The organism is Streptomyces sp. NPDC004629 (assembly GCF_042873595.1).
Taxonomy (GTDB): domain Bacteria; phylum Actinomycetota; class Actinomycetes; order Streptomycetales; family Streptomycetaceae; genus Streptomyces.
Genome location: NZ_JBIALO010000018.1, coordinates 56,040 through 145,592, shown reverse-complemented (window position 1 = coordinate 145,592; position 89,553 = coordinate 56,040). Strand labels below are relative to the sequence as shown.

The 89,553-nt window shown below is 72.0% G+C and carries 69 protein-coding genes and 4 pseudogenes (1 of these 73 cut by a window edge); 49 read left to right on the top strand and 24 right to left on the bottom strand.

The features are described 5' to 3' along the window. The first annotated feature begins 514 nt into the window (after positions 1-514). Both ACFYTE_RS26510 and ACFYTE_RS26505 read left to right on the top strand, forming a co-directional pair. A complete protein-coding gene (locus ACFYTE_RS26510) occupies positions 515-2,311 on the top strand; it encodes a phosphatidylglycerol lysyltransferase domain-containing protein (protein WP_388715214.1) in 1,797 nt (598 codons plus the stop codon). Positions 2,312-2,321: 10 nt separating this feature from the next. Beyond that, a complete protein-coding gene (locus ACFYTE_RS26505) occupies positions 2,322-2,996 on the top strand; it encodes a hypothetical protein (RefSeq protein WP_388715211.1) in 675 nt (224 codons plus the stop codon). A gap of 113 nt (positions 2,997-3,109) precedes the next feature. Here the strand turns inward: ACFYTE_RS26505 and ACFYTE_RS26500 are convergent, their stop codons facing one another. Next, complete coding sequence (locus tag ACFYTE_RS26500) at positions 3,110-3,862, bottom strand: hypothetical protein (protein ID WP_388715208.1); 753 nt, start codon at positions 3,860-3,862, stop codon at positions 3,110-3,112. Between the two features lie 80 nt (positions 3,863-3,942). Here ACFYTE_RS26500 and ACFYTE_RS26495 point away from each other — a divergent pair, with 80 nt between their 5' ends. The 8 genes from ACFYTE_RS26495 (at position 3,943) to ACFYTE_RS26460 (ending at position 17,228) form a co-directional block, all read left to right on the top strand. After that, positions 3,943-4,791, top strand: coding sequence for an adenosylcobinamide-GDP ribazoletransferase (locus ACFYTE_RS26495; protein ID WP_388715205.1), 849 nt, complete (start codon positions 3,943-3,945; stop codon positions 4,789-4,791). Between the two features lie 901 nt (positions 4,792-5,692). Then, entirely contained in the window at positions 5,693-7,219 is a 1,527-nt protein-coding gene (locus ACFYTE_RS26490; protein ID WP_388715202.1) for a leucyl aminopeptidase, read from the top strand. A 709-nt stretch (positions 7,220-7,928) separates the two neighbouring features. After that, on the top strand, positions 7,929-9,317 hold the full coding sequence (gene lpdA, locus ACFYTE_RS26485) for a dihydrolipoyl dehydrogenase (protein WP_388715199.1): 1,389 nt from the start codon (positions 7,929-7,931) through the stop codon (positions 9,315-9,317). Positions 9,318-9,378: 61 nt separating this feature from the next. Beyond that, the gene (gene sucB / locus ACFYTE_RS26480) at positions 9,379-11,187 is read left to right on the top strand and encodes a 2-oxoglutarate dehydrogenase, E2 component, dihydrolipoamide succinyltransferase (protein WP_388715196.1); all 1,809 of its coding nucleotides are present in this window, start codon (positions 9,379-9,381) and stop codon (positions 11,185-11,187) included. Between the two features lie 504 nt (positions 11,188-11,691). Continuing rightward, positions 11,692-12,315, top strand: a complete 624-nt coding sequence (locus ACFYTE_RS26475) for a GntR family transcriptional regulator (RefSeq protein ID WP_388715193.1) — start codon at positions 11,692-11,694, stop codon at positions 12,313-12,315. A 538-nt stretch (positions 12,316-12,853) separates the two neighbouring features. Continuing rightward, the gene (aceE, locus tag ACFYTE_RS26470; protein WP_388715190.1) at positions 12,854-15,556 is read left to right on the top strand and encodes a pyruvate dehydrogenase (acetyl-transferring), homodimeric type; all 2,703 of its coding nucleotides are present in this window, start codon (positions 12,854-12,856) and stop codon (positions 15,554-15,556) included. A gap of 120 nt (positions 15,557-15,676) precedes the next feature. Continuing rightward, positions 15,677-16,651: a helix-turn-helix transcriptional regulator gene (locus ACFYTE_RS26465; RefSeq protein WP_388715187.1), complete on the top strand. Its 975-nt coding sequence runs from the start codon at positions 15,677-15,679 to the stop codon at positions 16,649-16,651. Between the two features lie 58 nt (positions 16,652-16,709). Next, complete coding sequence (locus ACFYTE_RS26460; protein ID WP_388715184.1) at positions 16,710-17,228, top strand: DUF4240 domain-containing protein; 519 nt, start codon at positions 16,710-16,712, stop codon at positions 17,226-17,228. A 327-nt stretch (positions 17,229-17,555) separates the two neighbouring features. On the opposite strand, the gene ACFYTE_RS26455 is transcribed toward ACFYTE_RS26460, so the two are convergent. Next, positions 17,556-18,317, bottom strand: coding sequence for a peptidoglycan recognition protein (locus ACFYTE_RS26455; RefSeq protein ID WP_388715181.1), 762 nt, complete (start codon positions 18,315-18,317; stop codon positions 17,556-17,558). 233 nt (positions 18,318-18,550) lie between these two features. Between ACFYTE_RS26455 and ACFYTE_RS26450 the strand changes: the two genes are divergently transcribed. Next, entirely contained in the window at positions 18,551-19,735 is a 1,185-nt protein-coding gene (locus tag ACFYTE_RS26450) for a MarP family serine protease (protein ID WP_388715178.1), read from the top strand. 3 nt (positions 19,736-19,738) lie between these two features. On the opposite strand, the gene ACFYTE_RS26445 is transcribed toward ACFYTE_RS26450, so the two are convergent. Beyond that, positions 19,739-20,227, bottom strand: a complete 489-nt coding sequence (locus ACFYTE_RS26445; protein ID WP_388715175.1) for a GNAT family N-acetyltransferase — start codon at positions 20,225-20,227, stop codon at positions 19,739-19,741. Positions 20,228-20,298: 71 nt separating this feature from the next. Here ACFYTE_RS26445 and ACFYTE_RS26440 point away from each other — a divergent pair, with 71 nt between their 5' ends. Both ACFYTE_RS26440 and ACFYTE_RS26435 read left to right on the top strand, forming a co-directional pair. Next, entirely contained in the window at positions 20,299-21,192 is an 894-nt protein-coding gene (locus ACFYTE_RS26440; protein WP_388715173.1) for a TIGR01777 family oxidoreductase, read from the top strand. A gap of 163 nt (positions 21,193-21,355) precedes the next feature. Then, positions 21,356-22,711 (top strand): NAD(P)/FAD-dependent oxidoreductase, encoded by a 1,356-nt coding sequence (locus tag ACFYTE_RS26435; RefSeq protein WP_388715170.1) that lies wholly within the window; start codon positions 21,356-21,358, stop codon positions 22,709-22,711. A gap of 120 nt (positions 22,712-22,831) precedes the next feature. Here ACFYTE_RS26435 and ACFYTE_RS26430 read toward each other — a convergent pair whose 3' ends face one another. Beyond that, positions 22,832-24,313, bottom strand: a complete 1,482-nt coding sequence (locus ACFYTE_RS26430) for a regulator (RefSeq protein WP_388715167.1) — start codon at positions 24,311-24,313, stop codon at positions 22,832-22,834. Positions 24,314-24,550: 237 nt separating this feature from the next. Between ACFYTE_RS26430 and lipB the strand changes: the two genes are divergently transcribed. The 4 genes from lipB (at position 24,551) to ACFYTE_RS26410 (ending at position 27,942) form a co-directional block, all read left to right on the top strand. Next, positions 24,551-25,351, top strand: coding sequence for a lipoyl(octanoyl) transferase LipB (gene lipB / locus ACFYTE_RS26425; protein ID WP_388715164.1), 801 nt, complete (start codon positions 24,551-24,553; stop codon positions 25,349-25,351). Positions 25,352-25,728: 377 nt separating this feature from the next. Further along, positions 25,729-26,694, top strand: coding sequence for a lipoyl synthase (lipA, locus tag ACFYTE_RS26420; protein ID WP_388715161.1), 966 nt, complete (start codon positions 25,729-25,731; stop codon positions 26,692-26,694). A gap of 272 nt (positions 26,695-26,966) precedes the next feature. Beyond that, entirely contained in the window at positions 26,967-27,164 is a 198-nt protein-coding gene (locus ACFYTE_RS26415; RefSeq protein ID WP_388715158.1) for a hypothetical protein, read from the top strand. Between the two features lie 76 nt (positions 27,165-27,240). Beyond that, positions 27,241-27,942, top strand: coding sequence for a DUF4191 domain-containing protein (locus tag ACFYTE_RS26410; protein ID WP_388715156.1), 702 nt, complete (start codon positions 27,241-27,243; stop codon positions 27,940-27,942). 125 nt (positions 27,943-28,067) lie between these two features. On the opposite strand, the gene ACFYTE_RS26405 is transcribed toward ACFYTE_RS26410, so the two are convergent. Then, positions 28,068-28,535 carry an RDD family protein gene (locus ACFYTE_RS26405; protein WP_388715153.1) on the bottom strand — a complete coding sequence of 156 codons (468 nt, stop codon included), beginning with the start codon at positions 28,533-28,535 and terminating at the stop codon, positions 28,068-28,070. Positions 28,536-28,746: 211 nt separating this feature from the next. Between ACFYTE_RS26405 and glnA (ACFYTE_RS26400) the strand changes: the two genes are divergently transcribed. From glnA (ACFYTE_RS26400) to ACFYTE_RS26380, 5 genes are all read left to right on the top strand, one after another. Beyond that, positions 28,747-30,156: a type I glutamate--ammonia ligase gene (gene glnA, locus ACFYTE_RS26400; RefSeq protein WP_388715150.1), complete on the top strand. Its 1,410-nt coding sequence runs from the start codon at positions 28,747-28,749 to the stop codon at positions 30,154-30,156. A gap of 374 nt (positions 30,157-30,530) precedes the next feature. Further along, positions 30,531-30,788 carry a hypothetical protein gene (locus ACFYTE_RS26395; RefSeq protein ID WP_388715147.1) on the top strand — a complete coding sequence of 86 codons (258 nt, stop codon included), beginning with the start codon at positions 30,531-30,533 and terminating at the stop codon, positions 30,786-30,788. Positions 30,789-30,955: 167 nt separating this feature from the next. Further along, positions 30,956-31,873 carry a zinc metalloprotease HtpX gene (gene htpX / locus ACFYTE_RS26390; RefSeq protein WP_388715144.1) on the top strand — a complete coding sequence of 306 codons (918 nt, stop codon included), beginning with the start codon at positions 30,956-30,958 and terminating at the stop codon, positions 31,871-31,873. A gap of 2 nt (positions 31,874-31,875) precedes the next feature. Next, the gene (locus ACFYTE_RS26385; RefSeq protein ID WP_388715141.1) at positions 31,876-32,556 is read left to right on the top strand and encodes a hypothetical protein; all 681 of its coding nucleotides are present in this window, start codon (positions 31,876-31,878) and stop codon (positions 32,554-32,556) included. Positions 32,557-32,702: 146 nt separating this feature from the next. After that, positions 32,703-33,902, top strand: coding sequence for a winged helix DNA-binding domain-containing protein (locus ACFYTE_RS26380; RefSeq protein ID WP_388715137.1), 1,200 nt, complete (start codon positions 32,703-32,705; stop codon positions 33,900-33,902). 71 nt (positions 33,903-33,973) lie between these two features. On the opposite strand, the gene ACFYTE_RS26375 is transcribed toward ACFYTE_RS26380, so the two are convergent. Further along, positions 33,974-34,288 (bottom strand): hypothetical protein, encoded by a 315-nt coding sequence (locus ACFYTE_RS26375; protein WP_388715134.1) that lies wholly within the window; start codon positions 34,286-34,288, stop codon positions 33,974-33,976. Positions 34,289-34,590: 302 nt separating this feature from the next. Between ACFYTE_RS26375 and ACFYTE_RS26370 the strand changes: the two genes are divergently transcribed. From ACFYTE_RS26370 to ACFYTE_RS26335, 8 genes are all read left to right on the top strand, one after another. Then, positions 34,591-35,253 (top strand): hypothetical protein, encoded by a 663-nt coding sequence (locus ACFYTE_RS26370; protein WP_388715131.1) that lies wholly within the window; start codon positions 34,591-34,593, stop codon positions 35,251-35,253. A gap of 260 nt (positions 35,254-35,513) precedes the next feature. Further along, positions 35,514-36,551, top strand: coding sequence for a glutamine synthetase (gene glnII / locus ACFYTE_RS26365; protein WP_388715128.1), 1,038 nt, complete (start codon positions 35,514-35,516; stop codon positions 36,549-36,551). A gap of 255 nt (positions 36,552-36,806) precedes the next feature. Continuing rightward, positions 36,807-36,929 (top strand): hypothetical protein, encoded by a 123-nt coding sequence (locus ACFYTE_RS26360; RefSeq protein ID WP_351728490.1) that lies wholly within the window; start codon positions 36,807-36,809, stop codon positions 36,927-36,929. A gap of 118 nt (positions 36,930-37,047) precedes the next feature. Then, positions 37,048-37,671, top strand: coding sequence for a winged helix-turn-helix domain-containing protein (locus tag ACFYTE_RS26355; RefSeq protein WP_388715124.1), 624 nt, complete (start codon positions 37,048-37,050; stop codon positions 37,669-37,671). 82 nt (positions 37,672-37,753) lie between these two features. Continuing rightward, positions 37,754-38,806, top strand: a complete 1,053-nt coding sequence (locus tag ACFYTE_RS26350) for an SDR family oxidoreductase (protein WP_388715121.1) — start codon at positions 37,754-37,756, stop codon at positions 38,804-38,806. A gap of 37 nt (positions 38,807-38,843) precedes the next feature. Further along, a complete protein-coding gene (locus ACFYTE_RS26345; RefSeq protein WP_388715296.1) occupies positions 38,844-40,127 on the top strand; it encodes a sensor histidine kinase in 1,284 nt (427 codons plus the stop codon). Next, positions 40,112-40,765, top strand: coding sequence for a LuxR C-terminal-related transcriptional regulator (locus ACFYTE_RS26340; protein ID WP_388715118.1), 654 nt, complete (start codon positions 40,112-40,114; stop codon positions 40,763-40,765). The genes ACFYTE_RS26345 and ACFYTE_RS26340 overlap by 16 nt, the downstream gene beginning before the upstream one ends. A gap of 193 nt (positions 40,766-40,958) precedes the next feature. Continuing rightward, positions 40,959-42,548: a DUF1996 domain-containing protein gene (locus tag ACFYTE_RS26335; protein ID WP_388715115.1), complete on the top strand. Its 1,590-nt coding sequence runs from the start codon at positions 40,959-40,961 to the stop codon at positions 42,546-42,548. A gap of 79 nt (positions 42,549-42,627) precedes the next feature. On the opposite strand, the gene ACFYTE_RS26330 is transcribed toward ACFYTE_RS26335, so the two are convergent. Then, complete coding sequence (locus ACFYTE_RS26330) at positions 42,628-43,029, bottom strand: hypothetical protein (protein ID WP_388715112.1); 402 nt, start codon at positions 43,027-43,029, stop codon at positions 42,628-42,630. A 442-nt stretch (positions 43,030-43,471) separates the two neighbouring features. Here ACFYTE_RS26330 and ACFYTE_RS26325 point away from each other — a divergent pair, with 442 nt between their 5' ends. Then, positions 43,472-45,397 (top strand): hypothetical protein, encoded by a 1,926-nt coding sequence (locus ACFYTE_RS26325; protein WP_388715110.1) that lies wholly within the window; start codon positions 43,472-43,474, stop codon positions 45,395-45,397. A gap of 282 nt (positions 45,398-45,679) precedes the next feature. After that, positions 45,680-46,369, top strand: coding sequence for a TetR/AcrR family transcriptional regulator (locus ACFYTE_RS26320; RefSeq protein ID WP_388715108.1), 690 nt, complete (start codon positions 45,680-45,682; stop codon positions 46,367-46,369). Between the two features lie 24 nt (positions 46,370-46,393). Here ACFYTE_RS26320 and ACFYTE_RS26315 read toward each other — a convergent pair whose 3' ends face one another. Both ACFYTE_RS26315 and ACFYTE_RS26310 read right to left on the bottom strand, forming a co-directional pair. Further along, entirely contained in the window at positions 46,394-46,756 is a 363-nt protein-coding gene (locus ACFYTE_RS26315) for a 5-carboxymethyl-2-hydroxymuconate Delta-isomerase (protein WP_388715105.1), read from the bottom strand. A gap of 56 nt (positions 46,757-46,812) precedes the next feature. Beyond that, positions 46,813-47,607 (bottom strand): DUF2249 domain-containing protein, encoded by a 795-nt coding sequence (locus ACFYTE_RS26310; protein WP_388715102.1) that lies wholly within the window; start codon positions 47,605-47,607, stop codon positions 46,813-46,815. 75 nt (positions 47,608-47,682) lie between these two features. Between ACFYTE_RS26310 and ACFYTE_RS26305 the strand changes: the two genes are divergently transcribed. From ACFYTE_RS26305 to ACFYTE_RS26290, 4 genes are read left to right on the top strand one after another with little or no spacing between them, the layout of a single operon-like run. Continuing rightward, positions 47,683-48,423, top strand: a complete 741-nt coding sequence (locus ACFYTE_RS26305) for a helix-turn-helix transcriptional regulator (RefSeq protein WP_388715099.1) — start codon at positions 47,683-47,685, stop codon at positions 48,421-48,423. After that, positions 48,420-49,628, top strand: a complete 1,209-nt coding sequence (locus tag ACFYTE_RS26300) for a hypothetical protein (RefSeq protein WP_388715095.1) — start codon at positions 48,420-48,422, stop codon at positions 49,626-49,628. Before ACFYTE_RS26305 ends, ACFYTE_RS26300 begins: the two co-directional genes overlap by 4 nt. Continuing rightward, a complete protein-coding gene (locus ACFYTE_RS26295) occupies positions 49,625-52,342 on the top strand; it encodes a multicopper oxidase domain-containing protein (RefSeq protein ID WP_388715092.1) in 2,718 nt (905 codons plus the stop codon). The genes ACFYTE_RS26300 and ACFYTE_RS26295 overlap by 4 nt, the downstream gene beginning before the upstream one ends. A 12-nt stretch (positions 52,343-52,354) precedes the next feature. After that, entirely contained in the window at positions 52,355-52,867 is a 513-nt protein-coding gene (locus ACFYTE_RS26290; protein WP_388715089.1) for a putative zinc-binding protein, read from the top strand. A 118-nt stretch (positions 52,868-52,985) separates the two neighbouring features. Here ACFYTE_RS26290 and ACFYTE_RS26285 read toward each other — a convergent pair whose 3' ends face one another. Further along, entirely contained in the window at positions 52,986-54,359 is a 1,374-nt protein-coding gene (locus ACFYTE_RS26285; protein WP_388715086.1) for an alpha-amylase family protein, read from the bottom strand. A 159-nt stretch (positions 54,360-54,518) separates the two neighbouring features. On the opposite strand from ACFYTE_RS26285, the pseudogene ACFYTE_RS26280 reads away from it, so the two are divergent. Further along, positions 54,519-54,702: pseudogene (locus ACFYTE_RS26280) on the top strand (IS110 family transposase); the annotation flags it as partial. 25 nt (positions 54,703-54,727) lie between these two features. Here ACFYTE_RS26280 and ACFYTE_RS26275 read toward each other — a convergent pair. The 6 genes and pseudogenes from ACFYTE_RS26275 to ACFYTE_RS26250 all read right to left on the bottom strand — a co-directional run. Further along, positions 54,728-54,889: pseudogene (locus ACFYTE_RS26275) on the bottom strand (DUF262 domain-containing protein); the annotation flags it as partial. Positions 54,890-54,968: 79 nt separating this feature from the next. Continuing rightward, positions 54,969-55,130, bottom strand: a pseudogene (locus ACFYTE_RS26270) (hypothetical protein); the annotation flags it as partial. Between the two features lie 150 nt (positions 55,131-55,280). Next, on the bottom strand, positions 55,281-56,945 hold the full coding sequence (locus ACFYTE_RS26265) for an alpha-amylase family glycosyl hydrolase (RefSeq protein ID WP_388715083.1): 1,665 nt from the start codon (positions 56,943-56,945) through the stop codon (positions 55,281-55,283). A gap of 57 nt (positions 56,946-57,002) precedes the next feature. Next, complete coding sequence (locus ACFYTE_RS26260) at positions 57,003-57,911, bottom strand: sugar ABC transporter permease (RefSeq protein WP_388715081.1); 909 nt, start codon at positions 57,909-57,911, stop codon at positions 57,003-57,005. A 13-nt stretch (positions 57,912-57,924) separates the two neighbouring features. Further along, a complete protein-coding gene (locus ACFYTE_RS26255) occupies positions 57,925-58,929 on the bottom strand; it encodes a carbohydrate ABC transporter permease (protein ID WP_388715078.1) in 1,005 nt (334 codons plus the stop codon). Between the two features lie 144 nt (positions 58,930-59,073). Further along, entirely contained in the window at positions 59,074-60,366 is a 1,293-nt protein-coding gene (locus tag ACFYTE_RS26250) for an extracellular solute-binding protein (RefSeq protein WP_388715075.1), read from the bottom strand. Between the two features lie 392 nt (positions 60,367-60,758). On the opposite strand from ACFYTE_RS26250, the gene ACFYTE_RS26245 reads away from it, so the two are divergent. Together ACFYTE_RS26245 and ACFYTE_RS26240 are read left to right on the top strand one after the other, a co-directional pair. Next, a complete protein-coding gene (locus ACFYTE_RS26245; RefSeq protein WP_388715072.1) occupies positions 60,759-61,793 on the top strand; it encodes a LacI family DNA-binding transcriptional regulator in 1,035 nt (344 codons plus the stop codon). A gap of 193 nt (positions 61,794-61,986) precedes the next feature. Further along, positions 61,987-62,856, top strand: coding sequence for a phosphatase PAP2 family protein (locus ACFYTE_RS26240; RefSeq protein ID WP_388715069.1), 870 nt, complete (start codon positions 61,987-61,989; stop codon positions 62,854-62,856). On the opposite strand, the gene ACFYTE_RS26235 is transcribed toward ACFYTE_RS26240, so the two are convergent. Together ACFYTE_RS26235 and ACFYTE_RS26230 are read right to left on the bottom strand one after the other, a co-directional pair. Next, positions 62,844-65,837, bottom strand: a complete 2,994-nt coding sequence (locus ACFYTE_RS26235) for a bifunctional [glutamine synthetase] adenylyltransferase/[glutamine synthetase]-adenylyl-L-tyrosine phosphorylase (RefSeq protein ID WP_388715066.1) — start codon at positions 65,835-65,837, stop codon at positions 62,844-62,846. The genes ACFYTE_RS26240 and ACFYTE_RS26235 overlap by 13 nt on opposite strands. 469 nt (positions 65,838-66,306) lie before the next feature. Next, positions 66,307-66,537 carry a hypothetical protein gene (locus tag ACFYTE_RS26230; RefSeq protein ID WP_388715063.1) on the bottom strand — a complete coding sequence of 77 codons (231 nt, stop codon included), beginning with the start codon at positions 66,535-66,537 and terminating at the stop codon, positions 66,307-66,309. 482 nt (positions 66,538-67,019) lie between these two features. Here ACFYTE_RS26230 and ACFYTE_RS26225 point away from each other — a divergent pair, with 482 nt between their 5' ends. The 3 genes and pseudogenes from ACFYTE_RS26225 to ACFYTE_RS26215 all read left to right on the top strand — a co-directional run bounded on the left by ACFYTE_RS26225 (position 67,020) and on the right by ACFYTE_RS26215 (position 70,061). Continuing rightward, positions 67,020-69,392 (top strand): FG-GAP-like repeat-containing protein, encoded by a 2,373-nt coding sequence (locus ACFYTE_RS26225; RefSeq protein ID WP_388715060.1) that lies wholly within the window; start codon positions 67,020-67,022, stop codon positions 69,390-69,392. 72 nt (positions 69,393-69,464) lie between these two features. Continuing rightward, positions 69,465-69,638: pseudogene (locus ACFYTE_RS26220) on the top strand (transposase); the annotation flags it as partial. A gap of 93 nt (positions 69,639-69,731) precedes the next feature. Continuing rightward, the gene (locus ACFYTE_RS26215) at positions 69,732-70,061 is read left to right on the top strand and encodes a DHHA1 domain-containing protein (RefSeq protein WP_388715057.1); all 330 of its coding nucleotides are present in this window, start codon (positions 69,732-69,734) and stop codon (positions 70,059-70,061) included. Positions 70,062-70,722: 661 nt separating this feature from the next. Here ACFYTE_RS26215 and glnA (ACFYTE_RS26210) read toward each other — a convergent pair. Then, complete coding sequence (gene glnA / locus ACFYTE_RS26210) at positions 70,723-72,084, bottom strand: type I glutamate--ammonia ligase (protein WP_388715054.1); 1,362 nt, start codon at positions 72,082-72,084, stop codon at positions 70,723-70,725. A gap of 475 nt (positions 72,085-72,559) precedes the next feature. Between glnA (ACFYTE_RS26210) and ACFYTE_RS26205 the strand changes: the two genes are divergently transcribed. The 4 genes from ACFYTE_RS26205 to ACFYTE_RS26190 all read left to right on the top strand — a co-directional run bounded on the left by ACFYTE_RS26205 (position 72,560) and on the right by ACFYTE_RS26190 (position 77,858). Then, positions 72,560-73,234, top strand: a complete 675-nt coding sequence (locus tag ACFYTE_RS26205; RefSeq protein ID WP_388715051.1) for a DUF3105 domain-containing protein — start codon at positions 72,560-72,562, stop codon at positions 73,232-73,234. A gap of 10 nt (positions 73,235-73,244) precedes the next feature. Then, positions 73,245-73,871, top strand: coding sequence for a DUF305 domain-containing protein (locus tag ACFYTE_RS26200; protein WP_388715047.1), 627 nt, complete (start codon positions 73,245-73,247; stop codon positions 73,869-73,871). Between the two features lie 211 nt (positions 73,872-74,082). Next, positions 74,083-76,023, top strand: a complete 1,941-nt coding sequence (locus ACFYTE_RS26195; RefSeq protein ID WP_388715044.1) for a protease pro-enzyme activation domain-containing protein — start codon at positions 74,083-74,085, stop codon at positions 76,021-76,023. An 86-nt stretch (positions 76,024-76,109) separates the two neighbouring features. Then, entirely contained in the window at positions 76,110-77,858 is a 1,749-nt protein-coding gene (locus ACFYTE_RS26190; RefSeq protein WP_388715042.1) for an NAD+ synthase, read from the top strand. A 393-nt stretch (positions 77,859-78,251) separates the two neighbouring features. On the opposite strand, the gene ACFYTE_RS26185 is transcribed toward ACFYTE_RS26190, so the two are convergent. The 4 genes from ACFYTE_RS26185 to ACFYTE_RS26170 form a co-directional block, all read right to left on the bottom strand. Continuing rightward, a complete protein-coding gene (locus ACFYTE_RS26185) occupies positions 78,252-79,469 on the bottom strand; it encodes an MFS transporter (RefSeq protein WP_388715039.1) in 1,218 nt (405 codons plus the stop codon). A gap of 87 nt (positions 79,470-79,556) precedes the next feature. After that, positions 79,557-80,603: an endonuclease/exonuclease/phosphatase family protein gene (locus ACFYTE_RS26180; RefSeq protein WP_388715036.1), complete on the bottom strand. Its 1,047-nt coding sequence runs from the start codon at positions 80,601-80,603 to the stop codon at positions 79,557-79,559. A gap of 177 nt (positions 80,604-80,780) precedes the next feature. Next, on the bottom strand, positions 80,781-81,416 hold the full coding sequence (locus tag ACFYTE_RS26175) for a TetR/AcrR family transcriptional regulator (protein WP_388715034.1): 636 nt from the start codon (positions 81,414-81,416) through the stop codon (positions 80,781-80,783). Between the two features lie 89 nt (positions 81,417-81,505). After that, positions 81,506-83,095 carry an MFS transporter gene (locus tag ACFYTE_RS26170; RefSeq protein ID WP_388715031.1) on the bottom strand — a complete coding sequence of 530 codons (1,590 nt, stop codon included), beginning with the start codon at positions 83,093-83,095 and terminating at the stop codon, positions 81,506-81,508. 213 nt (positions 83,096-83,308) lie between these two features. Between ACFYTE_RS26170 and panB the strand changes: the two genes are divergently transcribed. The 3 genes from panB to ACFYTE_RS26155 all read left to right on the top strand — a co-directional run bounded on the left by panB (position 83,309) and on the right by ACFYTE_RS26155 (position 86,255). Beyond that, positions 83,309-84,175 carry a 3-methyl-2-oxobutanoate hydroxymethyltransferase gene (panB, locus tag ACFYTE_RS26165; protein WP_388715028.1) on the top strand — a complete coding sequence of 289 codons (867 nt, stop codon included), beginning with the start codon at positions 83,309-83,311 and terminating at the stop codon, positions 84,173-84,175. 242 nt (positions 84,176-84,417) lie between these two features. Next, complete coding sequence (locus tag ACFYTE_RS26160) at positions 84,418-85,443, top strand: ATP-binding cassette domain-containing protein (RefSeq protein ID WP_388715026.1); 1,026 nt, start codon at positions 84,418-84,420, stop codon at positions 85,441-85,443. Further along, complete coding sequence (locus ACFYTE_RS26155; protein ID WP_388715024.1) at positions 85,440-86,255, top strand: ABC transporter permease; 816 nt, start codon at positions 85,440-85,442, stop codon at positions 86,253-86,255. Before ACFYTE_RS26160 ends, ACFYTE_RS26155 begins: the two co-directional genes overlap by 4 nt. Positions 86,256-86,282: 27 nt before the next feature. Here ACFYTE_RS26155 and ACFYTE_RS26150 read toward each other — a convergent pair whose 3' ends face one another. Next, positions 86,283-89,553, bottom strand: partial view of a BTAD domain-containing putative transcriptional regulator gene (locus ACFYTE_RS26150; protein WP_388715021.1) — the 3' portion only. It continues 98 nt past the right edge of the window; only the last 3,271 of its 3,369 coding nucleotides appear in the window; its start codon lies off the right edge, out of view — the gene reads right to left on this strand; its stop codon occupies positions 86,283-86,285.

The window sequence follows — 89,553 nt, the reverse complement described above, 5'->3', positions numbered from 1 at the left end:
CCGGCCCGCCCCCACCGCGCCTGGAAGCCGAGCGTCAGCGGGAACGGGCGGCTCACACCACCGGCCGCGCCCAAGCGCGCTACCGCCCCGGGCGGGGCTACCAGCCCGCCTGTCGGCCACCGGCCCGTTGGCACGGTGCACGGGGCTGTCCGGGTCCGTCGACCGCGACGCGGCTGCCCGGCAACCGGCCCGCCCCCACCGCGCCTGGAAGCCGAGCGTCAGCGGGAACGGGCGGCTCACACCACCGGCCGCGCCCAAGCGCGCTACCGCCCCGGGCGGTGCTACCGGCCCGGCTGTCGGCCACCGGCCCGTTGGCGCGGTGCGCGGTGCGCGGGGCTGCCGGCCCGGCTGTCGGTCGTCGGCTCGTTGGCGCGGTGCGCGGTGCGCGGGGCTGCCGGCCCGGCTGTCGGTCGTCGGCTCGTTGGCGCGGGGCGCGGGGCGTCGACCGTGGTGGGGCGCGGGTGTGGGCGGGTGTGAGGGGTTCGTCGGGGTCTCGGACATATGATCCTTCCTCATGGGAGATGCCCGAATTGCCGTGGAGCAGGACGCCGGCCCGGGGCGGTCGGGTGACCGGGAGCGGCCCGGCGGCACGGCCTCGGCGCGGGCCGCCGCGTTCGCCGTCTGGTACCTGCGGGCCGTCGCCTTCGTCAACTTCCTCAGCGCGGTGTGGGTCTCCCTCGGGCAGGACGTGCGCCGCCACAACCAGGAGAACTACTTCACGCCGTACCTGCTGACGGCGGGCTTCGCCTCGGGCCTGTTCACCGCCTTCCTGGCGATCACCATGCGGCGCCGCAAACGCGCCGCGTGGATCCTCAACCTGGCGCTCAGCGGAGCGTTCCTCGCCCTGTTCGCGTTCGCCATGACCTTCCCGGAGATCCGGCAGTACGCGCAGAACTGGATCTCCCTCGCGCTGACCGCCGGGTTCGTCGCCGCGCTGCTCGTCGGACGCCGCGAGTTCTACGCCAAGGGCGACCGGTCCAACCCCCGGCTCGCCGCCGGCGTCGCGGTCGGCGGCGGGCTAGCCGCCTCGCTGCTGGCGGCGCTGTTCGTGACGGTCACCAACCGGGCGCCGGACGCCGGGCGTTCGACGTTCCCGGAGCGCTGGCACTACGGCACGCTGCGGCTGGTCTCGGTCGCCGCCGACGAGTCGTACTTCCCCGGGATCTCGACCCCCAACTGGGTCAACGTCGTCATCAACGTGCTGAGCACCGCCCTCGTCCTGGCCGTGTTCTACGCCGCCTTCCGCTCCCGGCGCGCCGTCGACCCGCTCACCGGGGACGACGAGAAGCGGCTGCGGGTGCTGCTCGACGGGTACGGCGAACGGGACTCGCTCGGCTACTTCGCGCTGCGCCGGGAGAAGAGCGTGGTGTGGTCGCCGACCGGGAAGGCGGCGGTGGCGTACCGGGTCGTGGGCGGGGTGTCGCTGGCCTCCGGGGATCCGCTCGGCGATCCGGAGGCGTGGCCCGGGGCGATCGTGCCGTGGCTGGCCCAGGCCCGCGCGCACGGCTGGATCCCGGCCGTGATGGGCGCCGGTGAGGAGGCGGGGACCGTGTACGCCCGGCACGGCCTCGACGCCCTGGAACTCGGCGACGAGGCGATCGTGGAGGTGGCCGACTTCACTCTGGACGGCCGGGCGATGCGCACCGTACGGCAGGCTCACAACCGGGTCGGGCGGGCCGGGTACGCGGTGCGCGTGCGGCGGCACGAGGAGATCCCGGCCGACGAGATGACGTATCTGGTGCAGCGCGCGGACGACTGGCGGGACGGTCCCACCGAACGGGGGTTCAGCATGGCGCTCGGACGGCTCGGGGACCCGGCGGACGGGCGCTGTGTGATGCTCGAATGCACCGATGCCGACGGCGAGTTGAAGGCGCTGCTGTCGTTCGTGCCCTGGGGGCCGCACGGGCTGTCGCTGGACCTCATGCGGCGGGACCGGGACGCCGACAACGGGCTGGTGGAGTTCATGGTCATCGAACTGCTGCGCCGGGCCGGGGAGGTCGGGATCACCCAGGTGTCCCTCAACTTCGCGATGTTCCGGTCCGTCTTCGAACGCGGCGCGCGGCTCGGCGCGGGTCCGGTGCTGCGGCTGTGGCGCTCCCTGCTCAGCTTCTTCTCGCGCTGGTGGCAGATCGAGTCCCTGTACCGTGCCAACGCCAAGTACCGGCCCATCTGGGAGCCCCGGTTCCTGCTCTTCGAGAAGAGCGCGGACCTTCCGCGCATCGGCCTGGCGTCGGCGCACGCGGAGGGTTTCCTGGAGGCGCCCGGACGGCCCGGGTGGCTGCACCGCAGACACCTGGACACGCACCGATGAGGTCCGCCGGATGAGCGGGGTCGCCCGCTGGGCCCGTGCCGAGTGGGGACTGCTGTACGTCACGGTGCGCGAGCCGCTGCTGAAGCGCGGCCTGCGGGCGATTCCGATGACGCTCACCGCGGTGTGCCTCACCGCGGTGCTTCAGGTGGTGCAGAACCAGTCGTGGGGCTTCCAGTTCGTACAGAACGTGGGCGCCGTGCGGGCCCGGGACCCGTTGTGGCTCGCTCTGCTGCGCACCCCGCTGTCGCTGTTCGTCCCGGCGCTGGACCTGCCGGTGTGGGGTGCGCTGGCGCAGATCCTGTTCGTGTTCGGCATCGCGGAGATCTGCCTCGGCTGGTGGCGCACGCTGACCGTCGCGTACGTCGCCACGCTCGCCGGGACCTTGTACGCGCGCGTGGGCATCGCGCTCGGACCGCACACGCCGCTCGGCCTGCCGGCCTCGGACGCGCAGGTCGTGGACACCGGCCCGTCGGCGGCCGTGGTGGGCCTCGCCGTGTATCTGAGCCGGCGGTACGGCGCCTGTGCGACGGGCGGCGCGGTGGTGCTCGCGATGGTGATCGAGGTACTGGTCAAGGACAACCTCGCGGGCAAGGAACACATCGCGGCCCTGGCCGGCGTCACCGCCCTGTGCACCCTGCTGACCGTCCTCCACCACAACAACCGCCACCGAACAGAGAACGGCTAGCGGCGCGCCCCGCAGGGGCGCGGGGCTGCATCGATATGCGGCTCCGCCGCGCGGGCGCGAGCAACCACAACCAAGCCGCAGACGAACGACGGCCCATCCCCCGGCGGGGCCCGTCACCGGCCCCCCGCAGAGCGGTCGGGCGCGCCGGCGATCCAGTCCTGGACGGCCCGGCCGGGACCGGACCAGCGGCGGTCGTGACGGTACGCGCGCACCAGCGACCGGGCACGGGCCCGTGGCCGGCGCCGGTAGAAGCGCCTGGCCCACGGCGAGCCCGGCCGGGCCAGGCGAACCGCGCCGACGAGGGCGATCAACGGGACGACGACGCCGTACAGGGCGGTGCGGGTCTTGCCCTTGCTGAGGGAGACCAGGGAGAACAGGAAGTTCACGGCGACGCTCGTGATGGCCGCGCCGCGGCCCTGGAGTTCCTCCGTGGACAGGTCGTTGACGCCGAACGGCGCGAAGCCCGCGAGGAGCAGGCCGACGAGCGCGGCGGTCAGGACGACCGCCTCTACGCTCTTGCGGCCCTCCTCGGTCCAGTAGACGTCGTTGAGGTGCAGGATCAGCGCGAACTCGTCGAGGACGAGGCCCGCGCCGATACCGAAGACCACGGCGGAGAGGAACGCGCCGAGCCCGTGCCGGCCGCTGGCCACCGCGCCGAAGCCGCCGATCACGGTGAGCACGACACCGGGGACGGCATGGTGGATGTGCAGCCCGCCCGCGCTGACGTTGCGGAAGGGGCCCTTGCCCGCCCGGATCAGCCGGGTGATGGACCGGGTAACCAGGAAGGTCACGACGAACGCGGCGAGGGCCAGAAGCAGCGGGAGCTTGCCGGGCTCGATGATGTTCCGGTCCAGCCAATGTCCCATGTGCGCACTTTATCCCTGGCGGCCGATCGGGAATCCCGGCGCCCGGCGGTGTCCACGCGACCGCCGGGTACCCTGCGCCGGTGTCCACGACCTCGCCCGCCTCGTCCGCCTCGCTCTCGGATGGGCTTCGCTTCGCCTTCGGCACCCTCACCGTGCTGCCCGTCGCCGTGCGCCGCTGGGACCGGGAGGCGGCCCGGCTCGGCATGCTGAGCGCCCCGCTGGTCGGGCTGGTCGTGGGCGGCTGCGCGGCCGGGGCCGGGCTGCTGCTGCTCCTGCTGGGCGCGGGCCCGCCGCTCGCCGCCGTCGCCTCGGTCGCCGTACCCGCCGTACTCACCCGCGGTCTGCATCTGGACGGCCTCGCCGACACCGCGGACGGGCTGGGCAGCGGCAAGCCCGCCGAGGACGCGCTGCGGATCATGAAGCAGTCGGACATCGGCCCGTTCGGTGTGGTCACCCTGCTGCTCGTGGTGCCGGCCCAACTGGCCGCCCTGGCGCAGGCGTACGGCGACTCATGGGCCCGGGGCGCGCTCGCCGCCGTGGTCTCGGCGACCGCCGCCCGGCTGGCGCTCACCGCCGCCGCCCGCGCGGGGGTGCCGGCCGCCCGGCCGGAGGGGCTGGGCGCGGCGGTCGCGGGAGTGGTACCGGCGGGCGGCGCCGTCGCGGCCGGGGTCGCGGTGGTGGCGGCGGTGGGGGCCGGGGGTGCGGTGGTGGCGGCGGCCGGGGCCGGGGGTGCGGTCTTCGGGGCGTACGACGGCGTCCGTGCCGCCCTCGGGGTGGTCGTCGCTGTGGGCGTCGCCGAAGTCCTGCTGCGCCACTGCGTGCGCCGCTTCGGCGGGGTCACCGGAGACGTGTTCGGCGCGGTCGCGGAGACGGCGGCGACGACGGCGCTCGTACTGCTGACGCTAGGCGCTCCGCTGGGGGGGCCGTGACATCGCGGTTCGGCTGCGGCGCCGTACTCAGCCGCGGCGCCGAACTCCGCCGCGGCGCCGTCGTGGCCGGGCGCGCCGTTCCCCGCGCCCCCTCCGGGGCAATGGCTGAACCCGGCGGACAGACGTGATCGGCGCGCTCGCCACTCCGCCGCAGCGCCGAACTCCGCCGCGGCGCCGTCGTGGCTGGGTGCGCCGTTCCCCGCGCCCCTTCCGGGGCGGTGGCTGAACCCGGCGGATAGACCTGTTCGGCGTGCTCGTCATTCGGCTGCGGCGCCGTAGTCCGCCGCGGCGCCGTCGTGGCTGGGCGCGCCGTTCCCCGCGCCCCTTCCGGGGCGGTCGCTGAACCCGGCCGATAGACGTGCTCGGCGTGCTCGCCGTTCGGCCGCGGCGACATCGTGGCTGGGCGCGCCGTTCCCCGCGCCCCTTCCGGGGCGGTGACTGAACCCCGCGGATAGATGTGATCGGCGTGCTCGTCACTCGGCCGCGGCACCGTACTCGGCTGCGGCGGTGTCGTAGCCGGGTGCGTCGTTTCCCGCGGCCCCTGGGGGGGCGGCTGGGCGTGGCATATACAGGAGGGTGACCGGTCCCTTGTGGAGTTCGCGGGGGTGATCGGTGAGAATTCGGCGAACGGGCAGTGGGGGTGCCCGTCGGGGACCGGCGCATGTGGCTCAGGTCACCGAAGCGCAGGGGCGGCACATGGCCACGACGTCACCCACGGGTGAACGACCAGGGGAATGAGCAGGCGCACACACACGCGTAGGCTCGTCCCGGGTGCTCGCCGGCAGGGCGAAGGCCCCGGTCGCGACGCGCCCTCAGGCCAGTTCTAGGGTCGGTCCCCGGGCCCGGTCCACCCACCCATTCGGCCACAGCAACTTCACATCGGAAGCGAGATTTCACCACAGTGACTGCTCTGACTCTCAGCACCGCCGCGGCGCCCGGCCTGCGGGCCGACGCGATCGTCGTCGGTGTCGCAAAGGGCGCCAAGGGCCCCGTCGTCGCACCGGGCGCCGAAGCCGTGGACAAGGCGTACGACGACAAGCTCGCCGGCGTCCTGGAGACCCTCGGTGCCACCGGCGCCGAGGGCGAGCTGACGAAGCTGCCCGCGCCAGCCGGCTTCAAGGCGCCGCTCGTGGTGGCGGTGGGCCTCGGCGACGAGCCCGCGAAGGGCGCCACCCACGGCACCGAGGCGCTGCGCAAGGCCGCCGGTGTCGCCGCCCGCGGGCTGAACGGCGCCAAGAAGGCCGCCTTCGCGCTGCCCGTCGCCGACGCCGCCGCCGTCTCCGCGATCGCCGAGGGCGTACTCCTGGGCGCCTACTCCTTCGACACCTACAAGGACAACGCCGGCAACGGCAAGGCACGCAACGGCAAGACGCCGCTCGCCGAGGCCGCGCTGCTCGGCGGCAAGCCCCGCGACAAGGAATACAAGGCGGCCCTGGCGCGCGCCACCGCCGTCTCCGAGGAGCTGAACCGCGCCCGGGACCTGATCAACACCCCGCCGAACGACCTCACCCCGGAGGCGTTCGCGGCCATCGCCCAGGCCGCGGCCAAGGAGCACGGCATCAAGGCGCAGGTGCTCGACGAGAAGGCGCTGACCAAGGGCGGCTACGGCGGCATCCTCGGCGTCGGCGGCGGCTCGGCCGCGGCACCGCGCCTGGTGAAGCTGTCGTACACCAACCCCGCGGCGAAGAAGCACCTCGCCCTCGTCGGCAAGGGCATCACCTACGACTCGGGCGGCATCTCCCTCAAGCCGGCCGGTCACAACGAGACGATGAAGTGCGACATGAGCGGCGCCGCCGCGGTGTTCGCCGCGGTCGTGGCCGCCGCGCGGCTCGGCCTTGAGGTCAACGTCACCGGCTGGCTGGCGCTCGCCGAGAACATGCCGTCGGGCAGTGCCACCCGTCCGGGTGATGTGCTGCGCATGTACAGCGGCAAGACCGTCGAGGTGCTCAACACGGACGCGGAGGGCCGGCTGGTGCTGGCGGACGCGCTGTGGGCCGCCTCGCAGGAGAAGCCGGACGCGATCGTGGACGTGGCGACCCTGACCGGCGCCATGGTCCTGGCGCTGGGCAGCCGCACCTTCGGGATCATGGCGAACGACGACGCGTTCCGCTCCGCGGTGCACGAGGCGGCCGAGCAGGTCGGCGAGCCGGCGTGGCCGATGCCGCTGCCGGACCACCTGCGCAAGGGCATGGACTCGCCGACCGCCGACATCGCGAACATGGGTGAGCGGATGGGTGGCGGGCTGGTCGCCGGCCTGTTCCTGAAGGAGTTCATCGGCGACGGCATCACCTGGGCGCACCTCGACATCGCCGGCCCGGCGTTCAACGAGGGCGGACCGTTCGGGTACACGCCGAAGGGCGGTACGGGTTCGGCGGTGCGCACGCTGGTGCGGCTTGCGGAGCTTGCGGCGGGGGGTGGCCTGGGCTGAGTTCGCCCGCGGGCGGCTGCGCCGTGCTTTGGCCGGTTGCGCAGTTCCCCGCGCCCCTTCGATGCGGGTGCGGCGCCGTCGTGGCCGGTTGCGCCGTTCCCCGCGCCCCCACGGTGCGGTGCCGGTCGTCGGTCGGGTGCGGCGCCGTCGTGGACTGTCGCGGCGTTCCCCGCGCCCCCCGCGGTGCGGTGCCCGTCGTCGGTCGGGTGCGGCGCCGTCGTGGCCGGTTGCGCCGTTCCCCGCGCCCCCACGGTGCGGTGCCGGTCGTCGGTCGGGTGCGGCGCCGTCGTGGCTCGTCGCGCCGTTCCCCGCGCCCCTACGGTGCGGTGCGGGTCGTCGGTCGGGTGCGGCGCCGTCGTGGCCTGTCGCGCCGTTCCCCGCGCCCCTTGAGGGGCGCGGGGGTGATCGGTCGGGTGCGGGGGCGTCGTGGCCTGTCGCGCCGTTTTCCGTGGGCCTTCGGTGGGGGCGCGGGGTTGCGCAGGAGCGGGTCTTTGAGGGTGGGGTCCTTGGGTTCGGGGGGACGTGGGGTGTCTCACACCCCGGCCCCGCGTCCCGTCCACCCCCGGCAGGTGCGAAGATGGAGCCCGGCAGGACAGGGCCCCACCACAGGGCCGAAGAAAGAGCGGCCGGACACCAGCCGACCGACCGGTCAACCCCGGGATGGGACCAAGGGGCCCGGCGTACGGCGCACATGCATGGAGGACGTGACGTGGCGAACGACGCCAGCACCGTTTTCGACCTAGTGATCCTCGGCGGTGGCAGCGGTGGTTACGCCGCGGCGCTGCGCGGGGCTCAGCTGGGCCTGGACGTCGCCCTGATCGAGAAGGACAAGGTCGGCGGCACCTGCCTGCACCGGGGTTGCATCCCCACCAAGGCCCTGCTGCACGCGGGCGAGATCGCCGACCAGGCCCGCGAGAGCGAGCAGTTCGGTGTCAAGACCACCTTCGAGGGCATCGACGTACCGGCCGTCCACAAGTACAAGGACGGCGTGGTCGCCGGCCTGTACAAGGGTCTGCAGGGCCTGATCGCCTCCCGCAAGGTTACCTACATCGAGGGTGAGGGCCGACTGTCCTCCCCGACCTCCGTCGACGTGAACGGCCGACGCGTCCAGGGCCGGCACGTCCTGCTCGCGACCGGTTCCGTGCCGAAGTCCCTGCCGGGCCTGGTGATCGACGGCAACCGCATCATCTCCTCCGACCACGCCCTCGTCCTGGACCGCGTGCCGCAGTCCGCGATCATCCTGGGCGGCGGGGTCATCGGCGTCGAGTTCGCCTCGGCGTGGAAGTCGTTCGGTTCGGACGTCACGGTCATCGAGGGCCTCAAGCACCTCGTCCCGGTCGAGGACGAGAACTCCTCCAAGCTCCTTGAGCGCGCCTTCCGCAAGCGCGGCATCAAGTTCAACCTCGGCACCTTCTTCGAGAAGGCCGAGTACACCCAGAACGGGGTCAAGGTCACCCTCGCCGACGGCAAGGAGTTCGAGGCCGAGGTCCTGCTCGTCGCCGTCGGCCGCGGCCCGGTCTCCCAGGGCCTCGGCTACGAGGAGCAGGGTGTCGCCACGGACCGCGGTTACGTCCTGGTAGACGAGTACATGCGTACCAACGTCCCCTCCATCTCCGCCGTCGGTGACCTCGTCCCGACCCTCCAGCTCGCGCACGTCGGTTTCGCCGAGGGCATCCTGGTGGCGGAGCGGCTGGCCGGTCTGAAGGTCGTTCCGATCGACTACGACGGTGTGCCGCGGGTGACGTACTGCCACCCGGAGGTCGCCTCCGTCGGCATCACCGAGGCCAAGGCCAAGGAGATCTACGGCGCGGACAAGGTCGTCGCTCTGAAGTACAACCTGGCGGGCAACGGCAAGAGCAAGATCCTGAACACCGCGGGCGAGATCAAGCTCGTCCAGGTCAAGGACGGTGCCGTGGTCGGCGTCCACATGGTCGGCGACCGCATGGGCGAGCAGGTCGGCGAGGCCCAGCTGATCTACAACTGGGAGGCGCTGCCCGCCGAGGTGGCCCAGCTCATCCACGCCCACCCGACGCAGAACGAGGCGCTCGGCGAGGCCCACCTGGCCCTGGCCGGCAAGCCCCTCCACTCCCACGACTGAGCCTTCGGTCTACGGGCGCGACGACACAGACTTCCGCAATTCGTTAGGAGCAACCGAAACCATGGCGGTTTCCGTAACCCTTCCGGCGCTCGGCGAGAGCGTCACCGAGGGCACTGTCACCCGCTGGCTGAAGGCCGAGGGCGAACGCGTCGAGGCCGACGAGCCACTGCTTGAGGTCTCGACCGACAAGGTGGACACCGAGATTCCCTCGCCCGCCGCGGGCGTCCTCGCCTCCATCAAGGTCGCCGAGGACGAGACCGTCGAGGTCGGCGCCGAACTGGCCGTGATCGACGACGGCACCGGTGCGACCGCCGCCGCACCGGCACCCGCTGCCGCCGCGGCCCCCGCCCCGGCCGCCGCACCGGCTCCGGTCGCCGAGGCCCCGGCCGCACCGGCTCCGGCTCCGGTCGCCGAAGCCCCGGCCGCACCGGCTCCGGCCGCGGCCCCCGCTGCCCCCGCTCCGGCCGGTGGCGCCGAGGGCACGGACGTGGTCCTGCCCGCGCTCGGTGAGTCCGTCACCGAGGGCACCGTCACCCGCTGGCTGAAGTCGGTCGGCGACAGCGTCGAGGCCGACGAGCCGCTGCTTGAGGTCTCGACCGACAAGGTGGACACCGAGATCCCGGCGCCCGCCGCGGGCGTGCTGCTGGAGATCGTGGTGGGCGAGGACGAGACCGCCGAGGTCGGCGCCAAGCTCGCCGTCATCGGCGCCGCCGGCGCCGCCCCCGCCCCGGCCGCTCCTGCCCCGGCCGCCGCTCCGGCGCCCGCGCAGGCCGCCCCCCCGGCCCCGGCCCCCGCCGCACCGCCGGCTCCGGCTCCGGCTCCGGTCCAGCCCGCTGCCCCGGCCCCGGCTGCGGTTCAGCCCGCTGCCCCGGCCCCCGCTCCGGCCGCCCCGGCTCCGGTCACCCCGGCCGCTCCCGCTCCCGCCGCGATCGCCGGTGACGAGGGCGCCTACGTGACCCCGCTGGTGCGCAAGCTCGCCGCCGAGAACGGCGTCGATCTGGCCACCGTCAAGGGCACCGGCGTCGGCGGCCGTATCCGCAAGCAGGACGTCATCGCCGCCGCCGAGGCCGCGAAGGCCGCCGCCGCTGTCCCGGCCCAGGCCGTTGCCCCGGCCGCCCAGAAGGCCGCGCCGAAGCTGGAGGTCTCCCCCCTCCGCGGCCAGACCGTCAAGATGCCCCGCATCCGCAAGGTCATCGGCGACAACATGGTCAAGGCGCTGCACGAGCAGGCCCAGCTGTCGTCGGTCGTCGAGGTCGACGTCACCCGCCTGATGCGGCTGCGTGCCCAGGCGAAGGACTCCTTCGCGGCGCGCGAGGGCGTCAAGCTCTCCCCGATGCCGTTCTTCGTCAAGGCCGCCGCGCAGGCGCTGAAGGCCCACCCGGTCATCAACGCCAAGATCAACGAGGCCGAGGGGACCATCACCTACTTCGACGCCGAGAACATCGGTATCGCGGTGGACTCCGAGAAGGGCCTGATGACCCCGGTCATCAAGAACGCCGGCGACCTCAACATCGCGGGCATCGCCAAGGCCACGGCCGACCTGGCCGGCAAGGTCCGCGGCAACAAGATCACGCCGGACGAGCTGGCCGGTGCGACCTTCACCATCAGCAACACCGGTTCCCGCGGGGCGCTGTTCGACACGATCATCGTGCCGCCGGGCCAGGTCGCGATCCTCGGTATCGGCGCCACGGTCAAGCGTCCGGCCGTCATCGAGACGGAGGAGGGCACGGTCATCGGCGTCCGCGACATGACGTACCTGACCCTCTCCTACGACCACCGCCTGGTGGACGGCGCCGACGCGGCCCGCTACCTCACCGCGGTCAAGGCCATCCTGGAGGCAGGCGAGTTCGAGGTAGAACTGGGCCTGTAACTCCCCCACCCCCGCCCCCGCCCGACCCCCGGGCGGGGGCCCCGTCATATCCCCCCACCTCACCCCCTCCGAGGGGCACGCTTTGACGAGCACGAGGAGCTACTCAACCCGCACCAAACAACCGACGCTCAACCCACCCCCCTAGGGGCGCGAGGAACTGCGCGACAAGCCACAACCAACCCGCACCAAACAACGAACGCTCAACCACCCCCTAGGGGCGCGGGGAACTGCGCAACCAGCCACAACCCACCCGCACCAAACAACGCACCCCCACCACCCCCTCAGGGGCGCGAGGAACTGCGCAACCAGCCAAACGCACCCCGCACGTGCCCCGAAAACAGCACCCCCCACCCCCCAGGCGCCCCGGCCAAAACCAAACTGTAAGCCTCGTCTCACCTGCACGAAAGCGCCCCCACACGCCCTACCCGCGGAGCGAACCGGCCGTATTGTCTAAACGTCAATGCCCCCGGGGGCCGATGCGCGGCCCCTCCCTAAGGAGCCGTCATGACCGCGCCCGTCGTCCACTCGCTGCGCGAACAGATCCGCGAGCACATCGTGGAGGGAATCGTCAGCGGGCGCTGGAAGCCGGGCGAGCGGATCGTGGAGCGGCGGATCGCGACCGAGCTGGAGGTCAGCCAGACCCCCGTACGGGAGGCCCTGCGGGAGCTGGAGTCGCTGCGGCTGATCGAGTCGGCGCCGAACAAGGGCGTACGCGTGCGCAATCTGACGGCCGCCGACCTGGAGGAGAGCTACCCGGTGCGGGCCGGTCTTGAGGCCATCGCGGCGGAGCTGGCGGCCGAGCGGCTGGCCCGGGACTGCTCGGCGCTGGAGCCGCACGTCGCCGCCCTGTACGAGGCCGACCGCAGGTCCGACGGCACGGCCCAGGTGCGGCACACCGTGGCCTTCCACCGCGAGCTGGTCCGCGCGGCGGGCAATTCGGTGCTGCTGCACACGTGGGAGGGCCTGGGCATCGAGGTGTTCACGGCGCTGTCGATCCGCTGGCTGGGCACCGTGCAGCAGTCCTACGCCGAGGAACACGAGGATCTGGTGGCCGCGTTCAAGAGACGCGACCCGCTCATCGCAGAGCTGGTAAAGGCCCACGTCCTGGGCTGCGCCCCAAGACCCTAAAAACAACACCGCACCCCGCCGCGCCCCGCACTCCACCGCAACCCAACCCTCGCCGCGCCCGGAACCCACACCCCACAACGCCCCACACCCTGCCGCGGCACGCACCCCGCACCGACACAACCACACTCCGCACCGCCGCAACCACACTCCGCCGCGCCCCGGATCCCACACCCCGCGCCCCACAACCCCGATCCCAGCCCCAGCCCCAGCCCCCAACCTCAGCCACCCAGCCACCCCAGCCACCCCGCCCCCAACCCGCACCCATCACCCCCACCCCGGCCCCTCCCCCAAACGCCGCTCCACCTGCGACAACACCGACAAACCGCCGTCACCCGGTGCCACCGCCGGAGGCACCCCGTGCCGAGTTTCTCGGAATCGAGAGGTTTTGCCCGTCAACCCTTTGATCGATCATCGATCAGCGAGTTACAGTCACCGACGGACTACCACCCGAGTCCAAGCCCTGTCCTGCCAAAGACCAAGGGCACCCCTGAACTCTTACCCGATAAGGGAACCCCCTTCGACTGAGGAAGGCGGCGACATGACCGACCCCAACGCCATCCAGCCGAGCGCGCTCGACCAGCTCCCGGACCGCGACCCAGAGGAGACCGCCGAATGGCGGGCCTCGCTCGACGCCGTCGCCAGGGAGGCCGGGCCGCACCGCGCCGCGTATCTGATGCGTCGCACGCTGGAGCGCGCCGAGGCGGCCGGTGTCGCGCTGCCGAAGCTGCTCGAAACCGACTACGTCAACACCATCCCCACCGCCGCCGAGCCGGCCGTACCCGGCGACGAGGCCATGGAGGCGCGGATCACCGCCTGGAACCGCTGGAACGCGGCGGCGATGGTGACCCGGGGCAGCAAGCACGGCGTCGGCGGCCACATCGCCACCTTCGCCTCCGCCGCCTGGCTGTACGAGACCGGCTTCAACCACTTCTTCCACGGCAAGGAGGGCGACGGCTCCGGCGACCAGCTGTACGTCCAGGGCCACGCCTCCCCCGGCATCTACGCCCGCGCCTTCCTCGACGGCCGGCTCGGCGAGACGCAGCTCGACAACTTCCGCCAGGAGGCTGGCGGCAACGGCCTGCCGTCCTACCCGCACCCGCGCCGCCTGCCCTGGCTGTGGGAGTTCCCGACGGTGTCGATGGGCCTCGGCCCGCTGTCGGCGATCTACCAGGCGCGCTTCAACCGGTATCTGACGGCGCGCGGCATCAAGGACGTCTCCGCCTCGCACGTGTGGGCGTTCCTCGGCGACGGCGAGATGGACGAGCCCGAGTCGACGGCCGCGCTCGCGCTGGCGGCGCGTGAGGAACTGGACAACCTCACCTTCGTCATCAACTGCAACCTGCAGCGCCTCGACGGTCCGGTGCGCGCCAACTTCAAGATCGTGCAGGAGCTGGAGGCCCAGTTCCGCGGCGCCGGCTGGAACGTCGTCAAGTCGCTGTGGGGTTCGGCCTGGGACGAGCTGTTCGCCCTCGACACCACCGGCGCGCTGGTACGCCGGCTGCGCGAGGTACCGGACGCGCAGGTCCAGACGTACCAGACCCGGGACGCCGCCTACATCCGCGAGGACTTCTTCGGCAAGGACCCGGCGCTCGTCGAGATGGCGAAGCTGCTGAGCGACGACAAGATCACGGAGTGCTTCCACCTCTCCCGCGGTGGTCACGAGGCCCGCAAGGTCTACGCGGCCTACCGGGCCGCCCTCGCGCACAAGGGCGCTCCGACCGTCATCCTGGCCCAGACCGTCAAGGGCTTCACCCTCGGCGAGGGCTTCGCGTCGAAGAACGCCAACCACCAGATGAAGAAGCTGACGGTGGACGAGTTCAGGACGATGCGCGACCTGCTGGAGCTGCCGATCCCGGACAGCGCCTTCGCCGACGGTCAGGTGCCCTACGGCCACCCGGGCGCCGACTCCCCCGAGGTGCGCTACCTCCAGGAGCGGCGCGCGGCGCTCGGCGGCCCGGCCCCGGCCCGCCGCGTGCACCCGCTGGCCCCGCTGCCCGCGCCCGCCGACAAGTCCTTCGCCGCCTTCGACAAGGGCTCCGGTACGCAGAGCGTGGCGACCACCATGGCGTTCGTCCGGCTGGTCAAGGACCTGGTCCGCGACAAGGAGACCGGCAGGCGCTGGGTGCCGATCGTGCCGGACGAGGCGCGCACCTTCGGCATGGAGTCGCTGTTCCCCTCGCTCGGCATCTACTCGCCCAAGGGCCAGACCTACGAGCCGGTCGACCGCGACCAGCTGATGTACTACAAGGAGGCCAAGAACGGCCAGATCCTCAACGAGGGGATCACCGAGGCCGGTTCGATGGCCGACTTCATCGCCGCTTCGACGTCGTACGCGACGCACGGCGAGGCGATGATCCCGTTCTACATCTTCTACTCGATGTTCGGCTGGCAGCGCACGGCCGACCAGATGTGGCAGCTCGGCGACCAGCTCGGCCGCGGCTTCCTGGTCGGCGCCACGGCCGGCCGGACCACGCTGACCGGTGAGGGCCTCCAGCACGCCGACGGCCACTCCCCCGTCATCGCCGCGACCAACCCGGCGGCGCTGACGTACGACCCGGCATTCGCGTACGAGATCGCGACGATCGTCAAGGACGGTCTGCGCCGGATGTACGGCCAGGCCGCGCCGGGCGAGGACTCGAACGTCTTCTACTACCTGACCGTCTACAACGAGCCGCTGCCGCAGCCGGCCAAACCGTCGGCCGCCGGTATCGACGAGGGCATCGTCAAGGGCCTGTACCGCTTCAACACGGCGGAGTCGGCGGGGCTCGCCCCGTCGGCCAACGCCCCGCGGATCCAGCTGCTGGGTTCCGGTACGGCCATCCACTGGGCGCTGGCCGCGCAGAAGCTGCTCGCCGAGGAGTGGGGGGTGGCGGCCGACGTCTGGTCGGCGACGTCCTGGACGGAGCTGCGGCGGGACGCGATGGAGGCCGACGCGGCGCTGCTGCGCGGCGAGGACCGGGTGCCGTACGTCCGTCGGGCGCTCCAGGGCGCCGAGGGCCCGGTGCTCGCGGTCTCCGACTACATGCGTCAGGTGCCGGACCAGATCGCGCAGTGGGTGGAGCAGGACTACTCCTCGCTGGGCACCGACGGCTTCGGTCTGTCGGACACCCGCCCGGCCGCCCGCCGCCACTTCGGCGTCGACGCGGAGTCGATCGTCGTCGCGGCGCTGGCCCACCTCGCCCGGCGCGGCGAGGTGAAGACCACGTCGGTGAAGGAGGCCCGCGAGCGGTACGGACTGTAGGAACACCGGTCACCGTGCCCCCGGTGACGGCCCCCCGCCGCACCGGGGGGCCGTCACCGGGGGTGCGGTCCGTACGGCCGGGTGGGCCCCGTTGTCAGAGGGGGGCGGCATCATGGGGGGATGCGTGCTGCTCGGCTGATCAAGATGGTGCTGCTGTTGCAGTCCCGGCCCTCGATGACCGCCGCCGAACTCGCCAAGGAACTGGAGGTGTCGGAGCGGACCGTCACCCGGGACGCGCAGGCCCTGTCGGAGGCGGGGATTCCGGTGTACGCGGACCGTGGGCGGGCCGGCGGGTACCGGCTGATCGGCGGGTACCGTACGCGGCTGACGGGGCTGGCGCGCGGCGAGGCCGAGGCGCTGTTCCTGAGCGGGGTGCCGGGGGCGCTGCGCGACATGGGGCTTGAGGACGCGGCCTCAGCGGCGCGGCTGAAGGTGTCCGCCGCGCTGCTGCCCTCTGTGCGGGACGCCCCGCGGACGGCCGCGCAGCGGTTCCATCTGGACGCGCCCGGCTGGTTCCGGGAGCCGGAGACGCCCGAACTGCTGCCCGCGGTCGCCGAGGCGGTCTGGGACGATCGCGGTCTCACGGCCCGCTACCGCCGCGGCGAGACCGAGGTGGAGCGCACGCTGGAGCCGTACGGGCTGGTGTTGAAGGCCGGCGCCTGGTACCTGTGCGCGCGGGTGCCGGACGCGGACGCGTTCCGGACCTACCGGGTGGACCGGTTCACGGCCGTCGACGGCTCGGGCCCCCGCTTCGCCCGGGACGAGGAGTTCGACCTGCCCGGCTTCTGGGCCGCACAGGCGGAGCGGTTCGCCCGGTCGCTGCTGCGCACCGAGGTCGTCGTACGGCTGTCCGCGCAGGGGGTGCGGCGGCTCGGGTACGCCGTCGATCCGCTCTCCGCGCGGGAGGCGCTGCGGTCCGCGGGCGAGGCGGACGCACAGGGGTGGGTGACGGCGACCCTGCCGGTGGAGTCCGAGGAGGTCGCGCACGCGCAGCTCACCGCGCTCGGCCCGGAGGTCGAGGTGCTGGCGCCCGCGGCGCTGCGGGACCGGTTCGCGCGGGACGCCGTCCGGACCGCCCGGCTGTACCGGGGCTGACGGTTCCGCGGGCACTCCGCGTGCGTCCCGCCCGCGCAGGCCCGATGCTGGAGCCGTGATGGACGAGATGGAGTTCTGGGAGCTGGTGGACGCCGCCCGCGAGGCCGCGGAGGGCGACCCGGAGGACCAGGCGGACCTGCTCGTGGAGCGGCTGGGCCGGCTCGACCCGGAGGCGGTGCTTGACTTCGCCCGTCACTTCGAGTCCCGCTACAACCGTGCCTACCGCTGGGACCTGTGGGGCGCGGCCTGGGTGCTGCTGGACGGGGCGAGCGACGACGCGTTCGACTTCTTCCGCTGCTGGCTGATCGGGCAGGGCCGGGACGTCTTCGAGGGCGCCCTGCACGACCCGGACTCGCTGGCCGATCTGCTGGAGGACTTCGACGAGGAGATCGACGGCGACGGCGAGGAACTGGGCTACGCGGCGGACGAGGCGTACGAGCAGCTCACCGGCACGGTGGCCCCGGACCTGGGGCTGGCGCCCGCGCCCGCCGAGCCGGAGGGCACGCCGCTCGACTTCGAGAACGAGGGGGTCCTCGCGCAGCGGTATCCGAAGCTGTGGGACCGGTTCCGGGGCTGAGCGGGTGGCCGGCCCGAGCAGCACGGCGCCGACGACGCACACGACCGTCCAGGGCCCATGGGCCGACCGGCCCCGACCGCGAGCCGCCGCACCGGGCTGCTGCGCCCCCCTCACGACTCCCGCGGTCCCCGTGCCGGCGCTGCGCACGCTGGTCTCCGGGGGGGCTGGTGCCGTTCCTGGGCTTCCTGGGCTTCCTGTGCTTCCCGTGACCCCCGTGTCACTGCTGTGCATGATCCCTGCCTTCGGTCGGCTGCTGTCGTCCACGACCGTAGGGCGGGCGGCTCTGTGCGGGCTGCGCGGCGGCTGTGGTGTTCCTGTGCGCCGGGCTCACCGCCGCCCTTGCAGGCGTGCCGCCGTGTTCCTGATGTCGGGGAGCTTGGCGGTCAGGGCCGCGCCGGGGCAGCTGGTCGGGAACCCGGCGTCATGGCCGGAGACGGCCGGCAGGGCGGCGACGGCACCTACCGGATAGCGGCTGCGGCCGTTGCTGGACACCAGGCGGGTGCCGGCCCGCGGATCGACACCGGCCAGACCCAGCTTCCAGGCGGTCAGGGCGGCGATCGCGTCGGTCATGGCGCGGGGCACGGGGATGCCGGCGGTGAAGGTGCCGATGGCGGCGATGCCGGCGGTGCGGTGGTTGAAGCCCTGGGCATGGGCGCCGGTGACGGCGCGTTCGATGCCGCCCGCGCGGCCCTCGTAGATGGTGCCGCAGCGGTCGACGAGGAAGTTGTAGCCGATGTCGTCCCAGTGGCGACCGGTGGTCTGCCCCGCGTACAGGCGGCGGATCACCTCGGGCGTTGTGGCGCAGGTGTAGTCGTTGGGCGAGTCGGTGTGATGGACGAAGACGGCGACGACCGCGTCGTCGTAGCGCGGGGGCGGCTGGGTGCGGCGCACGGTGGCGTCCAGCCAGGCGGAGCGCGGGCGGATGGGGGGCTGGGGAGCCTGGTAGGGCGGCGCGCTGCGCGGTGCCGCGGGCCGCGGCAGCACCACGGGGCTCTGCACGCCGCGGGCGCACAGCAGCAGCGTGAGGCCGGCGGCGACGCCGGGCAGACAGGCGGCGAGCGCCAGGACCGCCCGGGGTACGCGGCGCACGCCGCGTCGCCGTGTCCGCCACCGCGTTCTTGTGATGACCCACATGTTCCCCACTGTGGGTTGCTTACGGCACGCCCGCGATGTGTGCTCTGCCACCCGGTGGAACCATCGTCCCGGTCCGCGGCGTTTTCGTGGGTACACGCGGACGTGGCGGGTTCCGGTCCGTCCCCGGCGCGGGACTGATCACCGGGAGCGTTCCGCCCGTATAAGGGGTCCGAGAGAAAGGCGGCTCCGTGGACCTGCTCGATGTGCTGCTTGTGCTGGTGGTTCTCCTGTACGCGGCGTCCGGCTACCGGCGCGGCCTGGTGGCGGGCTGTGTCTCGCTGGCCGGTTTCGTGGGCGGCGCGATCGTCGGGGTGTGGGTCCTGCCGTGGGTGATGGACCTGGTCACCCGCGGGACGACCGCGGCGACGGTGACCGCCGTGCTGACAGTGCTCGTTCCCGCGGCGGTCGGGCACGAACTGGCGGGGCGGCTCGCGCTGCGGCTGCGGCGCGAACTGGACCGGGGGCCGCTGCGGGCGGCCGACGGGCTGGGCGGCGCGGCGGCCAACGCGGCGGCCGTGCTGATCGTGGCGTGGGTGGCGGCGAGCGTGCTGGGCGCGTCGTCGTCGCCGCTGGTGACGTCCGCGATCCGGAACTCGGCGGTGCTGGGCGCGGTGCAGAACGCGATGCCGGACACCACGCCGGCGTGGTTCTCACGCGCCACGTCCGCGCTCACCGAGGCGGGCTTCCCGCAGGTGTTCAACCCGTTCGAGAACGAGTCGACGGCCGAGGTCGCCCGGCCGTCCGGCGACAGCGTCACGGCCGGCGCCCTGAACGCCGCGCGGACGAGCACGGTGAAGATCGAGGGCGTCTCGGGCAGCCAGGGCCGCGAGGGCAGCGGATTCGTGTACGCGCCGCGGCATGTGATGACGAACGCGCACGTGGTGGCGGGCATCGACAACCCGAGCGTGCGGGTGGGCGGCGTCGGGCGGGTGTACGCGTCCCGGGTGGTGCTGTTCGACCCGCAGAAGGACGTGGCCGTGCTGTACGTGCCGCGGCTGAGCGCGCCCGCGCTGAACTTCGACGAGGGCGCGCGGCGCGGCGAGCCGGCGGTGGTCGCGGGCTATCCGCAGGACGGCGGCCTCGACCTCCAGGCGGCCACGGTGGCGAACCGGATCCGGGCGACCGGCCAGAACATCTACAACGACGCCACGGTCACCCGTGAGATCTATTCGATCCGCTCGACGGTGCGCCCCGGCAACTCCGGCGGTCCGCTGCTGACCACCGATGGCCGGGTCTTCGGCGTGGTCTTCGCGCGCTCCACCTCGGACGCCGAGACGGGCTACGTCCTGACGGCGGACGAGGTGGCGGGCGACGCCCGGCGCGCGGCTACCGCGACGACGCCGGTGGGCACGGGCGCTCTGGTCAGCTCGTGAGGCTCACAGCGGGCGCCCCATGAGCACGTCGTCGACGTACTCGCCGGCCAGCAGGAACTCCGCGGGCAGCACCCCTTCGACGGCGAAGCCCTCGGACTCGTAGAGCCGCCGGGCGGGCGTGTTGTGCCCGAGGACGCGCAGGGTGATGCGGCGGGCGCCGCGCCGCCGCGCCTCGTCCTGCACGGCCCGCAGCAGCGCCCGGCCGACGCCGGCGCCGCGAGCCGCGTCGGCGACGGCCAGCCCCTGGATCTGGCGGACATGCACGTTGCAGGCCAGCGAGGTGGGCAGGGCGAGCCGGATGTAGCCCACGAGGACGCCGTCGAGTTCCGCGACGAGATGGTCCTCGGGTCCGCAGCGCTCGGTGAAGAACGGCGGGTAGGGCGGCCGGGGCCTCGGCTGCACGGCGTGCAGCGGTGACCAGGTGGCCCGGTCGAGGAGGCTCAGCGCCTCCTCGTCCTCGGGGGTGGCGCGGCGTATGTGCGGTTCGGGCATGGCGGTCACTGTAGGCCGGGGAGGCGGAAGGTCGCCCCGGGTTTGCGGCGGGCGCCGGGCAGGATGGGGGCATGGAACGTTCGCGAATCGCGGTGGCCGGGGCGTCCGGTCTCATCGGCGGTGCTCTGGTGCGGTCCCTGACGGCGGACGGGTACGAGGTGGTGCGGCTGGTCCGGCGCGCGCCCGCCGGTCCCGGCGAGGTCCGCTGGGACCCGGAGCGGCGGTCCGTGGACGCGGCCGGGCTGGCCGGCTGCGCCGCCGTGGTCAACCTGGCGGGCGCCGGGGTGGGCGACCACCGGTGGACGGACGCCTACAAGCGGCGGATCCGGGACAGCCGGGTGCTGGGCACGGAGACGCTGGCGCGGGCCGTCGCGGCGCTGGAGGAGCCGCCGCGGGTGTTCGTGAACGGCAGCGCGATCGGCTACTACGGCACGACGGGGAGCCGGGTCGTGGACGAGGGGGCGCCGCCGGGGGACGGTTTCCTGCCGTCCCTGTGCGTGGCGTGGGAGGCGGCGACGGGGCCCGCGCGGCAGGCCGGGATCCGGACGGTGCACGCGCGCACCGGGCTGGTGGTGAGCCGCCGGGGTGGTGCCTTCGGGCGGCTGTTCCCGCTGTTCCGGGCCGGGCTCGGGGGGCGGCTCGGCGACGGGCGGCAGTACTGGTCGTTCATCGCGCTGCACGACACGGTCGCCGCGCTGCGTCATCTCATCGACACCGAGGAGCTGTCCGGCCCGGTGAATCTGACCGCTCCGCAGCCGGTGACGAACCGTGAGATCACCGCGGCCATGGGCCGGGTGCTGCACCGGCCGACGCTCCTCGCGGTGCCGGCCCCCGTGCTGCGGACGGTGCTGGGCGAGCTGGCCGGGGATGTGCTGGGCAGTCAGCGGGTGGTGCCCAAGCGGCTGTTGGAGTCGGGGTTCGCCTTTGCGTTCCCCGGGGTCGAGGACGCGATCCGTGCCGCCTGATGAACTCCTGTGACCGTATGCGACCGTCGTGCGACCGTGCCCTGTCGATGCGCGACTGTCCTTGCCTCATCACGGCCCTACCCTCGACCCGAACTCGGGTATTCCTGCTGCCTGTCGGGGGCACGAGGTCCCCACCGGCCGCGCAACGTCGAGGAGGAGCCTCGTGCTTGAGCCCGTGTACCAGGCGGACGTCGTCGTCGTGGGAGCCGGGATCGCCGGTCTGTCGGCGGCCCATCGCCTCACCAGCGCAGGTGTGACGACCGCGGTCCTGGAAGCCGCCCCGTGCGTCGGCGGCCGCATGTCGACGGAGAAGGTCGACGGTTTCCGGCTCGACCGGATCGGACGGCTCCTGTCCACGTCGTATCCGGAACTGCGCCTGACGCCCGGGCTCGACGCCCTCGTCCTGCGCACCTTCGCGCCGGGCGTACTGCTGCACCACGACGGGCGCCGGCAACGCGCGGGCACCCCGGCGGGCGCGGGGAGCGCAAGGGGCGCACTCCATGCCGTGCGCGCCTTGGCGGGCGCCCCCAGGGGCTCGGCCGCGCCCTCCGCACGGGCGAGCGCCCGCTCCCTCGACATCGGCGCGCCCCTGCGGCTGCGCGCCCTGCTCGGCCGGATCGCCACGACCCCCGTCGAGCGCCTGCTGGCCCGCCCCGAACTCCCTGCAGCCCAGGCCCTCGTGGCCCGCGGCATGCCCGTCCGCACGGTCGACGGCTTTCTGCGTCCGCTGCTCGCCGCCCTGCTGTGCGACCCGGAGCTGAGCACGTCCAGCCGGTGCGCCGACCTCGCGCTGCGCTCGTTCGCCGGCGGCCGGCTGTGCGTGCCGGAGGGCGGGGCCGAGGCGCTGCCGGAGCTGCTGGCCGGCGCGCTGCCGCCGGGCACCGTGCACACCGGGGTCCGGGTCACCTCCGTCTCCACGACGTCGGTGACCACCGCCGAGCACGGCGAGATCCGCTGCCGTGCGGTCCTGCTCGCGACCGACGCGCGCGCCGCCGCCGAGCTGCTGCCGGGCCTGCGGGTGCCGGACTTCCACCCGGTGACCGTGGTGCACCACACGACGGACGAGCCCCCGGCGACGGGCGCCTCGCTGCTGCTCGACGCCGACCGCGGCGGCCCGGTCGCGCACACCGCGGTCGTCAGCGAGGTCGACCCGAGCCGCGCACCCGCGGGCCGTGCCCTGGTCTCCTCGACGGTCCTGGGCGCTCCCCCGGAGGGCGTCGACACGGCCGTACGCATGCATCTGTCCCGGCTCTACGGCATCTCGACGCACCGCTGGGAGACCCTGGCCGTGCACCACACCCCCGAGGCGGTGCCCGCGATGCGCCCGCCGCACGATCTGCGCCGCCCGGTGCGGCTGCTGGCGGGCCTGTATGTGTGCGGCGACCACCGCGACACCAGCACCGTCCAGGGCGCGCTGCACTCCGCCCGCCGCGCCGCCTCGGCGATCCTGGCGGACCTGGGCGCGGCCGGTTCCATGCACCGCGCGGACCCGCTGCCCGCCACGCGGAAAGCCGCCTGACCCCCACAGGGAACGGCACGACCAAGCGCCCCAAAGGGGCGCGGGGAACGGCGCGACCAGCCCCGACGAACCCGCACCCGCCAATCCACCGAACCCCCCGTGCCCTCAGGCGCCCCCGGTTCAGCCGAGCGCCGCGACCTTGTCGCGGTACCCGCGCACCGGCGCGGCGTCCTTGTACGGCTCCAGCCGCCGCTCGAAGTCCCTGACGTACTCCAGCGCGCGCACCGAACGCATCTCCGTGGCCTGCCCGGCGGCCTCCGCGCCCAGCGCGCACGCCTGGTCGAGTTCGCCAAGGCCGAGGCGGGCGGTGGCGAGGACGACCCGGCAGAACAGCCGGCTGCGGGCGTATGCCGGGGCGCGCAGATGCAGGGAGCGTTCGGCGTGCTGGGCGGCGGCCCGGTACTGCTGGAGGTCACGGTGGCAGTGCCCGAACTCGTCGGCGAGCTGCGCCTCGTCGAAGAACCGCGCCCAGTGCGGCACCTCGTCACCGGGCCGGGCCGCCTCCAGGGCGCGCTCGGCCCGCACCAGTGCGCCGGTGCACGCCCGCACCTCGCCGAGCACGCCGTGCGCACGCGCCTCGACGGAGTGCAGCAGGGCCTGCACCACGGGCGGGGCGCCGGTCCCGACCCCCTGCTGTGCCACCCGCGCCAGCTGGACGGCCTCCCGCCCGTGCCCGAGGTAGACGGCCTGGCGGCTCATGGTGACCAGCACATAGGAGCCGTACGCCCGGTCCCCCGCCACCTGGGCGAGCCGCAGCGCCTGCACGAAGTAGCGCTGGGCCAGTCCGTGCGCGGCGATGTCGTACGACGTCCAGCCGACGAGCCGGGTGAGATCGGCCGCCGCGGCGAACAGCCGGCGGCCGGTCTGCTCGCCGTAGACGCCGCGCAGCATCGGCTCGCACTCGTGCTCCAGGTAGCGCACCAGGGCCTGCCGGGCGTGCCCGCCGCCGTACTGGTGGTCGAGGGCCCGGAACAGCTCGCAGACGGAGCGCAGCGCGGCGATGTCACCGCCGGTGACCCTGTGCGGGACCCCGCGGTCGGCCTGGCCGCGCGGACGCGGCGGGACGTGCGCCACCCGAGCGACGGGGGCGGGGGGCCGCGTCGACGACAGGGGGCCGCCCTGTGCGGGCACCCGGGGGGCGGGCTCGCTGCGGGCCACCCTGTCGTCGGCCCGGCCGATCAGCCAGTCCCGGCTTGGCACCACGAGCCCCGCCGCGGTGAACGCGATCTTGCGCAGCTCGGTGTGGCTGCCGGAGTCCTTGCGCCACAGCCCGCTGACGATGTCGACGGCCTCCTCGGGGCTGGCCGCGAACTCCAGCCCGGCGTAGACCGGAGCGCAGGCGTCCAGGCCGAGGTCCTGGGCGGTGAGCCGGCGGCCGAGCCGGCGGGTGAAGACCTCCGCGATCAGGGCGGGCGTGGTGCCCCGCGGCTGCTGCCCCCGAAGCCATCTGGTCACCGACGTCTTGTCGTATCTGAGGTCCAGTCCGTGTTCCAGACCGAGCTGGTCCACGCGGCGGGCCAGACCCGCGTTGGAGAACCCCGCTTCCGCGATGAGCGCGGCGAGCTGGCGGTTGGGAGTGCGCTGCGCGGGTCGTTCCGTCATATGCGGTACGGTCTCCTGCCTCCCGGGCCGACATGCCCGGATTGCCTGTGAGCAGACCTTATGGCCTCATGAACGGCGCGAATGTAGCGGAGAGTGAGCAGCGACTCGCACATCTCGACGCTCATTCATTCGATCGTGTGAGGAGGGACCGCGAAGCTGACGCGTGACGGCCGGACGTACAGTGGCTTGGGCGCGTTACGTGCCTGACACACCCTTCGCCCTAGGGAGGCGCTTGCCGTGAGTGAGTTGCGGTTCGTCCGCATGGGGTTCGGCGCGGATGCCGTCGAGTACCAGGAGGCGTGGGACGAACAGCGCCGGGTGCACGCGGCACGGTTCGCCGACGAGGTCCCCGACACCGTTCTGCTGCTGGAGCACCCGCCCGTCTACACCGCGGGCCGGCGCACCGTGGACAGCGAACGGCCGCTCGACGGCACGCCGGTCGTCGACGTGGACCGCGGCGGCAAGATCACCTGGCACGGCCCCGGCCAGCTCGTCGGCTACCCGATCCAGAAGCTCCCGCGCCCGGTCGACGTCGTCGCCCACGTGCGGCGCCTGGAGGAAGCGCTGATCCGCACCTGCGCGGAGTACGGCCTGGCGACCACCCGGGTCGAGGGCCGCAGCGGGGTGTGGGTGCTCGGCGACCCGGTCGAGCAGCGCCCGGCGGTCGGGGGGCTCTCCCTGGACTTCGACCCGCGTCTGACCGACGAGGAGTTCGACCCCCGCCTCAACGGCCCGGAGTACGCCCCGTCCAACGCCGGCCAGCGGCGCGAGGACCGCAAGATCGCCGCGATCGGCATCCGCGTCGCCAAGGGCGTCACGATGCACGGCTTCGCCTTCAACGTGAACCCGGACAACGCCTGGTTCGACCGGATCATCCCGTGCGGCATCCGGGACGCGGGCGTCACCTCGCTCGCCGCGGAGCTGGACCGCGACATCACGGTCGAGGAGATCCTGCCGACGGTCGAGCGCCACCTCAGCGACATCCTGGAGAACGCGGACCTCAAGCCCCGCGAAGTCGAACGAACTCCGGCGGCATAACCCCCACCACATGACGACAAGACCCGGCCCAGGCAGCCCGTACGGCCCTGGACATCATGGCCGGGCATCCCCGCCCTGGACGACAGGGCCCGGCCCAAACAGCCCGTCCGGCGTTTGAGGACGAGGCCGTCCAGGCCGAAGCGGGGCCGCGGGGCCCGCACCACCGCCGACCACACAAAGGCATAAAACCTCCCCCGGCACTTGACCACAGAGCCCGGCCCAGGCAGCCCGTCCGGCGTTTGAGGACGAGGCCGTCCAGGCCGAAGCGGGGGCCCGGGGGCGGCAGCCCTCCGCAGGGGCCGGCACCACCGCCGGGCATTCAAATCAGCGGGCGTACCCTTAAAGTCGCCGAAGAATCAATCGCTAGGGAGCCGGTCGTGTCCGCAGTCGCACCAGACGGACGCAAGATGCTGCGCCTGGAGGTCCGCAACAGCCAGACCCCCATCGAGCGCAAGCCCGAGTGGATCAAGACCCGGGCGAAAATGGGCCCCGAGTACACGAAGATGCAGAACCTGGTCAAGAGCGAGGGTCTGCACACGGTCTGCCAGGAAGCCGGCTGCCCGAACATCTACGAGTGCTGGGAGGACCGCGAGGCGACGTTCCTCATCGGCGGCGACCAGTGCACCCGGCGCTGCGACTTCTGTCAGATCGACACCGGCAGGCCCGCGGCGCTCGACCGCGACGAGCCGCGCCGGGTGGGCGAGTCCGTGGTCACCATGGACCTGAACTACGCCACCGTCACCGGCGTCGCCCGTGACGACCTGGCGGACGGCGGCGCCTGGCTGTACGCCGAGACCGTGCGCCAGATCCACCAGCAGACGGCGGACCGCGAGGGCGGCCGTACGAAGGTGGAGCTGCTGGCCCCCGACTTCAACGCCGTCCCGGAGCAGCTGGCCGAGGTCTTCTCCTCGCGCCCCGAGGTCTTCGCGCACAACGTGGAGACGGTGCCCCGGATCTTCAAGCGGATCCGTCCCGGCTTCCGCTACGAGCGCTCCCTGAAGGTCATCACCGACGCCCGCGACTACGGCCTGGTCACCAAGTCCAACCTGATCCTCGGCATGGGCGAGACCCGCGAGGAGGTCAGCGACGCGCTCCGGCAGCTGCACGAGGCGGGCTGCGAGCTGGTCACCATCACGCAGTATCTGCGTCCTTCCGTGCGCCATCACCCCGTGGAGCGCTGGGTCAAGCCGCAGGAGTTCGTCGAACTGAAGGAGGAAGCCGAGCAGATCGGCTTCTCGGGCGTGATGTCGGGGCCGCTGGTACGGTCCTCCTACCGTGCCGGGCGGCTGTACCAGATGGCCGTCGAGAAGCGCGGTGCGTTCGTCGCCGCCCAGGCGGTCTGAGACACCGTCACTTCCCTTGCGCGGGAAGGGGACTCGGGCTCGTATGAGTTCGCGCACACCCCATTACCCGCCAGTAGAGCCCGGGTGGGCCGCGGCCCCGGCCGTCCTCGCAGATGAGAGGCGCGCGTCGGGGCCGTGTCACCGTTTCGGATCCCCGAATCAAGGCTTCATCGGTGTTTGACCGGTCGGTCACGTCCTGGTAACACCAAACCGTGACCCTGGACTCACGCCACGTGCACCCGTTCCCGGAGCCGTATCGAGGGGGGACCTCCATGCAGGCAGCGCCCGTTCGCGCCACCGCCATCCCGAGCTTCACCGACGCGCTCCGCGCCGTCGAGTCCCTGCTGATGAGCGGCGGTCAGCGCACCGCACGCCGCAACGCCTGGACCTCCGTCCTGGAGGACCGCCGCCGCGCCCAGGACCGGGTCGAGGCGCAGCGCGTCCTGGACCAGGCCGCCACCCGCTCCTGACGCCGCGCACCGTCCTGGAGCCACCGTCGGGACACTGCCGTCGAAGGCGCTTCCGGGGCCACGTAGACTTCGTGACATGGCGAGGAAGGAAACCGCAGCGGACGCTGCGAACACCGGGCGACTGAAGCAGATCGCCCTGACGTACAAGATGACCCGCAAGGCCGACAAGAAGATCGGTCTTGTACTCGCGGCTGTCGGCATCGCCACCTTCGGTGTCTTCCTCGCGATCGGCTTCCTGATCGGTCACCCGGTCTATCTCGGCATCCTGGGGCTGCTGCTCGCCTTCCTCGCGACGGCGATCGTCTTCGGCCGCCGCGCCGAACGGGCCGCGTTCGGTCAGATGGAGGGCCAGCCGGGCGCCGCCGCGGCCGTCCTCGACAACATCGGCCGGGGCTGGACGACGACCCCCGCGGTGGCGATGAACCGCAGTCAGGACGTGGTGCACCGGGCCGTCGGCAAGGCCGGCATCGTGCTGGTGGCCGAGGGCAACCCGAACCGCGTGAAGAGCCTGCTGGTCGCAGAGAAGAAGAAGATGAACCGCATCGTGGCGGACGTGCCGGTGCATGACCTGATCGTCGGCACGGGCGAGGACCAGGTCGCGCTGAAGAAGCTGCGCACGACCATGCTGAAGTTCCCGCGCGTCCTGACCGGCCCGCAGGTGACCGCCACCAACGACCGGCTGCGCGCCCTGGGCGACCTGATGAGCAACATGCCGCTGCCGAAGGGCCCGATGCCCAAGGGCATGCGGATGCCGAAGGGCGGCCCGAAGGCCCGCTGACCGCCTACGACGAAGGGGGGCGCCCGGAGATCTCCGGGCGCCCCCCTTCGTCGTAGGCGCAAGCCATGCGCTCTGTCGTTACTCGTGAGCCACGCCCCGGGCCCTGGGCGCCCCGGAGCAGGCCCTCAGACGCGGACCTCCACCGTGCGGGCCAGGCGGTCGTGCAGGCCACGGCCGTCGCGGTCCCAGATGAGCGCGGGCAGGGCGAGGAACAGCAGGACCGTGCGCAGCAGGACGCGCAGCGGGTTGACGCGGCCGGTGTCGAGCGCGACCACCCGGAGGCCGAAGAGCCGCTTGCCCGGTGTGAAGCCGACCGTACCGACGGTGAGCAGGATCAGCGCGAAGAGGATGATCGGGGCCCAGACCTGGGCCGCACGGTTGTAGCTGTCCGTGATCAGACCGTATGCGATCAAGAGGCACAGCCCCCAGTCCACGGCCAGCGCGCCCAGCCGCCGTCCCGGGCGGGCGATCGAACCCGGCCCCTGCTCCGGCAGCCCGAGCTGTTCACCCCGGTATCCGAAGTCGGCACCGGCCTCTTCCATGGCCGCGCGCGGCCCGGAGAGCCACGACCCCATTGCTTGCCTGTTGTCCACCCGTCCACGGTACTGCGCCCGGGAATGACCGGGAGACGGCGGGGTCCGTCGGGGCTACCGTGGAAGCCGGCCCGGTTAACTTCTGCGAAACAAATGGGTCACGCCTGAGAAATCACCCGTGCCTAGGGTCGAGCCAGCGTGTGCCACCGCACTGGCCGCACGAACGAACTACCACCCCGGCGACAGGACGGTCGGGAGTAGGAGGAGCTGGATGTTCCAGAACGCCGACGAGGCCAAGAAGTTCATCGCGGACGAGGACGTCAAGTTCATCGACGTCCGCTTCTGCGACCTGCCGGGCGTGATGCAGCACTTCACGGTGCCGGTCGAGGCGTTCGACCCGGACGACGAGCTGGCCTTCGACGGGTCCTCGATCCGTGGCTTCCAGGCCATTCACGAGTCCGACATGGCGCTGCGCGCCGACCTGTCGACCGCCCGGGTGGACCCGTTCCGCCGGGACAAGACCCTCAACATCAACTTTTTCATCCACGACCCGATCACGGGCGAGCAGTACTCCCGTGACCCGCGCAACGTGGCGAAGAAGGCCGAGGCCTACCTCGCCTCCACCGGGATCGCGGACACCGCGTACTTCGGTCCCGAGGCCGAGTTCTACGTCTTCGACTCCGTCCGCTTCGCCACCAGCGCGAACGAGTCCTTCTACCACATCGACTCCGAGGCGGGCGCCTGGAACACCGGTGCGCTGGAGGACAACCGCGGTTACAAGGTCCGCTACAAGGGCGGCTACTTCCCGGTCCCGCCGGTCGACCACTTCGCCGATCTGCGTGCCGAGATCTCCCTGGAGCTGGACCGGGCGGGCCTGAAGGTCGAGCGTCAGCACCACGAGGTGGGCACGGCGGGCCAGGCCGAGATCAACTACAAGTTCAACACGCTGCTCGCCGCCGCCGACGACCTTCAGCTCTTCAAGTACATCGTGAAGAACGTCGCCTGGCGCAACGGCAAGACCGCGACCTTCATGCCGAAGCCGATCTTCGGTGACAACGGTTCGGGCATGCACGTCCACCAGTCGCTGTGGACCGGCGGCGACCCGCTGTTCTACGACGAGCAGGGTTACGCCGGCCTGTCGGACACCGCCCGCTACTACATCGGCGGCATCCTCAAGCACGCCCCGTCGCTGCTGGCCTTCACCAACCCGACGGTGAACTCGTACCACCGTCTGGTGCCCGGCTTCGAGGCCCCGGTCAACCTGGTCTACTCGCAGCGCAACCGCTCCGCGGCCATGCGTATCCCGATCACGGGCTCCAACCCGAAGGCCAAGCGCGTCGAGTTCCGCGCGCCCGACTCCTCCGGTAACCCGTACCTCGCCTTCTCGGCGCTGCTGCTCGCAGGCCTGGACGGCATCAAGAACAAGATCGAGCCGGCCGAGCCGATCGACAAGGACCTGTACGAGCTGGCCCCCGAGGAGCACGCCGGCGTCCCGCAGGTGCCGACCTCGCTCCCGGCGGTCCTGGACTCCCTGGAGGCCGACCACGAGTTCCTGCTCGCGGGCGACGTCTTCACGTCCGACCTGATCGAGACCTGGATCGACTTCAAGCGCACGAACGAGATCGCCCCCCTCCAGCTCCGCCCCCACCCGCACGAGTTCGAGCTGTACTTCGACGTGTGACAGGCGGCGTGGCTCGACAAGGCGCGCCCTCCCACGGAAACCGAAGCCCCCGCCAGCCGGGGGCTTCACCGTTTCCCGCAAAGGGGCGCGGGGAACTGCGCAATCAACCACAACGGCGCCCCAGCCCGACAACCGACAGCCACCCCCCGAAGGGGCGCGGGGAACTGCGCGATCAACCACGACGGCGAGCCAGCCGACAACCGGCAGGTACCCCCTCAAGGGGCGCGGGGAACTGCGCAATCAACCACAACGGCGCCCCAGCCCGACGACCGACAGCCACCCCCGGAGGATGGCGCAGCCGACAACCGACAGCTACCCCCGGAGCGTATGGTTTCTGTACGGCTGTTCGACAGGGGTGACGGGGAGACACGGGGATGCCGGTACAGGACGACGGCGAGCGCGAGTTCGATCTGAAGTGGGCGGACGACGCCGAGCACAAGGAGCCGTCCGCGCGGGCCAGGATGCTCGCCGCCCAGTGGAAGGAGAACCCACCGGACCCGGCCCCGTTCCGCGCCGCCCCGGAGCCGGTCGTGCCCCGCAGGTCGTCATGGGTGTCGACCGTGATCGTGCTCGGCTGCGTCGCCGCGGTGATCCTGCTGCTGGGCTGGGCCCAGATGCGCTCGACCTACTAGGGCCGGCCAGGGCACGGAGGAGCGGCCGGTCGGCGCCGTAACCGCGGAAACCCCGCCGGGCCAGGGGCGAATCTTTGCCCGTCCCGGGGTGGCCGCCGACCTCGCCATGGGCGTCGCCAGGTGCACACTGGACAGCGGGACGAGTGCCTGACTGCGGGGTGATGCAGATGCAGAGCCGCTTCCAGAGCGACCGACGGCTGACCGTGCGCATGGTGGTCACGCTGTTCCTGCTCGGGCTGCTGTACGTGGCCTTCGTGGCCGCGTTGATCGCGTTGTTGAAGTCCTGGGTGCTGGTCGTGGTGCTCGCGGCGGCGCTGCTCGTCGCGCAGTACTGGTTCTCCGACCGTGTCGCGCTGTACGCCATGCACGGCCGGATCGTGGAACGCGAGGAGTATCCGGACCTGCACGGGGTCATCGACCGGCTGTGCGCCCAGGCGGACATGCCGAAGCCGGTGGTCGCCGTGTCGGACATCGACATGCCGAACGCGTTCGCGACCGGCCGCAACGCCGACCACGCGGTGATCTGCGTGACCACCGGCCTGCTGCGCCGGCTGGAGCCCGCGGAGCTGGAGGGCGTGCTGGCGCACGAGCTGTCGCACGTGGCGCACAAGGACGTCGCCGTGATCACGGTCGCGTCGTTCCTCGGCGTCCTGGCCGGTCTGATGGTGCGGTTCGCCTTCTACTCGGAGCTGTTCCGCGGCCGCAGGGACCAGAACACCCTCGCCGTCTTCGCCGCCATCATGGGCGTCTCCGCGGCCGTGTACGCGATCAGCTTCCTGCTGATCCGGGCGCTGTCCCGGTATCGCGAGCTGGCCGCGGACCGGGCCGCGGCCCATCTGACCGGGCGGCCCTCGGCACTGGCGTCCGCGCTGACCAAGGTCTCGGGTGACATCGCTCGGATCCCGACGAAGGACCTGCGTACGGCACAGGCCTTCAACGCCTTCTACTTCACCCCGGCGCTGGGCGCCGAGCCCGGCCTGTCCCGCTTCTTCTCCACCCACCCCAGCCTGGAACAGCGGCTGGAGCAGCTGGGCCGGATCTCCACCGAGCTGGGTGAGGCGGCGATGCCGGGGAAGGCGGGCTGAGCATGGGGCTCCTGGACATCCTGCTCGGCCGTACGAAACCCGTCGCACCCGATCTCGACCAGTTGTTCGCGCTGCCCTCGGCGGCGCTGACGCTGGAGGCCGCGGCCGGGTTCACGCCGACCGGGGGCGGCGCGGTGTGCTTCGCGTCGGTCGAGGGCGCGGCCTTCGAGCAGACACAGCGCGAGGTGCGGGCCCTGCTGGACGCGGACGCCGAACGCCGGCCACCGGGCTCGCGGGAGCGGGGCATGGAATCCGTGGGCGCACCGCCGGTGGAGCTGCGGCAGGACGACTACGGCTACTCCTGGCTGGTCTCGCAGCGCCCCCCGGACCAGCTGCCGGACCTGGTCAACGATCTGCACGCGGTGAACAGCTCGATGGAGGTCAACGGCTTCGGCCCGCAGCTGCTGTGTTCTCTGGTCGGGTTCGAGCACGCCGAGGCCGCCGAGCACACCGGGACTGTCGAGACGGTCAGGGGCAGCGACGCGGGGGGCCGCGGCCGGCGGCTGGCCCTCGTCTACCTCTACAAGCGGGGCACCTTCTACCCCTTCGCGCCGCTGCCCGGCGCCGCCCAGCGCCGTGACAACGCGCTGGAACTCCAGGTGAAGGCGGCCCTCGGGAACGATCTGCGGATCGAGCCGGACCTGAGCCGCTGGTTCCCGGTGTGGGGCGCCCCCGGGCTGTGACCCGGTGCCCCGGCACTGCCCGGGACGCATGGGCGGGCGGTTCTGTCGTGTGCCCGCGCGGTCGCCGGTGCCGGTTGTCGGTGCCATGGGCGAGGATGCTCCGGTACGCGGTGGACGCGGGGCGTACCCGACGGGTGGAGGCCGGCATGGGCGGGAACGGACGGCAGCGGCACATCGGCGCGGCGGAGCGGCGGGCCCGGCTGGCCCGCCGTCACCGCCTGGCGGGCCCGGCGCGGGCGGACCGCCCCGAGGAGATCGCCGCCTCGCTGGTGGCGTTGCACGGCACCGACCCGGCGACGGTGTATCTGGCGGTGGGCGCGCGGCTGACCGACCCGGCGCGTACGGTGCCGGAGACCGAGCGTGCGCTGTACGAGGACCGGACGCTGGTGCGGATGCACGGCATGCGGCACACGGTGTTCGTGTTCCCGGCGGATCTGACGGCCGTGGTGCACGCGTCGACGGGTCTCGCCGTGGCCGCCCGCGCACGGGCCTCCCTGCTGAAGGACATGGCGAAGGCAGGCGCCCCCGACGCGGCCTGGCTGGCGGAGGTCGAGGCCTCGGCGCTGGCCGCGCTGGCCCGGCGCGGGCAGGCGACGGCGGCGCAGCTGGCGGCCGACGAGCCGCGGCTGCGCGAGCAGTTCGTGTACGCGGCCGGCAAGAGCTACGAGGGCGTCCACACGGTCTCGACGCGCCTGCTGAGGGTGCTGGGTGTGGAGGGCAAGGTGGTCCGCGGGCGTCCGCTGGGTTCCTGGACGTCGAGCCAGTTCCGCTGGGCTGTGGCGCCCGAGCACCCTGAGCTGGACGGGGCCGCGGCCCAGGCCGACCTGCTGCGGCACTGGCTGGCGGCCTGCGGTCCGGCGACGGAGGCGGACCTCAAATGGTGGACGGGGTGGCGGGTGACGGAGGTGCGCCGGGCGCTGTCCGCGATCGGTGCGGAGCCGGTGACCCTCGACGAGGGGACGGGGTACGTGGTGAAGGACGACGTGGCGCCGGTGGCGGACCCGGAGGAGCCCTGGGCGGCGCTGCTGCCCGGCCTCGATCCGACGGCGATGGCCTGGCAGTACCGGGACTGGTATCTCGCCCCGGAGCTGCGGCCCGCGCTCTTCGACGGCAGCGGGAACGTGGGGCCGACGGTGTGGTGGAACGGCCGGGTGGTGGGCGGCTGGGCGCAGCGCCCGGACGGGGAGATCGTCTGGCGGATCCTGGCCGACGGGGCGGGCGCGGGTGCGGGGCGCGTGGCCGGGGCGGCGATCGCACGGGAGGCGGAGCGGCTGCGGGGCTGGCTGGGTGCGACCCGGGTGACACCGCGCTTTCGCACGCCGCTGGAGCGAGAGTTGTCGGCCTGACGGGCGCGGCGGGCACTCCGGGCGACCCCGTTTCCGGGGTGCCCGGAGTGCCCGGGGTGCGGCGCGGGGCGTCAGCGGTTGTAGCGCATGAACGCCCGCACCATGTGGCACGTCGTGTCCGACGGCGGGTGGACGCCGATCCGCTCGGCCGTGCTGCGGATCGTCTCGTTGCGGGCCTGGTTGGGGACGTAGACGCCGGAGTCGAGCAGGGCTATGGCGAGCCGCATCGCCTTGAGGCGGCGGTTGTGCGTGACGTACCACTCGCGCGGGCGTCCGGGCGGCAGCGGACGCTTCATCACGGGGGCGTAGGGCAGGTCGAGTTGGACGGGGCGCTTCACGGTGGACTGGGTCGGCAACGGCTTCGGCTTCAGTGCGGCAGCGGGCACGGGCATCCTCCTGTCGCGTTCTCGAACACTGACTCCAGTCTACTGCCCGGCACTGACAATCGAGGGGCCCGGAGATCCCGCCAAACTGCCAGGTGAACAGTGGATTTGATGGTGTGTCATGGATGTGCGGCAAGGGGCCGCAGAGGCGGCGGGGAATTCGAACAAAGGGCGTGCGGGACCCCGGTCACGACCCCATACCCTGTGGCGCAGGTCACTTCGGCGACTTCTCCGACCGCTGAGTAACGTCGTTCGGTATCTCGTACCTAGCGGCGTACGCTCCCCTAGCTGTTCAGGAGGCGCGCATGTCGCGCAGGAGAACGCTCAGCACCAAGAAGAAGATCACGCTGCTCGTGGGCGCCGCCGCGGTGGCCGGTGGCGGGGCCTTCGCCATGGCCGCCACGTCGAACGCCGCGCAGAGCCCGCGGACCCTGTCCGCCGCGGACTCGACGGTCTGCCAGGGGCTGGCCACCGCGCTCGGCAACAACGAGCGGTTCATCGCGGGCCAACGGGCCGCTCCGGACGCCCAGTCGGCGGCGCGGATCGCCAACCGCGAGGCGGTCATCGAGCAGATCAAGGTCCAGCAGAAGGCGTCCGGTTGCGTCGTCGGGGAGTCGGCTCAGGGCTCCCAGTCGACACCGCCGGCCGAGAACGGGCAGCAGGGCGGCGGGCAGGCCGCGCCTCCCGCGCCCACCGCAGACGCGGGAGGCGCGGCCTCCGGACAACAGGTGTGCAACGGCTCCACCGTCACGCTCTCCGGTGAGGGCGGCGCCCCTGCGGCGTCCAGCAACCAGTTCCCGGCCGGCACCACGCTGAAGGTCACCAACCTGGACAACAACAAGTCCACGACCGTGCAGGTGACGTCCGTGTCCGGCAGTTGTGTCCTGCTGAACGACGCGGCCTTCGAACAGGTCCGGGAGCCGGGCAAGTTCCTGATCCGTCGCGCGCTGATCGAGAAGGTGGGGTGAGCGTCAGACCCGTACCGGACCGCTGAGGTGTGTGTCCCGGGCCTGCCCCTCCCCTCCGGGAGCGGCAGGCCCGACACATACGCCCACCGCACCGCGGGCCCCGTTCCTCACGGAACCGGTGGGTAACACGGGGTTCACATGGGGGCAATGGTCGGGAAATCGCCTGTTGACAGGCTGCCGGGCAGTATCCCGCGGCGCCCAGTGCCGCAGCGCCACAGCACCCGCAAGTGCGCCCAGACCCACCTCGAAGGATGTGGCCCGTGAGCTTCAAGGCTGAGTACATCTGGATCGACGGCACCGAGCCGACGGCCAAGCTGCGTTCCAAGACGAAGATTCTTGGCGACGACGCGAAGGGCGCCGAGCTGCCGATCTGGGGCTTTGACGGGTCCTCCACCAATCAGGCCGAGGGCCACGCCTCGGACTGCGTACTCAAGCCGGTCTTCAGCTGCCCGGACCCGATCCGCGGCGGCGACGACATCCTCGTGCTGTGCGAGGTCCTGAACATCGACTTCACCCCGCACGCCTCCAACACGCGCGCCGCGCTGACCGAGGTCGCGGAGAAGTTCGCCGCGCAGGAGCCGATCTTCGGCATCGAGCAGGAGTACACCTTCTTCGACGGCGCCCGTCCGCTCGGCTTCCCCGAGGGCGGCTTCCCGGCCCCGCAGGGCGGCTACTACTGCGGTGTCGGCGCCGACGAGATCTTCGGCCGCGAGATCGTCGAGGCCCACCTGGAGAACTGCCTGAAGGCCGGCCTCGGCCTGTCCGGCATCAACGCCGAGGTCATGCCCGGCCAGTGGGAGTTCCAGGTCGGCCCGCTGTCCCCGCTGGAGGTCTCCGACCAGCTGTGGGTGGCCCGCTGGCTGCTCTACCGCACCGCCGAGGACTTCGGCATCTCCGCCACCCTTGACCCGAAGCCGGTCAAGGGCGACTGGAACGGTGCCGGCGCGCACACCAACTTCTCCACCAAGGCGATGCGTGAGGGCCCCGAGGGCTATGCCGCGATCGTCACCGCATGCGAGGCGCTCGGCGAGGGCTCCAAGCCGCTCGACCACGTCAAGCACTACGGCGCCGGCATCGACGACCGGCTGACCGGTCTGCACGAGACGGCCCCGTGGGACAAGTTCTCCTACGGCGTCTCCGACCGCGGTGCCTCGGTGCGCATCCCGTGGCAGGTCGAGAAGGACGGCAAGGGGTACATCGAGGACCGCCGTCCGAACGCCAACGTCGACCCGTACGTGGTGACCCGCCTCCTGGTCGACACCTGCTGCTCCGCACTGGAGAAGGCCGGCCGGGTCTGATCCCCGCCACCGCTTCGAAGGGGCGCCCGACGGCGCCCCTTTTGTGTCGTCGCCATGGCCCCGCGTGGGCACGGGGAGCCGCCCGGCTGTCCGGCATGTGGGACGGCGTACCGGACAGGACAGCCGAGTTCGGGCCCCTGACCTGGTGCGAACTCCCGGCAGGGGGTGGCGGGCAACGTCAACTTCCCGCCAAGGAAGCGTCCGAGCAGTGAGAGGAGGGTCCTGTTGCGGGCCGGTGTCTGCTTCAATGGGCGCATGGCCAGCATCCAGAAGTACACCGCGACGGGTCGCCATGACCTTGAGCCCTTCTGGCCCTCCCGTCAGCACCACGACTTCGACCGGGTGTGTTGCCGCGCGTGGAACGCGCGGGCCCTCTAAAGCCGCACACCCCGGCCTTCGGCCAGCGCGAAACGACGAACGTCCCGGCGTGCCCGACCACGAATCGCGGCCCGTCGACCCTCCCGACGAACTTCTCGCGCGAAAGAGCTGACCTCTCATGGCGACCACTCGTCCTCTCACCACCGCCGCCCCTCCCTCCCCGCCCCCGGCATCCGGCGCCCGGCACCGGCTGCGCGCCGTCGACCGGGACGAGGAATGGGCCCTCCCGCGCCCCAACCCGGTCGAGGGCCCGCAGCACGTCGCGGACCTGCTGCCGCCGGGCGCCACCTGGCTACCGGCTCCGCAGCACACCCTGCCCAGCCTGCCCGGACAGCCGCCGATGGTCGGCTATCTGGTGCTGGTCCCGGCCGACCGGCAGCCGCCGTTCCCGCCGGTCGCGGTGCCGGACCGGCCGGAGACCGGGCCGGTCGGGGACACCGACGGCGGCGATCCGCTGGTCCGCATCGACACCGTACGGCGCACCGCCCAGGTGGCCGGCCGCGATCTCGACCTCACCTACCTGGAGTTCGAGCTGCTGGCGCACCTCGTGGCGCACCCGCACCGGGTGCACACCCGTGACCAGCTGGTCACCACGGTCTGGGGGTACGGCCACGTGGGCGACGGACGCACCGTCGACGTCCACATCGCCCGGCTGCGCCGCAAGCTGGGCGCCGAGCACCGCCGGACGATCCAGACGGTGCGCCGCGTCGGCTACAAGTACACGCCGCCGACCGGGCGCTGACGGCGCCGTCCGCACCGGCGTCCCCCGTCTGCTCTCGGCAGATCCGGTTACACCGCGCGGTCGCACCGGGCACAGTCACCGCATGAGACTTCTGGTGCTGGGCGGAACGGAGTTCGTGGGGCGGGCCGTCGTCGAGTCGGCGCTCCGGCGCGGCTGGGAGGTGACGGTCTTCCACCGGGGGCGGCACGCGGCCCCGCCGGGTGTGCGGTCGCTGCACGGCGACCGCACCGCCGACGACGGGCTCGCCGCGCTCGCCGGCGGCGGCCCGTGGGACGCGGTCGTCGACACCTGGTCGGCGGCGCCCCGCGCCGTGCGGGAGGCGGCCCGGCTGCTGCGGGGCCGGACCGCCCGGTACGCGTACGTGTCCAGCCGCTCGGTGTACGCCTATCCGCCCGCGGGCCGCAGGGACGAGGACGCGCCGCTGGTCGAGGGCGCCGCGGCCGACGCCGGGCAGACCGAGTACGCGCGGGACAAGCGGGGCGGCGAGCTGGCCGCCGTCGAGGCGTTCGGCGCGGACGACTCCCTGCTGGTGCGGGCCGGGCTGATCCTCGGCCCGTACGAGAACGTCGGCCGGCTGCCCTGGTGGCTGACCCGGATCGCCCGGGGCGGCCCGGTTCTGGCGCCAGGACCGCGCGACCTGCCCTTGCAGTACATCGATGCGCGTGACCTGGCCGACTGGACGCTCGGGGCGGTGGAGCGTGGCCTCGGCGGCCCGTACAACCTGGTCAGCCCGCCCGGACACACCACCATGGGCGCGTTCCTGGCGGCCTGCGCCGAGGCCACCGGCGCGGACGCGCGACTGTGCTGGATCGATCCGCAGGTCGTCGTGGACGCCGGGATCGAGCCGTGGGTCGAGCTGCCGGTGTGGGTGCCGCCCGGCGGCGACCTGTACGAGGCCCTGCACCACGCGGACGTGTCACGGGCGCTGGCGACGGGCCTTGTGTGCCGTCCGGTCGGCGAGACCGTCGCCGACACCTGGGCGTGGCTGCGGGAACTCGGCGGCACGGCGCCGCAGCGCCCGGACCGGACCGGCAAGGGTCTCGACCCGGAGGTGGAGGCCGCGGTGCTCGCCGCCGCGGGGTGCGGCGGGGGGTGTAGCCGGCACCACCTGCCGACCGGGGGTTTCGCCCCGTGACCGCCGCCCCCGGTTCGGCGAGACTGACGGCATGGACATGTGGAGCAGGGATGCCAGGAACGCCGGCGGCCGGACGCGCGCCGTCGTGACCGCCGGAGCGCGCGGGCTCGCCCTCGCGGTCGTCGCGCTCGCCGGTTCGATCACCCTGTTCGTGCTGTCCGTCGTGTCGATCGCGCTCGTCCCGCTGGGCCTCGGGATCGTCACGACGCCCTGGGTGCTGACCGGCGTGCGGGCCTTCGCGAACTGGCGGCGGCTGGTGGCCGCGCAGTGGTGCGGGGTGCGGATCCCGCCCGCCTACCGGCCGCTCGCCGAGGGGGCCAACCCGTGGGCGCGCACCTTCGGCATGCTCGGTGACCCGGCGACCTGGCGGGACCTCGGCTGGCTCCTGGTGGACATGACGGCCGGGTTCGTCACCGCGCTGCTGCCCGCCGCCCTGCTGATCTACCCGGTGGAGGGTTTCGCGCTGGCGGCCGGGTTGTGGCGGGTCTTCACGGACGGCAGCCGGGTGGGCTGGTGGTACGGCTTCGTGCCGGTCTCGGGGCAGGGCAGCGCGCTGCTCGCCGGGCTGCTCGGCGCGGCGCTGCTGGCCGCCGGGTACGTCCTCGCCCCGCCGCTGCTGCGCTTCCACTTCCTGCTGACCCGTTCGGTGCTCGCCACGGGTCAGGGCGAACTCGCCGAACGGGTACGGGTGCTGACCGAGACCCGGCGGGACGCGGTGGACACCTCCGCGGCCGAACTGCGCCGCATCGAGCGGGACCTGCACGACGGCGCGCAGGCCCGGCTCGTCGCGATGGGCATGGACCTGGGGACCGTCGAGGCGCTGCTGGACAAGGACCCGGAGAAGGCGCGGGTACTGCTCGCGCAGGCCCGCCGCAGCTCCGCCGAGGCGCTCGGCGAACTGCGCGACCTGGTGCGCGGCATCCATCCGCCGGTGCTGGCCGAACGCGGACTCGGCGACGCCGTACGGGCGTTGGCGCTGCGGCTGCCCGTGGCCACCGAGGTGGCCGTGGAGCTGGCCGGGCGACCGGCCGCGCCGGTGGAGTCGGCCGCCTACTTCGCGATCAGCGAGGTGCTGACCAACGCGGTCAAGCACTCCGGCGCCGACCGGATCTGGGTCGACCTGCACCATGTGCCGCAGGAGGGCGGCCTGCTGCGGATCGCGGTCACCGACAACGGCCGGGGCGGCGCCGTGCTCACGGGCGGCTCCGGGCTGCCCGGGATCGAGCGGCGACTGGGTACATTCGACGGCATCCTGGCCGTCAGCAGCCCCGCGGGCGGTCCCACCATGGTGACCATGGAGATTCCGTGCGCGTTGTCCTAGCCGAAGACCTGTTCCTGCTGCGCGACGGGCTGGTCCGGCTGCTGGCGGCCCATGACTTCGAGATCGCCGCGGCCGTCGAGTCGGGCCCCGAGCTGGCCCGTGCGCTGGCCGAGCTGCGGCCGGACGTCGCGGTGGTCGACGTACGTCTGCCGCCGACGCACACCGACGAGGGGTTGCAGTGCGCGCTCGCGGCCCGCCGGGACCGGCCGGGGCTGCCGGTGCTGGTCCTGTCGCAGCACGTGGAGCAGTTGTACGCGCGTGAACTGCTCGCCGACGGCAACGGCGGGGTCGGGTATCTGCTGAAGGACCGGGTGTTCGACGCGGAGCAGTTCGTGGACGCCGTGCGGCGGGTCGCGGCGGGCGGCACGGCGATGGACCCGCAGGTGATCCAGCAGCTGCTGTCCCGGCGGGCCGCCGCCGACCGGCCGCTCGGCGGGCTGACCCCGCGGGAGCTTGAGGTCCTGGAACTGATGGCGCAGGGCCGGTCGAACGCGGCGATCGCCGGGCAACTCGTCGTCACGGAACGGGCGATCGCCAAGCACACCTCCAATATCTTCAGCAAACTCGGACTTGAGGTGTCGGACGACGACAATCGACGCGTCCTGGCGGTGCTCGCCTACCTCGACCGGGACCGCTGACGCCGTCCTCCTCCTCGGATTTGTTCGGCAACTCCCGCTGTTCAAAGGCCGGTTGAGCGCTGCTGAAACATCGAACCTGTGAGGAATTCGCGGGACGGCTGAACACTCCTGGGACCGGGTCCGTATGAAAGGGCGCCGCTTCACTCCTGTCGGGCGCCTCGATGCTGCCCCGCAAGGAAGTCAGAGGAGTTCCATGGGACGCAACACACGAAAACGCCGTACGCCGCTGGCCACCAAGGCCATAGCCGCATCGGCGGCCCTAGCGCTCGGTGGGGGCGGGCTGATCTGGGCGAACTTCTATGCCTCGGCGCACGAGTCGAACAACTCGGCGCAGAACCAGACGAAGGCCGCCGCCGCGCAGGTGGCGACGATCTCCTGCCCGGACGTCGGCCAGAAGCTGACGAACGTGCCGGACTCGGCACGCCCCGGGGTGGCGACGGAGCTGGCGAACCTCGACAAACAGATCACCGATGCCTACGCCCGGCTCGCCTCCACCCGCCAGGCCCAGCAGAACGACGCGAACTTCGTGCAGAACGCGATCGTCGGCCCCCTCAAGGAGAAGCGGGCCGCGACGATCGACCGGATCAGGATCGGCATCCAGCGGGTCGGCGGTTCCTTCGACACCTCGCTGGCCCAGCTGTCCGCCTGCACCACGCAGGGCGCCGACCAGACCAACGCCGGCGGCCAGAACGGCGGCAACGGCCAGCAGGGCGGCGGCCAGCAGCAGGGCGGCGGTCAGCAGCAGAACGGTGGCCAGCAGGGCGGCGGCCAGCAGCAAGGCGGCGGTGACCAGCAGAACGGTGGTGACCAGGGCGGCGGCCAGAACGGCGGCGGCCAGCAGCAGGGCGGCAACGGCGGGCAGGCGGGCAACGGCCCGGTCGCCGCCGACTTCGTCGACATCACCAAGGTGCAGCCGAACGTCAAGGCGAAGCCGCGCAAGAACCGCAACGCGTCGACCGGCACGTTCACCACCCGCTGCGGTGTGAACGCCAACAAGAACCACAACACCGACAACGTGATCGTGGCGCCCGGCGTGGCCAACGGCGCCCACCATCTGCACGACTACGTCGGCAACCAGAAGGTCAACGCGTTCTCCAGCAACGACACGTTCCTGCAGGGCGGCACCAGCTGCCAGAACAAGAACGACCTGTCGTCGTACTACTGGCCGGTGGTCCGCGTCCAGGACGGCACGCAGGACTTCGACCAGAACGCCGACGGCGGCGGCAAGGAGGGCAACGTCGGCCGCATCCTGGTCCCCCGGCAGGCGGAGATCAAGTACGTCGGCAGCCCGACCTCCAAGGTCGTCGCGATGCCCCAGTTCCTGCGCATCATCACCGGTGACGCCAAGACCACCACCAACGGTCTGGCCAACGCCAATGCGCACTGGAGCTGCACCGGCTTCGAGAACAAGGTGCAGCTGACCGAGCAGTACCCGATCTGCCCGCAGGGCAGCCAGATGGTCCGCACCTTCGCCTTCCAGAGCTGCTGGGACGGCCAGAACATCGACAGCGCGAACCACCGGACGCACGTGGCCTTCGCCGATGCGGCCGGCAACTGCCAGAACGGGTTCAAGGCGATCCCGCAGCTGACGATGCGCCTGGTGTACAGCGTTCCGCGGCCGAGCATCCAGAACGGCGTGGTGAAGAACGCCTACGCGGTGGACGGCTTCCCGGAACAGCTGCACAAACCGTCCACCGACCACGACGACTTCATCAGCGTCACGACCGGTGGCCTGGCCAACAAGATCGCGAACTGTGTCAACCGCGGGCAGCGGTGCCAGTGATCCGCTGAGGCGGATCCCGGTGGAAGGCCGGTGGCGGGTCCCTCCCGCCACCGGCCTTCGTCATGTCCCGACCGGTGGGTCAGCCGGTGTGGGCGCTGTGGTCCGTGCCGGCCTCCAGGTCGCCGCCGAGCGTGCCGCGCAACGCCCTGACCACGCCGTCCTCGCCGACGGCCACCCACTTGCGGCCCACCAGGTAGTAACCGCCGTAGTCCTTGGCGTCGTTGATCCACTCACGCTGGCCGCGGTCGGTGGCGAAGGTTGCGAGGACGAACTTGCCGTCCCGGTTCTTGCAGAGGGCCTGGCGGATCTCGTCGGCGTCGGTCTGGATGTCCGGCGCGCACTTCACCTCGGCGGCCAGGCTCTCCAGGCTGCCCGTGGCCGTGGGCGGCACCGCGCCCGCGTCGCCGCCGGATCCGCAGCCCGCCAGCGCCAGTACGGCCACGACACCCGTCACGGCGAGCATCGGTCGCGTCAACCTCATGTGTTCCTCCGGTCCCGGTCGGCGACAGCATGCCGCAGAAAGCCCCGACACGGGGCCCACCCATCCATACGAGCCCCACCCCCCTCCCACTCAAACCGACCTAGCAACAGCCCCCCAAAGGGGCGCGAGGAACTGCGCGCTCAACCACAACGACGCCGCAGCCAACAACCCACCAAGGCCCCCCCCAAGGGGGCGCGGGGAACTGCGCGCTCAACCACAACGGAGCCGCAGCCAACAACCCACCAAGGCCCCCCAGGGGGCGCGAGGAACTGCGCGCCCAGCCACAACGGAGCCGCAGCCAACGACGCACCAAGGCCCCGCAGGGAATCGCGCCCAGCCACAACGACGCCGCAGCCAACAACGCGCCAAGGCCCCCAGGTGAACGGATGGATAGCGGGTCACCCCCCGGTGACCAACCGTCGTTCCGATCGTTCTCCCGGACGTGCAGCCACAGGATGTAGCCCAGCGTCACACCCCCGCCCCCACCGCAGCCGACGGCTCGGTCGTCGATGTCGAGCAGGCCGAGGCCGCGCTCGTCGAGCACTATCCGCGGCTGGTCCGGCTCGGCTATCTGGTGCTGCCGCCGGCGATGGGCCGCAGCCGGCGCGTCCTGACCGCGCACGCCCTGGTCCAGCGGGCGCTGCCTCGGGGCCGTACGTCGGCTTCGGTGATCCCGTCGCAGTCGACGGGACGCGACGGCGACCCCGGCTACGCCCTCGTACGCCTCAGGGTGGTGCGTACGGCCCTGGAGGCGGGGCTCCCGCTCAGGCGCCGGGCGTGGCCCAAGCGGTCCCAGCTGCCGCCGCTGCTCCCCCAGGTCTGGGGCCTGCGGCTGTTCCCCCGGTCCGGCGGCGCCGACGAACTCGCCCTGGACCAGCGCCTCGCGACGCTGAGCGGACCGGCCCGCGCCGCCTACGTCCTGCGCGGTCTGGAGAAACTGCCGGACGCCGACGTGCGCCGGGTACTGACCGCCGCCGACGTGGCGGACCCCGACGCGGCGCTCGCGGAGGCGAACGGCGTCCCCGCACAGCACGCGCTGCTCGACTCCCCCGAGTTCGACCCCTGCTCGCTCCAGGCCCGGCCGACCGACCTGATGCGGCGCAGGCAGCACACCAAGGCCGCGATCGCCGCCGCGGCCGCGCTCGCGGTGTGCGGCGCCCTCGTCGCGCTGCCGGGCGGCGGCTGGGGTCCGGACGGCGCGGCGGCGCCCGAGTACGCGCAGAACCCGGCGGCGGAGGCCGCCCTGGACCCGGGCCGGCTGGTCCGGGCCGCCCCGACGGCCTGGAAGTCGTCGGCGCGCACCGACTTCTCCGTGTGGCCGGCCCGCGGCGCCCTCGCCGAGGACACCGCGCTGCTGCGCCGCGCGCTCGCAGTCTGGGCCCGCCCCGGTGAGTCCGTCCGCGTCTCCGCCACCCCGGGCACCCAGACCGGCGGCCCGGCGGGCCCGCCCCAACTGCTGTACGCCGGCGAGGTGGACAACGCCCATGTGGTGATCCTCTACGACGGTCTGCGCATCGCCCGGTACGCCGAACCGAAGGACGGCACGGACGGCGCCGCGCTCGACCTGGCCCGCGCGGACGGGGCGACCGGCCCCGAGGCGAGCGCGCTTGTGCTGGGCCGCGCCGACGGCAACGTTCGCTATCTGACCGCGCCTTGGGTGACGAAGGCCGCCGAACGGGACCTGCGGAAGCCGAGCGGGGGCGCGATGGACCTCGACCTGACCGATGGGGTCACGGCGCCGCTGGCCAGTCCGGTGCAGCAGCCCGACGCCTGCACGTCGTGGAACGTGCTGCAACTGACCGACGCGTCCGGCCCGCACCTGTCCACCGATCTCGGTGAACTGGTCCCGGCCCGCCTCACCACCGGCCGTCCCGGTGCCGCCGAGTCGGCCGGGGCGGAGACGCTGGCCACGTGGGCGCCGTTCGCCTGCTCGCTGGCCGCGCAGCGCGCGGGGGGTGTGCGGAGCGTGAACGCCTGGGCGTACGCCGACCAGGCGCTGCCCGAGTCCGCCGGGACGGCGGACTGGGTGTGCACGCGGGCGGAGACCTGGCGGGGCGAGGGCACGGCGGTGCTGGCCCAGTTCCACACGCCGGGCGGGCGGTACGGGGCGGTCGCCGCCAAGGCCACGGACGTGGCCGCGTGCGGTCCGCGCGATCCGCATGTGCTGGCCGGGGTGCTGTGGAAGTCGGAGGCCGGGTCCTGGTATCTGCTGGCCGCGGGCAGCAGGGACACGGCGTCGATCCGTACGACCGGTGGGGTCACCGCGTCTGCGCAGGGCCGCGTGCTCGCTGCGCGGGCTGAGCAGGGGGCGCAGGCGAGGCTGAGCGGTACGTTGGGGGATGGGAGTCGGCTGGCTGCACTGCGTTAGCCGCTGGCGGTTGGGCCGTGGCAATAGTGCGGGTGCGTTGTGGTTGGTCGCGCAGTTCCCCGCGCCCCTGGAAAGGCGTTGCGGCAGTCGGACGGGTGCAGGTGCATCGTGGTTGGTCGCGCAGTTCCCCGCGCCCCTGGAAAGGCGTTGCTGTAGTCGGACTGGTGCAGGTGCGTCGTGGTTGGTCGCGCAGTTCCCCGCGCCCCTGGAGGGCGCCAGTCCGTGCCGTCCGGTTTGCGGTGACTGGCGGGAGGGGCCGGATTCGATCGGTAAGGTGTTCGTATGAGTACCGGGGTTCGCCGCAGGATGGGAGTGGAGGAGCGGCGGCAGCAGTTGATCGGCGTGGCCCTCGAACTGTTCAGCCGTCGCTCGCCCGATGAGGTCTCCATTGATGAGATAGCGTCGGCCGCCGGCATCTCGCGTCCGCTCGTCTACCACTACTTCCCGGGCAAACTCAGCCTGTACGAGGCCGCGTTGAAGCGGGCCGCGGAGGACCTCGCGGGCCGGTTCGCGGAGCCGCACGAGGGCCCGCTCGGGGGACGGCTGCTACGGGTGATGCGCCGGTTCTTCGACTTCGTGGACGAGCACGGCCATGGCTTCTCGGCGTTGATGCGCGGTGGTCCGGCGGTCGGTCCCTCCACGACGAACGCGCTCATCGACTCCGTACGGCAGGCCGCGTATGACCAGATCCTTTCGCATCTGGGGATCGTGGACGCGCCCCCGCGACTGGAACTGGTCGTCCGCTCCTGGATCTCGCTCGCCGAGTCGACGGCCTTGATCTGGCTGGACGGACGGCGCATCCCGCGCGCCGAGTTGGAGGCTCAGCTCGTATTCGACTTCGCCGCGCTGGCGGCGGTGAGCGCCGCGTACGACGAGGAGATGGCCGGGCTGCTGCGCGACATGGTCAAGGACGAGCCGGCCGACGGCCCGTTCGCGGAACTGATCGGCCGACTCGTGGCCCTGGCCTCCTAGGGCGTCCCCGGCGAACCCCGGGCCCTAACGGTCGAACTTGCGGTAGGACGGGGCGAGGTCGCGGACCTCGGCTGAGGCGTGCAGGGTGGCGCCCTCGTCCGTGATGTGCGTGCGCAGCAGGTCCAGCACGGTCTCGGTCAGCCGCGCCTTCGTCTCGTCGCTGCGCCCGGCGAGCAGCCCGATGGTGACATGCACGACGGCATGCTCCTGCCCGGCCGGGTCGGCGTAGCCGAACGCCGTGACCGCGCTGGCGCGGAACTGCGTCTTGCACGCCTCCGGCTTGGCCGCTGCGATCTCGACGGTCGCCTCGTGCAGCGCCCGTGCGAAGCCCGCGTGGTCGAACGCGGGCTCCAGGGTGCGGGAGTAGTCGACGGTGATCTGCGGCATCTGCGCTCCTGTTCTACGGCAACGCCCTCACCCTAGTTCGCGGCCCGGGGCCGTGGTCAGCGGTGCGTGAGCAGCAGACGCCACGCCTCCGGGCCACGCTGGAGGTAGTCCACCGCGAACGCGCCCGGGTGGCGGTCCTCGATCTGGCCCAGCAGGGGCAGTGGGTCGTGCGGTGCGACCAGGACCATCGCGCGCCCGGAGGGCACCGCGGCGATCGCGCCGAACACCGTGGCGTGCCGCAGCGAGTGGGGGACGTCGCGTACGTCCAGCTCGGGCACCTCCGTCTCGTCCGAACCCCCGCAGCCACAGGCGCCGCCGCAGCCACCGCCGGGCGTGGCCGCTTCGCCGGCACCACCGTGCTCGTGGCCGTGTCCGAGGAGGTCGTGCATGCCCGCGAGGAGTCCGGCGAGGGAGATGTCGGGGGCGCCGGCCAGCAGCGGCAGGACCAGGGTGTTCTCCTTCTCCAGGTGCTCCTCGAACAGCACCTGGAGGGCCCGGCTGTCCGTCGCCGCCCGCACGGCCGAACCGGTGGCGCGCAGCGCGTCGACGAGCGCGCTGAGCCTGCGGTGCTCGGCGAGCATGCCGTCGATGAGAAGGCGGGCAGCGGGCAGGTCGTGGGCGACGGGGTAGAGGGTCTCCTCCTCGGCGGCCGCGTGCGGCAGCAGGTCGCGGTCGCAGAAGTCGACCAGTCCCGCACGGATCCCGTCGGCCCCCGCCGGGTCGGTGTCCGCGGCCGCGATCAGCATCGCGACCCGTCCGGCCAGCTCACCCGCGAGCTGGGTGTGATGCGCCTCGACGGCCTCGGCGGCCGCCGCGTCCTGGGGGTCCGATGCGATGGTCAAGGTGCTCATGAGAGGTCGTCCTTCCAGCAGCCGGCAGCCCGTTCCCGTTCCGGCCCGGGCCGATGACTGCAATATAGTACGGACATGACCGTGGAAAATAACGGGCCGCTTCCCGGCAGCGGAACGAACCGCGTACCGCTGTCCCGGCAGCGCCGCGGTGTCCTGCAGCACCTGCGCGGCCAGGCCGCCCCCGTCACCGCGGGCGCGCTCGCCCGGATGTGCGCGCTGCACGTCAACACCGTCCGCGAACACCTGGACGCCCTGGTGGACGACGGCCTCGCCGTTCGCGAACGGTCCAGCCCCTCCGGACGCGGCCGCCCCGCCTTCCGTTACCGGGCCCGCCCACCGCAGGAATCGCCCGCACGCGAATACGCCGGGCTCGCCGCCGTCCTCGCCGCGCAGATCGCCGGCTCCAGCGCCGACCCGCGCCGGGACGCCCTCGCCGCCGGCGAGGAATGGGGGCGCCTCCTCACCGCCGGGCAGCCGCCGACGGCAGATCCCAAGGAGGCCCGGACCCGGCTGCTCGACCTCTTGGAGGAGATCGGCTTCGCCCCGGAAGCGGACGCGGCGGCACACCAAGTCCGGCTGCCGCGCTGTCCGTTCGTGGAGACGGCACGTGAACACCCCGGTGTCATCTGCGGTGTTCACGAAGGACTGGCCCGGGCGGGGCTCGCCGCGCTGGGCATGGCCCCGCAGCAGGTCGAGCTGCTGCCGTTCGCCGAACCGGACGCGTGCCGGCTGCGCTTGGGCATGACCGAACAGACCGATGGCGAGGACGCCGCCGAGCACCCTGCCCCGGCCGGCCCACCCAGGGTGCACCGGTGACCCCGGCGTCCGGCTCCGCCCCCGCCGGCTCCGCCCCTGCCGGCACCGCCGCCCGGCGCGTGGGCGCCCGCCGCGCACCCCTGCTGCTCGCCGCCGGGCTCTGCCTCGTCGCCGGTCTCGACGCCGCCCTCGGCCTGCTCGGCCTCCCGGCCCCGGTCAGCACCGACCGGCTCCCCCAGGTGCACGGCATGCTGATGGTGCTCGGCTTCGCCGGCACGCTGGTCGCTCTGGAACGCGCCGTCGCCCTGGGCCGTCCCTGGGCCTGCCTGGCCCCCGGCTGCCTCGGCGCCGGGGGCCTGTTGCTGCTCGGTCCGGTCGACCTTGTCGTACCCCGGCTGCTGCTCGTCGCCGGCTGCGCGGCCCTGGTCGCACTGTACGTACGCTTCTGGCGCCGGCAGCCGAGCGCCGCCCTGATCGCTCAGGCCGCGGGCGCCGTTTCGGCGCTGGGTGCGGCGCTGCTGTGGCTGGGCGGGATCGACGTACCGCGCGTGCTGCCCTGGCTGGTGGCCTTCCTCGTGCTGACCATCGCGGGGGAGCGCCTGGAACTCGCCCGGGTGGCCGTCCTGGCGCCCTCGGTGGAACGGTCGTTCCTGGCCTGCGTCGGCGCGGTCACCGCCGGCGTGGCCGCCACCCTGCTGTGGCCCGCGATCGGCACCGTGCTGCTCGGCGCCGCGCTGCTCGCCCTGGTCGCCTGGCTCGTCGTGCACGACGTCGCCCGCCGGCTGCTGCGCGCCACGGGCCTGCCCCGCTTCACCGCGGCGTGCCTGCTCGCCGGGTACGCCTGGCTGGGTCTGGCCGGGGCCCTGTGGCTGCTCACCGGGCCGGTCACCGAGGGGACGCGGTACGACGCGGTGGTGCACGCCGTGTTCCTGGGCTTCGTGATGTCGATGATCATGGCGCACGCCCCGGTGATCCTGCCCGCCGTCCTGCGCCGTCCCCTGCCCTACCATCCGGCGCTCGCGGTGGCGGTCTGGCTGTTGCATCTGTCGCTGGCGCTGCGGGTGGTGGTCGGTGACCTGCGGGACGTCCGCGGCGCATGGCAGCTCGGCGGGGTGCTCAACATCGTCGCCGTGCTGCTGTTCGTCGTCTCGGCGGCCACCGCCTCCGTCGCCGCCACACGGCGCGCATCAGCGACGGCAACGGCCTCCGCCTCCGCCTCCGCCCCAGCGTCATCACCCTCCGACGACCCGAGGACTCCCCGGTGACCACGAACCTGTCCACCGCCACGGCGAGCGGATCCGCCCCGAAGCCGCCCGGCCGCTCCCCGCGCGCCCTCTGGCACCTCGGCGTCAACGCGATCGTGGTCGTCTGGCTCGCCCTCTTCGCCGCGGTCGGGACCGCCCACCACTTCGTGCCGCACGCCTTCTGGCTGCTCGTCCATGTGCTGCTGCTCGGGGCGGTCACCAACGCGATCGTCATCTGGTCGGGCCACTTCGCCGCCTCCGCCCTGCGGCTGCCCGAGGCGAACCGGGGTGCCCCCGCCGCACTGCGCCTGGTCTGCCTGAACGCCGGCGCGGTCGGTGTGATCGGCGGCATGCTCTCCGACCGGTGGTACGTCGTCCTGGCCGGCGGCTGCCTGGTCGCGGCGGCGGTCACGGCGCACGCCGTGTGGCTGGTACGACTGATGCGGCGGGCGCTGCCCGGCCGGTTCTCCATGACCGTGCGCTACTACGTGGCCGCCTCCGCCCTGCTGCCCGTGGGTGCCGCGTTCGGAGTCGTCATGGCTCGCGTTGATCTCGCCGGTGAGCTGCCCGAACGGCTGCGTATCGCCCACGAGACGGTCAACCTGCTCGGCTGGGTCGGCCTCACCGTCGCCGGAACGCTCATCACCCTGTGGCCGACGATGCTGCGCACGCGGGTGGCGGAGGGCGCCGAACGGGCGGGCCGCATCGCCCTTCCCGTCCTGCTCACCGGGCTCGGTGCCGCCGTCGTCGGCACCCTGCTCGGCCCGCCGCCGCTGGCCGCCCCCGGCGTGGTCGGCTACGCCGCAGGGCTGGTCGTCGCGGGCCGGCCCTGGCTGCGTGAGGCCCGGGCGAAGGCACCGCGTTCCTTCGCCGCGTGGTCGGTGGCAGCGGCATGCGGATGGCTCGCCGGCTCGCTGACCGTCCTGGCCGGCATCCTCGTCTCCACGACCTCCTGGATCACGGTGGGTGAGCGCACGTCGCTGCTGACCGCGCCGCTCGCCGCCGGCTGGATCGCCCAAGTACTGCTCGGCGCGCTGAGCTTCCTCGTCCCCGTGGTCCTGGGCGGCGGCCCCGCTGCCGTACGCGCCGCCACCGCGAGCCTGGAACGGGCCTGGCCGGCCCGGCTGGCCGTCACCAACGCCGCGCTGCTGCTGTGTGTGCTGCCGGTGCCGTCGACGGTGCGGGTGGCGTGCTCCGTGCTGCTGCTGGTGATGCTGCTGTTCTTCCTGGTGCTGCTCGTGCTGACGGTCGTACGGGGGATGCGCAACCGCCGTAGGGCGGCGCAGGGAGACCCTGTTCCGGCTCCGGCCGAGGTCCCCGCGCGACCGCACCGGGTGCTCGGTGGCGTTGCCCTCGGGCTCGCAGTCGTGCTGCTGGCCGTCGCGGGCGGCGGGGCGGCGGACGTGCGGTCGCTGCCGGTCCTGGAGCGGTCCGCCGCCACGAGCGCCGACGGTGGCGCGGTGGCGCCGACCGGCCGTACCACCAGGGTCGCGGTGACGGTCCGCGACATGCGCTTCTCGCCGTCCTCCGTCGACGTGCCCGCCGGAAACCGCCTGGTGATCACCCTGCACAACACCGGTACCGACACCCACGACCTGGTGCTGGAGACCGGCGCCCGCACCGGCCGGCTCAGCCCGGGACAGCAGGACACCCTGGACGCGGGAGTCGTCGGCCGGAGCCTGGAAGGCTGGTGCTCCGTGGTCGGGCACCGGCAGATGGGGATGGTCTTCGCCGTGCACGTCAGCGGCGCCACCGGGGCCGGTTCGGACTCCGGCACGGACAGCGGCGGGACCGGCCACGCCCACAGTGGCGGCGCCGGCACGTCCGCAGCCACGGACGACACCGCTGCGACCGCGTTCGACCCGATGGCCGAACCGGCCGCCGGCTTCACCGCCCGCGACGCCCAGCTCCCGCCCGCCACCGGCGGAGCAAGTCCCCAGGTGCACAAGCGGACGATCACCGTGAAGGAGGTGATGAGGGAAGTCGCCCCCGGCGTACGGCAGACGCTGTGGACGTTCGACGGAACGGCCCCGGGACCCGTGCTGCGCGGACGCGTCGGCGACACCTTCGAGATCACCCTCGTCAACGACGGATCGATCGGCCACTCGGTCGACTTCCACGCCGGATCGCTCGCGCCGAACGGGCCGATGCGCACCATCAAGCCCGGCGAGTCCCTGATGTACCGGTTCACGGCCACCCGCAGTGGCGTGTGGATGTACCACTGCTCGACCATGCCGATGTCCCTGCACATCGCCAACGGCATGTTCGGCGCGGTGATCATCGACCCGCCCGGCCTGCCCGCGGTGGACCGTGAATACGTGCTGGTCCAGTCGGAGTTCTACCTGGGCAAGCAGGGCGGTACGGCCGACCCCGCCAAGGTGAACGCCAAGGACTACGACATGGTCGCCTTCAACGGCTATGCCAACCAGTACGATCACGACCCGCTGACCGCCGAGTCCGGTGAGCGCGTACGGATCTGGGTGCTGGCGGCCGGGCCGAACGAGTCCGGCGCCTTCCATGTCGTGGGCGGCCAGTTCGACACGGTGTTCCGTGAGGGTGCGTACGATCTGAGACGGGGAGGGTCGCAGAGCGGGGGCGCGCAGGTCCTCGATCTCGCTCCCGCCTCGGGTGGATTCGTCGAACTGTCCTTCCCGGAGGCCGGCGACTATCCGTTCGTCTCGCACATCATGAGCGACGCGGAACGGGGTGCGCACGGCGTCTTCCACGTGCGGTGAGCGTCCGGGGACATGGACCGAACGGCCCTGGTCGGGACCCCATGGGTCCCATGCCCCCGGCGGTCACCCCGGCATAGGCTCGGACGGACCGACCGCTCTTGTCGTGAGGCTTGTGAGGCTCCCCTGAAACGCCGCCGTGATCTGCCGCTCGTCTACTCCTGTTCGGGTTGTTCGAGCGCGGCTCAGATGACCAACTGGCTCGCCGTTCAGCTGGATCGGCGGGGCATCGCCGAGATGTCGTGCATCGCCGGCGTGGGCGGGGACGTGCCGAGTCTCGTCCGCAAGGCGCAAAGTGACCGGCCGGTCATCGCCATTGACGGGTGCGTGCTGCAGTGTGCCCGCAACTGCCTTGCCCGGCATGGTGTGACGCCGGCCGTGCACCATCTCCTCAGCGATGACGGTGTGCGCAAGAGGCTGGGCGAGGATTTCGACCCGGAGCAGGCGCAGCAGGTACTGGACGGGCTGATCGCCCGGATCGGCGGGGAGAACGAGCGCCAGGAGTCCTCGAAGGCCGACGATCGCTGACCGGGGGCCGTTCCGGCGCGGCTGCGACGCGCGGCACGGCTCCGCCGCCGAAGGCCTTGCAGCAGGAGCCGTGCAATTCACGGCAAGAACGCTCATCGGGCGGATGCCGCCCGGTGGCTCAGCAGGACGACTTGCCCGCGTAGACGGACAGGGCCGTGTTGCCGCCCAGGGTGGCGGTGAACTGCCCCGAGGAGTTCACGCTCACCGTCGTGTTGTTCTGCACGTTGCAGTACGTGCCCGCGGGCAGCGAGGTCTGGTAGGTGCGGGTCAGGGACGAGGACTCGTGGTTGATGGCGACGTAGCCCTTGGCGCCGCGGCCGAAGCCGATCGCGTCGTTGCCGTTGTCCCACCAGTCGGTCATCGACTGGCCCCGCGTGGCGTTGCGGAAGGCGACCATCGACTTGATCTCCGGCCAGGCGTGCTGGCACTTCCAGCCGTCCTGCCAACAGGCGTTCACGGTGCCGCCGTTGGGCGGTCCCGCGTCCGCGTCCGACCACTCGTAGCCGGAGTTGATGTCGGGGGCGCCGTACGGGAGGGCGAGCATGAAGACGTTGGCCAGGGTGTAGTCGGCGCCGCTCTTGTAGCTGAGGGTGCTGCCGTTGCGTTCGGTGTCGTGGTTGTCGACGAAGACGCCGGCGGCAGAGCTGTTCAGATAGCCCCAGCCCTCGCCGTAGTTCTTCAGGTAGGCGAGCTTCTCGTTGGTGAAGACGCGCTTGAGGTCGTAGGCGTAGCGGAACTCCTGGACGTCGCCGGTGCCCGTGTACTCCGTGGGCTGGACGGCCTCGCCCGCGCCGTAGATGACCTCCTGCTTCCAGTAGGCGGCGGGGTTGGTCAGCCGGGACTTGATGTCGGCCAGGTCCGCGGCGGGGATGTGCTTGGCGGCGTCGATGCGGAAGCCGTCCACGCCGAGGCCGATCAGGTCGTTCACATAGCCCGCGATGGTCTTGCGGACGTACTCCTCGCCGGTGTCGAGGTCGGCGAGGCCGACCAGTTCGCAGTGCTGGACGTTCCAGCGGTCCCGGTAGTCGGAGATCTGCGCGGTGCAGTCGTCGAAGTCGTGGACCGAGTACAGGCCGGGGTAGTCGTACTTCGTGTACGACGAGCCGCCGGTGCCGGTGCCGGAGCCGGCCGACATGTGGTTGATCACGGTATCCACGACGACCTTGACGCCGGCCGCGTGGCAGGTGTTCACCATGTTCTGGAAGGCCGTGCGGTCGCCCAGGCGGCCGGCGATCCGGTAGCCGACCGGCTGGTACGACGTCCACCACTGGCCGCCCTGTATGTGCTCGGCGGGCGGGGAGACCTGGACGTAGCCGTAGCCGGCGGGGCCGAGGGCGGTGGTGCACTCGCGGGCCACCGAGGCGTACTTCCACTCGAAGAGGACGGCGGTGACGTCCTTGGTGCCGGGCGGGGACGCGTCTGCGGCGGTCGGGGTCATGACAAGGGTGGCGGTGGCGAGGGCTAGCGCCCCGATGAGAGATCTGCGGGCCATGGGGGGTCCCTTCGTCATTGAAGGCTCTTGCTGAAACATTCCGGCAAAACTTGCGGTGCGCAGATGTTAAGGCCTGCGGGCCGGAAGGGCAGCGGGGCGGGGGAAAGTTGCTGCAAGGATTTTCGGGCGCGGGGCATCAGGCGACACGGTCGACGGTGCCTGGACAACCGGGCCAGCACCCGACTGCTGGAACGCTACGGTTCCCCGGCCGCGCTGCGAAAGGCCGGTCGCCGCAGGCTGGCTGAGGTGATACGGCCCAAGACCCCGCGCATGGCCGCCCGGCTGATCGACGATCTTCGACGCGCTCGACGAGCAGACCGTCGCGGTCCCGGGCATCGGCACCCACGCTCGGCGGCGGGCGCGGGCTTGCGCCACATCAGCAGGTTGCCGATCGGATAGCCGCGAAAGATACTGTCGAACAGTCGCTCGGCGTCCTCAAAGTCCCAGCGATACGACCGCTGGAACTGCGGCACCCGGATCCGTCCGTTCTGTGCCCACGCGACGAGTTCGGGCGGAGCGACACGGCTCACCTCCGGCTGGGTCACTCCGGCCTTGATCCACCTCCTGGGGCGTTCACATAGTAAGCCGACGCACCCCCGGCGGCGCGGGTCACCGCAGCTCCCCCAGCGGAGTGCCGTCCTCGGTGGCGAACGCCTTCCAGCCGTTCTGTTGGTTACCGGCCAGAGCCGTGGCGGCGGCTGATGGGGAGGTATGCACGCTGCCGTCCTCCAGGCACAGGCCACCGTCATCCATGACCGTCGCATAGTGCGGGGTCTGTCCAGGCCGAGGAGCTTGCGCAGCGTGCTGTGGGGCGGTGCGGTGGCGGCGGCGCGACGGTGGGCCGCTCCGGAGAGGACCGAGAGTGAGAGGATGGCTGGTTCACGGGCCCGCCGCCCTGACGAGCGGCAGGCCCTCACATGGTCAGGCCGTCGTCCACCACACCGTGGTATCGGACGGTACCTTGGCCTCGCCGGTTGTCTCAGGCACCTCGTCGCTGGCCAGGAGCACGCGGCCGTACGACGGAGTCGTCGCCCACTCCCCCGTCGTGTTGGTGACGCACACGAACTCGCCGCGCCGGAAGGCCAGTACGCCCTCCGGGGCGCGCAGCCACTCCACACCGTCGCCCGCGCCGAGGTCCGGCTGCGCGCGCCGCACGGCCAGCGCCGAGCGGTACAGCTCCAGCGTCGAGCCGGGCACGCCGTCCTGCGCCTGCACGCTCAGCTCGCCCCAGACCGACGGCTGCGGCAGCCAGCTGTCGCCCGGCCCGAAGCCGTAGGAGGAGCCCTCGCGGGTCCACGGGATCGGGACCCGGCAGCCGTCGCGGAAGCCGTCCTGTCCCGCGCCGCGGAAGTACGCCGGATCCTGGCGGACCTCGTCCGGCAGGTCGACCACGTCGGGCAGGCCCAGCTCCTCGCCCTGGTAGAGATAGGCCGAGCCGGGCAGCGCCAGCATCAGCAGGGTGGCGGCGCGGGCCCGGCGCAGCCCCAGCTCGCGGTCCCCTGCGGTACGGATCTGAGTGCCGAGGCCGGGCGGGTTGGCGAAGCGGGTGGCGTGCCGGGTGACGTCGTGGTTGGACAGCACCCAGGTGGCGGGCGCGCCGACCGGGCGCATGGCGTCCAGGGTGCGGTCGATGACCCGGCGCAGCTCCACGGCGTCCCAGTCGGTGCTCAGATACTGGAAGTTGAACGCCTGGTGCAACTCGTCGGGGCGGACGTAGTTCGCGGTGCGCTCGACGGTCGGCGTCCACGCCTCCGCGACGAAGATCCTTTCGCCGGAATACTCGTCGAGGACCTTGCGCCACTCGCGGTAGACGGCGTGCACGCCGTCCTGGTCGAAGAACGGCATGACATCGTTCCCCAGCAGCTTGAGCTGGTCGTGCGCGCCGAGGTCGGGCAGGCCCTCCGCCTTCACCAGACCGTGCGCCACGTCGATGCGGAAGCCGTCCACGCCCATGTCCAGCCAGAACCGCAGGATGGAGCGGAACTCGTCGCCGACGGCCGGGTGTTCCCAGTTGAAGTCGGGCTGCTCGGGGGCGAACAGGTGCAGATACCACTCGCCGTCCGGCAGCCGCGTCCAGGCCGGCCCGCCGAAGATGGACTCCCAGTCGTTGGGCGGGAGTTCACCGTCGGCGCCCTTGCCGGGGCGGAAGTGGTAGCGGTCCCGCAGCGGCGAGCCGGGGCCCTCGGCGAGCGCGCGCTTGAACCACTCGTGCTGGTCGGAGGAGTGGTTGGGCACCAGGTCGACGATGACCCGCAGGCCCTCCGCGTGGGCGTCGCGGATCAGCGCGTCGGCGTCCAGCAGGTTGCCGAACATGGGGTCCACGGCCCGGTAGTCGGCGACGTCGTACCCCGCGTCGGCCTGCGGCGAGGCGTAGAAGGGGCTGAGCCACACGGCGTCCACGCCGAGGGCGCGCAGATAGGGAAGTCGGGAACGGATGCCCTCCAGGTCGCCCATGCCGTCGCCGTTGCTGTCGGCGAAGCTGCGCGGATAGACCTGGTAGATCACCGCGTCCCGCCACCAGTCGCGGTGGCCCGCGACGGTGGCGAGGGCGGTGTTCGGGGCCGGGTCGGCGGAGTGCTGGCTCATGGCGTCCTTGGTGCGTAAAGGAGTTCGGGTCAGGGGGGCTTGGTGCGGTGGCGGGCGTCAGCCCTTCGTGCCGCCGGCGGTGAGGCCGGTCACCAGGTTCTTCTGCACGAGGTAGAAGAACGCGGAGACGGGTATCGCGACCAGCACCGCGGTGGCGGCCATGAGGTTGCGCTGGGCGTCGTGCTCGCTGACGAAGCTCTGCAGGCCGACGGCGAGCGTGTACTTCTGGTCGTCCAGCAGGAAGGTGGTGGCGAAGGCGACCTCGCCGAACGCGGTGATGAAGCTGTAGAAGGCGGCGACCGCGAGTCCCGGCTTGGCGAGCGGCAGGATGAGGCGCGCGAACGTGCCGAAGGGGGTCAGCCCGTCGACGCGTCCCGCCTCGTCGATCTCGAACGGGATGGTGTCGAAATAGCCCTTCAGCAGCCAGGCGCAGTACGGCACCGCCGTCGAGCAGTACACGAGGATCAGGCCGAAGTAGCTGTCGATGAGCTGGAGGTCGGCCAGGATCTGGTACATCGGCACCATGAGGACGGCCACCGGGAACATCTGGGTGACCAGGAGCACCCACATGAACTTCCGGTAGCCCGGAAAACGCATGCGGGAGACCGCGTATCCGGTGGTGGCGGCGACCAGCACACCGAGCACGGTGGTGCCGAGCGAGACGATCAGGGAGCTTTTCAGCCAGTCGAAGAAGTTCGTGTGCTTCAGGACGAACGTGTAGTTGTCGAACGTCATCTTCCGCCAGATGCCGCCCGGGTGCAGATAGTCGTCCTTGTCCGGGCCGAGGGACAGGAACACCAGCCAGGCGACCGGGAAGAGCGCCACGACGCTCCCGGCGACCAGGATGCCGTGCGAGGCGAGGGACGCCGCGAGGCTGCGCTCGCCGCGGGCGCGGTGCCTTCGGCCGGCGGGCGCCGGGCGGTCCTCGGTCACCGTGGCGGAGGTCTCGACGGTGGTCGTACTCATGGGAACTCCTGCCTCAGATCGCGAGCTGCTGCTCATTGCGGTTCAGCCAGCGGCGGTAGAACGAGGTGAAGACGATCAGGATGGCCAGCAGCAGGATGCCGTAGGTGGCCGACTGCGCGAAGTCACGCGGCTGCTGTCCGAAGCCCAGGTAGTAGGCCCAGGTCACGAGGATCTGCGCGTCGGGTGCGGTGGTGCCGAACAGCAGGAAGATGACGGCGAACTGGTTGAAGGTCCAGATGATGCCGAGGAGTACGACGGTGGAGCTGACGGATCTGAGGCCCGGCAGGGTGACATAGCGGAACCGCTGCCAGGCGTTCGCGCCGTCCATCTCGGCGGCCTCGTAGAGGGCGGTGTCGATGGACTGCAGGCCGCCGAGGAGCGAGACCATCATGAAGGGCACCCCGCACCAGGTGTTGACCATGATGGCGGCGAACCGCTGCCAGAAGGTGTCCTCCAGCCACAGGGGCGTCGGCAGGTGCAGCGTGTCGAGGGCGGAGTTGATGATGCCCCCGTCGGCGAGCATGAAGCGCCAGCCGAAGACGGTGACGAAGGTGGGCACGGCCCAGGGCAGGACCAGGATCAGCCGGTAGACGGTGCGGCCGCGCAGCCGCTGGTTGAGCAGCAGGGCGAGGCCGAGGCCGATGCAGTAGTGCAGCGCGACGCACAGCGCGGTCCACACGATCGTCCAGATGAAGTGCGACCAGAAGCGGTCGTAGGCCGTCGGGCCGAACAGGACGTCCTTGTAGTTGTCCAGGCCGATGAACTCGTAGGTGGCCTCGATGTGGTTGACGCCGATCGTGCGCGCCGTGTTGAGGCTGTTGGCGTCGGTGAGGGTGAGGTAGAGGCCGTACACCAGGGGGTAGAGCACGAGGACGCCGAGCACCACGGCCACGGGGGCGATCATGGCGTAGGCGTACCAGTGTCTCTGGTAGCCGTGCTTCAGGCGCTGCCCCAGCCCGGGCCGAGGCGCGCGGTCACCGTGGCGCTTGCCGGTCGCGCGGTCGATGGCGACTGTCATGGTTCGACAACCTTCTCGCAGGTCTGCGGTTCGGGGGTGGGGCGGGCGCAGGCCGGTGGCCGCCGGTTCCCTCCCCTGCGCGCGGGGTTCCCCTGTTCGAGCGACGTCGCGCGCTCGGGGGCGGAGCCGACGGCCACGCGGGCCCTACTTGCTGAAGTCCGGGACCAGCTTCTCGATCGCGACCTCGGCGTTGCCCAGACCCGCGTCCAGGGACTCCTTGCCGCCGGCGATCTTCGGCAGTTCGGTGTCCAGCGGGCCCCACAGGGAGCTGTACTCGGGCAGCGCGGGACGCGGCTGAGCGGCGGCGAGCACGCCCTGGAAGCCGGCGATGCCGGGGTCGGCCTTCACCTGGGCCGTGTAGGCGTCGTCGCGGGTGGGCAGCGTGGAGTTCTTCAGGGCGACGGTCTCCTGGGACTTCGCCGAGGTCATGAAGTTGACGAACTTCAGGGCCGCTTCCTGGTGCGCCTTGTCGGAGCCGGCGTAGACCGAGAGGTTGTGGCCGCCGGTCGGGGCGCCCGCCTTGCCGGTGGAGCCGGCCGGGACGGTGGCGATGCCCAGGTTGGCCTTGTCCTTGAAGGCGGAGCCCTGGTAGAAGTTCGTGATCTCCCACGGGCCCTGGATGATCGCGGCGACCTTGCCGTTCACGAACGCGTCCTGGATGTGGGCGTAGGCGTCGGCGGTGGTGTCGGCCTTGTGCAGGCCCTTGCCGGAGTACAGGCTCAGCCAGGTGCCGTAGGCCTTCTTGGCGGCGGCCGACTTCACGGTGATCTTCTTGGCGGCGGCGTCGACCGTGTCGGTGCCCTCGCCGTACAGGAAGGACTGGGCGTAGTACGCCTGGGTGGAGCCCCAGTAGCCGTCGGCGCCGGTCTTGTCCTTGATCTTGGCGGCGGCGGACTTCAGCTCGTCCCAGGTCTTGGGGGCCTCGGTGATGCCGGCCTTCTCGAACAGGGCCTTGTTGTAGACGAGCGCGAGGGTGTCGGTGACCAGCGGCACGCCGTACGTCTTGCCCTCGTACTGCGCCTGGGTGATCAGGCTGGGCTGGAACGTGGCCTGGTCGGCGAGGGCGGCGGTGCCGTCCAGCGGCAGGAAGTAGCCCTTCTTGGCGAACGCCGGGGTCCAGCCGACCTCGGAGCGCAGCACGTCCGGGGCACCCTTGGCGCCGGCGGCGGTGTCGAACTTGTTCTGCGCCTGGTCGAAGGGGACGTTGACGTACTTGACCTTGATGTCCTTGTTGGCGGCCTCGAACTCCTCGACCAGGGCCTTGTACGTCGGCGCCTCATTGGTGGCGTTGGAGGTGTCCCACCAGGTGATGGTGACCGGGCCGTCAGCATTGTCGCCGTTGTCGCCGTTGTCGCTGCCGCTGTCGCTTCCGCCGCACGCCGTCGCCGTGAGGGCGAGGGACGCCACCAGCGCGGAGGCCGCTATGCCACGCCGCATGAGTTCTCCTTGAGGGTGAAAAGCCCGAGTGGTGCGGGGAGCGGTCCCGTCCGCCGTCCCCGCGACTTGCCGACTGCGCCGTTGCGTCCGCCGGGCGACGTGAACGTAACAGCGATGTAAGCGTTGCGAAAGACCTTGCAGAAAAAAAGTGCAAGAGATCACCGGGGTTACCCTGTCGTTATCGGCCCTCGACCCCTTCGCTACCCGATGACGCGGCCGATCAGCGGGCACGGGGCAACTTGTGCAAGACTCTGCAAGCTCTTGCCATCCGAGGCCGACCAGAGGGACGAGGGACCGCGATGACGCAGCAACCCGCAGCGAGCCGTGCGACGGGTCGTGCCCGGCGTCCGATCGGTGGGCAGGGAGAGAGCCGACCGGTACAGTCCGGTGGCGTGACCACACGGCTTGCGGACATCGCTGCGCAAGCGGGGGTGAGCGAAGCGACCGTCAGCCGCGTCCTCAACGGGAAGCCGGGCGTCGCCGCCACCACCCGCCAGTCCGTGCTCGCCGCGCTCGACGTGCTCGGCTACGAGCGGCCGGTGCGGCTGCGGCAGCGCAGCGAGGGCCTGGTCGGGCTGATCACCCCGGAGCTGGAGAACCCGATATTCCCCGCCCTGGCGCAGGTCATCGGGCAGGCCCTGACCCGCCAGGGCTATACGCCGGTGCTCGCCACGCAGACCCCGGGCGGGTCGACGGAGGACGAGCTGACCGAGATGCTGGTGGACCGCGGGGTCGCCGGGATCATCTACGTCTCCGGGCTGCACGCGGACACCACCGCCGACATGCAGCGCTACGAGCGGCTGCGCGCGCAGGGCGTGCCGTACGTGCTCGTCGACGGCTTCTCGCCGAAGGTGCAGGCGCCGTTCATCTCGCCCGACGACCGGGCGGCGATGACGCTGGCGGTGACCCATCTGGTGTCGCTGGGGCACACCCGGATCGGGCTGGCCCTCGGGCCGAAGCGGTTCGTGCCGGTGCAGCGCAAGATCGAGGGTTTTGTGCGGGCGGTGCGGGACCAGTTGGGGCTCGCCGCTGAGGTGGTCGAGGCGGAGCTGGTCCAGCACTCGCTGTACACGCTGGAGGGCGGCCAGGCGGCGGCCGGTGCGCTGATCGACCGGGACTGTACGGCCGTGGTCTGCGCCAGCGACATGATGGCGCTCGGCGCGATACGGGCGGTACGGCAGCGTGGCCTGGACGTCCCGCGGGACGTCTCAGTGGTCGGCTTCGACGACTCCCCGCTGATCGCCTTCACCGACCCGCCGTTGACCACGATCCGCAAGCCGGTACCGGCGATGGGACAGGCGGCGGTGCGCACGCTCCTGGAGGAGATCGGCGGAACTCCCGCTCCGCACAGTGAGTTCGTGTTCATGCCGGAACTGGTGGTACGCGGTTCGACAGCATCGGCCCCCGGCGACCGGGCCCGCCCCTGACCCGCCCCACACCACCGGCCGACCGCCGCGGAACCCACCCCGAAGAACCGGCGCCCCGCACCGCACCCACAGCTCGCCCACCGCTCGCCCTCCAGGTGGAGGTGTGGGGGGTCCCTGCGGCGTAGAACATGCGTTGCGGACCCGACCTTGGGATGATCTGCGGGAGATAGCTTTTCTGGCAGACTCTGTGCCTATGAGTGACTCGACCGTGACACAGCCGGAAGGTCGCGAGGAGGGGGCCGTTCCGCAGGCCGTCACGGGCGAGAGCGAGCAGCGTTTCCTCGGCCGGCTGCGCACCCCGCGACGGCCCCGCCTGTGGTTCGAGATCCTGCTCATCGCGGTGAGTTACTGGACGTACTCACTGATCCGCAACGCGGTCCCGGAGCAACGGGGCAAGGCGCTGCGCAACGCCGACTGGATCTGGCAGACCGAGCACCGGCTGGGGATCGCCGTCGAGGAATCGGTCAATCACGCCGTGAACTCGGTGACTTGGCTGATCGTGGGGATGAACTACTACTACGCGACCTTGCACTTCGTGGTGACGCTGACGGTGCTGGTGTGGCTGTACCGCAGCCACCCCGGGCGCTACGCGGCGACGCGCCTGGTGCTGTTCGCGACGACGGGCGTGGCCCTGGTCGGCTACTACCTGTATCCGCTCGCCCCGCCCCGGTTGATGGACGGCAGCCGTTTCGTGGACACGGTGATGGTCCACCAGACGTGGGGCTCGATGGCCTCGGGCGATCTGAAGCACATGTCCAACCAGTACGCCGCGATGCCCTCGATGCACATCGGCTGGTCGCTGTGGTGCGGGCTGACCGTCTTCGCGCTGGCCAGGGTGCCCTGGGTGCGGGTACTCGGCCTGCTGTACCCGGCGGCGACCCTGGTGGTCATCGTCGCCACCGCCAACCACTTCTGGCTCGACGCGGTCGGCGGCATGCTGTGCCTGGCCTTCGGCTACACCCTGGCCGGGCTGTGGTACGGCTCCCTGCCCTACGCACTGCCCCGCCTGGTGCCGTCGCAGCCACCGGGCCGACGCTCGCCGTCGTGGGCTCAGGCGTCGTAGAACAGCTCCTCAGCGACCGTCCGGGCCCGGCGGGTGGTGCGGCGGTAGGCGTCCAGCATGTCGCCGGCGTGACCCGAGGTGTAGCCGAGGTAGCGGCCCACGGCGGCGAGTTCGCGGGAGTCGGTGGGGAACGTGTCGCCGGCCCGGCCGCGGACCAGCATGACCGCGTTGCGCACCCGCGTCGCGAGCACCCATGCCTCGTCCAGGGTCGCGGTGTCCTCGGCGGAGATCAGCCCGGCCGCGCGGGCGGCGGCAAGGGCCTCGCGGGTGCGGGTGGTGCGCAGTCCCGGCTCGGCCCAGGCATGACGGAGCTGGAGCAGCTGCACCGTCCACTCGACGTCGGAGAGCCCGCCGGGGCCCAGCTTGGTGTGCAGCTTCGGATCGGCGCCGCGCGGCAGCCGCTCGGACTCCATGCGGGCCTTCAGCCGGCGGATCTCGCGGACCGCGTCGTCGCCCAGGCCCTCGGCTGGGTAGCGCAGCGGGTCGATCAGTTCGATGAACCGGCGGCCCAGGTCCGCGTCCCCGGCGACCGGTTCGGCCCGCAGCAGCGCCTGTGACTCCCAGACCAGGGACCACCGGCGGTAGTAGGCCGCGTACGACTTGAGGGTGCGCACCAGGGGACCCGACTTGCCCTCGGGGCGCAGATCGGCGTCGATCAAGAGCGGCGGGTCCGCGCTGGGCAGCTGGAGCAGCCGGCGCATCTCGGACACGACCTTGCCCGCCGCGGCGGCCGCCTCGTGGTCGCCCACGCCGTCCTGCGGTTCGTGTACGAAGACCACGTCGGCGTCGGAGCCGTAGCCCAGTTCGTGGCCGCCGAAGCGGCCCATGCCGATGATCGCGAAGCGGGTCGGCAGGGTGTCGCCCCAGCCGGCCCTGACCACGGCGCGCAGCGTGCCCGCGAGGGTCGCCGCGGTCAGGTCGGAGACCGCGGCGCCCACCCGGTCCACCAGCGCGCCCTGGTCGGCCTCGACGGGGTTGGCCTCGGTGCCGTAGGAGTCGACGATGTCGGCGGCGGCGGTGCGGAACAGTTCCCGGCGGCGGACCCCGCGGGCCGCGGTGACCCCCTGCTCGGCGTTCTCCGCGCGGCCCACGGCGGCCAGGATCTCCGGTTCCAGGCCCGCGCGTCCGCGCGGTTCGAGGCCGGCCCCGTCGCCGTCGCCGAGCAGGGCCACCGCCTCGGGGGCGCGCATCAGCAGGTCGGGGGCGAGCCGGCCGGCCGACAGCACGCGGGCCAGGTTCTCGGCCGCCGCGCCCTCGTCCCGCAGCAGCCGCAGATACCAGGGGGTCTTGCCGAGCGCGTCGGACACCTTGCGGAAGTTGAGCAGGCCCGCGTCCGGGTCGGCGGAGTCCGCGAACCAGCCCAACAGGACGGGCAGCAGGGTGCGTTGGATGGCCGCCTTGCGGGTGACGCCCGCGGCCAGCGCCTCCAGGTGGCGCAGCGCGGCAGCCGGGTCGGCGTAGCCGAGGGCGACCAGCCGTTCCCGGGCCGCCTCGGGGCTCAGCCGAGCCTCGCCCGGGGCGAGTTGGGCGACCGCGTCGAGCAGTGGACGGTAGAACAGCTTCTCGTGCAGGCGGCGGACCACGCCGGTGTGCCGCCGCCACTCGCGGAGCAGCCCGTCCACCGGGTCGGTGCGCAGACCGAGGGAGCGGCCGAGGCGGCGCAGGTCGGCCTCGTCGTCGGGGACGAGATGGGTGCGGCGCAGCCGGTAGAGCTGGATGCGGTGTTCCAGACAGCGCAGGAAGCGGTACGCCTCGTCCAGCCGGGCGGCGTCGGCACGGCCGACGTAGCCGCCGGCGGCCAGGGCCTCAAGCGCGTCCAGGGTGGTGCCGCTGCGCAACGCGGGATCGGACCGGCCGTGCACCAACTGCAGGAGCTGCACGGCGAATTCGACGTCGCGCAGGCCGCCGGGGCCGAGCTTCAGCTCGCGTTCGACCTCGGCGGCGGGGATGTTCTCGACGACGCGCCGACGCATCTTCTGCACGTCGGGGACGAAGTTCTCGCGCTCGGCGGCCGTCCAGACGAGGGGCTCGACGGCGCTGATGTACTCCTCCCCCAGTTCGATGTCCCCGGCCACCGGGCGGGCCTTGAGCAGCGCCTGGAACTCCCAGGTCTTCGCCCAGCGCTGGTAGTAGGCGAGATGGCTGCTGAGGGTGCGCACCAGTGGGCCGTTGCGGCCCTCGGGGCGCAGATTGGCGTCCACCGGCCAGATGGAGCCCTCGACGGTGGTCTCGGAGCAGATCCGCATCATGTGCGAGGCGAGCTTCGCGGCGGCCCTGAGCGCCTTGGCCTCGTCGGCGCCGTCCGCGGCCTCCCCGACGAAGATCACGTCCACGTCGGAGACGTAGTTCAGCTCGTGGCCGCCGCACTTGCCCATCGCGATCACCGCGAGCCGGCACAGCGCGGCGTCTTCGGGGGCGGCGGCGCGGGCGACGGCGAGGGCGGCGCGCAGGGTGGCGGTGGCGAGGTCGGCGAGTTCGGCGGCGGTCTGGGCGACGTCGGTGGTGCCGCACACGTCGCGGGCGGCGATGGACAGCAGACAGCGGCGGTAGGCGACGCGCAGTGAGACCGGGTCGGTGGCCTCGGACAGGCCCCGCTCGAACTCCGCCACGCCGGGGTGCAGGTCGTGCGGCTCGTAGGTGACCAGCTCCGCCCAGTCCCGGGGGTGCCGGGCCAGGTGGTCGGCGAGGGCCGCGGAGGCGCCGAGCACGCCGAGCAGGCGGTCGCGCAGCGGCTTGGCCGCTATCAGCGTGTCGAGCAGTTCGCGGTGGGCGGTGGGGTCGGGCTGGGCCTCCAGCAGGCGTACCAGGCCGCCCAGCGCGAGGTCCGGGTCGGCGGTGGCGCCCAGTGCCTCCAGCAGGACCGGGTCGCTGCGGACAGGGGCCAGCTCGGCGCCGTCGAGCAGCCGCTCGGCGCCGGAGGGGTCGGTGAAGCCGTGCCGCAGCAGTCGCGTGAAGGTACTGCTCCTGCGCCCCGGCGTCATGCGCGGCCTCCCCTCGGGTCGGGTCGGATCAAGGTCGTCCTGGCGAGAGCCTAACCGGAGAGCCCCGGTGAAGCGCCGGGACGGACGGCGATGAGTTCCGCGGCGCCCGCCCGGTCCGTCCTGGGCAGGGACCGTCGGTCGGCCGATCACGGGGAGGCACGATGCGGGTACCCGAGGGCGAACCGGACCGCCGCGGCTCCGGCGCGGGCGCACCCGCCTGGTCCGATGCCGAGGCGTTGCTGCGTTTCTGGATCCCGACCGTACGGCCGGACGGGCGCCCGCACGTGACACCGCTGCCCGCCGTGCGGGCGGGGCGCCGCGTTTCCGCACCGGCGCACGGAAGCGCACGGCGCGCAGCGCGGTGGTGCGGGTCGCCGACGAGGGCGGCTGCGGGAGCCGGCCGCGGCCTGGGAGGCGAAGGAGTCGTACGCGACTGGGCACGTATGTCTGTACTTCCCCCCGTGGCGTCTCAGGTGCCCGCCTGCGTGAGGGTGAGGTGGAGGGCGAAGACGCCGAGGGCCTCTTTCTCGGGCGGGTAGATGTCGTGGATCGCGGCGACGAGTTCGTCGTGGGTCGGGTCCGGTCGCCGATCGCGGCGGGGTCCTCGGCATCCCGCGGTGATGCGGGTGGTCAGGGACTCGTCCGCGCAGGTGATCCGCAGGGTGTCCCCGGGATTGATCTCCGACATGGGCTTGTTCATGGTCTGGCTGAAGTATGTTCCGGCCGGAGTCGAGGACGAGCCCGTGGTGCGCGGTCCTGGTACGCAGCCGGTGCGCGGCGAGCGGCGCGTCAACAAGGTGCTCACTGCGGTACGCGGGTTTCTGGCCTTCGCGGTCGGCAGGGATGAAGCGCCACCGGGCCGGCCTGCGTCGCGGCGAGCTGACTGGCCTGTCTCGTCGGAACCCGGAACCTTCGGCGCCCGGGCCGGCTGCATTCCGGCCCGGCCGCCGGGGCTCGGCGGCCTCGGATGGGAGTGGGTGGCGGCAGTTTGTCCCGGGCACGGTCCACGCTCCGCCGCCGTAACGGGCCTGATGTTGACGCGACGTTGAGCATCACAGACCTTGGTCGTCAGTGTTCATCGGGCGTTCATTCCGCCCTTGTCGGGGCTCGAAACGATCTCCTCCTTCGATGGGGGAGGTGCGCGTGAATACGCGAAGAACGACTGGCTGTACGGCCGTGATCATGTCCGTCCTGGTGGCTTTGCTGCTCGGCCTGGTACCTGCGGCGTCGGCGATGCCGGCGACGCAGACAGCAGCGGCGGGACTGCGCCTGGCCGCGCCGGGTGGCTCGGTGGGAGAGTTTTCCACGGCGGTGGCGGGGGACGAGTCGGTCACCCTGTATCTGGATGCGTCCGACTTCGACCCTGACCGGATGCGCCAGGTTCTCGACGAGACCCAGAACCGCAACCCGCTCCTCAGCGATACCTTCCGCGAGGACTTCGAGGCGGTTTCGAGCGGCACATCGGGGGGTGGTGCCGGCACCGGCAACTGGATCGACTTCGACGGGGAACTGTCGATGACGGACACCGGGATTGCGGTGCGCGTCGACGGTGGTGAGCCGCTGACGAACGCCTCGTGGTGGGCCGACATCCTGGCCACGGCCGCGGGGGCGCTGACCGGGCTGGCGGTGCGGGCCGGCTGCATCGGCTTCTTTCCCGAGGCGGCCGTCATGTGTGTCTCCATCGGCGGCTTTGTCGGTGGGTTGACGCGGGGAATGATCATCCAGGCGATCGACGGCACGCTCAAGGACGGCGAGGCGTGGGCCAAGACGCTCGCCGGTGCGCTTATTACGGCCGCGGGCGGAGCCGCCTGGGAGGGCGGGGTCAAGGACTGGTCCAAGGAGGTGCTGCCCGCTCACATCGAACGTCTGGGGGCGGCGCTTGTCCGGCTGGGTGAGAAGCTGGCCGCCGGGTGGGGCGTTTTCAAGGAGGGCTGCACGGCGGCGGGCCAGTTCCTGGCGGACGTCGGCAGGCACCTCGCCGATGCGGTCTCCCGGGTCCAGATCCCGGTCGCATTGCGGGTCATGCCGCTCGGAGACTCGATCACGTACGGTGTGGAGAGTTCCGACGGGAACGGCTACCGCGACGAGTTGTACAACTACTTGCAGGGCAGCGCTCCCAGCGTCGATTTCGTCGGGTCGGTGCAGTCCGGCTCGATGAGTGACCCCGACCACGAGGGTCATCCGGGCGACCGGATCGACGAGATCGCGGCCTTCGCGTCGTGCAGCGTGCCTCGGTACCAGCCGAACTTGATCACCCTGCACGCGGGCACCAACGACATGAACCAGGACTACAACCTGGAAACCGCACCCGACCGGCTCAGGAAGCTGGTGAACCAGGCGCTGGCGGATTCACCGCGTGCCACGGTGCTGGTCGCCCAGCTCATCCCGACCGGCAAGGCCGGGCTGCAGCCGCGCATCGACGCCTACAACGCCGCGCTGCCCGGCATGGTGGAGGACCTGCAACGCGAGGGCAAGCACGTCCTGTCGGTGGCCATGGCGCGAGTTGAGGTCAGTGACGGGCTGGAGAACGACGCCCACCCGACGGACGCCGGCTACGCGAAGATGGCCGACGCCTGGTACGACTCCGTGCAGGAGGCGAACGCCAAGGGCTGGCTTCAGACGCCGCTGTTGGAGCATGCTCCTGCCGACTGCAACCCGACGGACTCGGGCATCGGAACCGACGACCCCGGGGACTCCGGGTTGGGTTCGGGTGAGACCGCTCTCGGCGAGGGCTGGCGCGCGCTGGGCGTGATCGCCCCCGGATACGGCACCCGGGAGGGTCGCACGGTCATCACCGAGCTCAACGGGGACCAGCGGGCCGACTACCTCCAGGTCCGTGACGACGGCGGCTTTCGCGCCTCGGTGAACACCGTGGGCACCCCTGGCCAACCTGACTGGGTGGACGCGGGCACGTACAAGCCGGCGGATGGCGTCCTCGGGGACCAGGTGCGGTTCGCCGACCTCAACGGGGACGGACGCGACGACTACCTCGTGGTGAGTTCTGACAGCGAGGTACGGGCCTACATCAACTTTCCCGGACCGGACGGCACGCTCAAGTTCGTCGAATGGGGGGTCGTGTTCGACGAGGAGCCGTTCAGCCGCAACAATCTCCGGTTCGCGGACGTCACCGGCGACGGACGTGACGACATCCTGCGGGTCGGCGAGGAGGGCGCGGTCCACGTGTACCAGAACCAGTGGGACCCCACCAGCGGGCAAGTCAGCGACAACCCGACTCCCCCGGAATGGCCGCTGTGGCTCAACTGGGCCGGCGGAACCCGCGGCTCGTCGCTGGAAGCCGTCCGGTTCGCCGACGGCGACGGCGACGGCCGGGCCGACTATCTGCAGGTCGGCGCAGATGGCTCGGTGCACGCCTTCCTCAACCGAGGTGGCGGGGGCAACGGTAGCTTCGAGGCCCGCTACAACTGGGCCAACGCGTCCAACTACCCCCGGCCATATGTCCAGTTCGCCGACATCAGCGGCGACGGCAAAGCCGACTACCTCGTCGTCTACGACGGCGGCGCGGTCCGCGCCTGGCTCAACCGCGGCGGCAACTAGGGCCTGTATCGAGTGGTGATCAATTGCTGGATCCGCCCTCGCTGCGAGGGTGGATCCGGTAGTGCGGTGCGCATGGCGCGAGCGCAACTGACGGACAAGGGGTGGGGGTTCGTCGAGCCGTATCTGCCGGTCGGCCGGTACGGCCCGTCTCCCGAGCGGCTGCGACAGCAGTTCGAGGGCGTGATCTGGAAGTTCCGCTCGGGAGCGCAGTGGCGGGAGATGCCGGATCGGGTCGGTGCCTGGTCTGGAGAAGGTCGCCGTCGAGGCGGAGGCGGCCCGGAAGGCGGTGGTGAAGCCGCCTGAGTCCCCGTCGGCGGCGGCAGCACGGGCGGCCTGAGCATGCAGTCACACAACCTGGCTGCCGGCCCCGCGGTCGTGGTCTTGGCCCTGGAACATTCCGGCAAGGCCCTGCTCGTCGCGGCGGTCTCGCCTCACCTGCTCGGCCGCGGCATCCAGGCCGCACAGGTCATCACCCGCGCCGCGAAGACGGTCGGCGGCGGAGGCGGCGGCGCCCTCGCCGGCGCGGGTGGACTCCGTCCCGAACACCTCGACCAGGCCTCGCCTCCGCAGCCGAGGACGCCACCTCTCTCCTCGGCCACCGATAACGGCCAGGACCTGCGGGCCCGCTCAGACCCCCGTTGGGCGGGCCCGACCAGCCTCGGAGCATGACCCTACGATGGCCTTCGCCCCCGCAGAACAGGCCGCGATCGACGCACATGCCGCTGCCCTGGGGCTCTCCGCCGACGAGTACACCCGTCGGGCGGCGGCCGACCCGGGCCGTTACCCGGAAGCGTGGGCTCGACACCTTCAGCGAGATCGCCCCAGCAGCGCGGCGCACCGTCGATCCGCTGCCAGCACCGGCGCACCCGCTGTCACTCATCAAACGCGTGAAGTCTGCGCCCTTCCGGTGCCGCGGCGACGGAGGTAGGAGGCCACCCCGACAGCAGCCACGGAGGCAGCGGCGCCGGCTCGGTACGACATCCACGGAAGAAGCGGTGTTGTTCGCCTGATTGGGATCATTCCCCGGGACCAGGTGAACCACCCTGGTCGACTCGAACAGAAGACCTCCGGTGATGCTGAAGGTGGTACTGGCGCCCGCGGGCAGACCGGCAGAGCCTCCGCGCATCATACGAACTCGGAGCGAATCCAGCGCCATAAGGTTGCCCGTTGGCCAAGCGAACAATCACAGGTAGTAGGAAGGCGCACTCACTCCGACTGTGCAGACCGCCCATACAAAGCGGCCCAGGGCCCATAAAACGCGGTGGGGCTGACACTCTGCGGCTGTCAGCCCCACTCGGCGAATCAGCAAGAAAGCTGCCCTGACCTGCGCTTACAGTACCGGCAGGTTCTTGCGGAGTTCGAAGGCCGTGACCTCTGAGCGGTACTCGTGCCACTCCGCGCGCTTGTTGCGCAGGAAGAAGTCGAAGACGTGTTCGCCGAGGGTTTCGGCGACCAGGTCGCTGCGCTCCATCAGGGTCAGGGCCTCGCCGAGGTTCTGCGGCAGCGGCTCGATGCCCATGGCGCGGCGCTCGGCGTCGGACAGGGCCCAGACGTCGTCCTCGGCGCCGGGCGGCAGCTCGTAGCCCTCCTCAATGCCCTTGAGGCCGGCGGCCAGCAGGACGGCGTAGGCCAGGTACGGGTTCGCGCCCGAGTCGAGGGAGCGGACCTCCACGCGCGCGGAGCCCGTCTTGCCCGGCTTGTACATCGGCACCCGGACCAGGGCCGAGCGGTTGTTGTGGCCCCAGCAGATGTACGAGGGTGCCTCGCCGCCGGCGCCCGCGGTGCGCTCGGAGCCGCCCCAGATGCGCTTGTAGGAGTTGACCCACTGGTTGGTGACCGCGGAGATCTCCGCCGCGTGCCGGAGCAGTCCGGCGATGAAGGAGCGGCCGACCTTGGAGAGCTGGTACTCGGCGCCCGACTCGTAGAACGCGTTCCGGTCGCCCTCGAAGAGGGAAAGGTGGGTGTGCATGCCGGAGCCGGGGTGCTCGCTGAACGGCTTCGGCATGAAGGTCGCCTGCACGCCCTGTTCCAGCGCGACCTGCTTCATGACCAGGCGGAACGTCATGACGTTGTCGGCCGTGGAGAGCGCGTCGGCGTAGCGCAGGTCGATCTCCTGCTGGCCGGGGGCGCCCTCGTGGTGGGAGAACTCGACGGAGATGCCCATCGACTCCAGCATGGTGATCGCCTGGCGGCGGAAATCCATGCCGATGTTGGTCGGGGTGTGGTCGAAGTAGCCGGAGTTGTCGGCGGGGGTAGGGCGGGAGCCGTCGAGCGGGCGGTCCTTCAGCAGGAAGAACTCGATCTCCGGGTGGGTGTAGAAGGTGAAGCCCAGGTCGGAGGTGCGGGCCAGGGCGCGCTTGAGCACGTAGCGGGGGTCGGCGAAGGACGGGGAGCCGTCCGGCATGAGGATGTCGCAGAACATGCGGGCCGTGCCGGGGGTCTCGGCGCGCCAGGGCAGGACCTGGAAGGTGGCCGGGTCGGGCTTGGCGATCATGTCGGACTCGTAGACCCGGGCGAAGCCCTCGATGGCGGAGCCGTCGAAGCCGATGCCCTCGTCGAAGGCCTGTTCCAGCTCGGCGGGGGCCACGGCGACGGACTTGAGGAAGCCCAGCACGTCCGTGAACCACAGGCGTACGAACCGGATGTCGCGCTCCTCCAAGGTCCGGAGCACGAACTCCTGCTGCTTGTCCATCTTCCGCTTCCCCATCCTTGCTGGTCAGGCCGCCTTTCCCCGGTGCCACCGGAGGCGGTCGGGCACCTGAGCATCCCACCACAACACCATTTCATGCGCGTTGCGGACCTTGATCGCCCGGCCGACCTCGCACGGAACGCGCCGGGTCCGGCGGGTGTACTGCTCTGCCGCCCATCTTGCCTGCCCGGACCGCCATCCGTAATGGCCGATCCCGATCGTTCCCGCCCGTTTTGGTGCGCGTCGCCGAGGCGGCATGTTCCCGCGCTTCACTTCACTCCCGTCCCCCCGATTGCGGTGCCCTCCCTACGAAACGCCGTCCCTCGCCCATTACGATCGGCGAGCGCCACCCCGCACCGCACACCCGCACCACACACCCGCACCCCCGCACCGCACACCCGCACCACACACCCCGCAACCGCACCCTCGCACCACGCCCCGCACCTTTCGCCCCTTTCCCCCCAGAAGGACACGCCTCATGGCTTCCGCGAAGAACAACAGCAGCGCGGCGCGCAAGGCCCGCATAGCGGAGATGCAGCGGGCCGAGCGGGCCCGCGAGCGCCGCAACCGGCTGCTCACCATCGCCGCGAGCGTGGTGGTCGTCGCCGGTCTGGTCGTCGGCGGTGTCGTTCTTGTGAACACGCGGTCCGATTCGACGGACAGCGCGTCGGACGACTCCAAGGGCGCCGGCGACTCGGGGCACTTTGTGACCGGCGATGACGGGGTGCGCACCTGGAAGGGCGACCTGGCGCGCAACCACGTCCAGACGGGTGTGACGTACCCGATGCAGCCGCCGGTGGGCGGCAACCACAACCCGGTGTGGCTCAACTGCAACGGCGATGTCTACACCTCGGCGGTGAAGAACGAGAACGCGGTGCACTCGCTGGAGCACGGCGCCGTCTGGGTGACGTACACCGCGGCGGCGAAGAAGGCGGACGTGGACGCGCTCGCGGCCAAGGTGAAGCAGACCCCGTACTCGCTGATGAGCCCGTACGAGGACCAGGCGGCCCCGCTGATGCTGTCGGCCTGGGGCCACCAGGTGACCGTGAAGAGCGCGGACGACCCGGCGGTGAACACGTTCTTCTCGACGTATGTGCAGGGCAAGCAGACGCCCGAACCGGGTGCCTCGTGCACCGGCGGGACGATGAAGTGAGGGCGGCGCGGTGAAGCGGCACATCGGCTGGGTCGCCGGGACCGCGGCTGCGGCGCTGGTCGCGGCGGGCGCGATCACCTACGCGGTCGCCGAGGACGGGGGCTCCGGCTCGGCGGTGCCGGGCGCCGAGTCGGCGGACGCCGGGTTCGCCCGGGACATGGCGGTCCACCATCAGCAGGCCGTCGAGATGTCGTACATCGTGCGCGACCGCACGGACGACGAGGAGGTCCGGCGGCTCGCCTACGACATCGCGCAGACGCAGGCCAACCAGCGGGGCATGCTGCTCGGCTGGCTGGACCTGTGGGGGCTGCCGAAGGTGTCGGCGGAGCCGCCGATGACCTGGATGGGTATGGGCGGCATGCCCGCCGGCAAGGACGGCGCGCTGATGCCGGGCATGGCGACCAACGGCGAGCTGAAGAAGCTGGGCACGCTGTCGGGCGAGCGGGCGGAGGTCTTCTACCTCCAGCTGATGACGGACCATCACCAGGGCGGTGTGCACATGGCCGAGGGGTGCATCGCCCGGTGCACCGTCGGGGTGGAGAAGCGGCTCGCGCAGGGCATGGTCGAGGCGCAGCAGTCCGAGATCGCGCTGATGGCCGACATGCTCAAGAAGCGCGGAGCGGCGCCCCGTTCCTGACACCCCGGCGGACGAAAGCCCCAATTCGCCCCGGATGAGGGCTACTTGAGCTTCTCTTGACCCCCGCGTTCCCCTGACATGAACGGTTCATCCGTAAGAGTGGCACCCATCGTGTGATCCACTCGCGGGCCCCTGACCGCCGCGGGCCCCGGTGCGGATCGGCGACGACCGCGACCACTACGTGCATGCGAACCGCATCGCAGGGGGTTCTATGAGATCCAACCGCGCCACGGCGCGCGCCGGTGTGAGCATGGCGGCTACACTGCCGATGCTCGCCGGCGCACTGGCGCTCGGCATACCCGCGGCGCACGCCGCGGACGGCCCGGCCCGGAACACGCTCGCGGGCACCAGACCCGCGTGGGCCACGGCCGGGGCCGACAGGGGCGCCACCCCGGACGCCGCCCGGGTCACGGCCCGGGTGTATCTGGCCGGCCGGGACGCGTCCGGCCTCACGGCGTACGCGAGGGCGGTCTCCGACCCGTCCTCGCCGCTGTACGGCAGATACCTGAGCGCCGCACAGGCACAGGCCCGCTTCGGCGCGACCAGGGCCCAGGTGAAGGCCGTGACGTCGTGGCTGTCCTCGGCCGGTCTGAAGGTCACCGAGGTCACCCGGCACTACATCGCCGTCTCCGGTGACGTGGCGGCCGCCGAGCGGGCCTTCGGCACCCGGCTGCACGACTACGCCAAGGGCGCGAAGACCTACCGTGCGCCCGCCCGTACCGCCTCCGTGCCGCGGGGCCTGGGCGGCGCCGTGCTGACCGTCACGGGCCTGGACAACGCGCCGCACAAGGCCCACCACCAGGACCAACTGCCCCCGCCTGACGCCGTGTTCAAGAACGCCGGGCCGTTCTCCTCGTACTACGGCTCGAACACCGCGACGACGCTGCCGAGCGCGTACGGCCAGAAGATCCCGTACGCCGTCAAGGGCTACACCGGCAAGCAGCTGCGGGCCGCCTACGGCGCCGGCCGGTACACCGGCAAGGGCGTCCGCATCGCCATCACCGACGCCTACGCCTCGCCGACCATCGCCTCCGACGCCTCCGCCTACGCGCGCAAGCACGGCGACGCGGCCTGGAAGACCGGCGGGCTGCGCCAGGTGCTGCCCAGGAACTACACGAAGACCGAGGAGTGCGGGGCGGCCGGCTGGTACGGCGAGGAGACCCTGGACGTCGAGGCCGTGCACGCGGTCGCGCCGGAGGCCTCCGTCACCTACGTGGGCGCCTCGTCCTGCTACGACGACGATCTGCTCGACTCCCTCGGCAAGATCGTCGACAACCATCTGGCCGACATCGTCTCCAACTCCTGGGGCGACATCGAGGCCAACGAGACGCCGGACGTCCAGGCCGCCTACGACCAGGTCTTCCAGCTCGGCGCGGTCCAGGGCATCGGCTTCTACTTCTCCTCCGGCGACAACGGCGACGAGGTCGCGAACACCGGCACCAAACAGGTCGACACCCCCGCCGACTCGGCGTGGGTGACCGCGGTCGGCGGCACCTCGCTGGCCGTCGGCAAGGGCGAGACGTACCTGTGGGAGACCGGCTGGGGCACCGAGAAGGCGAACCTGTCCGCGGACGGCGGGAGCTGGACCGACTTCCCCGGCGCGTTCACCTCGGGCGCGGGCGGCGGCACCAGCCGGACCGTGCCCGAGCCCTTCTATCAGCGGGGCGTCGTCCCGGACTCGCTCGCCGAGGCGAACAGCGCGGCCGGCAACCGGGTCGTCCCCGACATCGCGGCGGTCGCCGACCCGAACACCGGCTTCCTCGTCGGGCAGACCCAGACCCTCCCGGACGGGTCCGCGCGGTACAGCGAGTACCGCATCGGCGGCACCTCGCTGGCCGCGCCGGTGATCGCGGCCGTGCAGGCGCTGGCCCAGGAGGCGCGGGGCGGCAAGGCGATCGGCTTCGCCAACCCGGTGATCTACGCCAAGTACGGCTCGAAGGCGTACCACGACGTCACCGACGACCCGACGGGCTCCGGCCTGGCGGTCGCCCGCGTCGACTTCGCCAACGGCTACGACTCCGCCGACGGCCTGCTCACCTCGGTCCGCAGCCTCGGCAAGGACAGCTCGCTCAAGGCCGTGAGGGGCTACGACGACGTGACCGGCGTGGGCACGCCCGCCGGCGGCTACGTCCAGTCGTACCGCCGTCGCTGATCCCGTGGCGCCGGACGGGGGTGGCGTGGGGTGCACCACACTCCGCGCCACCCCGATCGCGTCGCTCTGACGATTACACTGGGCGCGTGCCTCAACTTCGTCTCGCCCTCAACCAGATCGACTCGCGCGTCGGCGACCTCGCCGGAAACACCGAGACGATCCTCCGCTGGACCCGGCACTCCGCCGAGCGGGGAGCGCATCTCGTCGCGTTCCCGGAGATGGCGCTGACCGGGTATCCCGTCGAGGACCTGGCCCTCAGATCGTCCTTCGTGGAGGCGTCCCGCGCCGCGCTGCGCTCGCTCGCCGCCCGGCTCGCGGAGGAGGGCTTCGGGGAGCTGCCGGTGATCGTCGGCTATCTGGACCGCAGCGAGGCCGCCCAGCCGCGGTACGGCCAGCCGCCCGGCGCCCCGCAGAACGCGGCGGCGGTGCTGCACCGCGGCGCGGTCGCCCTGACCTTCGCCAAGCACCACCTGCCGAACTACGGCGTCTTCGACGAGTTCCGCTACTTCGTGCCCGGCGACACCATGCCGGTGGTGCGGGTGCACGGCGTCGATGTCGCCCTGGCCATCTGCGAGGACCTGTGGCAGGACGGCGGCCGGGTGCCCGCCGCGCGCTCGGCGGGCGCGGGCCTGCTGCTGTCCGTCAACGCCTCCCCGTACGAGCGCAACAAGGACGACACCCGGCTTGAACTGGTGCGCAAGCGCGCCCAGGAGGCGGGCTGCACGACCGCCTACCTCGCCATGATCGGCGGCCAGGACGAGCTGGTCTTCGACGGCGACTCGATCGTCGTCGACGCCGACGGCGAGGTGATCGCGCGGGCCCCGCAGTTCGCCGAGGAGTGTGTGGTGCTGGACCTGGACCTGCCCGCGGCCCCGGCGCAGCCGCCCACCGGAGTGGTGGACGACGGGCTGCGCATCGACCGGGTGATCCTCTCCGAGGACCCGCTGCCCGCCTACCCGGCGGAGCGGACCGGCGGCTACGCGGACCGCCTCGACGACGACGAGGAGGTGTACTCGGCGCTGGTGACCGGCCTGCGCGCCTATGTGCGCAAGAACGGCTTCCGGTCCGTGCTGATCGGGCTGTCGGGCGGCATCGACTCGGCGCTGGTGGCGGCGATCGCCTGCGACGCGGTGGGCGCGGAGAATGTGTACGGCGTGTCCATGCCGTCGAAGTACTCCTCGGAACACTCCAAGGACGACGCGGCCGAGCTGGCCCGGCGCACCGGGCTCCACTTCCGGACCGTCCCGATCGCCCCCATGTTCGACGCGTACATGGCGTCGACCGAGCTGACCGGGCTGGCCGAGGAGAACCTTCAGTCGCGGCTGCGCGGCACGCTGCTGATGGCGATCTCCAACCAGGAGGGCCACATCGTCCTCGCCCCCGGCAACAAGTCGGAGCTGGCGGTGGGCTATTCGACGCTGTACGGCGACTCGGTGGGCGCGTACGGGCCCATCAAGGACGTGTACAAGACGTCGGTCTTCCGGCTGGCCGAGTGGCGCAACCGGGCGGCGGCCGAGCGCGGCCGGACCCCGCCGATCCCGGAGAACTCCCTCACCAAGCCGCCGAGCGCCGAGCTGCGTCCCGGCCAGGTCGACACCGACTCGCTGCCGGACTACCCGGTCCTGGACGCGATCCTCGACCTGTACGTCGACCACGACAAGGGCGCGGACACGATCGTCGCCGCCGGTTTCGACGCGGCGCTGGTCACCAGGACGCTGCGGATGGTGGACACGGCGGAGTACAAGCGCCGCCAGTACCCGCCGGGCACAAAGATCTCCCCCAAGGGCTTCGGCAAGGACCGCCGCCTCCCCATCACCAACAACTGGCGAGAGTAGCGCTGCGCCGGCCAAGCAGCTGGAACGGTTGCGCTGACGTTTCGGGCCCGTCCTTCGGGTGCGGCGTCGTTGTGGTGAGGTGTGCAGTTCCCCGCACAAGGAACAACACACCCGATCGCTGGCGCCCCGAAAGGGGCGCGAGGAACTGCGCGCTCAACCACAACGCACCCGCAGCCACCCACGACCGGCACCACCCCAAAGGGGCGCGAGGAACTGCGCGACCAGCCACAACGAACCCGCAGATACCCCACGACCGCCAGCCCCCAAAGGGACGCGAGAAACCACGCGACCAGCCACAACGAACCCGCAGCCACCCGCTGCCGCCCAGCCACAACACCCCCGCTGCAACCCCCCGCGCCAGAAAAGAAACCCCACGCCCAGCCCACGGCCGAATCAGGACCGCACCGCCTCCTGCTGCTCAGGCACATGCGCCACAACCAGCCGCTGCCGAGCCGCCGGCAGGCCACCGCGACGGTCCACCGCGTAAGCCACCGCGGCCACCCCCAGCCCCAGCACCGCAAGCGCCGCCCCGGCAACCGCAGGGGACGTCACGCCGAAGCCCGTGGCCAGGGCGAGGCCACCGATCCACGCTCCCCCGGCGTTCGCCAGGTTGAAGGCCGCCTGGTTGGCCGAGGACGCCAGGGAGGGCGCCGACGCGGCCTTCTCCATGACCATGAGTTGCAGCGGTGAGCCCGTGACGAACGCGGCCGTACCGAGCAGGGTCACCGCGAGCGCCGCGCTCCACTCCGCCCGCATCAGCACCGGGAACAGGGCCAGGACCAGCGCCAGCGAGGTAAGTCCGCCGAACAGTGTGCCGCGCATGGCGTGGTCGGCCAGCCGGCCGCCGAGCAGGTTGCCCACCGTCGCGCCCACGCCGAACAGCGCGAGCAGCAGCGTCACCCCGGACTCGGCGAACCCGGCGGCGTCCGTGAGCATCGGCGTGACGTAGCTGTAGGCGGCGAACAGCGCGCCGAAGCCCGCCACGGTCGTACCGAGGGCCAGCCACACCGGCACCGAGCGCAGGGCGGCCAGTTCGCCGCGCAGGCCGGTGGCGGGGCCGTGGGTGTGGTCGTGCGGGATCAGCAGGGCGAGGGAGGCGATCGCCGCAAACCCGATCACGCTCACCCCGAGGAAGGTGGCCCGCCAGCCGAAGTGCTGGCCGGCCAGGGTCGCCGCGGGGACGCCCGCGACGTTGGCGACGGTCAGGCCGAGGAACATCAGGGAGACCGAGCGGGCCCGGCGCTCGGGGGCGGCCATGGTCGTCGCGACGACGGCACCGACGCCGAAGAACGCGCCGTGCGGCAGTCCGCTGAGGAACCGGGCGGCGAGCAGGGACTCATGGCCGGGCGCGAGGGCGGACAGCGCGTTGCCCACCACGAAGAGGGCCATGAGGCCGATGAGGACGGTGCGGCGGGACATCCGCGCGGTGACCGCGGCGAGCAGCGGCGCGCCGATGACGACGCCCAGCGCGTACGCGGAGACCAGATGCCCGGCGGTCGGCAGGGAGACGTGCAGGTCGTCCGCGACGTCGGGCAGCAGGCCCATCATCACGAACTCGGTGGTGCCGATGCCGAAGGCGCCCACGGCGAGGGCGAGCAGGGCCAGGGGCATGAAGGAGCCTGTGCCTTTCGAGAAGGGGACGGAGCAGCTTATGTTCAGCCTCGGAACAAAGCGTCTCAGGCTCAGTATTCCTGCGGGTTACGCGGACGTGTCCACCTTCACACGGGCCGCCACCGGAAGGTGGTCGCTGCCCGTCCTCGGCAGCGTCCAGGAACTCTCCGGCTCGACCCCCTTCACCATGATCTGGTCGATCCGCGCCATCGGGAACGACGCCGGCCAGCTGAACCCGAACCCGCTGCCCGCCGCGCCCTGCGTGGAGCGCATCTGGGAGGTGACGGCGTTGAGCGCGCGGTCGTTCATCGTGCCGTTCAGGTCGCCGAGCAGCACGACCCGCCGCAGCTGCTCGTCGGCGATCGCCTCGCCCAGCGCGTCGGCGCTCTTGTCGCGCTGGCGGGCGGTGAATCCGGACGCCACCTTCACCCGCACCGAGGGCAGATGGGCGACGTACACCGCGACCCGGCCGTCGGGCGCGGCGACCGTGGCGCGCATGGCGCGCTGCCAGCCCAGCCGGATGTCGACGGACCGGACCGCGGTCATCGGGTACTTGCTCCACAGCCCGACGGTGCCGACGACCGCGTGGTACTTGTACGTCGACGCCAGCGCCTTCTCGTACACCGGGACGGCCGACGCCTTCAGCTCCTCAAGCGCGAGCAGGTCCGCGCCGGAGGCGGCCACCTCGCGGGCGGTGCCGGACGGGTCCGGGTTGTCGGCGTTGACGTTGTGCGTGGCGACCACCAGGTCGCCCCCGCCGGACGCGCGGTCGGTGAGCAGCCCGCCGAAGAGGTTCAGCCACACCACGGACGGCAGCACCACCAGGATCAGCGCGGTGGCGGAGCGGCGGACGACGCCGAGGACCAGCAGGACCGGGATGAGCAGGCCCAGCCAGGGCAGGAAGGTCTCGGTGAGGCTGCCGAGGTTGCCCACGGTGTTGGGGATGTGCGAGTGCAGCAGCATCACCAGGGCGAGGAGCAGGGCGAGCACGGCGAGGACGATGCCGCGGCGCCAGATGCCCGGATCGCGCCAGACGTCGCGCAGGCGGAGCGCCAGGCGCCGGAACCGGGAGCCCCGTGGCTCGGGCCCCGAGCCGCCGTTGTCCGTCTCCGTGATGTACGCCTGCTGCGCCATACCGTCGCCTCACAACCTGCCGTGCACACCGTCGTCCCCCTGGGTTACGACCCTAGGGGATGATCGGCTCCCTTCCCGCCGTCCCATGACGGCCGTACGGAAGTCCAGGACGAACAGGCGGGCGCCCGGAGTTCCGGTGCCGGAGGGGGCGGGGTGGACTGTGACGAAACGCGCACATTAGGGCTGTGCGCCGGGCGCGCTGACGGGCCGTAGGCCGGCCAGCACGGTGTCGACGATCTGTTCCGCGAGACCGTCGGGGAGTTCCATGTCGGGGCGCATCACGGAGCGGACGAGCATGGGGCCGACGAACAGGTCGTTGGCCAGTTCGAGGTCGACGTCCGGCCGGAGTTCCCCGTTGCGCTGCCCACGGCGCAGGATCTCCAGGCCCTGCCTGCGCCGGGGCGCTATCACGCTGGTGTGGTAGGCGGCCCAGATCTTGGGGCTGCTCTTCATCTGCGCCTGCACGTTGTGCAGGATGGCCGAGGAGCGGTTGGCCAGGCCGCGCAGGCGCAGCGCTTCGAGCAGCATGACCAGGTCGTCGCGCATGGAGGTGCCGGGGAGTTCGGGGTCGGGGGGCTCGGCGGCGCGCATGACGTCGACGAACAGTTCCTCCTTGCCGCTCCAGCGGCGGTAGATGGTGGCCTTGCCGACGCCGGCCGTGCGGGCGATCCGCTCGATGGACAGCTCGGCGAGGGGTACGCCGTCCTCCAGGAGCTTCATCACACCTTCCAGGATGGCGCGTTCCACGGCTTCGCTGCGCGGACGGCCCCGGGCGGGACCGCAGGGCTGCGGGCGACTGTCGGCAAGGCTCACGTCACTCCGTCCTTTCGCTGTGCTGCGGGAATTGTCCCGCAGGGGCCCCCTTCCCCCGTGCTGCCTCTCCGGACGCGTACGCGGACGGCTCAGTCCGCGGCGGCGACCAACTCCGCTTCCTTTTCGCCCTCCTGAGCGGCCGGCGGCCGGCCCGGCAGGAAGAGCGCCACCACCAGCGCGCCGAGCAGTGCGACACCGGTCCCGCACAGCGCGGTCACGTGCATGGCGTGCAGGAACGCGTCGTTGGCCGGGTCGACCAGCGCCTTGCCCTGCGGGCCGAGCCGGGCGGCGACGCCGAGGGTGGCCTCGATGGAATCGGCCGCGGTGTCCCGCAGTCCGGCCGGCACCGCCCCGAGCTTGTCCTCGATGCCGTTGCGGTACGCGGCGGACAGGACCGAGCCGAGTACGGCGATGCCGAGAGCGCCGCCGACCTGGCGGAAGGTGTTGCTCAGCGCGGACGCGGAGCCGGCCTTCTCGCGCGGCAGGGCCTGCATGATGACGACGGAGGTCGGCGTCATGATGTGCGCCATGCCGGTGCCCATCAGGAAGAAGACCACTTCCAGCAGCCAGATGGGGGTGTCCGCATCGAAGGTGGCGAAGACGGCCAGGGTCGCGGCGATCAGGAGCAGCCCGGCCGTGGTGGTGGCCCGGTTGCCGAACCGGTCGACGACCAGCCGGGCGCGCGGCGCGAAGATCATCTGTGCGGCGGCCAGCGGCAGCATGAGCACACCGGACTCCAGCGGCGAGTAGCCGCGCACGCTCTGGGTGTAGAAGACGCCGAAGAACGTCACGCCCATCAGCGCGAAGAAGACCAGCGCGATGGCGCTCATGGCGGCCGAGAAGACCTTGTTCTTGAAGTAGCTGACGTCGAGGGACGGGTGGTCGCTGCGCTTCTCGAAGAGCACGAAGGCGACGAGCACGACGAGCCCCGCGGCGATGGTGGCGAGCACGGTCGGGTCGGTGAAGTCGGCGAGTTCGCCGCCCTTGATGATGCCGTAGACGAGCAGGACCAGGCCGACGACGGAGAGCACGACGCCGACGGGGTCGACGCGGCCGGGCCTGGGGTCGCGCGAGTCGGGCACGAGCCAGATCATCAGCGCCACCGCGAGGATCACGATCGGCACGTTGACGAGAAAGACGGAGCCCCACCAGAAGTGGTCGAGGAGCGCGCCGCCGGTGATCGGGCCGATGGCGATGGCGAGCCCGACGCCGCCCGCCCAGATGCCGATGGCCTTGGGCTGTTCCTCGCGCTCGAAGACGTTCATGAGCACGGCCAGGGTGGCCGGCATGACGAAGGCGGCGCCGAGCGCCATGAGGGCGCGGTAGCCGATGAGTTGACCCGGGGAGCCGGACTCGGCGGCCAGGGCCGAGCCGATGCCGAACACGACGAGCCCGCCGAGCAGGACCTTCTTGCGGCCGAGCCGGTCGCCGACGAGGCCCGCGGTGAACAGCAGGCCGGCGAAGACGAGGGTGTAGGAGTTGATGGCCCACTCGATCTCGCTCTGGGTGGCGCCGAGCCCGGTGGGCGCGGGCATGGAGATCGTCTTGACCGCGACGTTCAGGATCGAGTTGTCCAGCACCACGATCAGCAGGCTCAGCATGAGGACGCCGAGGATGGCCCAACGGCGCCGGTGCACCTCTTCGGGTATCCGGGAGGCGGCTGCAGCGGGAGTTGTCATGGCAACGAGCCTAGGACCATTCCGATACGGAACCGTCTCGTATCTTATTTCTTTGCCCAGACCTTACCCGGAGAGCCGGTTACGGGGCGGGCACCCCGATGCCGAGCGGATCACACGGAGGTCCCCTGGCCGTCCCTGGCACGAGGTGCCACCATGGAGGGGATCCGGAGACGCCGTCAGGGCGCTTCGAGATGACCTGAAGGAGCCGTTGCAATGACGCAGCTCTCGGCTGCCCAGACCAAGCCCTCCGACGGCAGCAAGGCGCTGTACGGGGGCAAGGGCACGCGCCGCATCACCGTCCGCGACATCGCCCTCGCCAAGGAGCGGGGCGAGAAGTGGCCCATGCTCACCGCCTACGACGCCATGACCGCGTCCGTGTTCGACGAGGCCGGCATCCCGGTGATGCTGGTCGGCGACTCGGCGGGCAACTGCCACCTCGGGTACGAGACGACCGTGCCCGTCACCCTCGACGAGATGACCATGCTGTCGGCCGCGGTCGTGCGCGGCACCCAGCGCGCCCTGATCGTGGGCGACCTGCCCTTCGGCTCCTACCAGGAGGGCCCGGTGCAGGCGCTGCGCTCGGCGACCCGGCTGGTGAAGGAGGCCGGTGTCGGCGCCGTCAAGCTGGAGGGCGGCGAGCGCTCGCACGAGCAGATCCGGCTGCTGGTGGATTCCGGCATCCCGGTCATGTCGCACATCGGCCTGACCCCGCAGTCCGTGCACTCCATGGGCTATCGCGTGCAGGGGCGCGGCGAGGAGGCGGCCCAGCAGTTGCTGCGCGACGCGAAGGCGGTACAGGACGCGGGCGCGTTCGCGGTGGTGCTGGAGCTGGTGCCGGCGGAGCTGGCGGCCGAGGTGACCCGGGTGCTGCACATCCCGACCGTCGGCATCGGCGCCGGGCCCGAGACGGACGCGCAGGTGCTGGTGTGGACCGACATGCTGGGCCTGACCGGTGGGCGGGTGCCGAAGTTCGTGAAGAAGTACGCGGATCTGCGTGCGGTGATGGGTGACGCGGCGAAGGCTTTTGCCGAGGACGTCGTCGGCGGCACGTTCCCTCAGGAGGAACACTCCGTCCACTAACCGCTCCGCTGGGTCGGCCGGGACGCGTTGTCGGTCGTCTGAGGCAATCGTCGTGGCTGGTCGCGCCCACGCGGCGGAGCCGCATATCGATACAGCCCCGCGCCCCTATGGGGCGCGGCTGACCTTAGACCATTTCGGAAACACCCTGGACGGCCCGCCGATCTTCCCCCGTCGGCGGGCCGTCCGGCCTTTGTCGGTGGGCTGTCGGGAGTTTGTCGGTGGGGGGTGGGAGTGTCTTCCTTATGACACGAACCGACAACAAGCCCAGCGGGCGTGGGGACGCCGTGACCGTGCGGGGGCTGGTCAAGCACTACGGCGAGACCAAGGCGCTGGACGGCGTGGACCTGGATGTGCGCGAGGGCACCGTGATGGGGGTGCTCGGTCCGAACGGGGCCGGCAAGACCACTCTCGTACGGATCCTGTCCACCCTGCTGGCACCGGACGCCGGCCAGGCGACCGTCGCCGGCTACGACGTCGTACGCCAGCCCCGCCAGCTGCGCCGGGTGATCGGCCTGACCGGGCAGTACGCCTCCGTGGACGAGAAGCTCCCGGGCTGGGAGAACCTGTACATGATCGGGCGGCTGCTCGACCTGTCCCGCAAGGAGGCCCGCGCCCGCGCCGACGAACTGCTGGAGCGGTTCTCGCTGACGGACGCCGCCAAGCGGCCCGCGGCCACCTACTCCGGCGGCATGCGGCGCCGGCTCGACCTGGCCGCCTCCATGATCGGACGGCCCGAGGTGCTGTACCTGGACGAGCCGACGACCGGTCTCGATCCCCGCACCCGCAACGAGGTGTGGGACGAGGTCAAGGCCATGGTCGGGGACGGGGTCACCGTCCTGCTGACCACCCAGTACATGGAGGAGGCCGAACAGCTCGCCTCCGAGCTGACCGTCGTGGACCGCGGGAAGGTCATCGCGAACGGCGGCATCGAGGAGCTGAAGGCGAAGGTCGGCGGCCGCACGCTGCGGATCCGGCCCGCCGACCCGCTGGAGCTGCGCCCGCTCGCCGGGATGCTGGACGAACTGGGCATCACCGGGCTCGCCGCGACGACCGTGGACAGCGAGGCCGGCAGCCTGCTGGTGCCGATCCTCAGCGACGAGCAGCTGACCGCAGTGGTCGGCGCGGTCGCCGCACGCGGCATCACCGTCTCCTCGATCACCACCGAACTCCCCAGCCTGGACGAGGTGTTCCTGTCACTGACCGGCCACCGTGCCAGTGCCCCGCAGGACCCCACGCCCGCCGACACCCGCCAGGAGGTCGCCGTATGACCACGGCCACCGCGTCCGCTTCCGCCTCCGACGCCCGTATCCCGCTGCGCGGCCACCTGCGGCACACCGGGGCCCTGATCCGCCGCAATCTGCTGTGGATCCGGCAGGACCCGGAGTCGATGTTCGACGCCCTGCTGATGCCGGTCGTCTTCACGCTGCTGTTCGTGTACGTCTTCGGCGGCTCGATCGGACAGGCCCTGGGCGGCGGCCAGGACGGGTATGTGCAGTATGTGATCCCCGGCATGATCGCGATGATGAGCATGACGCTGTCCCAGGGCGTCGGCACCGGCTTCAGCCAGGACTTCAACTCCGGTGTCATGGACCGCTTCCGGTCGCTGCCCATCGGGCGCGGCTCGGTGCTGTTCGCGAAGATCTCGGTGGAACTGGCGCGGATGCTGTTCGCGACCGCCGTGCTGATGATCGTGGCCGTCCTGGTCGGTTTTGACATCGACCACTGGGGCGGACTGTTCGCGGCCGTGGGGCTGTCCGCGGCGTTCGCCTCGTCGATCATGTGGGTGTTCCTCACCCTGGGCGTGATCCTGAAGAACGCGCAGTCCGTGCAGGCGATGGGCTTCCTGGTGCTGTTCCCGCTCCAGTTCGGCTCGTCGATCTTCGCGCCGACCCAGTCGATGCCGGGCTGGCTCCAGGCCTTCACCGACTACAACCCGCTGTCCACGCTGGCGGACGCGGCCCGCGGGCTGATGGTGGGCGGTCCCGTCGCCCACGATCTGTGGATCACGCTGGCCTGGTCGGTGGCCATCACGGCGGTGATGGCGCCGGTCGCCATCCACAAGTTCCGCACCAAAAGCTGACGTTGCGGGCTCCGGTGGGGGCGCGGGTCAGATCAGGGCGGTGGCCTCCGCGAGGGAGAGGCCACCGCCCTCGGTGTACGCGGCCTCGTAGGCCGCCTCGTCGAGCACCGCACGGATGCCGTCCAGGGCCCGCCCGCGCACCGCGCGCTCCATGCCGGCCGGGAAGTGACCGGCCGGCAGCAGCGCGTCGGCGGCGCCCAGGCAGCGGGCGGCGTCCGCGGCACGGCTGCCGCCGTCGACGCGGGCCAGGGACACCGCGGCGACGGTCAGATTGATGGACGGCAGCTGCGGGATGATCGCCTGAGCCAGCGGTTCGGAGCACTGCCCCAGCGACGCGCGGATCTTGCCCAGGGCCTCCTCGTGCCGGCCGTCGGCGGCGTACACCCAGGCTTCCTGGCCGAGCAGCAGGGTGTCGAAGACGATGAAGTGCACGACCTTGAACTCCTTGCGCACCAGCCGGAGTTCTTCGCGCGCCTCGGCGACACGGCCGTCCGCGGCGAACCAGCCGGCGAGGAAGAGCCGGGCGGCGGGCATCGCCTCGTTGCCGACGCCGTCCCTGCGGGCCAGCACCTCGCGCAACAGCCGCTCACCGCGTTCCGCCTCGCCCGCTTCGAGGAGCACCCCGCCGAGCCGGGCGGTGAGGATCGCCACCTGGGCACGGGCGCCGAGGAGTTCGGCGTGCTCGATGGCCGCCTCGAAGTCGGCCGCGGCGGCGCCGAACTCGCCCTTGCGTTCATGGGCCTCGCCACGCGCGGACAGCGCCTCGGCGGCGCCCCAGGCGTCCCCGAGCCGCCGGTAGATCCCCAGGGCCTCGTCGGCGTCGCGCACCGCGTCGCCCGCCCAGGCGGTGCGGTTGGCGAGCATGCCGGCGCGGAGCTGGAGGGCGCCGGCGAGGTTCCAGTCGTAGCCCGGCGTCTCCCGGCAGGTGCGTACACAGGCGTCCAGGATCGTGTACAGCCGCTCGATGTCCCCGGTCAGGACCACGGCGTAGAACCAGATCATCCCGGGGGCATGGCAGGTCTGCGGCAGGCCGGGCTCGTAGGTGCGGGTGATGGTGCGCAGCTTCGCCAGGGCCTCGGGGGTCTGCAGGGCGTCCATCTCGGTGTCCAGGCAGGCCAGATGGGCGAGATGGACACCGCGCCGGGCCTCGGCGAGGAGTTCGCCGGTCAGCGGGGGCGGGGTCTCGGTGCAGCGCTGCCAGACCGGCCGGGCCGGGCGGACGGGTTCGCCGAACGGGTCGGGGCCGAGTGCCATGACCTCGCCGCACCAGTGCCTCACCTCGCCGCGCAGGTCGCGCATCTGCCAGTACCAGACCAGGGAGAGGGCGAGGCTCAGGCCCTCCTGCTCGTCGCGGGCGGCGACCGCGTGCCGCAGGGCCGTGCGCAGGTTCTCGTACTCAAGCTCCAGCCGTTGGATGGCCGCGCGCTGGCCCGGCCCGCGCAGCAACGGGTCGGTGGTGCGGGCGAGTTCACGGTAGTACGTCAGATGGTCGCGTTCGGCCCGCGCACGCTGTCCGGCCTGCTCCAGGCGTTCGCCGGCGTACTCGGCGACGGTCTCCAGGAGCCGGTAGCGCATCGCGCCGTCGGGCGCAGGGGCCGCCACCACCAGGGACTTGTCGACCAGCGAGCCGAGCGCGTCGAGGGCGACCGGACCGCAGACGGACTCGGCGGCGGCGAGGTCGCAGCCGCCCGCGAACACCGAAAGACGGCGCAGCACGTCCCGTTCGTCCTCGTCCAGCAGGTCCCAGGACCAGTCGACCACGGCCCGCAGGGTCTGCTGGCGGGGCCGTACGGTGCGGCTGCCGGAGGTCAGCAGCCGGAAGCGGTCGTCCAGCCGGTCCGCGATCTGCCGCGGTGTCATCAGGCGCAGCCGGGCGGCGGCCAGCTCGATGGCGAGGGGCAGTCCGTCCAGGCGCCGGCATATCTCGGCGCAGGCCGCGGCGGTCTCCTCGTCGGCCTCGATGCGGAAGCCGGGCCGGGCCGCGGCACCCCGGTCGGCGAGCAGCCGCAGCGCGGCCGGCTCGGACAGCGGCTGCACGGGGCGCACCAACTCGCCCGGTACGCTGAGGGGTTCGCGGCTGGTGGCCAGTACGGTCAGCTCGGGGCAGCGCTCCAGGAGCCGGGCCGCCAGCCGGGCCGCCGCGTCCACGACGTGCTCGCAGTTGTCGAGGACGATCAGCATGCGGCGCCTGCCGCAGTGCTCGACCAGCCGGCCGACGGGGTCGTCATGGCGGTCGCCGACGGCCCGCATGCCCTCGGCGCCGGCGCCGTGCAGCACGGTCTCGCGGGCGCCGATCGCGGTGAGCACGGCCTCCGGTACGGCGGCCGGGTCGTCGACGGGCGCCAGTTCGGCCAGCCACACCCCGTCCGTGGCGGTGTGCCGCATGCTCTCGGCGGCCTCCAGCGACAGCCGGGTCTTGCCGGCCCCGCCGGGCCCGAGCAGGGTCACGAGCCGGGCCGCCGCGAGGTCCCCGCGGATCGTCTCGATGTCGCCCTCCCGCCCGACGAAGGAGGTGAGCCGGGCGGGCAGGTTCCCGGGGACCGGCGGGCCGCCGCCCCCGTCGGGCGCCGCGGCCCGCAGCCCCTCGCCGTCCGGCCGTACGCCGGGCGCGGCCCCGTCGCCCGCGGTGCCGTGCGGGGCGGGGCCTGGCGCGCGGCCGGGGTGTTCCCCGGGCCGCAGCAGTTCCGCGTGCAGGGCGCGCAGTTCCGGTCCGGGATCCGAGCCGAGGCGGTCCGCGAGCAGCCGTCGTACGTCCTCGTAGGCGGCCAGCGCCTCGGCGCCGCGGCCCGCGTCGCGCAGCGCGCGCAGCCGCAGCGCCTGCAGGGGCTCGTCCAGGGGGTGGCCGTCGCACAGGGCGGTCAGCTCGGGCAGTGCCTGTTCGGCGTGGCCGAGCGCGAGGGCCGCGGTGTGCCGGGCGCGCAGCGCGTCCAGGCGCCGGGCGGCGAGCCGGGCCGCCTCGGCGGTGCGGTCGGGCAGGTCGGCGAGGGGTGGCCCCTGCCACAGGGCGAGGGCGTCGTCGAGGACACCGGCCGCCTTGTACGGGTCGCCGTCGGCGAGGGCGCGCAGGCCGTCGCCGGTCAGCCGTTCGAAGCGGTACAGGTCGACGTCCTCGGCCGTGGCGGCCAGCCGGTAGCCGCCCTCGGCGGAGGCGACGGCGTCGGCGCCCAGCGCCCGCCGCAACCGGCCCACCAGCGCCTGCAACGCCCCGGTCGCGTCGGCGGGCGGCTCCGCGGCCCACACCTCGTCGACCAGCAGGCCCACCGGCACGGTACGGCCCGGCCGCAGCGCCAGCACCGTC

What these genes read in the sequence shown, in the direction of transcription:
- ACFYTE_RS26510 (WP_388715214.1), top strand. Translation starts at nt 515, where the DNA reads ATGGGAGATGCCCGAATTGCCGTGGAGCAGGACGCCGGCCCGGGGCGG.
- ACFYTE_RS26505 (WP_388715211.1), top strand. Translation starts at nt 2,322, where the DNA reads ATGAGCGGGGTCGCCCGCTGGGCCCGTGCCGAGTGGGGACTGCTGTAC.
- ACFYTE_RS26500 (WP_388715208.1), bottom strand. Translation starts at nt 3,862, where the DNA reads ATGGGACATTGGCTGGACCGGAACATCATCGAGCCCGGCAAGCTCCCG.
- sucB (WP_388715196.1), top strand. Translation starts at nt 9,379, where the DNA reads ATGGCGGTTTCCGTAACCCTTCCGGCGCTCGGCGAGAGCGTCACCGAG.
- ACFYTE_RS26475 (WP_388715193.1), top strand. Translation starts at nt 11,692, where the DNA reads ATGACCGCGCCCGTCGTCCACTCGCTGCGCGAACAGATCCGCGAGCAC.
- aceE (WP_388715190.1), top strand. Translation starts at nt 12,854, where the DNA reads ATGACCGACCCCAACGCCATCCAGCCGAGCGCGCTCGACCAGCTCCCG.
- ACFYTE_RS26465 (WP_388715187.1), top strand. Translation starts at nt 15,677, where the DNA reads ATGCGTGCTGCTCGGCTGATCAAGATGGTGCTGCTGTTGCAGTCCCGG.
- ACFYTE_RS26460 (WP_388715184.1), top strand. Translation starts at nt 16,710, where the DNA reads ATGGACGAGATGGAGTTCTGGGAGCTGGTGGACGCCGCCCGCGAGGCC.
- ACFYTE_RS26445 (WP_388715175.1), bottom strand. Translation starts at nt 20,227, where the DNA reads ATGCCCGAACCGCACATACGCCGCGCCACCCCCGAGGACGAGGAGGCG.
- ACFYTE_RS26440 (WP_388715173.1), top strand. Translation starts at nt 20,299, where the DNA reads ATGGAACGTTCGCGAATCGCGGTGGCCGGGGCGTCCGGTCTCATCGGC.
- ACFYTE_RS26430 (WP_388715167.1), bottom strand. Translation starts at nt 24,313, where the DNA reads ATGACGGAACGACCCGCGCAGCGCACTCCCAACCGCCAGCTCGCCGCG.
- ACFYTE_RS26415 (WP_388715158.1), top strand. Translation starts at nt 26,967, where the DNA reads ATGCAGGCAGCGCCCGTTCGCGCCACCGCCATCCCGAGCTTCACCGAC.
- ACFYTE_RS26410 (WP_388715156.1), top strand. Translation starts at nt 27,241, where the DNA reads ATGGCGAGGAAGGAAACCGCAGCGGACGCTGCGAACACCGGGCGACTG.
- glnA (WP_388715150.1), top strand. Translation starts at nt 28,747, where the DNA reads ATGTTCCAGAACGCCGACGAGGCCAAGAAGTTCATCGCGGACGAGGAC.
- ACFYTE_RS26395 (WP_388715147.1), top strand. Translation starts at nt 30,531, where the DNA reads ATGCCGGTACAGGACGACGGCGAGCGCGAGTTCGATCTGAAGTGGGCG.
- htpX (WP_388715144.1), top strand. Translation starts at nt 30,956, where the DNA reads ATGCAGAGCCGCTTCCAGAGCGACCGACGGCTGACCGTGCGCATGGTG.
- ACFYTE_RS26385 (WP_388715141.1), top strand. Translation starts at nt 31,876, where the DNA reads ATGGGGCTCCTGGACATCCTGCTCGGCCGTACGAAACCCGTCGCACCC.
- ACFYTE_RS26380 (WP_388715137.1), top strand. Translation starts at nt 32,703, where the DNA reads ATGGGCGGGAACGGACGGCAGCGGCACATCGGCGCGGCGGAGCGGCGG.
- ACFYTE_RS26370 (WP_388715131.1), top strand. Translation starts at nt 34,591, where the DNA reads ATGTCGCGCAGGAGAACGCTCAGCACCAAGAAGAAGATCACGCTGCTC.
- ACFYTE_RS26360 (WP_351728490.1), top strand. Translation starts at nt 36,807, where the DNA reads ATGGCCAGCATCCAGAAGTACACCGCGACGGGTCGCCATGACCTTGAG.
- ACFYTE_RS26355 (WP_388715124.1), top strand. Translation starts at nt 37,048, where the DNA reads ATGGCGACCACTCGTCCTCTCACCACCGCCGCCCCTCCCTCCCCGCCC.
- ACFYTE_RS26350 (WP_388715121.1), top strand. Translation starts at nt 37,754, where the DNA reads ATGAGACTTCTGGTGCTGGGCGGAACGGAGTTCGTGGGGCGGGCCGTC.
- ACFYTE_RS26345 (WP_388715296.1), top strand. Translation starts at nt 38,844, where the DNA reads ATGTGGAGCAGGGATGCCAGGAACGCCGGCGGCCGGACGCGCGCCGTC.
- ACFYTE_RS26335 (WP_388715115.1), top strand. Translation starts at nt 40,959, where the DNA reads ATGGGACGCAACACACGAAAACGCCGTACGCCGCTGGCCACCAAGGCC.
- ACFYTE_RS26330 (WP_388715112.1), bottom strand. Translation starts at nt 43,029, where the DNA reads ATGAGGTTGACGCGACCGATGCTCGCCGTGACGGGTGTCGTGGCCGTA.
- ACFYTE_RS26320 (WP_388715108.1), top strand. Translation starts at nt 45,680, where the DNA reads ATGAGTACCGGGGTTCGCCGCAGGATGGGAGTGGAGGAGCGGCGGCAG.
- ACFYTE_RS26315 (WP_388715105.1), bottom strand. Translation starts at nt 46,756, where the DNA reads ATGCCGCAGATCACCGTCGACTACTCCCGCACCCTGGAGCCCGCGTTC.
- ACFYTE_RS26310 (WP_388715102.1), bottom strand. Translation starts at nt 47,607, where the DNA reads ATGAGCACCTTGACCATCGCATCGGACCCCCAGGACGCGGCGGCCGCC.
- ACFYTE_RS26305 (WP_388715099.1), top strand. Translation starts at nt 47,683, where the DNA reads ATGACCGTGGAAAATAACGGGCCGCTTCCCGGCAGCGGAACGAACCGC.
- ACFYTE_RS26290 (WP_388715089.1), top strand. Translation starts at nt 52,355, where the DNA reads ATGGACCGAACGGCCCTGGTCGGGACCCCATGGGTCCCATGCCCCCGG.
- ACFYTE_RS26285 (WP_388715086.1), bottom strand. Translation starts at nt 54,359, where the DNA reads ATGGCCCGCAGATCTCTCATCGGGGCGCTAGCCCTCGCCACCGCCACC.
- ACFYTE_RS26265 (WP_388715083.1), bottom strand. Translation starts at nt 56,945, where the DNA reads ATGAGCCAGCACTCCGCCGACCCGGCCCCGAACACCGCCCTCGCCACC.
- ACFYTE_RS26260 (WP_388715081.1), bottom strand. Translation starts at nt 57,911, where the DNA reads ATGAGTACGACCACCGTCGAGACCTCCGCCACGGTGACCGAGGACCGC.
- ACFYTE_RS26255 (WP_388715078.1), bottom strand. Translation starts at nt 58,929, where the DNA reads ATGACAGTCGCCATCGACCGCGCGACCGGCAAGCGCCACGGTGACCGC.
- ACFYTE_RS26250 (WP_388715075.1), bottom strand. Translation starts at nt 60,366, where the DNA reads ATGCGGCGTGGCATAGCGGCCTCCGCGCTGGTGGCGTCCCTCGCCCTC.
- ACFYTE_RS26240 (WP_388715069.1), top strand. Translation starts at nt 61,987, where the DNA reads ATGAGTGACTCGACCGTGACACAGCCGGAAGGTCGCGAGGAGGGGGCC.
- ACFYTE_RS26235 (WP_388715066.1), bottom strand. Translation starts at nt 65,837, where the DNA reads ATGACGCCGGGGCGCAGGAGCAGTACCTTCACGCGACTGCTGCGGCAC.
- ACFYTE_RS26230 (WP_388715063.1), bottom strand. Translation starts at nt 66,537, where the DNA reads ATGAACAAGCCCATGTCGGAGATCAATCCCGGGGACACCCTGCGGATC.
- ACFYTE_RS26225 (WP_388715060.1), top strand. Translation starts at nt 67,020, where the DNA reads ATGTCCGTCCTGGTGGCTTTGCTGCTCGGCCTGGTACCTGCGGCGTCG.
- ACFYTE_RS26215 (WP_388715057.1), top strand. Translation starts at nt 69,732, where the DNA reads ATGCAGTCACACAACCTGGCTGCCGGCCCCGCGGTCGTGGTCTTGGCC.
- glnA (WP_388715054.1), bottom strand. Translation starts at nt 72,084, where the DNA reads ATGGACAAGCAGCAGGAGTTCGTGCTCCGGACCTTGGAGGAGCGCGAC.
- ACFYTE_RS26205 (WP_388715051.1), top strand. Translation starts at nt 72,560, where the DNA reads ATGGCTTCCGCGAAGAACAACAGCAGCGCGGCGCGCAAGGCCCGCATA.
- ACFYTE_RS26195 (WP_388715044.1), top strand. Translation starts at nt 74,083, where the DNA reads ATGAGATCCAACCGCGCCACGGCGCGCGCCGGTGTGAGCATGGCGGCT.
- ACFYTE_RS26185 (WP_388715039.1), bottom strand. Translation starts at nt 79,469, where the DNA reads ATGCCCCTGGCCCTGCTCGCCCTCGCCGTGGGCGCCTTCGGCATCGGC.
- ACFYTE_RS26180 (WP_388715036.1), bottom strand. Translation starts at nt 80,603, where the DNA reads ATGGCGCAGCAGGCGTACATCACGGAGACGGACAACGGCGGCTCGGGG.
- ACFYTE_RS26170 (WP_388715031.1), bottom strand. Translation starts at nt 83,095, where the DNA reads ATGACAACTCCCGCTGCAGCCGCCTCCCGGATACCCGAAGAGGTGCAC.
- panB (WP_388715028.1), top strand. Translation starts at nt 83,309, where the DNA reads ATGACGCAGCTCTCGGCTGCCCAGACCAAGCCCTCCGACGGCAGCAAG.
- ACFYTE_RS26160 (WP_388715026.1), top strand. Translation starts at nt 84,418, where the DNA reads ATGACACGAACCGACAACAAGCCCAGCGGGCGTGGGGACGCCGTGACC.
- ACFYTE_RS26155 (WP_388715024.1), top strand. Translation starts at nt 85,440, where the DNA reads ATGACCACGGCCACCGCGTCCGCTTCCGCCTCCGACGCCCGTATCCCG.